This is a genomic window from Symmachiella macrocystis (genome assembly GCF_007860075.1).
GTDB lineage: Bacteria > Planctomycetota > Planctomycetia > Planctomycetales > Planctomycetaceae > Symmachiella > Symmachiella macrocystis.
On sequence record NZ_SJPP01000004.1, the window covers coordinates 57672 to 173014 of the forward strand.

77 protein-coding genes (1 of these 77 only partly in view) are annotated in these 115343 nt (G+C 53.4%); 37 read left to right on the forward strand and 40 right to left on the reverse strand.

The annotated features are described in order from the left end of the window. The 4 genes from CA54_RS27655 to CA54_RS27670 form a co-directional block, all read right to left on the reverse strand. Window positions 1-1022 carry the 5' portion of a transglutaminase-like domain-containing protein gene (locus tag CA54_RS27655; RefSeq protein ID WP_197532907.1) on the reverse strand. The gene continues 1417 nt to the left of window position 1, outside the view, so the window shows 1022 of its 2439 coding nt (coding positions 1-1022); it begins with the start codon at window positions 1020-1022; the stop codon falls past the left edge of the window. Then, window positions 1000-2346, reverse strand: a complete 1347-nt coding sequence (locus CA54_RS27660) for a DUF58 domain-containing protein (RefSeq protein ID WP_146374263.1) — start codon at window positions 2344-2346, stop codon at window positions 1000-1002. The genes CA54_RS27655 and CA54_RS27660 overlap by 23 nt, the downstream gene beginning before the upstream one ends. Window positions 2347-2448: 102 nt before the next feature. After that, complete coding sequence (locus CA54_RS27665; RefSeq protein WP_146374264.1) at window positions 2449-4065, reverse strand: permease; 1617 nt, start codon at window positions 4063-4065, stop codon at window positions 2449-2451. 2 nt (window positions 4066-4067) lie between these two features. After that, entirely contained in the window at window positions 4068-4682 is a 615-nt protein-coding gene (locus CA54_RS27670) for a hypothetical protein (RefSeq protein WP_146374265.1), read from the reverse strand. A gap of 1559 nt (window positions 4683-6241) precedes the next feature. Between CA54_RS27670 and CA54_RS27675 the strand changes: the two genes are divergently transcribed. Continuing rightward, a complete protein-coding gene (locus CA54_RS27675) occupies window positions 6242-9694 on the forward strand; it encodes a pyruvate carboxylase (RefSeq protein ID WP_146374266.1) in 3453 nt (1150 codons plus the stop codon). 39 nt (window positions 9695-9733) lie between these two features. Here the strand turns inward: CA54_RS27675 and CA54_RS27680 are convergent, their stop codons facing one another. Beyond that, a complete protein-coding gene (locus CA54_RS27680) occupies window positions 9734-10729 on the reverse strand; it encodes an alpha/beta hydrolase (RefSeq protein ID WP_146374267.1) in 996 nt (331 codons plus the stop codon). Window positions 10730-11044: 315 nt separating this feature from the next. On the opposite strand from CA54_RS27680, the gene CA54_RS27685 reads away from it, so the two are divergent. From CA54_RS27685 to CA54_RS27695, 3 genes are all read left to right on the forward strand, one after another. Continuing rightward, on the forward strand, window positions 11045-11650 hold the full coding sequence (locus CA54_RS27685; protein ID WP_146374268.1) for an isochorismatase family protein: 606 nt from the start codon (window positions 11045-11047) through the stop codon (window positions 11648-11650). Between the two features lie 272 nt (window positions 11651-11922). Then, window positions 11923-13014 (forward strand): hypothetical protein, encoded by a 1092-nt coding sequence (locus CA54_RS27690; protein WP_146374269.1) that lies wholly within the window; start codon window positions 11923-11925, stop codon window positions 13012-13014. Between the two features lie 444 nt (window positions 13015-13458). After that, entirely contained in the window at window positions 13459-14928 is a 1470-nt protein-coding gene (locus CA54_RS27695) for an FAD-dependent oxidoreductase (RefSeq protein ID WP_146374270.1), read from the forward strand. Window positions 14929-15076: 148 nt separating this feature from the next. On the opposite strand, the gene CA54_RS27700 is transcribed toward CA54_RS27695, so the two are convergent. From CA54_RS27700 to CA54_RS27715, 4 genes are all read right to left on the reverse strand, one after another. After that, complete coding sequence (locus tag CA54_RS27700; protein ID WP_146374271.1) at window positions 15077-16558, reverse strand: J domain-containing protein; 1482 nt, start codon at window positions 16556-16558, stop codon at window positions 15077-15079. Beyond that, complete coding sequence (locus CA54_RS27705) at window positions 16555-18486, reverse strand: hypothetical protein (protein WP_146374272.1); 1932 nt, start codon at window positions 18484-18486, stop codon at window positions 16555-16557. Before CA54_RS27705 ends, CA54_RS27700 begins: the two co-directional genes overlap by 4 nt. Next, window positions 18479-20215, reverse strand: coding sequence for an Hsp70 family protein (locus tag CA54_RS27710; RefSeq protein ID WP_146374273.1), 1737 nt, complete (start codon window positions 20213-20215; stop codon window positions 18479-18481). The genes CA54_RS27705 and CA54_RS27710 overlap by 8 nt, the downstream gene beginning before the upstream one ends. Window positions 20216-20587: 372 nt before the next feature. Next, window positions 20588-23332, reverse strand: coding sequence for a PAS domain S-box protein (locus CA54_RS27715; protein WP_146374274.1), 2745 nt, complete (start codon window positions 23330-23332; stop codon window positions 20588-20590). Window positions 23333-24024: 692 nt separating this feature from the next. Between CA54_RS27715 and CA54_RS27720 the strand changes: the two genes are divergently transcribed. The 8 genes from CA54_RS27720 (at window position 24025) to CA54_RS27760 (ending at window position 36084) form a co-directional block, all read left to right on the forward strand. Next, window positions 24025-24681 carry a hypothetical protein gene (locus tag CA54_RS27720; RefSeq protein WP_146374275.1) on the forward strand — a complete coding sequence of 219 codons (657 nt, stop codon included), beginning with the start codon at window positions 24025-24027 and terminating at the stop codon, window positions 24679-24681. Between the two features lie 214 nt (window positions 24682-24895). Then, a complete protein-coding gene (locus tag CA54_RS27725; RefSeq protein ID WP_197532908.1) occupies window positions 24896-25981 on the forward strand; it encodes a YybH family protein in 1086 nt (361 codons plus the stop codon). A gap of 75 nt (window positions 25982-26056) precedes the next feature. Then, entirely contained in the window at window positions 26057-28009 is a 1953-nt protein-coding gene (locus tag CA54_RS27735; RefSeq protein WP_197532909.1) for a tetratricopeptide repeat protein, read from the forward strand. A gap of 317 nt (window positions 28010-28326) precedes the next feature. After that, entirely contained in the window at window positions 28327-30780 is a 2454-nt protein-coding gene (locus tag CA54_RS27740; RefSeq protein WP_146374278.1) for a phosphoketolase family protein, read from the forward strand. 45 nt (window positions 30781-30825) lie between these two features. Continuing rightward, window positions 30826-32883: a glycogen debranching protein GlgX gene (gene glgX, locus CA54_RS27745; protein WP_146374279.1), complete on the forward strand. Its 2058-nt coding sequence runs from the start codon at window positions 30826-30828 to the stop codon at window positions 32881-32883. Window positions 32884-33299: 416 nt separating this feature from the next. Further along, the gene (locus CA54_RS27750; RefSeq protein WP_146374280.1) at window positions 33300-34568 is read left to right on the forward strand and encodes an acetate/propionate family kinase; all 1269 of its coding nucleotides are present in this window, start codon (window positions 33300-33302) and stop codon (window positions 34566-34568) included. Between the two features lie 43 nt (window positions 34569-34611). Then, window positions 34612-35127, forward strand: a complete 516-nt coding sequence (locus CA54_RS27755) for a hypothetical protein (RefSeq protein ID WP_146374281.1) — start codon at window positions 34612-34614, stop codon at window positions 35125-35127. A 423-nt stretch (window positions 35128-35550) separates the two neighbouring features. Next, entirely contained in the window at window positions 35551-36084 is a 534-nt protein-coding gene (locus tag CA54_RS27760; RefSeq protein WP_146374282.1) for a hypothetical protein, read from the forward strand. Between the two features lie 137 nt (window positions 36085-36221). Here the strand turns inward: CA54_RS27760 and CA54_RS27765 are convergent, their stop codons facing one another. From CA54_RS27765 to CA54_RS27790, 6 genes are all read right to left on the reverse strand, one after another. Continuing rightward, window positions 36222-37745, reverse strand: coding sequence for a TolC family protein (locus tag CA54_RS27765; protein WP_146374283.1), 1524 nt, complete (start codon window positions 37743-37745; stop codon window positions 36222-36224). A gap of 211 nt (window positions 37746-37956) precedes the next feature. Then, complete coding sequence (locus CA54_RS27770) at window positions 37957-41070, reverse strand: efflux RND transporter permease subunit (RefSeq protein WP_146374284.1); 3114 nt, start codon at window positions 41068-41070, stop codon at window positions 37957-37959. Window positions 41071-41136: 66 nt separating this feature from the next. After that, window positions 41137-42432: an efflux RND transporter periplasmic adaptor subunit gene (locus CA54_RS27775; protein WP_146374285.1), complete on the reverse strand. Its 1296-nt coding sequence runs from the start codon at window positions 42430-42432 to the stop codon at window positions 41137-41139. Window positions 42433-42499: 67 nt separating this feature from the next. After that, on the reverse strand, window positions 42500-43093 hold the full coding sequence (locus tag CA54_RS27780) for a sensor histidine kinase (RefSeq protein ID WP_146374286.1): 594 nt from the start codon (window positions 43091-43093) through the stop codon (window positions 42500-42502). 9 nt (window positions 43094-43102) lie between these two features. After that, window positions 43103-43927 (reverse strand): HAMP domain-containing protein, encoded by an 825-nt coding sequence (locus CA54_RS27785; protein WP_146374287.1) that lies wholly within the window; start codon window positions 43925-43927, stop codon window positions 43103-43105. Further along, the gene (locus tag CA54_RS27790) at window positions 43924-44604 is read right to left on the reverse strand and encodes a response regulator transcription factor (protein ID WP_146374288.1); all 681 of its coding nucleotides are present in this window, start codon (window positions 44602-44604) and stop codon (window positions 43924-43926) included. Before CA54_RS27790 ends, CA54_RS27785 begins: the two co-directional genes overlap by 4 nt. A gap of 458 nt (window positions 44605-45062) precedes the next feature. Here CA54_RS27790 and CA54_RS27795 point away from each other — a divergent pair, with 458 nt between their 5' ends. Further along, entirely contained in the window at window positions 45063-45245 is a 183-nt protein-coding gene (locus CA54_RS27795; protein ID WP_146374289.1) for a tetratricopeptide repeat protein, read from the forward strand. Between the two features lie 434 nt (window positions 45246-45679). Here the strand turns inward: CA54_RS27795 and CA54_RS27800 are convergent, their stop codons facing one another. After that, window positions 45680-46378 carry a hypothetical protein gene (locus CA54_RS27800; protein WP_146374290.1) on the reverse strand — a complete coding sequence of 233 codons (699 nt, stop codon included), beginning with the start codon at window positions 46376-46378 and terminating at the stop codon, window positions 45680-45682. A 587-nt stretch (window positions 46379-46965) separates the two neighbouring features. Between CA54_RS27800 and CA54_RS27805 the strand changes: the two genes are divergently transcribed. From CA54_RS27805 to CA54_RS27825, 5 genes are read left to right on the forward strand one after another with little or no spacing between them, the layout of a single operon-like run. Beyond that, complete coding sequence (locus tag CA54_RS27805; RefSeq protein WP_146374291.1) at window positions 46966-48267, forward strand: NAD(P)/FAD-dependent oxidoreductase; 1302 nt, start codon at window positions 46966-46968, stop codon at window positions 48265-48267. Window positions 48268-48269: 2 nt separating this feature from the next. Beyond that, entirely contained in the window at window positions 48270-49043 is a 774-nt protein-coding gene (locus tag CA54_RS27810; RefSeq protein WP_146374292.1) for a DUF1365 domain-containing protein, read from the forward strand. After that, on the forward strand, window positions 49040-50347 hold the full coding sequence (locus CA54_RS27815; RefSeq protein ID WP_146374293.1) for an SAM-dependent methyltransferase: 1308 nt from the start codon (window positions 49040-49042) through the stop codon (window positions 50345-50347). The genes CA54_RS27810 and CA54_RS27815 overlap by 4 nt, the downstream gene beginning before the upstream one ends. Before the next feature lie 21 nt (window positions 50348-50368). Further along, entirely contained in the window at window positions 50369-51427 is a 1059-nt protein-coding gene (locus CA54_RS27820; RefSeq protein ID WP_146374294.1) for an SAM-dependent methyltransferase, read from the forward strand. A gap of 57 nt (window positions 51428-51484) precedes the next feature. Continuing rightward, window positions 51485-52252 carry an SDR family NAD(P)-dependent oxidoreductase gene (locus CA54_RS27825; RefSeq protein WP_146374295.1) on the forward strand — a complete coding sequence of 256 codons (768 nt, stop codon included), beginning with the start codon at window positions 51485-51487 and terminating at the stop codon, window positions 52250-52252. Window positions 52253-52322: 70 nt separating this feature from the next. Here the strand turns inward: CA54_RS27825 and CA54_RS27830 are convergent, their stop codons facing one another. The 9 genes from CA54_RS27830 to CA54_RS27870 form a co-directional block, all read right to left on the reverse strand. Then, the gene (locus tag CA54_RS27830; RefSeq protein ID WP_197532910.1) at window positions 52323-53168 is read right to left on the reverse strand and encodes a PP2C family protein-serine/threonine phosphatase; all 846 of its coding nucleotides are present in this window, start codon (window positions 53166-53168) and stop codon (window positions 52323-52325) included. Beyond that, window positions 53149-54672 carry an SDR family oxidoreductase gene (locus CA54_RS27835; RefSeq protein WP_146374297.1) on the reverse strand — a complete coding sequence of 508 codons (1524 nt, stop codon included), beginning with the start codon at window positions 54670-54672 and terminating at the stop codon, window positions 53149-53151. Before CA54_RS27835 ends, CA54_RS27830 begins: the two co-directional genes overlap by 20 nt. A 111-nt stretch (window positions 54673-54783) precedes the next feature. Continuing rightward, complete coding sequence (locus tag CA54_RS27840; protein WP_197532911.1) at window positions 54784-55575, reverse strand: DUF1295 domain-containing protein; 792 nt, start codon at window positions 55573-55575, stop codon at window positions 54784-54786. Window positions 55576-56215: 640 nt separating this feature from the next. Beyond that, on the reverse strand, window positions 56216-57145 hold the full coding sequence (ispH, locus tag CA54_RS27845) for a 4-hydroxy-3-methylbut-2-enyl diphosphate reductase (RefSeq protein ID WP_146374298.1): 930 nt from the start codon (window positions 57143-57145) through the stop codon (window positions 56216-56218). A 114-nt stretch (window positions 57146-57259) separates the two neighbouring features. Beyond that, window positions 57260-58309, reverse strand: coding sequence for an HD domain-containing phosphohydrolase (locus tag CA54_RS27850; RefSeq protein ID WP_146374299.1), 1050 nt, complete (start codon window positions 58307-58309; stop codon window positions 57260-57262). A gap of 24 nt (window positions 58310-58333) precedes the next feature. Then, window positions 58334-61435, reverse strand: coding sequence for an ATP-binding protein (locus tag CA54_RS27855; RefSeq protein WP_146374300.1), 3102 nt, complete (start codon window positions 61433-61435; stop codon window positions 58334-58336). Between the two features lie 46 nt (window positions 61436-61481). Beyond that, on the reverse strand, window positions 61482-63053 hold the full coding sequence (locus tag CA54_RS29935; protein WP_231963229.1) for a hypothetical protein: 1572 nt from the start codon (window positions 63051-63053) through the stop codon (window positions 61482-61484). After that, the gene (ribB, locus tag CA54_RS27865; protein ID WP_197532912.1) at window positions 63017-63685 is read right to left on the reverse strand and encodes a 3,4-dihydroxy-2-butanone-4-phosphate synthase; all 669 of its coding nucleotides are present in this window, start codon (window positions 63683-63685) and stop codon (window positions 63017-63019) included. Before ribB ends, CA54_RS29935 begins: the two co-directional genes overlap by 37 nt. A gap of 637 nt (window positions 63686-64322) precedes the next feature. After that, entirely contained in the window at window positions 64323-65138 is an 816-nt protein-coding gene (locus CA54_RS27870; RefSeq protein ID WP_146374303.1) for a GGDEF domain-containing protein, read from the reverse strand. A gap of 873 nt (window positions 65139-66011) precedes the next feature. Here CA54_RS27870 and CA54_RS27875 point away from each other — a divergent pair. Next, window positions 66012-67289 carry an OmpP1/FadL family transporter gene (locus CA54_RS27875; RefSeq protein WP_146374304.1) on the forward strand — a complete coding sequence of 426 codons (1278 nt, stop codon included), beginning with the start codon at window positions 66012-66014 and terminating at the stop codon, window positions 67287-67289. 140 nt (window positions 67290-67429) lie between these two features. Here CA54_RS27875 and CA54_RS27880 read toward each other — a convergent pair whose 3' ends face one another. Together CA54_RS27880 and fae are read right to left on the reverse strand one after the other, a co-directional pair. After that, window positions 67430-68128: an SMI1/KNR4 family protein gene (locus CA54_RS27880; protein WP_146374305.1), complete on the reverse strand. Its 699-nt coding sequence runs from the start codon at window positions 68126-68128 to the stop codon at window positions 67430-67432. Window positions 68129-68323: 195 nt separating this feature from the next. Then, window positions 68324-68872 (reverse strand): formaldehyde-activating enzyme, encoded by a 549-nt coding sequence (fae, locus tag CA54_RS27885; protein ID WP_145426324.1) that lies wholly within the window; start codon window positions 68870-68872, stop codon window positions 68324-68326. Between the two features lie 587 nt (window positions 68873-69459). Between fae and CA54_RS30045 the strand changes: the two genes are divergently transcribed. The 5 genes from CA54_RS30045 to CA54_RS27905 all read left to right on the forward strand — a co-directional run bounded on the left by CA54_RS30045 (window position 69460) and on the right by CA54_RS27905 (window position 78657). Beyond that, a complete protein-coding gene (locus CA54_RS30045) occupies window positions 69460-69585 on the forward strand; it encodes a hypothetical protein (protein WP_261343772.1) in 126 nt (41 codons plus the stop codon). Between the two features lie 256 nt (window positions 69586-69841). Next, window positions 69842-71026 carry a sialidase family protein gene (locus CA54_RS27890; RefSeq protein ID WP_146374306.1) on the forward strand — a complete coding sequence of 395 codons (1185 nt, stop codon included), beginning with the start codon at window positions 69842-69844 and terminating at the stop codon, window positions 71024-71026. A gap of 137 nt (window positions 71027-71163) precedes the next feature. Beyond that, on the forward strand, window positions 71164-73770 hold the full coding sequence (locus CA54_RS27895; protein ID WP_146374307.1) for a hypothetical protein: 2607 nt from the start codon (window positions 71164-71166) through the stop codon (window positions 73768-73770). A 390-nt stretch (window positions 73771-74160) separates the two neighbouring features. After that, window positions 74161-76413: a hypothetical protein gene (locus tag CA54_RS27900; protein WP_146374308.1), complete on the forward strand. Its 2253-nt coding sequence runs from the start codon at window positions 74161-74163 to the stop codon at window positions 76411-76413. Window positions 76414-76659: 246 nt separating this feature from the next. Next, on the forward strand, window positions 76660-78657 hold the full coding sequence (locus CA54_RS27905) for a cytochrome c3 family protein (protein ID WP_146374309.1): 1998 nt from the start codon (window positions 76660-76662) through the stop codon (window positions 78655-78657). Window positions 78658-78742: 85 nt separating this feature from the next. On the opposite strand, the gene CA54_RS27910 is transcribed toward CA54_RS27905, so the two are convergent. Beyond that, the gene (locus tag CA54_RS27910) at window positions 78743-79516 is read right to left on the reverse strand and encodes a hypothetical protein (protein WP_146374310.1); all 774 of its coding nucleotides are present in this window, start codon (window positions 79514-79516) and stop codon (window positions 78743-78745) included. 976 nt (window positions 79517-80492) lie between these two features. Between CA54_RS27910 and CA54_RS27915 the strand changes: the two genes are divergently transcribed. From CA54_RS27915 to CA54_RS27925, 3 genes are all read left to right on the forward strand, one after another. After that, window positions 80493-81590 carry a DUF1559 domain-containing protein gene (locus tag CA54_RS27915; RefSeq protein ID WP_146374406.1) on the forward strand — a complete coding sequence of 366 codons (1098 nt, stop codon included), beginning with the start codon at window positions 80493-80495 and terminating at the stop codon, window positions 81588-81590. A gap of 317 nt (window positions 81591-81907) precedes the next feature. Beyond that, window positions 81908-82300 carry a hypothetical protein gene (locus tag CA54_RS27920; protein ID WP_146374311.1) on the forward strand — a complete coding sequence of 131 codons (393 nt, stop codon included), beginning with the start codon at window positions 81908-81910 and terminating at the stop codon, window positions 82298-82300. A 657-nt stretch (window positions 82301-82957) separates the two neighbouring features. Then, entirely contained in the window at window positions 82958-85339 is a 2382-nt protein-coding gene (locus CA54_RS27925) for a hypothetical protein (protein WP_146374312.1), read from the forward strand. Between the two features lie 118 nt (window positions 85340-85457). Here the strand turns inward: CA54_RS27925 and CA54_RS27930 are convergent, their stop codons facing one another. From CA54_RS27930 to hmpA, 5 genes are all read right to left on the reverse strand, one after another. Further along, window positions 85458-86450: a metallophosphoesterase gene (locus tag CA54_RS27930; RefSeq protein ID WP_146374313.1), complete on the reverse strand. Its 993-nt coding sequence runs from the start codon at window positions 86448-86450 to the stop codon at window positions 85458-85460. 139 nt (window positions 86451-86589) lie between these two features. Beyond that, the gene (locus CA54_RS27935; protein WP_146374314.1) at window positions 86590-88170 is read right to left on the reverse strand and encodes an alkaline phosphatase D family protein; all 1581 of its coding nucleotides are present in this window, start codon (window positions 88168-88170) and stop codon (window positions 86590-86592) included. A gap of 215 nt (window positions 88171-88385) precedes the next feature. After that, window positions 88386-90608 (reverse strand): nitric-oxide reductase large subunit, encoded by a 2223-nt coding sequence (locus tag CA54_RS27940; protein ID WP_146374407.1) that lies wholly within the window; start codon window positions 90606-90608, stop codon window positions 88386-88388. A 236-nt stretch (window positions 90609-90844) separates the two neighbouring features. Then, window positions 90845-91600, reverse strand: coding sequence for an iron-sulfur cluster repair di-iron protein (gene ric, locus CA54_RS27945; RefSeq protein WP_146374315.1), 756 nt, complete (start codon window positions 91598-91600; stop codon window positions 90845-90847). 56 nt (window positions 91601-91656) lie between these two features. After that, complete coding sequence (gene hmpA / locus CA54_RS27950; RefSeq protein ID WP_146374316.1) at window positions 91657-92898, reverse strand: NO-inducible flavohemoprotein; 1242 nt, start codon at window positions 92896-92898, stop codon at window positions 91657-91659. 134 nt (window positions 92899-93032) lie between these two features. Here hmpA and CA54_RS27955 point away from each other — a divergent pair, with 134 nt between their 5' ends. The 3 genes from CA54_RS27955 to CA54_RS27965 all read left to right on the forward strand — a co-directional run bounded on the left by CA54_RS27955 (window position 93033) and on the right by CA54_RS27965 (window position 95512). Then, window positions 93033-93458 carry an RrF2 family transcriptional regulator gene (locus CA54_RS27955; protein WP_146374317.1) on the forward strand — a complete coding sequence of 142 codons (426 nt, stop codon included), beginning with the start codon at window positions 93033-93035 and terminating at the stop codon, window positions 93456-93458. Beyond that, a complete protein-coding gene (locus CA54_RS27960; protein ID WP_146374318.1) occupies window positions 93455-93679 on the forward strand; it encodes a DUF3565 domain-containing protein in 225 nt (74 codons plus the stop codon). The genes CA54_RS27955 and CA54_RS27960 overlap by 4 nt, the downstream gene beginning before the upstream one ends. Window positions 93680-93904: 225 nt before the next feature. Further along, window positions 93905-95512 carry an N-acyl-D-amino-acid deacylase family protein gene (locus tag CA54_RS27965; protein WP_146374319.1) on the forward strand — a complete coding sequence of 536 codons (1608 nt, stop codon included), beginning with the start codon at window positions 93905-93907 and terminating at the stop codon, window positions 95510-95512. 34 nt (window positions 95513-95546) lie between these two features. On the opposite strand, the gene CA54_RS27970 is transcribed toward CA54_RS27965, so the two are convergent. Together CA54_RS27970 and CA54_RS27975 are read right to left on the reverse strand one after the other, a co-directional pair. Beyond that, entirely contained in the window at window positions 95547-95795 is a 249-nt protein-coding gene (locus CA54_RS27970; RefSeq protein ID WP_146374320.1) for a hypothetical protein, read from the reverse strand. 49 nt (window positions 95796-95844) lie between these two features. Beyond that, window positions 95845-97584, reverse strand: a complete 1740-nt coding sequence (locus CA54_RS27975; protein ID WP_146374321.1) for an SMP-30/gluconolactonase/LRE family protein — start codon at window positions 97582-97584, stop codon at window positions 95845-95847. A gap of 186 nt (window positions 97585-97770) precedes the next feature. Here CA54_RS27975 and CA54_RS27980 point away from each other — a divergent pair, with 186 nt between their 5' ends. After that, window positions 97771-98781 (forward strand): DUF1593 domain-containing protein, encoded by a 1011-nt coding sequence (locus CA54_RS27980; protein WP_146374322.1) that lies wholly within the window; start codon window positions 97771-97773, stop codon window positions 98779-98781. Continuing rightward, a complete protein-coding gene (locus CA54_RS27985; protein ID WP_197532914.1) occupies window positions 98778-100556 on the forward strand; it encodes a tetratricopeptide repeat protein in 1779 nt (592 codons plus the stop codon). The genes CA54_RS27980 and CA54_RS27985 overlap by 4 nt, the downstream gene beginning before the upstream one ends. Before the next feature lie 237 nt (window positions 100557-100793). Here CA54_RS27985 and CA54_RS27990 read toward each other — a convergent pair whose 3' ends face one another. After that, a complete protein-coding gene (locus tag CA54_RS27990) occupies window positions 100794-101723 on the reverse strand; it encodes a DUF1559 domain-containing protein (RefSeq protein ID WP_146374324.1) in 930 nt (309 codons plus the stop codon). A gap of 697 nt (window positions 101724-102420) precedes the next feature. On the opposite strand from CA54_RS27990, the gene CA54_RS27995 reads away from it, so the two are divergent. Both CA54_RS27995 and CA54_RS28000 read left to right on the forward strand, forming a co-directional pair. Then, complete coding sequence (locus CA54_RS27995; protein ID WP_146374325.1) at window positions 102421-103290, forward strand: RluA family pseudouridine synthase; 870 nt, start codon at window positions 102421-102423, stop codon at window positions 103288-103290. 367 nt (window positions 103291-103657) lie between these two features. Continuing rightward, on the forward strand, window positions 103658-106414 hold the full coding sequence (locus CA54_RS28000; RefSeq protein ID WP_231963230.1) for a redoxin domain-containing protein: 2757 nt from the start codon (window positions 103658-103660) through the stop codon (window positions 106412-106414). A gap of 97 nt (window positions 106415-106511) precedes the next feature. Here the strand turns inward: CA54_RS28000 and CA54_RS28005 are convergent, their stop codons facing one another. After that, window positions 106512-107711 (reverse strand): sialidase family protein, encoded by a 1200-nt coding sequence (locus CA54_RS28005; protein WP_146374326.1) that lies wholly within the window; start codon window positions 107709-107711, stop codon window positions 106512-106514. A gap of 513 nt (window positions 107712-108224) precedes the next feature. Here CA54_RS28005 and CA54_RS28010 point away from each other — a divergent pair. After that, a complete protein-coding gene (locus CA54_RS28010; protein WP_146374327.1) occupies window positions 108225-110675 on the forward strand; it encodes a PSD1 and planctomycete cytochrome C domain-containing protein in 2451 nt (816 codons plus the stop codon). 53 nt (window positions 110676-110728) lie between these two features. Next, complete coding sequence (locus CA54_RS28015) at window positions 110729-112141, forward strand: DUF1501 domain-containing protein (protein ID WP_146374328.1); 1413 nt, start codon at window positions 110729-110731, stop codon at window positions 112139-112141. Between the two features lie 10 nt (window positions 112142-112151). Here the strand turns inward: CA54_RS28015 and CA54_RS28020 are convergent, their stop codons facing one another. Continuing rightward, window positions 112152-112664 (reverse strand): DUF6790 family protein, encoded by a 513-nt coding sequence (locus tag CA54_RS28020; protein ID WP_146374329.1) that lies wholly within the window; start codon window positions 112662-112664, stop codon window positions 112152-112154. Window positions 112665-112848: 184 nt separating this feature from the next. On the opposite strand from CA54_RS28020, the gene CA54_RS28025 reads away from it, so the two are divergent. After that, window positions 112849-113481, forward strand: a complete 633-nt coding sequence (locus CA54_RS28025) for an SOS response-associated peptidase (RefSeq protein WP_146374330.1) — start codon at window positions 112849-112851, stop codon at window positions 113479-113481. Here the strand turns inward: CA54_RS28025 and CA54_RS28030 are convergent. Beyond that, complete coding sequence (locus tag CA54_RS28030; RefSeq protein ID WP_146374331.1) at window positions 113464-113931, reverse strand: hypothetical protein; 468 nt, start codon at window positions 113929-113931, stop codon at window positions 113464-113466. The two genes, CA54_RS28025 and CA54_RS28030, sit on opposite strands and share 18 nt — an antisense overlap. An 8-nt stretch (window positions 113932-113939) precedes the next feature. Continuing rightward, window positions 113940-115154 (reverse strand): DNA polymerase Y family protein, encoded by a 1215-nt coding sequence (locus tag CA54_RS28035; RefSeq protein WP_146374332.1) that lies wholly within the window; start codon window positions 115152-115154, stop codon window positions 113940-113942. Window positions 115155-115343: the final 189 nt, after the last annotated feature.

The window sequence follows — 115343 nt, forward strand, 5'->3', positions numbered from 1 at the left end:
GATTTGGTTCGCTCGACCATTCGCCGAACAGTGGAAAATTCTTTGCCACTACGTTCCGTTTTTGCAGTGCGTTGGTGCGTGATTTTCATGTTGCCCTGCGGGAGCCCCATGGCACGCTCTCGTTTTTTGGGAGGTTTCAGCGGCTCACCGTATGCTTCATTCATCATGTCGTATAAAGAGGGCATTTCGGATTCGAGAAATAGGTCGCTTTCAACCGGTCCGAAACTGTTAGCGTCTTCTTGGGCAGCGACCATCGCGTCACCGTCACCGACTCCAGAACGTGCCAAATCATTGCTGTCGCTGTTTCCGCCAGAAGTCGGCATAAAACCGCCCAAAACGTATGTGGCCCCACCGGTCGTGCCGAAGAGCGCCGCCAGTAGCAGCAGTCCCCCTGCAACGCTCGCCAATACAGACGAACGGACCGGTAGGCAGCGGTCGGAACGGTGTGAGGCGTAAGTATTGCTGACTCGCTCCCAATAACGGGCCATGAGCCACCACAGCATCATCACACCGAATAATCCCGCCAGAACAAAAACTACAGGCTGCGAACAAATGATTAGGACATAAAGCGTCAGAAAACTGCTGATCAAACAAGCGACTTGTTGGCAGCGACGCCAATGCGAGTAAGCCGCAGTGATCAATCCGGCATTTTGGAGAGTCGTCAGCATCAGTATTTCCGGCGCCTCTCCCAATCCAATGGCGCGAGAAAAAAGCTCCGTGAGCATTGACCACAACACCCAAGCGGTGATGATCACCGGGGCATATTGAATCAGCTTGTTCTTGGGGGATTGATCTTCACGGAGGAACCACCAAATGCCCCAGGGCAAACCGGCTGATAGCAAGGCCGAGACGATTAACAAACTAACGGATCGCGTGGATTCAAAGCGGGGTATGAATAGGGCGATGGCGGCCACAGTTGCTAGCAACAGGGTCCCGAATTCCGACGTGTGTTTGGATAACGGTTGCACGTGCGACCGCGGCACTGGAGAGGCGCTAGCTTTAATTGACTGACCAGTTGTCATGGCATTGCCTTTCCCATTGATGTCGAAGTTGTTGGGAGGTGTCCTCAGAGATGTCGATCCACATCCAAGGTTTGGTACTTCGGACAGCGGATTGTGGTGTTTCAGCGCGGTTGAAATCGTAAGGTGGAGTTTGCCCATGGTTTTGCGGAGTTGATCCTGGATCCAAAACGATCACGTGAAATGAAGCGATTTCGCCCAGCCATGATGACCTGCCGAGACGTTCCCAGCCGGCAACGGTTGTCACGAAGAGAGTCATTTGAGCTCGGTCACCGGTGCTGACGGTAATGCTTCCTTTTGGTGCAGCAGGCAAGGGTGTGTAACGAGCCAAGCGATCATTGATTTGTTGGATGGCGGCGGTGGCGGCGGGAACTGCTTGACGCTCGTCATTGAGTTCACAACTCAAATCACAAGCGTGGCCATGAAACTCTTGGCAGAGGCTGGCTACAGTCCTCAGACCCCAGTCGAGTAATATTCGATCTTGGGGGGTCTGATCAGCAAACGCCCAAGGATCAAGTGTCACGACAATCATCTGCCGCGAGGCTGTCTGACGCTCACAGACAATCAATCTGTCTCGACGAGCCGTTTGCGTCCAATGAATCCTCCTCAGCGAATCCCCTTCTCGATAATCGCGAGCGGAGAGAATATCACCGTCGTGGCCCGCTCTATCCACAAAGGCTCCGACCGCCGAGAGTCGCTCTCCTTGAAGTAGCGGCAACGATTTCAAATCGACGCAACGAGGCCAAACGATCAACTGTTCGTTCAAGGCAATCGGCTGATGGGCCTGCCACAAACCGAAAGGAAATCCCGTGCCCAATAACGGTGCCTGTAACGGATAGACTCCACGTCGAGGAGGTACATACTCAAACGTGAATTGGGTTTTAGACCAACCGCTGACACTGGCCAAAGCCGTTGTCGCGGTTTCGCTTTGGATTTCACCGGCGCTTTCGAAGAAACCTCGTTCAACCAACAGTCCCCAGACCGCCCAAGGCCAACGGTTGGTTACAACGAGTGTGACCTGTATCGAATCCTGTTCGCGACAGCGGCGTCGATCAAACTCGATTTCGGCCGTCAATCCCCGCATGGCCAACCAAGGCCATGCGACACCCAACGCAGTCACCAACGAAACGACTCCACAGACGAACCAGCCTTGTGGAACCGCAAAGAGACCAATGACCGCCGATGCGATCGCAGCTAGCACAAACCAGCCGATCGGTTGCTTCAGCCAGTAGACATATTTGTTTGCCCATGGACAATAATCGTAGTTCCCGACCGCCATAATACGGTCGGTGATCTTTGATAGAAATTCCGACAGATTTCGTTTCATTCGGATTCCTTCAGAATTTAGCAAGCAGCCTGAAACCGGCCGACCGGCTCATAAATTTTTTAAACAGCATCGGGTCGGAAGTGGAAAGATTTTGTTGTAAAACTAATTCAACCCAATCATGCGAAATTCCGAGCGACATTTTCTGTAAGTTTTTTCGACGTAGGTGATCATGGTTCGCGCTTCTTGAAAACGGCCTGCCACCACATAATCCTCCAAAGTGTCGAGACTGTAGAGAACCTCCTCCACACTCTCTTTCTGAGCCTCGGTCGGCTCTTGCCAGCGGATCAAGACGCTCGTTGTCAGTTTCTCTGCATGACTGCGTAATTGTTCCAAACGACGTCGAGACTCGCGTACGTCCTGATCTCGAACGGCGTCATACGCGCTGATGCGAATATTGCTCATGTCGTCGAACAAATCATCGGAGGGTGGGTAATATAAAAATAGACCGACGATTCCCAAGACGATCGAGCAAACCGCTCCTACGAAATAGAGCTGCAACGGTGTTAATCTGGGGTTCCAGGGAGAATAAGCAGTCGTAGCGATCTCTTCTTGGTCATTGCGCAGGAGATGCTCGATGCTCACTCGATCCCCCAGGAGTCTTAAGACGATTCCCAGCAGGGCCAACAATATAAACAGTCCCAAACCACAGATTTGATCGATCGTGATTTTTCGAGTGACTTCCGCCCAGACCCAACCGATATTCGATTGATAATCACTGACAAGCGCTAGCCGTGTGAAGGGGTCGAACGCGTGCGTATGATCAGCGACAGTGGCGTTTCCGCTGATGATCGTGCGGTCTGCCGTTAATCCGATCGCTAACGTCGCTCCGATCAACAGTGAGACAAACAACAGCAGCGACTTCATTCCGTAATCACGGCGGAGCCAATTCGCGACACCCACGTTGGCTCCCGCTCCGAGAATGATGAGGGCAAAGGCCGCGCCCAAAGAGTAACCGTCCCGCACGATGTGCCCGAAATGCATCATGACCTCAGTTGGGGTCACGTATACGGGAATCGCTACCAAACCCATGATGACCGGCGCGAAAACGTTGTCGCGCGTCAACCCCGTCTGCAAAACGCCGTGCGGCAAAAATGCTCCCAAGAATCCGACAGCCAGCAATGCTAAGCCGTAATCGATCGCAGCCGGTCCCACCAATGACCGAGCCGTCGTGCTGCCCATCACAGCCAGGCGATCAATACTGCGGCGGGGCGCTTGCTCAAGATCTTCCGGATCAATGTCCTGTTTTTCGGAAACGACGCGATTCCAGATCAAGCCAATCCCGACGGAAACCACGAATGTGCCCACCGCAAAATACAACAACATCACAGGAGCGATGTGACTCAGCCCGTAGACAATCGACACGGGGTTGAGCACAGGGGCCACCAGTACAAAACTCAACACTGTTCCGCTTGGTACCCCTGCGCGACGGAGTTCTCGAGCTACCGGCAACGCTCCTAATGAACAAATCGGCAAAAGGACACCCATGGCCCAAGCACGAAACGGGCCTGTCCAATGCCCGACGCCTAGCAAGCTCCGCACGCGTTGGGCTCCCACCAAACCACGTAATATTCCGGCTGCTAAAACACCCGCGACCAGAAACGGTGCTGCATCAACCATGGCCTCGGTGATTCTCAGCACCGCACTCCAAAAGGTTGTATTGAAGTCAGTCAGAAAGCCGCGATAGCCGGCTCCGTCTGCAAAAATTGGCAGGAAAAACATGGTTACTTCTCATCCTGTTGGTGATGCTCATGTTCGCTCTCTGAGTCTGTACCCTGACGTGTGATTGAGAAGCTGAAGTTCATCCGTTCTTGGCCCACCTTTAACTTGGGAATCACAATCATTAATTCTTCAGCATCGGGATAGACATCATTAAGATTTGCGGAAAACTTTAAGGGCTGACCATCGATGTCTTCAGCGGCAAAGCGAATCTCTTTGGACGTTGGCCGCTTCTCACTGACTGCGTCCACTAATGCAACAATCTCGCGGGTATCGGGTCGATAATCTTCAAGACCGCTGTGGTCAGATTCTCTCGCCAAGAAGAATTGAACCTCCCCGGCATGCAGCGGCATGACCTCCGCGAAATAATGTCTCGCCCCATCTTTATTGTGTGTATGACCAACTTCGACCAGCTCACCGCCGTGGAGCGGTTGGGCTTTGCTGTGATCATGGGCATGTGAGTGTAATCCGTGATGATCTTCGTTGTGGCTATGGTCTTCAGGGACAGGCTGAGAAGTGGATTCTCCGTTCTGGTTAGTCTCATCGGCCGCTGTCCCACATCCGCAAACGCTGCCGCACAATGCGATGATCATGCTCAGCTGAAACGTCAACGCGCGCATTATTCCTGCCTTTCTGGATCAAAATAACTCTGAACCTCTCACGCTCGCGCTACGAAGAGCGGGATTCATCGAATGACTCTATAGTGAATACAAGCACGGCCTTTGCGGCAGCATTCGCCGGACGTAAGTCGATGCAATTGCCGGGTCTTGTTGGTTAAACATGACAACACGATCTGCACAGCGACGCCGTCTTCCCAAGCTGAGCTTGGACGCAATCCGTATTCGGATTGACATCAACGAAATGAATCAGTTGCGCAATGAAGCACCGCAGAGTAAAGCTGCTGCAAAACCGGCGATGCTGAGCAACTGCGATTCAACTTAGTCGCGTGCTGCTAGAGAGCAACATGGCGGAGCACGGGACCGGCTGAAGGCCGGTTTGAAAAGCGGGCGTTTCGGCTGGGCAAGACCATCCGTGAAATGCACAAGGCCGAAAGCCGATGAGAGGGTGACTATTGTGCACAGGCTCTGCGACTGGCAAAGCAGCTTACAGATGGCACAGTCAGAAGGATCGTGCTTCTTCGGGGTGGGCGTAGGCGTATTTCTCGGATTTTCGCTCGCATGGTGTTCGTGCCCATGACTGTGTGTGTGAGCATGCGATTTGGTGTGAGCGTGGCTGTGGCAGCATGTCGAACTGGAATGCTCACAGCTTGCCTCACACTGACTGCATTCCCCCGACGAGCAGTGCAAATCATGCAACGCATTGCCGCACGTGACTTGCAAGAGAAACGCCAGCATCGCTGCGAGGGTCACAAATTGTCGAACAAAGTGTACCAAGATTTACCTTCGAACCAGGACACTCTAACAGCGAGATGGAAAACAGAGAGGTGAAAATGCCCAATAACTCCATTATCAATGGTACGCTGGCAACAGTCAATGCGTTTGAAGTGTATTTGCAGATATTGTGCAAAAGCAGCCGTTTCGAAGATACGGCCGGTTTATGCCGCCGAAACCTCTCGCCTCGTAGAACGAGCACTTACGGCGAGACCTGAGCCGTCATAGGGTATCGGCGGCCTTCAACCTCTGGGGGAAATCAGGCGATTCGTCGACCATTTGCGCAGCCTCGCCTTAAACGATCGACGCCCGATCCCGGTCCAGGCCGCCACAGCCCCCGCTTTGGGGCAATTTCTTGTTGGAAAGTCAGATTCGTCAACGTAAAGTCCCCTTAGTCACACTGACAATCGCCGTCACTCTGCGGGGGGCCGACTCCGCGACAGCCCTGCTTTAACGGTGCGGGCGCGATGTAAGGTGCCCCTGCGCATTTGCGGCTGCGATTTTGAACGGTCCGCCTTGTGCGTCCGACGGCAACGTGGAATCGCTCCCGATCAAGGCTATCGCGCGTCAACTGTAAGGCGGGAGGGATGAACCAGCCGAGGCCTTCGAAGCCGCAGGAGGGCCACGCTGGCCGGTATGCGATCAATCGAGATCTAGCGAATGACCACTGTCCAGCTCAAGAATCCGGCAATGTCCAAAAAAGCATCCGCGTTCTCCTCGAATGATAATGGATTGTTGCTATGATTAGGCTGATTCCTTTCCATTCTAACCGCGAGTATTCTTCGAAGATGACTGAAATAAAGCGACTGTTAGCTGCAAATCGTAGTGAGATTGCCATCCGGATCTTTCGGAGTGCCCACGAGTTGGGGATCCAGACGGTGGCGATCTACTCTCATGAAGACCGTTACGCCTTGCACCGCTTCAAAGCGGACGAAGCTTATCAAATCGGTAAACCGGGCGAGCCCATCCAAGCTTACCTAGATATCGATGCCATTATCACCTTGGCAAAAGAGCAGAATATTGACGCAATCCACCCTGGCTATGGATTTCTCTCAGAGAATCCGCAGTTCGCCCAGGCGTGCGAGGATGCAGGAATCGTTTTTGTGGGACCGCGCGTCCAGACGCTCAAGCAATTGGGCGACAAGATTTCTGCACGCTTGGTTGCCGAAAAGGCGAACGTCCCGGTGCTCGGTGGAGGTGGAGGAGCCATCACTGATGCTGAACAGGGATTGCAATTCACAGAGCAGGTCGGATTCCCAGTTATTCTCAAAGCAGCTCACGGGGGAGGCGGGCGCGGCATGCGTGTTGTGCGTGATGCCACAGAATTTGAACAGGCATTCGATCAGGCTCGGCGGGAATCACTCACCGCCTTCGGCAGTCCAGACATCTTCGTTGAGAGGTTTGTTGAGCGGGCGCGACACATTGAAGTGCAGTTGCTCGGCGACCAACATGGTCAGTTGGTCCATCTCTATGAGCGTGATTGTTCCGTACAAAGGCGGCACCAAAAGGTGGTTGAGATTGCGCCGGCTCCCAACCTGGAGACAAGTCTGCGGCAGGCGCTCTGTGATTCTGCAGTGGCCATCGGCCGAGCGGTGGACTACCAGAACGCGGGAACTGTCGAATTTCTCATCGACGCCGATACCAACGACTTCTACTTCATCGAAGTCAACCCACGGATTCAGGTCGAGCACACGGTTACCGAACAGGTCACCGGTGTTGATATTGTCAAATCACAGATCCTCATCGCTCAAGGGACACGACTTGAGGATCCAGTGATCGACTTGTCGTCGCAAGAGGCAATCTCCACCCACGGTTTTGCCATCCAATGCCGGGTGACGACAGAGGATACTGAAAATCTTTTCATGCCGGATTATGGCCGTATCACTCACTATCGTTCCGCCAGCGGCATGGGTATTCGTCTCGACGCAGGCACTGCATTCTCTGGAGCGGTGGTTTATCCGTTCTATGATTCTTTATTGGTCAAAGTGACCGCTTGGGCTCGTAAGTTTCCGGATGCTGCACATCGCATTGAACGCTGTTTGCAGGAGTTTCGCATTCGTGGCGTCAAAACCAATATTCCGTTCCTCATTAAGCTGGTCATGCATTCCACTTTTATCGAGGGGAACTGCACGACCACCTTTATCGATGAAACTCCGGAGCTATTTGACTTCCCGCCGAGAAAGGACCGGGCCACAAAATTGCTGGCCTATCTGGGGGAGACGATTGTAAACGGCAATTCACTTGTGAAAAACCGACCGGTGGCAACACGCCGCATTCCTGCCCCACTGCCCAAATTTCAATCGACCGCGCCGATTCCCGACAGCATGCGACAGAAGTTTCAGCGTCTCGGAGCCGAGAAGTTTTCGAAGTCATTGCTGGAGCATAAACCTCTGCTTTTGACTGACACGACGTTTCGCGATGCCCACCAATCCCTCTTAGCGACGCGGCTGCGAACTTATGACATGTTGCGAATTGCCGATGTCTATGCACGGCATTGTCCGGAACTGTTTTCACTGGAAATGTGGGGCGGTGCCACGTTCGACACGTCGATGCGCTTCCTCAAAGAGTATCCCTGGCAGCGGCTTTCCGAATTGAGAGACCGTGTGCCCAATATTCTGTTTCAGATGTTGCTGCGAGCATCCAATGCGGTCGGCTACACAAATTATCCCGACAACGTCGTTCGAGAGTTCGTCAAGGAAGCAGCGGGGGCTGGAATCGATGTCTTCCGTGTGTTTGACGCTTTGAACTGGGTTGAGAACATGCAAGTCGCGATGGATGCCGTCATCGAATCCGGTGCGATCTGTGAGGCGACCATTTGCTACACCGGTGATATTCTTGACCCCCGCCAATCCAAATACGACTTGAAATACTATGTGGAGATGGCAAAACGTCTGGAAGGCATGGGAGCTCACATTCTCGCCATTAAGGATATGGCGGGGCTTTGCAAACCGTATGCGGCGGAATTGCTGGTCAAGACATTGCGTCAGGAAGTTGGCCTGCCAATCCATTTCCATACCCATGATACAGGCGGGGTACAGGCGGCATCGCTTGTCAAAGCAGCAGAAGCTGGAGTCCACATCGTCGATGCGGCGCTGGCTCCGCTCTCCGGCGGAACGTCACAGCCGAACTTGAATACGCTCGTCGAGTCGATAAAACTCACCGATCGTGAAACCGGTCTGCAGTCAGCCCGGCTTGATGAAATTGCGGATTATTGGCGCGCGGTCCGTGAATTCTATACACCATTTGAGAGTCCCGTCCTGCCTGCCGGCAGCGATCTTTATCAGCATCAAATGCCGGGCGGTCAGTACACCAATCTTTACCAGCAAGCGCGCGCTCTGGGTTTGGCAGATCGCTGGAGCGAAGTCTGTCGCATGTATGCGGATGTCAACCAACTATTCGGCGACATTGTGAAAGTGACGCCCACATCGAAGGCGGTTGGCGACATGGCACTCTTTTTGATCTCGAATGAGATGACAACCGAGGATGTCGTCTCTTCAAATCGTGAGTTGGCCTTTCCTCAATCGGTCGTCGATTTAATCAGTGGGCGGATGGGCCAAACACCGGGTGGGTTTCCAGCCAATGTGCAAAAGCGAATCTTGCGTGGGGAATCACCCGTCGAAGGCCGTCCCGGTGCGAACCTTCCCCCGGCAGATTTTGAACAGTCCAACGACAAGCTTCAAGAAATTCTGGGCCACAAACCGACACACCGCGAAGCTTTATCACATCTCCTCTATCCAGAGGTGTTTGAAGATTTCGCACGACACGACCAGACCTACGGCGACACGAGTGTCCTACCGACACCAGCGTTCCTCTACGGACTGGAACCGGGAGAAGAGATCTCCGTCGAAATCGAACCGGGCAAGACGCTGATCATTCGCCTTCAAACCGTCGGTGAGGCACATGAAGATGGGCGCCGCACAGTTTTCTTCGAACTCAACGGCCAGCCCCGTGAAGTCACCATCACCGACCGGTCTCTTGAACCTGATGCCCCGCGTCATCTCAAAGCGGATCCAAACGACCCATCACATGTAGCGGCCAGCATGCCCGGAATGGTTGTGAACATTGCCGTCCAAACGGGAGATGCTGTTGCCAAGGGCCAGAAACTCCTCATGCTCGAAGCGATGAAGATGCAGACGATCGTCGCCGCAGAACATGACGGTATCGTCGCTGAAACTTTAGTTCACAGCGGGACTCAAGTCGAAAGCGGCGACCTACTGATGACCGTAGAACCGAAGGAGTGATCGCCGTCCCATCTGGAGGAGAACTCGATCGTCGCCAGCTTATTCAAATACCACCGGCGTGAATGGCAATTCGTTGGTGGTGCGTGGTTTATACCGGCCCCGCTGAATTGCTTTTCGCTTGTGTCGCTCGGCGCTCGGGTCTTTTTCTTTCATCGGTTTCAAAGCACGGGTAATAAAACGAAAGACCTCTGGATAACGCCATTCTTTCGAGCGACCGACATGCGCGGCACCTCGATGCAAATGGTAATCATGTTCAATCGCTGCGTCGAACAGTAGCCGGTGCAGCAATTCAACCGAACGGAAGTTCCCGTTTGCGTCTTCATCGCCAACCTCGATGAGCAGTTGCAGGCCTGACTCTCGCAATTTCTTCGGATTATCGATGACCATCGTCGGGGGATGCGTACTGCGCCAAAAAGCTCTATCAACGGGATTGCCAAAACGCGATCCGTGATCAGCCAAGACCTTAGCGTCGAAATAGCTGATGTCCCAATCCTCAAGCTTCAGCACAGCGGGAAAACCGGGGGCGATGGAAACCGCTGCGGCAAACATTCTCGGGTGACGAAATGCGATCCTTAGCGTGCCCTGCCCTCCAAACGAGCTGCCTCCGATCACGGTTCCCGTTCGGTCCTTTATGACGTGATATTGTTCACGCATGTCGTTTAACATCTGGCCCGTAATAAACGTGTCCCATTGGTTTGTGCCATCGTGCCAGTCAATGTAGAAGGAAGCCCCGGTGACCGGTGCCACTACGACACAAGGCACAAGATCACCGGTCGCCCAGGCCTTCTCAATAAAGGGCCGCATGTGATTTCCCAGGACGTCTTTCCCAGAGGTTCCGCCATGCAACCAGATAAACAATGGGAAAGGCTGGGAAGCCTGTTCATATCCAGGCGGCAGAAGTACGTCGACGGTAGCGGGGTTGGAGACGAGTGTGGTTTTGATCTTGAGTTGGTCCAGTTTGCCGGGCAATGCTGTTTGCCCGCTGCAGGTGGAGGCACTCACGCCCAGAATCACGAACAGTACAAGGTATCGCATGGACTCGCCTCATTGAGATTGAATTCCGATCCCGACGTAGTTTACTGGTATCATTATTCGAATTCTTCGTCATTACGCCCACTGCAAAATAGTCGAGCGCATCCGTCCGGTCAATTGCCGCAGCCTCCTGTTGTCGTGAACTGCAGTCTGGACTTCTCCAGGAATAGTGGACATCGGGATTAGCGTGTAAACTACTCCTGAGGAAGTCCATGATCCAAAGATGTAGCGGACATCAGATTACTGGTTATTCTGGAACGATACAGCTTCTACTCTGCATATCATCTGCCAACGTCATCGTCAGCGAGGAATGACTGCATGAATCCAGCTTCTGCCGATAGGTCGTCTCTGATTGTTGTCTTAGTCGATCTCCAACCTCAGTTCGTCGACACAGCATCCCGCAACGACCAGGCGGTAATCGGTCGCATCCAACAAATGTTGCTAATGTGCGAGACATTGAATATCCCGGTGCTGGCTACAGCAGAAGAGCCAATTGCACGAAAAGGACGTATGGTCGATGCTCTAGCAAAATGCTTTCCGAAATCTGGAATCATATTCTCCAAGTTGGCGTACGACCTGTCTGCGGAGACTGACATTCGAAATGCACTGCTGAAATTCAACAGAAAACAGGTAGCGGTTGTGGGCGCAGAAACTGATGTTTGTGTCCTGCAGTCAGTCTTAGGATTACTGCGGATGGGGCTCGACGTCTTCCTGATCGAGGATTGTGTTCTGAGTTCCGCAACCGATACCAGTGCTGCTCTGGCTCGTATGTATGCTTGTGGCGCGATTCCTACGACATGGAAATCCTTGTATTACGAACTCATCCGCACAGATGACGAAGACAACCGTCTACGGGAAGACGCGAATTTGGTGAGGAAAGGTCTTATTCCGCCGGAGAAATTGCCTTCGAGCCATTCTGGCTAAGGGTATGCAATCTTGCTGGCATCGCCATGCTCCCAACTATTGTAGATGGTCAAGAGTGAAAGCCACAGTCGCTATGTCAGCGCGACGCGCAGCTTCTCTCGGCACAAGCCATCGGTGAAACCGTCACACAGTATTCTGAGGAACTGCGAAATCACTTTGAGTCCCAAAATTTGCATCCGGATTCGAAATGGCGCATAGTGCACGTCGACCGTGAAGCGGTGGCTTGTTGCCGCTCTCGTTTTGAGGTGCCATCGAATTCGGGGGGAGATTCCATGGGCGACATTCTGAAATTGATCAGAATCGGACAAATGTTTATGGAGAAGGACTGGTCAGAAGCGGGGACGTTCAAACGTGGTTTGATTATGGGAGCGGTTGGAGTTGTATTAGGACTTTTCTTGAACCTGTTTACTGCCATGATGGGTGTGCGACCTGCCGGGGGCGATTTTGTCACACCGACGATTTTAATATCGTTGATTTTGGGAGTCGTGCTTTTCGCCTGCGGACTCCTGACGTCGCCCGCCGAACCGACAAACAAACCGACAAAGGATGCTCAATCAATGCATGCTGCCACCACATCGGACGGACAACACGATCCCACGGAGCGATCGACTAGCTTTATACTGTCCCACGCCGTGCTTCCCGAGTCCGCTTTTCACAACCCCAGTGGATTCTTGGCGACGATGTCGGAGGGAAATCCAGATCGCGTGGCAATCTTACAGCGAATGTGGGAGCACATTGCCAAGCAAAAAACAAAAGGTGATCCGCCATCTCCTCCCCTGTTCGAAGTCGAGCCATTTCTATTGTGCGGCCTATGTGGCCTCCAAATTAAGTTCCCTCCACCGCAACAACCGGGAGAGGCGTATATGGTGGCCTTTGTGGCAAAATTGCGAGAGGAGGATGAGCCGGAATCAACACCAATTCCGTGCTGGTACTTTACGCTGGAAAAACCCGAGGAGGGCGACCGTCCCTCTTCGGGCCACCGCTTCTTTAATGCCTTGCGTGACGACCCACAATTGATCAACATTCTGGCGCCCGATCCCGCATTTCGTATCACATTTTTTAGTGACATGGAAAAACTGTTACCGGTGATTCAGCACAACGATCATTTGACATCGCTGTTCGCACAGGCTTTCGCGAAGAAGAACTATGACGAATTGATCAATGACGCTGAGGCCTTTGAAGAGTTCCTGACTGCGTATGAATCGTGTCTAGAACCATCGGTGACCACACTGGGCGAGTGTCGACCGGGGAATTTGTTTGGAAACCACGGCGCTGGTCCTCGGATTGACCCCCACGCGTTCCGGCTCGACATCGCCGTTGAGTTGCTCCGGAGAATCCGACGTGATCAGTCCGTTGAGCTGTAGGTCGATGCGACCAAGTGAGATAGCCACTTGGCAATGCGACTCTCGAGGATGCGTTCACGATGAACCGAAAACCAATGTATGGCCGCCTTTCTTATTTCGAGTGTTGAAGCAACTCCGCACCCACGGAGCATCAAAGCGATATGAAATCCGTTGAGATCTGCTGAGAACGCGTGCTCACAAACGAAAAAGGTTACCTGGAGTGTTGATTCTAGGCTGCTATCCATCTGTTTTACTTAGACGGTGGCAGGCACGTTCGCCGTCTGCATAACCGCGAGATTTAAGTCCTAGTCGCAAAGGCCACAACGGATCGATCAGATCGCTCGTTTTAACGTCGAGGTTCTAAAATCTCCCTGATATAGCAACGGAATGTTGATTGGCGTATCCTGCCATTTTGTCAAAAGCGAGTCATTCTAGAGTCGGCACTTTGAGGAAGCACAACATCTGATGAAGAATTCTGAATCATCAACACACCGGCGGCGGTTTCTGAAATCAATTGTGGCAGGTGCTGCAATTGGATCGACTGGCGTGCAGGTTCGTTTGGCAGAGGGCGCTGATCCTCAGGAAGGCCAGACAACAACGGCATTTCCAGAGTTCACCAAAGGCGAAGTCCTTCGCACAGATGGTGAGCTTATTGCTGAGAATGCACTTCATGAATCAGCACGTACGATTCCGGTCGCCGGGCAGAGCGACGTGCTCGTCTGTGGGGGCGGGCCGGCCGGGATTGGTGCCGCGCTGGCGGCGGCTCGCGCCGGAGCGAGTGTGCAGCTCATTGAAGTCGGCGGTTGTTTGGGAGGGGTTTGGACGGCCGGACTGCTGACAAAAATTCTGAATGGCGAGAAAAAATCAGGGGTCATGCAGGAACTCCTCACCGACTTGGCCGAGCGCGGCAGTGCCGTCGCCCAGAAGACATCCGGAACGGTCTATGACCCGGAGTTGATGAAACTATTGCTTGAGGAAAAGTGCGTCGAAGCCGGTGTGAAAATCCAATTGCATACAAGGGTTGTGGGAACCGTCACCGATCAGAAGAATCGGATCGTGGCGACCATTACGGAGTCAAAATCGGGCCGGCAGGCTTGGGTGGCCCAGCGATTCATCGACTGCACAGGCGATGGCGACTTGGCTGCACAGGCAGGATGCCAGTTTGACGTTGGCATCGGCTCCCAGTGCGAATGTCAACCGATGTCACTGATCGCACTGCTCACAGGAATTGAACCGTCGGAGGTTTCGGAATTTATCCGAGAAAACGGATCAGCGGCAAAAGCCCGTTTGCTAAAACTCATGCGGCAGGCAGGAATCAAACCCTCCTATCGGGCCCCCACGCTTCGACATCTTCATAGCGGTGTCTTTTCACTGATGACGAATCATGAATATGGGGTTTCTGCAACAGATGCCGGTCAGATTACCGCAGCGACTATTCGCGCTCGCGCCGAAGTGCATGCAATCGTCAATGATCTCAGAAAGCTCGGCGGACCATGGAGCAATCTTGCAGTCGTGGCGACGGCGGAACAAATCGGTGTTCGTGAAGGCCGCCGCATTCGAGGCCGCTACACCATTACCGGCAATGATGTCATCACCGGCCTGCGCCACAAAGATGCGGTCTGTCGGGCAAATTTTGCCATCGACGTTCACAACGTATTCCCCGATGGTTCCAATCCTGCTGACGTTAAGCGTTATCGATCTGCGGGAGTCAAGGCTTATGACATTCCGCTTCCGGCACTGATCGCAGCCGACGTGGACGGTTTGATGATGGCAGGCCGCTGCATCAGCGGCGATTTCATCGCCCACTCAAGCTACCGCGTGACCGGAAACTCTGTGCCCATGGGCGAAGCCGCCGGTTTGACGTCGGTTGCATCCCTCAAGCAGGGAGTCATGCCACATGAACTATCCTGGGACACAGTCCAGAAGGCTACCTAACAGTGCCGGTTCGAGGACGGCATTGCGGTCTACGGACTTGGGAAGGGACTGCGACTCGGTCTTTAAATGAGGTGTCTGATGAGTATTGGGATCTGGTTGTGCTCTTGACGGAGATCTCTCTTCCTGCGAATCGAAGTGAAGACGAACGCTATCCATTCAGCGCTCGATGTGCCTTGCAAAGAAATCGCAGCGATAAATCATCACGGATCGAACTCGAAATCAACGTCTTGCTGCCGTCAAATTCTAAAGCCTCGTCCTGTTGGGCTTCGACGGTGGCGGCGAATTCTTCGGGAGATATAAATTCGTCAATGCAGAAGCGGAGGATGCTTGTTCGTAGCTTGGAATAATCAACGACCGGACAGACCGTCAAAAAATACACAATCCGTTCGGCGACCACCGTTTCTGCCGGCCGGTCCCGATCTTCGATCCATGCTAACCCAACTTGGTCAAGGAGGCCGTAAAGGTACTGCAAAACCACCGGCGAAACAGAAGCGACTTGGTCCAACTCTGAGAGGACAGTCTCGGGTTTGGAGAGTAGTCCTGAAATAATGGGGACAACAGCGGAACGGACATTGTTCGACGCGTTCCAGATATTTGGCATCTCCTGCAGAAGTAAACGAACGTGTATGTTTCCAACCGTGGGGAGACTTTTGATGCCAGTGGCGAGTTCTGTCAAGTGGTCAAACTGTATGAGTTCACTCTCCAGTTCAAGTTGGAAGTTGTCGAATAATGCGATTTCCTTGCGGCAGGTATCAAGAATTCTCACGGCATCTGAGTCTTGGCTCCAAGCGGCATGGTTGGCAGCAGCAATCGTCAGTCGCACCCATTCCGTCGGAGAATAGTCAACCAAGGGTGTGCGATGAACGACAAGGTCCTCGCGTATCACCTGCCAATTCTTCGCGGTTGCAGCGTGCTTCCATCGCTGACGCAGTAATTCCGATCGAAAACTGGCCGGAATTCTCTTGAGGAATTGCCCAGCTTTGTCACTGAGGGCGAATCTTGGTTTACAGATCAGTTCTTGCCGAAAAAGTTCAAGCAGACATGGAGATCCATTCGTTCGTGAAAGGCCATGCAACAACCAATCGGCCGGTTTTCTCTGCGTGTCGAGATCCGGATTGAGGATTAATTGCCAATAGAGCGCAGCCGCAGTCGTTTCAGAAGGATGCTGTTTGTCAGCTTGAACGAGACTACGGTAGGCATCAACAACACTCTTTTTGTCATGAATCGCGAACAACCCACCGACATCCGGTGCGCGTTTGCGAATCTCGTTACGGGAGGATGGAACATTCGGATCAATTGGCGAATCGTAAGGCGATTTGCCGTTGCCGTTGCTATTGCCATATGGCGAGTATCCATGGGGTGATCCGCCATGGGACCAGTTCTCATTGGATGCGTTCCCATGGGAGGGAAGCTCAGGTTGTACTTGACTGCCGAGAATGGCTTTGAGTCGTTGATAAGCCTCGTGGATCCGTTGGAATTCCACTGGATGCGTATCGGGACGAAAGCGGCGTATCAGTTGGGAATAGGCTCGGCGAAGTTCAACATGCTTGGCATTGGGTCTCAGCCCGAATATTTCCCAAGGATTGAGCGGCCACTGTGAGGAATCATCGGGCAGAGGAATGTCAGTCATGGTTGAACCTTCCCCGCGTTGTGCGCTTTGAGGGGCAGGTTCGTTTCCAAGTTTTCTACACCCTCTGCAGTTGAGTCTGTAACTTGTGTGCGAATCAACTTTTCATTGGTGGAATTTACCAATTCAAGTAATTCACCGAATCGATCATCCGCTTGCAGGTGCTTTAGTGAGACCGAACTGGTCATCAGCTTGGAGTCCGTGAACCCCGAAATCACGGCAAAGTTCAACGTTCGAAATATCTCGCGACGAAGGTCGTCCGCGTAGGAGGGGGCATCGATTGGGCCAGCTTGTTCGAGAAGTAATTCGTCGGCGACTGCGAGCCGTTCGGAGATCGTGAAGAGACGGCGGGCGTTGGTCCCGTAGGGCATCGTACTGGCCCCACAAAGAGCTCTGTGCTCAAGCAGCACGTTCACTGCGTCTTCGGCCAACCCATTTTTTAGAAGCGCGTGACTCAAGTTGTGTAAGTTGATGTCCAGGTATCGCAGCGCTGTATCGTTTTGTGGATCCATTCTGACAGCTTGTCGCTGAAATCGAACGGCTGATTCTAAATGCTCTTGAAATTCGTTTGCCGCTTCGTCGCGATCGAGTTTGAGCGTAAGATTGTTCAGCAATGCGCCGAGGATGCTGAGAGTCTCACTCGAGGCATGCCCCGCCTCAGCCAGTGGCAGCGCAGCATCGATACCGGTCTGAAAGGTTTGGCGGGCTTCGTCGACATCGTCGGTCGCGTTGCCGACGATTAGGCACGTGACTACGCATTGCCTGATGTATTTCTCGTTGTCAGGATAATCATGGGCCAAGTCCTTGAGAACAGAGAGTGCTTTTCGTTGTAACTCCTGTTTATCGTAATCCGGTGGATCCAAGAAGGTCCGCGGCGCCGCGGCGGCGTCAATGTCGACTTGAGGTTGCTGCGCGCAGAGTAAGTAAACTTGGGCAAGTTCGTAGCGGCTTTCTTCAGTCGCAGTTCCGTCGGTGATTTGTCTTTCCAGGTCCGGTATTCTACCCAGCAAAATTATGGTGGCGAATGAAGCAGTCAATTCCTCTTGATTCATCTTTGGCAAATGTGGCATTGGAAAGTCGTGCATCGTCACTGGAGGCACATAGGGACTCTGCCGATTGGGCCGTCTGGGGCGATCGCTTGCGCGATCTATGAAAATGAAAATTGAACCCACAAAAATGGCAAGAAACAATACAGGCTTTATCGGCAGAGTCTCACCTCTGTTCGCCTTAGAGAGCCGCAGTTTGTTCCTGCGTTTCTTTGCCGCAACAGCATAGGCATGCTGGGCTGAGTCGAGTTGCGCGATCTCGTCAATGAATCTTGTGCCGAGCTGACTTTGATCGCGGGCTTGGGCTGCATATTTCGAGAACTGAAGTTGCCGTGCACAACTCGCCCACCCGATGCGATCAAGACTTGCGATTTGGATCATTTGTTGCCAACGTTCGGCACGCTCTTTCGGTCCGAGGATCCTCAGTTTTAAATCCCATGCCGCAATTCCATAGGCCGTGGGTTTGGCTGGATCTTGGTGAAGATCCGTTAAATCCGCATCGAGCGCTGTTTGAATTTCATCCAGTCTGGCGCGCAAATGCGGGAAACGTTCTGTTCGCACATTGAGATCGGCCATCGCATCAGAGAGCGCGCTCTTTCTGTTCAACCGCTCCTTGAGCGAAAAGTCACAACAGCGTTTGGCGAATGCGCGCACGGCAGATACCTCGGTCCGTTCGTCAATCCATAGTGTCGGCCGAGGATCAACCGCTGCACCGGCGAGCACGCGAATGGCCATCGATGTGTGTTCGTTGGGCGCAAATCCTGCATTCACAATCCGCCGACGGATTCCGCTTTCGATACCCTCCTCTTTGAGTCCCAGCAATTTCATCGCCCACTTGTGTCGTGGCGATGGTGGTCTCGGATGAGTATCTTGTGGCTCAGTCATCGCAAGACCACTCCTCGGGCGTTTCGGGATCCTTCGTATCCAGAAAGCGTAATAGATAGTCACTTGCGAGCTCGATTCTCGACTTATCCTGAGATTCAAGTGCTGATTCGAATGCATCGAGCAGTTTATCAAGTTCGTCTCGAGCGGTCAGTTCGAGTTGCTGATACACCCGCTGTGCCCGTTTCAGCAGATATCGATTCTGCTCCTCGTCGCGGGGATGTGTTTTCAATGCCTGCATGCGCTGCAGTGTTTTTTCGATTTCTTCGGGGGACAACTCGCCAGCCAACTGGGTGATCACATGACTAAACATCTGTCCGGTTTCCAAAACAGTTGCCTCAGCTTCCAAGACGCCGTTCATGTCGTAGGTAAAGCGGATCGATACCGATTCTCTAGGGGGGCCGGATGGGATTCCCACGACTCGGAATTCACCAAGCTGCAAGTTGTCTTTGACCATGCGACATTCGCCCTGGTAGATCTCGACCTGGACTTCTGTCTGATTGGCGTGTATTGTGCCGACGTTGTGGACACGACTGACAGGAATTGTTGTATTGCGTTCGATGATTGGAGAAAAATAGCCCGCGCGATGCTCGGTTCCAAATCGTTTAGCGATACCGATTCCCAGCGTAAACGGGGCGACATCCGTTACAACGAGATCTTCGAGGGCCGCATCACGCGCGATCAGACCAGCTTGTACCGTTGCCCCCATTGCCACGACCTCATCCGGATTCAGACGACATTCAGGATCCTGCTTGAAATAGTTGCGCACGTATTCACGCACTGCTGGCATGCGGGTCGCACCGCCCACCAGCACGATGGCGTCGACGTCACGCCGATCAAGACGTGCGTCACCCAGAGCCCGGCGGATGGGGATATCCATTCGACGTACAATGTGCTTTGTCCAATCTTCATACACCTCACGGGTAACGCGCTCGGTCGTGGGAACCGGAGAGAGCGTTCCATCCGTTTCGGGGAATGGCACATCTACGACCACTTTTCTTGCTAAATCGCGTTTCGCTATCTCGCACAATTGCGTCATACGAGCGACCAATCGTGGCGCAGTCAATTCTGCTTGCTCAAACACATGGCCGTGTTTCTCAAGTAGCCGAGCGACAAATGTCGAGGTAAAGTCTTCGCCACCTAAGAAGCATTCACCCGATGAGGCGCGGACTTCCACGACACCTTCGAACTGGTCGATAATCGATATGTCGAAGGTACCGCCTCCAAGATCGAACACTACGGCGACGCGCTCCGACTGACTATCGTGCAGACCATAAGCAAGGGCGGCTGCGGTTGGCTCATTCACAATACGTGCGATGCTTAGACCGGCAAGTTCACCGGCACGAATCGTAGCGCGACGTTGGTGTTCGTTGAAATAAGCCGGAACCGTGATGACTGCCTGTTCGACCGATTCGCCGAATTGCAGCTCCGCATCCTTTTTCAAGGAGTTTAAGACTAACCCGGATAACTCGATCGGAGTGAAGCTATGGCCCGCAAGTTCATAGACGCGGTCTGTTCCCATGGCCCGTTTGAACGCCGATGCACACCGTTCAGGAGCCACCACCTGCAACTCCTTGGCCGTTGCCCCGACCACCACGTTGTCTTCCATGTCGATACCGACAACCGACGGGGTCAGTATTTGCCCCAGTGCATTAGGAATCAGTGTCGGTGCACCCTCAATGATCGTTCCTAAAGCTGAATTTGTCGTTCCGAGGTCGATTCCGACTATCATCTGTTGGTACCTGATTGTTCGTTGCTACGACAGATAGAACTCCTGAATTAACCGATCTGATTGTACCGGCCAGAATCGTAGTTGAAAATCGGACTATATGATTGGACCCTGCGAACGAAATTCTTAACATGGGGTTTTGGGCTAGATTGTCCCGTAAAACTTCGACACAAAACATTGCTTTCCACAAGCGATCAGTCCTCCTAAACAGGCCCGACATCAAGTTGGGACGCGGTCAATCAGCGGCAGCCGTTGTCTGGACCTCGCAGGCCTCTGGTTTGGCTGTGTCGCGAACACCGTTTTCACGGGCGAGATTGCGTAGGCACACAGCATAGGAAATGAGTATGCCTGAGCCTTATTAGCGAGATCGATGAACTACGACTGCGCTCGTCCGTCGCTACGTGATTTTCGGATCGCGGCAGAGATCAGCATGCCCTCTTCTGTATTAACGGGGCTTAAGCTAACTTCAACACGAATCTCGCGGCCGTCCTTGCATTGCCCCCGCAAATCTAGGCCCGACGCCATCGGTCTGGTTTGCGGGGAACTTAGAAACGTTGCAAATTTTTCGGGGTGGCCCGGACGAAAGCGATCGGGAATCAAAATTTCGATAGGCTGGCCAAGCAGTTCATCACGGTGATAACCAAACAGCTTTTCCAACTGGGAGTTCACAATTTGAATCGTCCGGTCGGGCGTGACGACCACCATGGCATCCGGGGCCGACTCCAAGAGTGCAGCAAATCGTTGTTCCGATCGTTTACGACCTGTCATATCCCGGATCGTACTGATAAAAAACGATTCGTCGTCCGTTGTGAACGAACTCAAGCTAATCTCGACGGGAAATTCACCCCCATCCTTACGTTGGCCAAACAACTCTGCATTTGTGCCCATAGGACGAAACTCCGGTTTGCCTGCGAAGGCAGCGAACTTTGACGGGTGACCAGCGCGAAACCGTTCGGGAACGAGAATCTCGATCACCTCTCCCAGCAACTCATCCGGCTCGTAGGCAAAAAGCCGCTCTACTTGTGTGTTGGCCATGATGATCTTTCGATGCTTATCCACGATCACCATGGCATCGGGTGTCGAATCCAATATCGCCTGTAGCTTTTGCTGTTCTTTTTTGCGTTTCTCGATGTTGCGGACGGCGCAGGAAATCAGCAGTCCTTGTTCGGTCTCAACCGGGCTCAGACTGATTTCAACGGGAAAGACCGAACCGTCGATTCGCTCCCCAATCAATTCGAGTCCTGCTCCCATCGGGCGTGCGTTGGGCTCGGCAACATAGGCCGCCACTTTCGCGGGGTGATCCGCTCGAAACTGCTGAGGCACCAGTGTTTCAATCGGCTGGCCTAACAACTGGTCGCGCTCGTAGCCAAACAGTTTTTCGAGTTGTGCATTGACCAACACGATGGTGCCACTGTGGTTCACGACGACCATAGCATCCGGTGCCGATTCAAGTAGGTTCTGGAATGTTTGCTCTGCTTGCTTGCGCTCCGTGATGTCCCGCCCGACAAGATAAATCGAAGATTGACCCGGGATCAATTTAGCATTCCACAGTATCCAGCGATATCCGCCGTCGCGGCAGAGACAGCGATACTCCATCTGTGTCAATGACTCGCCAGAGAGGATCCGCGCATGATTCTTGGTGGCACGTTCGTGATCGGCGGGATCGATCAATTCCCAGACGGGTTTGCCCTGCAATGCATCAGGGGGCCAACCCAAAACCGTTTCCCAGGCTGGATTCGTCTGCGTCAAATGTCCTGCTGTGTCCAGAATCGTTAACAGATCGAGCGACAGATTGAAAAATCGTTCGCGTTCCTGCTCTGTACGTTTTCTTTCCGCGCGGTCAGTGATCCACGATTGAATCTCTCCGGCTAACTCCTCAGCCGACTGCTGACGGTCATCGCGTTTCTTGGCTAACCCCTTTAAACAGATCTTCTCCAATTCCACAGGAATTCCTGCAACACAGTCTCCAGGCAGTTGGGGAGCATCGTGTATGACATGCTCCAAGACTTCGATGATGCTTTTGCCAAGAAATGGGGGATCGCCGACTAGTATCTCGTACAGAATTGCGGCCAAACCGTAAATGTCGGTCCGTTCGTCAATGATGTCGATTTCGCCGCGGGCTTGCTCCGGTGACATGTAAGCCGGTGTGCCCAATTTGTCGCCTTGCATCGTCTGCGACGAGTGGCGGGGATCCCGTTCCGAATCAATGATTGTGGCATCCGGGTTTACGGGTAACGTTTCATCGACCGGTTCGCTTTCATCAAGCCGTTTGGCGAGTCCCCAATCCAGGACAACCACCTCCCCAAAATCACCGACAAGTACATTCTCTGATTTCAAGTCGCGATGGATCACCCGCCGTGAATGAGCAAATGCGACCGTATGGCAAATTCCAACAAACTGAGTCAGCAATTGCACAAGTTGACTGCTGACGCCAGCGATCTCGTTTTGTCGCCGCCACTGGTGGAAATCGGCAATGACCTCGGCGAGCGTTCGCCCTTTCATAAACTTCATCGTATAGAAACTGCGATCGCCGTTATCGACAAAATCGTAGACCGGGACGGTTCCCGGATGCGTCAATTGAGCGGTGATTTGCGCTTCTCGAAAGAACCGCTCCCGATTGATCGCTGATTTTGACTGATCGTGTTTCAGTTCCTTCAGTGCGATGTCACGATCGAGCAATTTGTCGTGGGCCAGCCAGACGTGTCCGATCCCTCCCGTCGAATGCAGTCCGCGGCGCGTGATGCGATCATCGGACCGATCCGGCGGGGTGATGGCCAGAGACGTCGTGATTCGCCGATCGTCCTGTGTTGCTTGGAGCGAACTGCGGATGTCGCGGTCATCGATGCTCTGTAAGGCCGTTTTCACATCATCCGGAATGGCGGCGAGCGACTTGCGTACGTCTCCGCCGACTTTCTGCATGCGGCGCTGCAAAAGGTAGTCGACATGCTGCCGATCTTCTGGCAACAGCCATTTTTGGTCCACCAAGATTTCGGCAAGCGTACTGTCTTTTCGCGAGCCCCAGAGAGTGCAGGCATCGACAAATTGACGCATGTCGATAAGGTCGCTCTGCATGGCGATCAAGCCAAAAAGTAGGTTGCGATCAGTCGTATTGTCGGACATGTTTCTATGCCGCAGATATCGGAGGTGAAATTTCGATTCGCTAAGTGCAAAGGCGAACTCAAGAGACTAAGCGTCAGACTTTGCCGCCTTCGTCTCACCAATGCTTCATAACTCAGGCTTTCGAAGATATGTTTAGGAATGCGATGCCATTTCCAAGACCTCATTATAGCATTAGCCACTCGTCAATGGGTGCTGCAACTTGACAGCCCAATGCGATTTATCGAAATGCTTAGCCTCGCCGGAGTCGCTCCGCGTTGCTCTTCGCTGCCCCAGCGTTGGGAGGTACCAACCGTGACGATCGGGAGCACGCCCTGAGATAATACCTGAAATCAATGCAGTTGTTCCCAGCAAGAATACGACTGTCACATCTGGCAACTGTGACGGCCAGTCGCCCCCCGCACGGTGTCAGTGGACTGGTTCCAAGCCTGTGGTGCATCTTTTCGTTATAGTCTAAATGCACGATTGACAGTCGAAGATTCCCCATTTAGGATCTTTGCACTGTGAATCAAATGAGAGGCAATCGTTGAACATTGAACCGGCTTCAGGCACGATCAATCTGTGCCGATTCGTCTGGGGAGCAAGGATGCCCTTTGCGCTGGCTTCGGCGTAATGGGCAGTTTTTTTGTCGTCTCCGTAGGCATCGGTCTTTGGAGCATTCCATATTTCTCACTAGCATCTCACTGGAGTTTTCGATGGCAGGACTCAACGACCTGACGGCCCGCCTCGACGCAGAATTTGCCGAGTTCGAGCAGGGCATTGATGCGTTACAGGCTAGTGCCCAGAGTGATTACGAAGCCCGCAAGTCGAGATTTCATGCGCTGTTCGAGCCCGCTGCAAATCGAATTGTGGAATTGGCCCGACCGCGTTTGCAATTGCTGGTCGAGCGTTTCCGGGACCGGGTCAATGTGCAACCGGTGATGACCCAATATTTGCGCGAGGTCACATTTAGTTTTGATTCTCAGCCGGCACAAACCGTTCTGAAATTTAGTCTCAGCCACGATGCAAGCGTCAAAAACCTGACCCTTGACCGGGATTTGGATATTCTACCCATCCTTTTCAAATGCGATCCGCACGCCAGCCTGTGCATGCCGTTAGATCAAATTGATGAAGAGGAAATCACAAATTGGTTCGATGAGCAAATCGTCTCATTTGTTAAGACAGCCAAGGAGATGCATCGGAACAATAATTATCTCAAGGGGCATCTTGTTTTAGACCCCATCGCCGGAGTGCAATCACCCAAATTCGCAGCCAAATCCACACTCGAATCGGGGGGCACAACGCACTATTTCATCAGCAATGAAACATGCCAGGAATTCCAAAAACGACAAAATCCCGGTGCAACGGCGTAGGAATTGAGTCGCCCTGCAATTGCCAAATCGCGAGTTGCGAGTATGCTGATTTTGCATATTCAACACACAATGCTGACATGCAGACGATAGGGAGCACTCGCTCTGTCGTTCAACTGCCGTGTCTGGTAGACATCCCACGTGTATTTCGATGGTAGTTTGGCCCGCCATATGTCACACACTTCGTCCTGTTCACTTTAATGAGGGGGCACGTCCCATGAATCGTCGACGGTTTTCATTGTTATTTGCTCCGATCTGTTTGGCAGCTGGAATCTGTTTCGGGATTTCGCTCGTTGCAATCGGAGATAGTCCTGCAGAAGTTGGCAACACATCGCAATCCCAGGCGGACGTGTCGCGCGGCGATTTGTTATTGGCCTTTGCTGCGACCAAACCCGCCAAGCCACAAGATTCCGGGGAACGCATTTCCCAGAAAGTAGGCGGCGACAAACCGTTCGCGATTCCTGAGGTCGAAAAGCCGTTCTGGAAAAACGCGCAATCCTTTGTGGATGCGTATTCAAAGCATGACGCGAAAGCGATCGGCGAATTGTTTACCGAAGATGCCGAGTTCTACGACGAGTTTGGTGAATTGACCGAAGGTCGATCTGCGATCATAGAAATGTTCCAGGACGTGTTCGACAGAAACGCACAGGCAATGATCGAGGAAATCGTTATTGATCGCGTAAAGCCGATCAGTGATGATGTCGTGATCGAGTCGGGGAAGGTCGTTGCTTCCGACGATGTCAACGGTCCGATTTATCGAAATGGCTATGTTGCGATCCACAAAAAGGGCGATGACGGGACGTGGCGGATTAATACGCTGAAAGACCAGCTGCGCAAGGAAGGCAACCGTAGCGAACAGCTGGCCCAATTGTCGTGGCTGATCGGAGAATGGGTGAACGAGGATCGCCACTCCGTCGTAGACACGGATTGCGACTGGTCGGAGGACGGAAACTTTCTTTTGCGGCGCTTCACAGTGCAAACTTACGACGGTCGCACTTTGAACGGCGTGCAGCGAATCGGCTGGGACGGAGATCAGAAGAAGCTAAGATCCTGGACGTTCGATTCGGAAGGGGGCTACCTCACTGGCGAATGGGCGCGCGACGGAAACCGTTGGCTGCTAATTAATTCGGGAGTCAATTCTGACGGCAAAGCGGTATCGGGAACTGCTGTTTATACCGTGATCGATGCGGAAATGGTGACGTGGCAGCTGCAGAACGTGGTCGTGGGCAAGGAGATCACCGGTGCAGGACCATTAGTGACTATGGTACGTCGACCGCCCGAACCTGAGGCGGCGTCCAAATAATCCAACGGGCGTCACACAGAGCGTGATCAGCTTTCTGTATAAAACTCTCATTTGCATATAAAAAGGCACTTGGCCATGAAACGGTTTCTCATCTATCTAACTGTCGCGGTGACTTTGACGTCGATGTTAGCGCTCGAAATCCATGCACGGGGACGTGGAGGTGGTGGGCGTGGTGGCGGTGGTGGGTTCCGTGGCGGCGGAAGCCGTGGAGGAGGTGGCGGCGCGGGGCGCGGAAATTATGGCGGTGCTCGCCCGTCACGGCCAAGTCCATCGACACGCCCTTCCAATCCGAGCTTTAGCCGACCCAGCAGCGGGGGGAGTGCGCGCCCCGGCGGGGGTTCGCGGCCTTCGGTGGGGAATCGCCCTTCAGGCAGTCGCCCCGGTGGCAGTCGACCGCCGATAAACAGCCGCCCGAGCGGAGGGAATCGCCCCGGAGGGGGGGCCGGCAACATCCAACGACCAGGAGGTGGTCGCCCGTCGATCCAGCCTGGACAACGTCCTAGTCTTCCCAATTCCGGTAACCGCCCACAAGCTGGTGGCGGACGTCCCGGCGGCGCACAGCGACCATCGCAGTTGCCATCGACGCGCCCCGGTACCGGTGGGGGCGGCGGGATAGGCGCAGGAATTGCCGGCGGTGCTGCAGCCGCTACGTTACCAGGATTGGGGAATCGCCCCGGCGCTGGTGACCGTCCAGGACGGGGAGAACGTCCGGGACGAGGCGAACGGCCGGGAGTCGCCGATCGACAAAACCAATTACAAGACCGACTCGCTGGTCGCGACGATAGGACTTCGGATCGCCAAGGGAATCGCGAAGATCGCCAAGGGAATCGCGGGGACCGCCAAGATAATCGCCAAGGGAACCGTGGGGACCGCCAGGATAATCGCCAAGGAAACCGCGACGATCGATTGCAGGACCGCCAAGATCGTTGGAATGATCGGCATGACCAGTGGCACGACCATCATGGCGATTGGTATCACGGCGGCTGGCATGGTGCGTGGGGATCGGGCGCTCGTTGGGATTATTGGTGGGACAACTATCCCGCATTGACAGCCTTTGGAGTCACTACCTGGGCAGTCAATCGTGTTGGGTGGGCGTTCGGCTATTCGGATTACTCCAACCCCTACTATGCTGAGGGAGGCGATTATGGCGGCTATGACTATTCCGAGCCGATTGTGATGGCGCCGACGGAGGAAACATTGGCCGGTGACCCCAGCGATACGGCTCCGCCAGCCGAGGTGTCGCCCGAACAGCTTTCGAATTTCGACGAGGCACGGCAGCAGTTTTTTGCCGGTGACTACGAAGCCGCACTCTCATCGACTAATGCGGCACTCAAGGAACTTCCCAATGACGCTGTCATTCATGAGTTTCGCTCGCTGATTTTATTCGCTCTCGGCAAATATCAGGATTCGGCCGCGACGCTCTATCCCGTGCTGAGCGTCGGACCGGGGTTTGACTGGACGACTTTGATCGGTCTGTACCCCGACCTGAGCACATACACCGAGCAACTGCGAAAACTGGAAGCGTTTCGAGACGAAAATCCTCAAGACGCTGCCGCGAGGTTTTTGCTCGCGTATCAATATACCACAGCCGGTCACAATGAAGCCGCGATTGCACAATTAAAAAAACTGTTGGAAATTAGCCCCAGCGATCAACTTGCGAAACAGTTGCTGCTGGGTCTGGATCCGAATGCGGAAGTTCCCAATCCGGCCAAGCAGATCGACCCGCCCCAACCCGAAGCGGCGATCAAAGCCAGCGATGTGTACGGGACTTGGACAGCGAAACGCGGTAACGGCCAATTTGAAATGTCACTGCAGGAAGACGGCAAATTCTCTTGGAACTTCGATGAGCAGGGGAAAGCCAGCCAAGTGACCGGCGTGTGGAGCGTCGACGAAAACGGCGTTCTCGCACTGGAGATGAATGACGAGGGTGTTATGCTTGCCCAAGTGATTCTGAAAGACGGGCAACTCGATTTCTATATGCTGGGCGATGACAAAGGGTCAGAACCGCTACATTTTTCGAAGCCATAGTTTAAAAGTAGTTTCAAACCCCGTTGACGTGTTCTAGGGACTCTGAACTACACATTTTCGAGAACACTCGCAACTGGGTTTTGAAACGGGTTCTAACGGAGTGAATGATGTTTCTCCACGCGATGCGCTATGCAACCGCTGGGGTTGTTTGAGCAAACGCGTTATGACCACGGTGTCGATGGTCAACTTGGATTTCACGTTCTGTTAATGTTGCATCCGCACAATAGGCCGTTTGAGAAATCGCAGGAAACCGCTGCAGTGCGGTTTCCCCTGCAAAGGTCATTTGAGCGAGACGATTTGCCGGAAAGGATTGATCAATGTCTGCGGAATCTGTTGACGTGGTATGCAACACGAGTATTGCAGCGACGTCTGGGCCACTGAGTGCTGACGAACTGCAAAAAATGAACGCCTATTGGCGGGCGTTGAATTACCTGTCGGTGGGGCAGATCTATTTGCTCGACAATCCGCTGCTGCGCGAACCGCTCAAGCGAGAGCACATTAAGCCGCGGCTGCTGGGGCATTGGGGCACGTCGCCGGGGCTAAATATGCTCTGCGTGCACCTTAATCGAGTCATCAAACGCGATGATTTGAACATGATTTATGTCATCGGTCCCGGACATGGAGGTCCGTCCCTCGTAGCTCATGCCTATTTGGAAGGCACCTACAGCGAAGTCCACCCGAACATCAGTCAAGATGCCGAAGGGATGCAAAAGCTGTTTAAGCAGTTCAGCTTTCCCGGTGGGATTCCCAGCCACGTTGCTCCGGAGACGCCCGGCAGCATCCACGAAGGGGGCGAATTGGGATACGCCTTAAGCCATGCCTATGGAGCCGCGTTCGACAATCCTAATTTAATCGTCGCATGTGTAGTTGGCGATGGTGAAGCCGAAACCGGTCCTTTGGCGACAGGTTGGCATGGCAACAAATTTCTCAATCCCGCACGTGACGGCTGCGTGCTACCGATACTGCATTTGAATGGCTACAAAATCGCCAATCCCTGTTTTCTGGCCCGCATTCCTAAAGATGAATTGCAAAAACTGTTCGAAGGTATGGGCTACAAGCCGTACTTCGTTGAAGGAGATGAACCGCAGTCAGTGCATCAGCAGTTGGCCGATGTCATGGATCGTGTTTTAACGGACATCAACGACATTTGGACCGAATCCCGACAAGGGGGAGTCGTCGAACGCCCCTCCTGGCCGATGATTGTGTTTCGCACACCCAAAGGTTGGACCTGTCCTGCGGAGATTGATGGAAAGAAATGCGAGGACTATTGGCGAAGTCATCAGGTTCCGATGGGGGATATGGATAACCAGGATCACATTCGTATCCTCGAGCAATGGATGAAGGATTATCGGCCCGAAGAATTGTTCGACACCAATGGAGGACTGATTCCTGAACTTGCGGAACTAGCCCCTCAAGGTCAACGCCGGATGAGCGACAACCCGCACGCCAATGGCGGGCAACTGCTGCGAGATTTGAAACTGCCTGATTTCCGCGAGTATGCCGTCGAAGTCACGAGCCCTGGTTCAACGATTGCCGAGTCGGCGCGGGTGATGGGCGCTTATCTTCGCGACGTGATGAAACGCAACTTGGAAAGCAATAATTTCCGCCTCTTCAGCCCGGATGAAAACAACTCCAACCGCTGGCAAGACGTGTTGGAAGTCACCGACCGCTGTTATATGGCCGATATTTACCCCGAAGACGACCATCTTTCTCCTGACGGGAGAGTCATGGAAGTCCTCAGTGAGCACCAATGTCAAGGGTGGCTGGAGGGATATTTGCTCACCGGCCGGCATGGATTTTTCTCCTGCTACGAAGCGTTTATTCACATCATCGATTCGATGTTCAACCAGCATGCCAAGTGGCTCAAAGTCTGCAATCACATTCCGTGGCGACGACCGATTGCATCGCTGAATTATTTTCTTAGCTCACATGTGTGGCGGCAGGACCACAATGGCTTGAGCCATCAAGACCCGGGATTCATCGATCATGTTGTCAACAAGAAGGCGGAAGTGATCCGCGTCTATTTGCCACCGGATGCCAATTGCCTGCTTTCGGTGACTGAACATTGTTTGCGGAGCCGTAACTACGTCAATGTGGTCATCGCCGGAAAGCAACCTGCCCAGCAATGGTTAACGATGGACCAAGCCATCAAACATTGTTATGCAGGTGTCAGTATCTGGCCTTGGGCTTCCAATGACGAAGGGACAGAACCGGATGTCGTGATGGCCTGTTGCGGCGATGTCCCAACATTGGAAACGTTAGCAGCGGTCGACTTGATGCGACAACATCTTCCCGAAGTGAAGGTTCGTGTCATCAACGTGGTCAATCTCATGAAGCTGCAACCACAAAGTGAACATCCTCACGGCCTGTCAGACCACGATTTCGACGCCCTGTTCACAACTGACAAGCCGATTATCTTTGCCTTTCATGGTTATCCTTGGCTGATCCATCGATTGACATATCGCCGCACCAATCACAAGAACTTGCACGTCCGTGGCTACAAAGAGGAAGGAACGACAACCACGCCGTTCGATATGGTTGTGATGAACGATTTGGACCGTTTTCATCTCTGCGAGGATGTGATCGACCGACTCCCGCAACTAGGAGCCCGTGCCGCATATCTGAAACAGGCTATTCACGAAAAGTTAATCGATCACAAGCAATACATTGCCAAGTATGGTGATGATATGCCGGAGATTGCCAATTGGACATGGGGAAAACAAGGCCTGCCTGGAATGGTCGGCACATCTACGGAAGGCGACAATGTCTGAATTGAGTCCGAACGGTCAGGCGACACACAGAGGTGAGACTGCGGGATGATTGACCATAGCCTAAGCGGTGATAGCGCACCTTTGGGAGCAACAGTTGTCACCGGCGGCGTCAATTTCAGCCTGTTTTCGCGCACGGCAACCGGTGTCGAGTTGTTGTTGTTTGATCACGCGGATGACGTCGCCCCGTCGTGGGTGTACCGGATAGATCCAGCAACCAATCGATCTTATCACTACTGGCACCTCTTCCTACGAGATGTGAAACCTGGGCAATTGTACGGCTATCGCGTTTGTGGACCGTCCGATTTCGGACGCGGACTGCGATTTGATCCACAGAAAATCTTGCTGGATCCCTATGGCCGAGCAGTCGTCGCGCCGTCGAATTACGACCGTAACGCCGCTAGTCTTCCCGGCGACAACGCAGGTACGGCATTAAAAAGTGTGGTCGTGCAACCGGCTCACTATGACTGGGAAGGCGATCAACCACTACGGCGACCGTCAGCGCAGACCATCATCTATGAGATGCATGTCCGCGGTTTCACGCAGCATGAGAACTCTGGCCTCCCCGAGAGCAAACGCGGCACGTACGCCGGTTTGATTGAAAAAATCCCCTACCTGCAACAATTGGGAATTACGGCTGTCGAGCTGCTTCCCGTGTTCCAATTCGATCCATTTGACGCTCCTCCCGGCAAAACGAACTATTGGGGATACTCACCGATATCGTTCTTTGCGCCACACGCGGCCTATAGCTCTGACCGGACTCCACTCGGACCCGTTAAAGAGTTTCGCGATATGGTCAAAGCGATGCATCGCGCCGGAATAGAAGTGATTCTGGATGTTGTGTTTAACCACACGACTGAAGGTGACGAACGGGGGCCGACACTTTGCTTCCGGGGCATCGACAACCCGACGTACTACATCCTCGAGCAGGGCGAAAAGTATTCCAATTACTCCGGCTGCGGCAATACGCTCAATGCGAATCATCCCATCGTCCGTCGGATGATCCTCGACAGCCTGAAGTATTGGGTCCGCGAGATGCACGTCGACGGGTTTCGTTTCGACTTGGCCTCCATTCTGTCGCGGGATGCTAGCGGACATCCGCTTGCAAATCCACCAGTGCTGTGGGACATCGAATCCGATCCCTACTTGTCAGGCACCAAGTTGCTCGCCGAAGCCTGGGATGCGGCTGGACTGTATCAAGTCGGCAGCTTTGTCGGTGATGCATGGAAAGAGTGGAATGGCCGCTTTCGAGACGACGTGCGAGATTTCTTTCGAGGCGAACCGGGGTCGGTGCGGTGGATCGCGGATAGAATCGTCGGCAGCCCCGAGATTTATGGACACAAGGGTCGCGAAGTGGAGCAAAGCGTCAACTTTATTACCTGCCACGACGGTTTCACGCTCAACGATCTGGTCTCCTACAACGGCAAACACAACGAAGCCAACGGTGAAGGCAATCGCGACGGGTCCAACGATGATCGCAGTTGGAATTGCGGCATGGAAGGCCCCACTGACGACTTCACCATCGAGCAGCTCCGCAACCGCCAAGTAAAGAACTTTCTCGCGGTCACGATGTTGTCGCTAGGCCTCCCGATGATCACCATGGGAGACGAGGTCCGCCGCACTCAGTGCGGCAATAACAACGCATACTGCCAGGACAATGAGCTAAGCTGGTTCGATTGGACGTTGTTAGAAAAATATGACGATGTGCATCGATTCTTCCGTTTGCTCTGCAGCAGACGCGGACTTCGTAATATCGAACACGAACGAAATCGCGTGAGTGTAAACGCGATGTTACAGGCCGCGACGAAATCCTGGCATGGCACCACACTCAACCAACCGGACTGGGGCGATAATTCTCGAAGCATCGCTTTCTCTGGTGAGCTTCGTCATGAAGGCATGCAATTTTATCTGATCCTGAACGCCTATTGGGAGTCGCTAGAGTTCGAATTGCCGACACGCGACCGCGGCAAGTGGCGACGCTGGATAGACTCATCGCTTGAATCACCCAATGATATTGTTCCGTGGGAAGAAGCACCAGAATGGTCAGCAGATACTTATCGGTCGGCAAGTCAATCTGTGGTGATGCTGCTTTCAGTGAATGAATAATAATCTCAAAAGGAGCATATCTATTTCCGATGTCGCAAAGTGAGAAGATCTTAGTCAGTGACTTCGCCGGCACGCTCATCCAGCGAGAAGACTGACATGTTACGGCCGACGCATATTTCGATTCCAACCTTGGTCCGGGTAAAAGATGAGCCACTCTTGTCGGACGGTTCGACTCACGCATTTTTCAGTCACCCTGAATTTGACTTGGAAAGGCCCCGCTTGTTCGCAACGGCACTGATGCTCAATGCCGTTGCCGAGGACCCGTTCTCGCGATCTGAATGGCTCCAGGCAGTTCGGATCGCCCCCGCAATGAAACCAGGATACTATACTGTCCAATGATGATGTGTTCTCCAAGGTGAATGAGATTCTCGTTCACGACGTTCCTCTAAAGCGATGCTTTCGGGATTGAATTGCCGATGTTGATACTTCTGCTTAACGCTGGATCCAGCAGTTTGAAGGCGACTGTTATGGAAACCACGCAGCACCGTGTGGTGGCCACCGGGCATGCTGACTGGGCAGGAACTTCGACCCAGTATCAATACATCGGGCCGGATCAAAACAAACACGCAGAACGGGTTAGCTGGAAAGGGCACGCGGAAGCCGTCCGTCGCTTTATTACCGATCTATTGAAACAGAAACCACCGGCACTGACAGATCTTTCCCATCTGGCAGCTGTCGGGCATCGTGTCGTCCACGGCGGAGACTATACAACCGCAATCCAAATCACACCGGATGTTCGCTCTCGCATCGAACAACTGCGTACACTGGCGCCGCTGCACAATCCACCCAGTTTAGAAACACTGGCTGCCGCTGAAGCTGAGTTACCGAATCTTCCCCACATCGCCACGTTCGATACGGCGTTTCATTCCACGTTACCGCCCAAAGCCTATACCTATCCGATTCCGATGAAGTGGACACGCGACTGGGGGATCCGTCGGTTCGGATTTCATGGGCTTAGCCATGCTTATTGCAGCAATCAAGCCACAAATATGCTCGACCGTCCGCGCGACGAACTGCGCCTCGTAATCTGCCATCTGGGGCACGGATGTTCTGCAGCAGCAGTTCAGGGCGGTCGCTGTCTCGATACCACAATGGGCTTTACACCACTCGACGGTTTGATGATGGCCACCCGTAGCGGTTCGATTGACCCGGGAATCCTAGAGTATGTTCAAAATAATCACGGGTTGTCCGCCGAACAAGTCGGGCACTCGCTGAACCATGATTCCGGGCTATTGGGGGTGTCCGAAATCTCGGGCGATCTACGACAATTGGAAGAAGCAGCTAATGATGGGCACGAACTGGCTCAATTGGCAATTGGCATCTATGTGCATCGCATACGTCAAGCAATCGGAGCTTTGACAGTCACGCTAGGGGGAATTGATGCGCTGATCTTTACGGCAGGGGTTGGCGAAAACTCATCAGGAATTCGCAGATTGATTTGTTCCGACCTCGAATGTTTGGGGTTGGAGTTGGATACCGAGGCCAACACTGCGTGTCAGCCAGATGCCGACATCGCCACAAAAAGTTCGCGCGGCCGAATACTGGTCATAGCCACCCGCGAAGATTTGACCATGGTGCGCGAGATACAAGCGATCATTGATCTGTCATCACAAGGACCGGGTGGAGTTCCCCAGGTAACTGTTAGTAAGTCAAATGACAAGTTACCTGGTATAAGCAATAGTTGATCAATTCAAGTTATGTCGACACTATCTTCAATAAATATGAACTATGAATATTTTTGCATCAGACACTGTCATTGTGTTCAACGAAAGCATTTCGTCTAGAGTTTCCGTCGAGGGTTCATGGCCCGTCGCGAAGGCGACAATAACAACAGTATTCACTACCTTTGTTGCCGTGTCGGTGTTGGTTACTTTGCTGGGTTTTAGCCGTTGGAGTGATCTACGCGGAATAGCCCTTGTTAGCGAAATTTGCTCCCTTGGCCCACCATTTGGTGGAGTAATTGCATTCGCGTCGATATTGCAGATACTGTTTGGGCGTAGTCTATGGGTGAAAAAGGGTGAGTTTGTGTGTATCGCCCGTACTGGAATCATTAGGCCTCGATGGCGCTATCCCGAGGTAGTGCAAGTCAGTATTCATGAACGTCCAACTGGCTGGATTACAATGTCGCTCACAATTCATCGTGAACATGAAGTATCAGTATTTAAGTTCTATACTCGGGCAGACAAAGGATTGTCTGAGAAAATGAAAGATGCATTTGGAGATAAACTCGTTATGGAATACTGAAAATTTCTATATGAGAGTTGTTGCCGCACGGTCCATAAATAGTGACGGATGTAAGTTGAACGTCCAACTGAATGACATAAGAAATATCCGCGGGTGCCCTCAAAAGATTCATTCAAAACGGCGCAGCCGCAGGAGAGGTTTGCAAACTGCCAGCAACGTTACGGCAAGACCACCCACCGACATCGTCGGTCCTGAGAAAATCGACCTTCAGACAACGAGCCACTGGCCCCAGTTGTGACGTCCTGTGAGATGGAATGTGAATTTAGTCGGTCCAGAGGTTCATTTTTCTCACAGAATCGCACGTAAGACGTCCCCCCTAACCGCCCCCCAAACAACCAGCCCGCTCACGATCCTCCCCAACAGCCCACGACAACCCCCGCACCATCCTCGATGCGACAGCGGCGTTCGTGCAGCACTACTGGAATGCCACAAATTCACGAATACTATCAGAATCCTAATGAAACAATCCGCGCCTGCAAGGGTGACATAAAAGCAACTGCAGAGCACTATCATATTCCACCCGACTTACTGGCGGCTGTTCTCTTGGCGGAGCTGGATGACTATGACGTAATCGATCTGCTTGGGGATGATTGGACGCTCTGGGGGACGGAAGAGCATAGTATCGGCATTACTCCATTGCGAATTGACAACGTGAGGAATTGGGCTATCTGGTTGCCCGAGTTTGGGTGGGGAGAAGGCGATGATCCTGCAAAGAACATTCGCTCAGCACTCGAAGATGACAAAACAGCCATTCTACTACTGGCTCAGGCGATTCAATTTCGATTCCCGTCGAAGAAAATTTGCATGTGCCCTCTTGACCAGCCGTCGAGAAAAGACGAAACTGAATGGGGACACTATCAGGATCCAACGTTTCGCTTGGCGAAACATCGTCGCATAGCGAGGACGATTACCGGTGGAATTGATTGGCGTGTTCTCACACGACGGACGAAATACTAAGTTTTAGTATTTTGTCAAGTCAAACCTGCCTGGCCGAGCAGCAGAAAATAGCTGACGGGATGACCGATGTGACGCAGCGCGGTTTTAAGAAGCGATGCCTGATCGCGCTGCTGCTTATGCTAAGCTTCAGTCGCCCTCTACAGCGATTGGCCCAGCAGCAATTCCACTGGCATGCCGGTCGCACCGACAAGCAGCGCCGCTGACTGGGCAAGTTCATTCAGCTGATCGAGCAGGGCGCGTTGGTTCTGAAGCATACTGGTGCGGGCTTGGATCACACGCACGACGTCGACTTCGCCCTCGGCTAATTGTTGTTCCAGGCTTTGCAATTCGCGCGGTAACTCCGAGACGGCTTCGTTATTCCCACGGTGAAACTCAACATAGGCAAGTTTGTAACGCTCGTATGCGGCTTGCCCCTCTAATTCCGCCCGTAACAGCGCTTGCCGCCAGATTGTATTTTGTTGGCTCAGTTCGGCAGCACGCTGCGTTTCCAGCGGTTTGCCCGAATTGATGATGGGCAGATTCATTTCAGCGCGGAACCCGAGTCGTGTCATGCCATCTGGATCTCCCTGATAATAGGGACCGAGTTGCAGGTCCGGCACACGGTCAGCGGATGCCAATCGCAGATTGGCGCGGGCCATATCGATGTTCGCATGCGCTGCCAGGACATCGGGGCGGTTTGCAGCCCAACTCGCGACCCAGGCTGCGTCGCGGGCCGTCGAATCCCTGTCGATTCCCTGATCGGTCTCTGCAGGCACCAATGCTTCTCCGGCAGGAAGTTGCCAGTCAATCTGTTGCAAATCACCGTCGAAGTTGAGAGGGGCATACGGCGGAAACCCAAGTTGTCGCCGAAGATCTCTGAGGGCCGTCTGGTGATTTGCTCTTGCTAACTGCAGTTGCCGTCTGGAGGAATTGGTATCGATACGAATCGTTGCCACATCAGCAGCGGCAACGCTGCCCGCTTCGAACCGTTTCTGGAGTGTCTTCAGCAATCGTTCGTTATTCGTGTGGTTGGCCTCGGCTATTAGGAGCAAACCGTTTTGGTACAAAGCTGTGAAGTAGAGCTGAGCGGTAAGCGAAGACGTTTGCAATTCGGCTTGATGAATGTTCCAGCGAATACCGTTTAATGAGGAGAACGCCGCGTCTTCGCGATGTCCTTGCTGACCGGCCAACTGGAAACGCTGCATCATCAACATGTAATGATACGTGGACCTTGGATTAACATTGTCCAAGTGCTGATAGGGTGTCGCCTGAACCTGCACGAAGGGGTTAAAAGGGTATGTTTGAGCGACACCCAAGGTCGCGACTCCTACCCGTTCCGTAGCGCGCAAGGCCACCAAGTCAGGATTGTTCGCCAGGGCCAGCGAGATGGTACCGCTCAGGGAGAGCGAATCAGCCGGCTCCGGTTCTATGGGAATTGAATCGATCGCCTGCGGAACGCCAGAATCGTCAATCGCGATCGATTCTAACGATGTCTGTTGCACAACGGGGGACGACTGATCCAGTGACGAGGGAGTGCCTGTCTCCGCGACGGTCGTTGTCCCCGGGGGCGCTGCCTGACTCGCATCGGTGGTGCTAGCGGATTGATACGCACCATTAGTGCGGCATCCGCAGCAGACCAACGCCATCAGACAGAATGAGAGAAAAAATCGAAGATTGGCCATCCTGGCCTTTCACTGGCAACAAAACTGACTGCCGGAAAACACGCTCCGTCTTTCCCAATCCAATCGGGGGCCTAACGAATGTTTTCGTCACATCGCGCCCCAGTGAACCAGCGCCATCCATCTCAATAACAAAGAGTTAATCTTAACCTGTCCCGAAACTGCCAGTTTTGGTCTCAAAACTGTTGGGGCGGGTGTTTTAGGCAGAAACCCGTTACACCGCCGCCGGGTATTCCCTGCCATTGGGTTGATCATCGTCGCTATCTGTAACCGCATGCCGTCCCCACAACAGGTACAGCGGGGGGAGCAAGAAGAGGTTGAGAATTGTGGAGGTGACCAAACCGCCGACGATGACGACCGCCAGTGGGTATTCGATTTCGTGCCCGGGTTTGTTTCCGTAAATCACAAGCGGCAACAGCGCCAGTGCGGTCGTTAACACGGTCATCAGAATCGGGGCAAGTCGTTCTTCCGCCCCCCGCACAACGAGATCGCGACCAAATGGTAATCCTTCGACAACTTGTAGGTGCCGATAATGGCTGACGAGCATGATGCCGTTGCGGGCGGCGATTCCCAGCACGGTGACAAAGCCAACCAGCGAGCCGAGCGACAACACGCCACCCCCCAGCCACACGGCGACTACGCCGCCGATGAGTGCGAACGGAATCGTTAGGCAGACCATTAAGGTTAGGCGGACCGACTGAAAATCGATGTAGAGAATCAACAAGATCCCCAGCAGTGCCAACGCGCCTAGCGCCAGTAGTCGGCGTTGGGACTCTTGGAGGGCGGCGTATTCGCCCAAGAATTCTGGATGGTAACCGCGGGGAAAGGGCATCGCTCCGACGGCCGCTTCGATGTCCTGCGCCACCGAGGCCAAATCACGGCCTTTGGCATCGCAGGTGACATCGATGCGCCGCGAGCCGCCTTCGCGTTTCACTTCGTTGGGTGCTGGAACAATGCTGATTTCGGCGACGTCCTTCAACGGCACTTGTCCCCCTAGAGTGGTATCGATCCGTAATTCGTGCAGCGCCATCAGGTCGGTGCGGCTTGAACGATCACCCCAGACGACGACATCCATTTTGATTTGGTTCTCGTAGACTTCGCCAACCTTGGTCCCCCGCAAAAGTGTGGTCACCGCCCGGCGGACTTGGCCGGGAGTGAGTCCAAAGCGTTCGGCGGCCAGCGGTTTTAGACGCACGTCAACTTGCGGAACGAGTACTTGTGGCTCGACCTTAAGATTGTCCACGCCTTCGATTTTTTCGATCACAGCGCCAACGGCATGCGCCTGGTCGCGCAGCGACTGCAATTCCGGCCCGTAGATCCGTACGACGATGCTCGAACTGGCGCCGGTCAGGACCTCCTTAACGCGCTCGCGCAAGTAGGTGAGTACGTCACGGTACAACCCCGGATAACCATCGACCGCTGCCTGGATTTTGTCGAGCGTGGCATCGTAGTCGACCGTCTCGTCGATGCTGATCCATAGCTCGGTAAAGTTCGGCCCCACGACTTCGTCGGCGACTTCTGCACGGCCGATGTGACTGCCAAAATTACGGACCCCGGGAATCGCCCGCAGTTCACGACTGGCTTGCACGGTGATGCGGTCCATTGCCTCAATCGACGTCCCAGGCTTTTCGACAAAGTGCATCAGAAAGTCGGTCTCCTGGAAATTTGGCAAAAATTCCTGACCCAGGTTGCGGACCAGCATGAACGTGGCGGCAAAAGAAATTGCCAGAAAGGCAATGGCCGACTTGGGACGCACGGCAAACCAGGGGAGCACCGCTCGGTAAGGAATTTTCAACCAGCGCGTAAGCGGCGGCTCGTGATCGGAACTATGCCCCCGCGTTAAAATCAGCAGTGACATTGCCGGAGCGACGGTCATCGCCACCACCAGGGAAGCGAGAATCGCCAATACGTATCCAATTGCCAACGGTCGGAAAAACGCGCCGGGTAATCCTTCTAAAAAGAAGACTGGCAAAAAAACAAACACGATGATCGCCGTCGCATAGACAACGGCGCTACGGATTTCCAGCGACGCTTCCAGAACCACTCGAAACGACGAACGGGGATGTTCCGCCGTCCGGTTGAGGCGCAAACGACGGACGATGTTTTCCACATCGATGACCGCATCGTCGACGACTTCACCCAGCGCGATCACCAAACCCGCGATGATCATAGTGTTGATCGTCATGCCCCACCAATAGATCAGCAACACTGCCGTCATCAGCGACAGTGGAATCGCTGTCAGGCTGATGATCGCTGTCCGCCAGTCAAACAAGAAACTGACCAGCACGACCACGACCAACACGCATCCCAACAATAGCGCGTGTGTTAAGTTGTCGATCGAGCGTTCAATAAACGTGGCTGGGCGGAAGATGGTGGAGTCGATCTCTACGTCCTTCAGTCCCGGTCGGAGCAGGTCCAATGCCTGCTCCACTTCGTGAGTGACTGCCAGCATATTGGCGGCCGGTTGTTTTTCGACGATGAGCAATAGGCCCGGTTGATCGTTGATAATTGCATCGCCAATGGGTGGCGGCGAGCCGATTTGCACTTCGGCAACGTCCCCCAGTCGCATTGGCGCACCGCCGGTGAATGCAACGACCGTTTGAGCCAAAGCTTCGGGACTTTTGACGGGTGGGAGTTGCCGGACGGCCATCCGTTGGTTCGGAGTGTCGACAAATCCACCAGCGTCCAATACGACCGCGTCGCCGGCGGAACGCAGTACCGCATCCAGCGAAACCTGGTGCGCCCGCAGGCGATCCATATCGACCAACACTTGAAACTGTTTGTCCCGTTGGCCCCACACGGCCACGTTGGCCACTCCCGGAATGGCCATCAGCCGGGGGCGAATGGTCCAGACGGCTAACTCCGAGAGGTCTTGCTGAGAAAGCTTGTCGGACCACATGCCGATCTTCATCATCCGGCTCAGCGACGACAACGGTTGCAGGATCACCGGAGGCCGTGCAACCGTCGGCAGCCGCGGCGTTTCGACAGCTAGTCGTTCTTGGACCAATTGCCGTGTTCGATCGAGATCGGAATTTTCCCCCAGCAGCATGCGAATCGAAGACAACCCGAGGACCGATTTGGAACGTAGCGTTTCCAGCCCGGGCGTACCAACGAGTGCATTTTCCAGCGGAAACGTGATTAGGTTTTCGACTTCCTCGGCCGATAGGCCGGGCGCTTCGGTTTGGATTTCCACGTAGGGCGGCGCGAATTCAGGGAACACGTCGAGCGGCATCGCGGGAATCGTGCGTAGTCCTCCCACGATCAGCAACACGGCAGCGGCGACAACCGCTACGCGCAACCGCAGGGACATTTCAACAAGCCACCTCATCGTATTCTCCAACCGTTCCGAGCGGATTTTCGTATCGCATGACTTCGGGCAGTGTCGACCGCAAAATTATTTTGCAAAACCAAACTCTGTCCCCATAAGTTCTGCCGCTCCGGCAGTGACGACCTGTGCACCAACGGCCGGTCCCCGTAACAGTGCCGCCCTGCCCTCTTCCACCCAACCGACTTCGACGCGGCGGCGTACAAATTTGAGCGGCTCGACTTGTTCGTAAACCCACTGTCCGCCGTAAATATCGTGGATCACAGCCGACCAGGGGACGGTTTTCGTCTCCGCTTCGCCAATGATCGGAAGATGCGCCGCCACGCGTTGGCCTGGGCGAAAATGGTGGTTGTCGTTGGCAACTTCGTAGTACAAATCAACGGCCGCCGAAAGCGGGGTCGCCGTGGGGGGTGCGGCAATCGGTTGGGCAATTGTGTCTTGTTCCGAATGGACGCCGTCCAGTAGAGTGAGCCGCGCGGGTTGGGAGGTGCTCAACTCGTCCAATTCGCCGACATACAACGAAACCCGGATCCACATGACACGGTCGTTCATGATTTCAAACAACGCCGCTCCGGCGGCAATCATTTGCCCAGTTTGAACAAGAGTGGAGCGGACAATCCCCTGTAGGGGCGAGTCAATCGGAATGGGTTGAAGCGTGCCCGCCTCCGCGTCTAAATTGATGTCGTCGACGAGTGCTTTTCGTGCTTGGGCGGCAGTGAAAGCTTCGCTCGCGGATTCAAATTGCGCCTGGGCATCGTCGACCGCTTGTTTGGTTCCCACGCCGCTCTTGAATAATCGCTGAGCGCGTGCGAAGGCGATTTGTGTTGCCTCGGATTGGACCTTGGCTTGCTGCAACTGCCCAGTGGCATCGATTTGCGCTTGGGCGACAGCAAGTTTCGACTCGGCCACGCGAATCCGCTCAGAATGGGTTAACACAGAGAGTTCCGGCGTCAGCAACGGCAATAACTCCAGCAATGGTTCGCCATCCCGCACTGATTGGCCGACCTCCGGGAATTCTCTACCAGGTGATTCGCGCAATGTTCCAGCCAGAGGGGCGGAAACGATCACCGATGCATCCGTTGGTAAAACCACCTCGGCACCGTACGGTCGAGAACGGGGCATCGACCGCACCTCCAAGGTCGCAAACTCCAATGCCAGACGCTTAACTGCCTCGGGGCTGAGCTCGATGATGTTCAAATCCGACTCATGAACGGGATGCGTCGTTTTAGAATGCGCAATAGCCGGTGCCGATTTTGAAGGCGCCGCTTTGCTTGATTTCTGTTGCGTTTCAGTCCATAAGACGTACAGCAACGCGACAATCACGATGCTTGATGCGGCGATGAACAAGTTTTTGAGAATGGACATAGTTATTTATCGATCAGGCTGCGGCACAATGCACGCGTATTGGCCACGTCGGAGGAAGTTAGAATTGTCATACGTTCAGCAAATTTGTTTGCGAGGAACCGGTGTTTGGTGCGCTAGTGCTGAGTAGAATACGGATCATGACTGTAGTTCCTGATTCCAATTGGCTGTGCAGGTCGATTGTTCCGTCATGCGCCAACACGGCAGCCTTCGCGATAGAGAGGCCCAGCCCCGTTCCACCGCTATCAGTTTGGCGGGAGGGATCGACGCGATAAAACCGCTCGAAGATGTGCGGAACGTCTGATGCAGAGATCCCGATACCGTTGTCTTGGATTTCGACGACAGCTGCCTGTGCGGTGGTTTGCAGTCGAATCGTCACTTCGCCGCCAGGGAGGGTGTATTTGATGGCGTTTTCCAAACAATTGAAGAACACCTGACTGAGGCGAATATCATCCCCATTCACCTCGCAAGTTGCGCCGCTTTCGCAGGCCAGCATTACACCACGGTCATGTGCAAACGGTTGTAGTTGCTCAGCGACATCGCCCAGCAGCGCGTTGAGTTGCACCGATTCGTGAACGGATTGCGTGATTCCCGCGTCGTGCCGGCTGAGGTTGAGCAATTGATCCGCCAAGCGGCCCAGTCGCGTCGTTTCTTCGACAACCACTTCCAAAGTCTATGCATACTCTGCTGCCGTCCGCGGTGCACGAAGCGCGGATTCTGCTTCGGATCGCAGCGAAGCGATCGGTGTGCGGATTTCATGCGATGCATCGGCCGTAAAACGTCGAATCTCAGTGACAGCACGTTCCAAACGATTGATGAGAGAATTGAGGGCGGCCGCTAATTGTCCAATTTCGTCATGTGGATTTTCGACAGCGATCCGTCGATCTAGAGAAGTAATATTGATCGAATTCGCAACTTCCACCACGTGTTGCACGGACCGTAAAGCACGTCCGGCCAAGAAATAGCCGCTCGCCAATGCCAAGGCGACTCCCAACGGAAAGAGGCCAGCCATCGCAAACTTCAAGGTATTCAAATCCGCATAAATCGGCTTCAACGACCGCATGACGCGCACTTGCAATGCTCCAAACGCACTCTGCATGCTGGCTGCCGCAACCCGATGGGGCTCGCTGTCGTCGAATTCAATCGTCGCAATGTTGATCTCCGCCGGTGTTCCCGCCACCGACGGAGTCTCGCTCCCGGTCCCGGGTGATTGCGAACTAGCGAAAACTATTCCTCCGTCCCCATCCACGACAAGGAATTCGTAAAAGTCATGCTGCGAAAACCGCGCTTCGGCCTGGGACTTGAAGGCCTCGGCGGATGGGGCCAAGCCAATTTCCAAGCCGATTTCCTTAACCTCCTCGCGCAGGCCCGCGTCGGTGCGGACCAGGATTTGCTGTCGCATCAACAACAGCAGCGCCAGGCAGAAGCTGCACAAAATGACGCCCAGCGCGATGCTGTACCACAGGGTCATCCGCCAGCGAATCGATAGATGTTTCACGGGGCGTCTCCCAACAAATAGCCTTGGCCGCGGACGGTATGCAAAATGATCGGCTGACCGGGCCGTTCCAATTTTTTTTGCAGCTGATTGATTTGAACCTCAATCACATTGGTCCATGTCGCCGTCGATTCTTTCCAGACATCGCGGGCAATCATTTCACGTGTGACGACTTGATTCGCGTGCGACATGAAGTAAGCCAGCAATTCCAACTGCCGATTCTGCAATAAAATCGGCTTGTCGCCCCGCAGTGCGGTTCGTGACGTGAGATCCACATTCAAGTCACCCCACGTCAACACGGTTCTGCTTGACTGGGCCTCGCGGCGCAAAAGAGCGCGGATGCGGGCCAATAGTTCATCCAGCGCGAAGGGTTTGACCAGATAGTCATCAGCGCCGCCATCCAGGCCCGACACGCGGTCCTCGATCGTGTCGCGGGCAGTGAGGATCAGCACCGGGGTGTTGTCGCCCGACGCACGCAAACTGCCAAGCCAATCGAGTCCCGACCCATCGGGCAACATCAGGTCCAGCACGATCAGACCAACACGCGCGTTCATCAGCCGATTGGCCGCCGCAATGGTTCCGGCTCCATCGGTTTTGAAACCCGACTCGCGCAGCGTGCGCGTGATGCTCCTCAGCAGATTCTTTTGATCTTCGACAACGAGAATATGCGCAGTGGCCATGTTGCCCGAGTTAGATAGAGCATTTGTGATAAAACGCATCGATGCTGGGATTATGAAAGAATCGTTTGTTTCATAGAAGTCCAGGCGGGCAAGATAAACTGGAATTCATTTTGCGGGATGAAGCATCCGCCCACCGATCCACGCACAATCCCAATACAGTAACGAACACAAATCGGACCTCGAAACGATATTTTCCCTGTAAACTTCACTGTGGTACGGTCAACTGAAATGCTGGGACCCGTTGATCGACCGGACGATGGTTCACGGCAATGTGCTCTTCAATCCGCACCACACGATTATCCGGGTTTGACTTGGCCAATAGCCACACTTCGACGCATTGGTATGTCCAGGCACACCTGGAACGCCTGATTGCTGCCAAAGTACCCCTTGGCGAGGAAGCGGTGTTGGTTCTTGTACCACTAAAAGACTGATTCGAGAAACAGAGAGAATAGTCCTTGATGTCGGACCAGAGAAGCCGCATACTGTTTGAGCTTGATTTGACCTGCTGCCTAATGGGTTGTTGGTTGGGGTTATGGAGAGAGTCAGAGTATCTATCCAACTTGAGTGCTGCCTATGCGGAGTCCAACGACTTTCCCAAGGCGATCAAGTGGATCAAAAAGGCGATGTCTATGGACAACTAGGACAAGGAAACCCGATCAAATATGCTCACTCTATTCAAGGCCGGACAGCCTGATCGCGATGAACCGCGAGAAAATTGATGCCAAAGATTTTACGTGTTTACAACCAAAACGGTTGCAAGTTCAAACAAGAATGTCTTGAGGCATATCCTCCACCGCTGAGTGAGCGACACCCGCATTGCTCGGTCTCCTTCTGAGACCTGGAGGGTTATCGATAGAAACGCGGACTGCTTATTGATATCAATGGCAATCTCCCCCGGTTACCGGTCAGTGAGACGTTTTTGTTCGCTTTACTTTGCGAGCGAGACGCCCGGTTATGTTGCGAAGGCTTGTTGCCGCAGGCCCCCCTGCCCTAGCAGCTCACTGGTTTGGTCTGGCCCAGCATTGACCGGCATGCGTTTCTAGAAGTGCAAGCAGTCACCCTCGTGGCTGCAGTCTCACACGACAGTCACGTCGTACTCCTGCTTCGGGTTGGGGCCGAAGATTTCGCCTTCGACAATCAATTTCCAGGCGTAGCCGTAACTCACATACTCCGAAACTTGATCGCTCCCCGAGGCAACAACATTCTCCGGTACGCAAATCGTGAAGGGATGAATGACTTCATCCCCAGGCAGCACTCGTAGTTCCTCGAGAGAAAACAGGTTGATTCGCGCCAATTCTGTTTCGCCGCGCTCAAGTATCACGGTTTCGGTTTCGTAGGGGCCCTCGTCTTCGAAGGACCGTCGAGTCTCTTGCGTGACCTCTTCATATTCCGTTTGTTTACAGATCAGCACCACACGCAATTCATGGAACGCTGCCGGCCCTTTTTGTATCAAACGTGCAGCGACCGGGGATCCGCGCGTCAATTCCATACTTTCAAGTTCTAGAATCGGTGCCGTGACTCGTGTTGTCAGGCTGACATGGACAGTTCCGTACAATGCTGCAGCGGAAAGCAAAAAGAAAACCAGGCTGGCGGCCAACGCGAGATAGGCAGATAAACCCTCTAATTCCCGACTGGCCGAATAGGCGATGAATCCAAAGAGGGCAAAGAGAACAATTCCGACCATGCCAAAACCGATTTGTTGCGTCGTTGATTCGCGCGGCTGCAATCGTATGAATTTCGCAGAATTGTCGGCATCGGGCTGGAAGAAAATCATGCACCTCACGGCCTCACTATATAAGGGGCACAGCTTGGTCTCTCGGCCCCGGTTCCAGTCACATGCGGGTACGCTGAGGGGTCGCCAAACAATTGTGACCTTTACGTAGGCGCCATGTTACCGTTGTGAATCGCTCATGTCATTCGCACCGCACAAACGCAGGGCCGTTGCGGAGGAATCAAAGCACGGACCATCTGCCATTAGCGCTTGACTGTCGGGAATCCAGTCCCAATCCAAGGGAGTAAGAGTGGATCGTGTCCGCCACGAGACAGCAGCTGCCGCCGATGATATGCAGCACGATCACCGGCAAATTATCAATAAATCCGCCGTTTTTTGTGGTCCAGTCAGCGCGGCTGCCTACAATTATAAGTATTGTGGCGATGCCATTTGTCCGTTTGTGTGCGAATTCATTGTGACAGATCTCAACAGTATTTGCCAACACTTAGTGATTTCGCAGTAGGGCAGCATTGATATGTCACTGACCCACGCGCTGAAAATGGTGGATGGCGCCTGCGACTGTGACGTTCTAAAATCAAGTAGCTCGAGCCAGTCTCGTCAAGCGCATTAAATGGGGCAAGGTGAATCGCATGAAAATTGCTGTTATCGGATCGGGGATCTCTGGCTTGGTGGCCTCCTACCGACTTTCCACGCACCACGAGATTACCCTTTTCGAAGCGAATTCTTATGTCGGCGGGCACACGAACACCATTGAGGTCGACGTGGAGGGTGAACGTCATACGATCGATACGGGGTTCATAGTATTCAATGACCGCACGTACCCAAACTTTGTAAAGCTGCTCGACGAATTGGACGTTGCCTCCGATCCGACCTCCATGAGCTTTAGTGTCTCGTGCGATGAAACAGGCTTAGAATACAACGGAACGAATTTCAACGGATTGTTTGCTCAGCGGAGCAATCTGTTCCGGCCACGGTTCTATCGCATGCTCCGCGACATCATGCGGTTTAATCGAGAAGCACCGGAGTTGTTGGCAGCGAACCGTCTGGAAACGCTGACCGTTTCTGAATACCTGCAGCAGCACCGTTACTCACAACATTTTGTTGATCAGTATCTGTTGCCGATGGGCTCCGCGATTTGGTCTTGTCCCCCGGAGACGTTTGAGCAATTCCCCATGCGGTTCATCGTCGAGTTCTATCAAAATCACGGACTCTTGAGCCTCACCAACCGGCCCACCTGGCGGGTGATTCGTGGCGGGTCTTCTCAGTATGTCCAAGCGATGACGCGGAGGTTCAGCGAGAACATTCGATTGCAATGTCCTGTGCAGTCGGTTCGTCGTTTGGCCGATAGCGTGGAGTTGATTCATAGTGACGGACAAAGCGAGCGGTTTGACGAAGTGATTTTTGCCTGTCACGCTGATCAGGCATTGCAGATCCTCCAGGATAAGTCTCCGCTCGAGGCACAGTTGCTGGCAGCGTTTCCTTACAGTCATAGCATTGCCGTTCTGCACACCGATCGCTCAGTGCTGCCCAAACGCCGCCGGGCGTGGGCGAGTTGGAATTATCACCTGCATCGTGGCCGTTCGCAACAGGCGACCGTCACGTACAACATGAACATTTTGCAGCACATTCAATCACAATACGACTTTTGCGTGACATTGAATGACAACGACGGCATCAACCCAAACAGCATTATTCGACGGATTGCTTACAGCCATCCCATCTTCACGACTCAAAGAAAATTGGCTCAACAGCGACACGGTCGGGTGATACGCCAAAATCGGACCTCTTTCTGCGGTGCCTATTGGGGCAATGGATTTCACGAGGACGGTGTCAATAGTGCCCTGGCCGTATGCCGGCAGTTTGAACAATCGTCGATCGTCATTCCCCAAACGAATTCGTCAAGCACAGCCACCATTCAGGAGGCGGTTTGACTATGCAGAGTTGCATCTACGAAGGACGAATCCACCACCGCCGCACACAACCGGTGCATCATCAATTTGGCTATAGCCTGTACTTGCTCTATTTGGATTTGGACGAATTGGAGTCCGTGTTTCGCAATCGTTGGCTGTGGTCGACGCGTCGAACCGCACTGGCCCGTTTTCGACGCGACGATCATCTGGGGGATGCTGCTATTCCCTTAAAAACGGCCGTTCGCGATCTCGTAGAGGGGGAAACTGGCCAACGTCCGTCAGGGCCAATACGCCTGCTGACTAACCTGCGCTACTTTGGTTATGCGATGAATCCACTTTGCTTGTATTACTGCTTTGACAGCGCAGATGAACAGGTGGAAACCATCGTCGCGGAAGTAAACAACACGCCCTGGGGCGAGCAACATTGCTATGTATTGCAGCCAGACTTTACTGCGGAGGATTCTTCGTTTTCTGCGCGGCATGCCAAAGCCTTTCATGTCTCACCATTCATGGATATGGCCCAAGAGTACCAGTGGGCTCTGTCCCATCCGGGCGAGGGCCTCAACGTACACATCAGCAGTTTCGAGCAGGGCTCAAAACTATTCGACGCGACAATGTCGCTCGCTCGCCGTCCGATAACAACCGGGCAACTGGCGCGGGTTTTGATTCGCTACCCCTTCGTCACCGGTCAGGTTGTTACCGCTATTTACTGGCAAGCGCTGCGATTGTGGTGGAAAGAATGTCCCTATTATCCCCATCCCAGTACCTCTCATCATTCGAAAGTCTCTGCATCATGACACAATTGCCGGCCAAACCGTCGGAACTCGCAGCACTGGGCCGTGTCGGATCAAGCAGTCGCTCCCCGTCCAAGAATCCATCGGCAAGCTTGAAGACACGACTGGTCAAAGCGGCCTTGCTACGGACATTGTCCGGTTTGCAAGCCGGTCAGTTGACCATTGTTGACGGAACGGAAAAGCACGTGATGGGCGATGATCAGCATCCCGATCTTCGTGCAACGCTGACCGTCCACAATGCCGACTTTTATTCACACGTGTTAACCGGTGGAAGTCTCGGTGCTGCTGAGTCCTATCTCTCCGGCGATTGGTCGTGCGATGATCTCACTAAACTCATTCGTCTCTTTGCCCGCAATCTCGATAAGTCTCGGCAATTGGACCGTGGTCTTGGACGATTAGCAAAGTGGGGGGCACGGGCATTTCACAAACTTCGAATCAATACACGGGCTGGAGCGCGCCGTAATATCCACGAGCATTATGATCTGGGCAACGACTTCTTCGAACTCTTCCTGGACGAAACGATGTTGTATTCGTCCGCACTTTTCAAGAACGATCAGATGTCTCTCGCCGATGCCTCGACTGCCAAAATGGACCTCATTTGCCGAAAGCTGAATCTACAGCCATCGGATCATTTGCTGGAAATCGGAACTGGATGGGGTGGTTTTGCAGAGTATGCGGCAAAAACATTCGGTTGTCGCGTGACAACGACGACAATTTCCCAGGAACAGTTAGCATACGCCCGCCGGCGCATCGAACGTGCGGGGTTAAGTGATCGAGTCACGCTGATGCTGGAGGATTACCGGGACTTATCCGGGAGTTATGACAAACTGGTCTCGATTGAAATGATCGAGGCTGTGGGGCACGAGCATTATGATGTCTTTTTTAAAAAATGTGGTGATCTGCTGCGACCCGATGGTGCCATGCTGCTGCAAGGGATCACGATGTCCGAGCAGCGTTATCCGCAGTACTTGAAATCGGTTGATTTCATTCAGCGCTACATTTTCCCGGGTGGTTGCCTGCCGTCGATTTCTGCGATGAATCGCTCGGTCACGTCGCAAACCGGGATGCGAGTTCTTGACATAGCGGACTATGCGCCGCACTACGCCCAAACATTGCGCTGTTGGCGGCAGAACTTCTGGGATCGAATTGATGCGGTGCGCGAACTTGGATTCTCCGAACGTTTTGTCCGCATGTGGCACTACTATTTGTGCTATTGCGAAGCGGCTTTCAGAGAGCGTACCACCGGGGTTGTGCAAATGCTGCTCGCGCAACCCCAGTGTCGTATCGATGAAGTTCCGGTCACCTAACAGCAACAGGATTCAGTTCCCATGACGTTATTTGTCGTGAACAATGCCCTAGACGCGATCGAACGCGGCTACGTTCCTGATGCGGCCACTCGCTATGGCATTCGTCGTCTGTTAAAGCAACGACTTCAGGTAGAAGACCGCGGGACGTGTGAAGACCAGCAAGCTCGACAGGATTTGTTCATGAAGTCGGCCGCCCGCGGGCCCATTGCTCCGCTACCGGAAAAAGCCAATCAACAGCACTATGAAGTGCCGGCGGAGTTTTTCAATCACGTGCTGGGGAAACATCTTAAGTACAGTTGTTGTTATTGGCCCGCTGGTGTGACATCGCTGGATGAAGCGGAACAGTTGGCACTGGAGATGACCAGCGTGCGGGCGGATATACGGGACGGGATGCACGTTCTGGATCTCGGATGCGGTTGGGGTTCATTGTCGCTCTGGATCGCCGAAACCTTTCCGAATTGCGAAGTGACAGCGGTTTCAAATTCGGCCCTCCAGCGACGATTCATTGAGCAGCGTTTGCAGACCCGGGGCTTGACGAATGTTCGCGTATTGACAGCGGACATGAACAGTTTCGAGATTGAAGACCGCTTTGACCGTGTGGTATCTGTCGAAATGTTTGAACATATGCGGAACCATCGAGAGTTGCTGCGTCGGATTTCAACGTGGCTAAAACCGGATGGAAAATTGTTCGTGCATCTGTTTTGTCACCGACATCTCACTTATTCATTCCAAACCGAAGGCAGCCAGAATTGGATGGGGCGTCACTTTTTCACCGGCGGAATCATGCCGAGTGAAGACTTGCTGTTACGCTACCAAGACGACCTCTCCGTCGAGCAACAGTGGCGTTGGAATGGTCGACACTACGAAAAAACATGCCGTGCTTGGCTAACCAAATTGGATGCCTGCCGGGACGACGTTATGCCGTTGTTGAACAAAACGTACGGAACTGCCGAATCACATAAATGGTTCATGCGTTGGCGGCTTTTCTTCATGGCATGCGAAGAGCTGTTTGCATACCACAGTGGCAACCAGTGGTGGGTCGCACACTATCTGTTCGCAAAGCACGACCGTGCCCAGTAAGCGCTGCAGTGATGTCGAAAAGTGTCCTACCTATGTGGTTATAATGGAAGACTGGCTATGACAAACGAACAAGCCACGGAACATCCTGTGTTTGTCGTCCTCGGGGCGACCGGTTCTGTCGGATCCGAATTGAGTCGTCGGCTCGTCGCATCCGGAGCCCAAGTGGTGCTGGGTGGGAGAAACTCAGAAAAACTTGATGAACTCAGTGCGGAGTTGAATGCGACATCTCATATTGTCGACGCGAATCGACCGGAATCAATTCGTGAATGCCTGCAACTTGCCGTGGAGAGCCATGGGAGAATTGATGGCGTTGTGAATTGCATCGGTTCCGTGCTTCTCAAGGCTGCGCATATGACCTCCGACACTGAATGGAACGACACGATTGCTGTCAACCTGACGTCCGCTTTTTGCGTCGTTGGGGCCGCTGGCAAATTAATGCGTCGTACTGGAGGCTCGGTGGTCTTGATTTCATCGGCCGCTGCACAAATCGGGCTCGCGAATCACGAGGCGATCGCCGCCGCAAAGGCTGGAATCATCGGATTAACACGTTCCGCCGCGGCGACGTACGCCAGTCGTGGCATCCGAGTGAACGCGGTCGCGCCAGGACTCGTCAAATCACAGATGACCAAGTCAGTGTGGGGTACGCCGACCGCGGAGTCTGCGTCGATTGCTATGCATGCTCTTGGACGATTAGGGGAGCCCTCTGATATTGCGTCAGCGATCGAGTGGCTGCTTCAACCGGCTAACACTTGGATCACCGGCCAAGTGATCGGAGTCGACGGTGGCTTGTCCACCATTGCTCCAAAGAACAAATTGGTAAAATAAAGTCTTTCTTGCTGCGATGCCGTTATCTCGTTGGGCAACACTCAAGTCGTTTCAATCGAGGACCAGGGTTTCAATTAGTACCTTGGTGGAAAAAACTAGCTGCAACGCGGAAGGGAGAGAGGAGGTTGTCGCGGAGTGAGACGCGCTCAGTATTGGTCTGAAATAAAATAATCGACACGTCGTCACCGGTATTGATTGCGTCTTTCCGGGGGACGATTTTCTCGATTAAGGAAGTGATAAAACGGTTTGGATCGGAGAGTTCTAGACCAGAAACAAGCTGCAGCAGGCCGTCGGCACCGAGAAGTTGTCCGTCGGGTTGTTCGATTTCGATGAGACCATCGGTGAATGCAAGCACCAAATCGCCGGTGTTTAATTTCGTGCGAACGTCTGAATAACTTTCGTCTGCTTCGATCCCCAGGGGGAAATTGCGAGCTTGCGTCGGTTCAGGCTCTTCAGCTTTCAATTGTCGCCAATTCCGGGTTTTGTGTTGATAAATCAGCGGATGTGGATGCCCGGCATTGCTGAGCGTCAACATTCGTGTCGGAGCGAAAAAGGTTCCAATCAGCGCAGTGGCAAAGTGCCCTTGTGTCGAGGCGACGACAAACTCTTGATTGATCGAGTTCACTAATGAGGACTGATCAATCCTATTGATGTTGCGGCGCATCAGTTGTCGAAGAATATCTGCACGGTCCGCCACGGCATCACCATGACCGCTGACATCGGCCAACAGGATGCGTGTGATTCGCCCCGAAGCACAAGAGGAGACATAGCACACGTCCCCCCCACTCTGGGAATTTGCATGCGGGCTGCTATACACACAGACGTCCAAACCGGTCGTTGTCAAAGCGCGGTCCACTGCGCGGTTGCCTCCCCACACCTCCATGCACTGCATTCGTTCAGGAGTTTGTGTTCGCATGTGTGACATCCTCGCCTAAATTTGCTGTCGTTGGTTTATCCGGGAATGCGTTTTGAGGATTTGTACGCTCAGCCGCCCTCACGATTTCACGTAACATCCCGGCGAAGACCAAACGGTGTAGCGGATAAATTCCATACCAGTACATTAAACCCAACAAACCGACCGGATCGAAGACAGCGGTTTGGCGAATCGTCGTCGAACTCGCAGACTCGGTTACTTCAAACTCCAGCCAGGCACGTCCAGGAAGTTTCATTTCTGCATCGAGCCGCAACCTGCGATTCGGCTCATAGGCTTGTACACGCCAGAAATCGAGGGTTTCGCCAACTGTCAAAGTGTTCGGATTCCGACGACCGCGACGCATTCCGACTCCACCAACCAACAGGTCCATATAGCCGCGAATTTTCCACAACCAAGTTGCAAAGTACCAACCTGTATTCCCACCGATTCTTCGAATGGGTTCAAACGCTCGTGCTGCGGAAACGTGTGTTGTTGCTGTCCTGGAATCCACGAGCCGATTGCCAAAACGAACTCCCCCCCAACTCTTTGGGGAACCAGCCGAGGAAATGGCATCCGACCACCGTGTCTCCGCAAATTCCTGATCTTCCTTGGCCAGTGCACGGGCGATAGCCGCATGAGAATTACGCGGTCGGATGTCGGGAAAGGCTTGCAGCGCTTCGTCGTTGTGGACCACTGTCGGATTCCGCAAACTTTCCACCAATTTTCGACCGATGCGTGCAAAGACCGGCGTGACTAAGCCCAACCACAGACTCGAAAGACGGGGACTTAAAAACGGGACTGGAATAGTCCAACGTTTCAGACCGCGTTGGTTTGCATACGCCAACATGACGCCGCCATACGACACTTGATCCGGCCCGCCAATCTCAAAGACGCAACTTTCCTGGTCGCTATACTCAATAGCCGCCATCAAATAGGCCAAGACATCCTCGATGGCGATCGGCTGCGCCGGCGTCGAAACCCATTGCGGCCAGATCATAATGGGCAGCTTTTGAACCAGGCTGCGAATCAATTCAAAAGACAAACTCCCCGACCCGATAATAATTGAAGCTCGAAACTCAATGACCTGCGCTCCAGATTGCCGTAGGATATCGCCCACTTCCTGACGACTGCGCAAGTGCGGCGACAAACCATTCTGTGATTCGCCAAGCCCGCCAAGATAAATGATCCGTTGCACGTTGGCCTGCCGGGCTGCTTCAGCAAAGTTGAGCGCTGCCGTGCGATCTTCTTTTTCAAAGTCTTGTCCTGTCCCCAATGAATGGACCATATAAAAGGCCGTGTGGATACCGTCTAGCGCTCGACGCAGCGACTCTAGCTCAAAGAGGTCCCCTTGCACGATTTCTGTCGAGGATTGGACGCGCGACTCCAAATATTGCGGCTGTCGAGCGACGCAGCGCAGCGGATATCCATGTTTTTCCAGCAAAGGAATGAGGCGTCCCCCGACATAACCCGTGCCACCAGTGAGAAGAATGGATCGCTGATTTGGCATGTGAGGACCTGTCGTGATTTGACCAATAACCGATGTTCGATTGCGATCGGTGCCCTAAACACAAGTCGGGGTGATACCCGCGATTCCAGTCAGTGTTAAAGAGAAGGTCGATTAAAGTTTCTGATTGGATTCGCGCTTTGGTGGGAATGGGAAAAACGCATGTGTGCGTTGGATATAGGATTCGTATCCCTTTTTGCGAGTTTTCAGTGAGCTTTCGAGTAATGTGACGCCGGACACGCGTACGAGAAGAATGGACATTACAATGGGCCCGATCACCGACCACCATGCTGTACCGCGACCGAATGAGACACAGTATAGCCCCCACCAGACAAGAAAGTCTCCGAAATAATTTGGGTGTCGCGTGTATCGCCACAAGCCACGGTCCATCACCTGACCTGCATTCGCCGGATCTGCTTTAAACTGGGCCAGTTGCCAGTCGCCAACAGATTCGAATAGAAATCCAATACACCAAAGAATCATGCCCAAAATAGCCAGCAGGCCAATGCGATCTTGATTGTTCTCCATTTGCCCCGTTTGGAGCGGCAGGGAAACGATCCACATGATCACCCCTTGCAGGCCAAAAACGGTAAACAGACTACGTAGTGGAAAACCGCTGCCGTGCTTTTCGCGCATCATACGATACCGATAATCCTCTGGTTTTCCGAGGTTTCTCCAGGTGAGGTAGCCACTTAAGCGGAGTCCCCAAAGACTCGCCAGCCCCACAATCACCCATTTCTGAGGCGTGGGCATTCCTGTAATCAGAAAACTCACCCAAGCGATCACAACAAACCCTGCCCCCCAGGCCAAGTCGACGATGCTCACGTCGTTCAATCGCAGACTGACCAACCAAACGCAGAGCATCATGCCAGTCACGACTGCTAGATTTACGAGAAAGGGGGACATTTCAAACACGGATAGCCAATTTGAAGCGGGAATTAAAAACCATATGACACTTAGATTGTAGGCGCATCGAAACCATTGACAACCAGATTTGACCTGCCAAGAGAATCTGCAGTGCTCGGTGAGGTTCCTCGAAATATGGGGGGGACACCCCCAAAGTGGCGGGCAATATGGAACCACCGAAGAGATACCAGCGTATTCCGCTCTCAGCCACGCAACTGGGCCGATGACTTCGTTAATCCCAGCATTGTGCGAGCAAAGACAGCAGCGATTGGGGTTCTCGTGCCAGCTGAGTCGAACCCCTGCAAAATCAGTGGTCGTGAAGTGCGCAACTCTTTTTCATGCGATACGAGAGCCCCGCCCGTGGGCAGGTTCTACGCAGATAGCAACAAGAGTGTATAGCAGGGGCCATTGCCTCTCACGCCGTGTTTCAGCAAATGGTGGCTTGCGATTACGACCGATCAAAGCAGAAACGGAACTCATTATCTGTAAACATCTCGACGGACGGCGTATGCGCCACAAAGAGCATGCCTACAAAACGAGGTTGCAGGGAGAATTGCTTTTCAATAGCGACAGTCTGAGGTAACTCGGGAAGTATGCCGAGTTGCGTGAAATGCCATCATCAGCGGTCAGTGTGAATGACTTAGACCACAGAGCGAAGCTCAACCGGCAGATCAAATCGAGCGCGCTCTTGCCGGATGTCCCGTGATTCCACAGTGGCTTGAAATTGTGAGCATAGGTAATTTAAGCATTCATCGACAAGTTCTTCCGGAGCACTTGCTCCTGCCGTTAAAATGACAGTGTCGTCGGGGCGAAGCCATGTTGGATCGATTTCGCTGACATGATCGAAAAGATATGACGGCTTGCCGGCTTCCCGCGCGACTTCGGCCAAGCGATTGCTGTTGGAGCTGTTTTGGCTACCGATCACCAAAACAACATCAGCCTCCGAAAGCAATTCTTTCACAGCCGTTTGCCGGTTCTGTGTGGCGAAGCAAATGTCCTGCTTGGCAGGCCCGATGATCCTGGGATAACGCTGTTCGAGTCGGTCGACGATATTTTTGACATGGTCGAGACTCAAAGTTGTTTGCGTCAGATAAGCAACTTTGTCTGGGTCGGGGACCTTTACGGTGTCGACATCTTCAATCGTTTCGATCAGTTGGATTTGATCGGGTGCCTCCCCCACGGTTCCCACCGCTTCGTCATGTCCGGCATGTCCGATGAGCAGAACAGAGTAGCCAGCCGCGACGAACTTGACGGCTTCTGTATGCACTTTGGAAACAAGCGGGCAAGTGGCGTCGATGGTCTTCAGCCGTCTGGCTCTTGCCTGCTTCCGGATGTCGGGAGAGACTCCATGGGCGCTAAATAACACATGGCTTGACTCGGGGATTTCATCGAGACCATCCACGAAAATAACGCCGCGTTGGCAAAACCCTTCGACGACATGTTTGTTGTGGACGATTTCATGAAACACATAAATCGGTGCGCCGTATAACTCCAATGCTTTTTCGAGACTTTGAATCGCCATGACGACCCCAGCACAAAAACCGTGTGGGTTCGGCAAGAGGATCTTCATAATTGTCCTTCCAGAGGGGATAAAGCTATTGAAATAACCTGGTCTGCGGGATCACATCGTTTCGGTCCAAAAAGCAGCGACGGATATGTCAGCGAATGGAAGTCCGTTTTAGCGTTATACGGCGAGTTGTACTTGCAAGCTGGATGGATGGTCAGGGATGTCATTCGAAGATTCGAACTGACTTTTGATTTCGATGAACTGCTTCTCCACTGCTAAAAAGGCATCCACGATGTCAGGGTCAAAATGTGCCCCGCGTCCTTTGACGATCACAGAGCGTGCCACATCATGTGATGCAGCCTGTTTGTAAACTCTCTCGGTTGTGATCGCGTCATAGACGTCCGCCAACGCCAGGATTCGCCCACTTAACGGGATTTCATCGGCAACGAGACCATTGGGATATCCGCTCCCGTCGAATCGTTCATGATGTGACAGAGTCACTTCCAGCGCCATCTTCAAAAAGTCCAGGCCGGGGTGATTCGCTGCAACCGCCGCCAACGTCTCAGCTCCGATTTCCACATGTGTCTTCATGATGGCAAATTCGTCTTCGGTCAGCTTGCCTGGCTTTAGCAAGATGTTATCGGGAATGCCGACTTTTCCAATATCGTGTAAGGGACTGGTTTGATAGAGAGTTTGTATGTAGTCCCCATCCACGATGTCTCGATAAGCGGGCAGTGTAGAAAGTTGCTGCGCTAAAACGCGGCAGTAGTCTCGAATGCGATCCAAATGACTTCCGGTATCGGTGTCACGCGATTCCGCTAACTTAGCGAGCGCAAAAATCATGCCGTTGCGGCTTTCCAACGCACGAATCCGCTCACCAACACGAAGCCGCACACACAATTCCGCAGGCTCAAACGGCTTGGCGATGAAATCATCTGCACCGGCATCGAGTCCCTCCACGACATCCTTCGTCGAGGTTCGCCCGGTCACAAGAATGAAGTAGATATAGCTAGCAAAACAACGTTTGCGTACCTCGCGGCAAAACTGGACTCCGTCCATGATGTCCATTTCCCAATCTGAGACGACGGTCTGAAAGCGGCCGGACCGCAATTTTTCTAGAGCATCGTATCCGTTGTTTGCAGATTCGACCTCGTACCCTTCGTCTTCAAGAGTATTTTGAAGCAATTCCAGGGCAATATCGTCGTCATCAACAATCAAGATTGGCATTTGATTTCTTCCCGTTGGTTTGAGTCAATTCACTGACGTCATCGAAATTTCCACCAATTCAAGTTGGTGGTGTTTCGACAAGGTTGGTTCCATATTCAAGAAGAGTTCGCATTCCGTTTTCAGCTGTTCCAAGAACTGGTACAGATCTGCGACATCGTCGGTCCGGGCCACTTCTTCCAAATCTGTCGCGGCTTGCCGTATCCTTTCGGCGGAGAGATTGGAGGAGGAGCCTTTGAGTGCGTGAGCCAGCGTTGCGGTTCGTTTGAGATCGCAGCTTTCAACACTGTCTTCGATCTTCTGTAGATCACCGTCCAAGCGGTCATGGAATTTACCGAGCAATCGTTCGGCGAGTTCCAATTTTCCGTTACATCGCCGTAATAGCCCATCGACATCCAATACATCGGCGGAATCTTCGTTGTTTGATTTTGTCTCAAGGTCCGATTCATCACAGCTGTCATCGGATGGACAGCTCGCATCGTGTCCATCGTCAACCTGGGGCGAAGTCTGATCGCCTTGGGACAAATGGGCTTCAATCGTTTCGATCAAGCGCACTGGGTCTAGTGGCTTGCTGAGATAACCATTCATCCCCGCGGCTAAACACCGTTCGCGTTCACCGGTCAATGCACTCGCCGTCAATGCGACGATCGGCAGCGTTTTGGATTGTTGGTTTGAGATCCCGCTTTCAAATTCGCGAATGGCCCGAGTCGCCTCCAGCCCGTCCATCTCTGGCATTTGGCAATCCATCAAGACCAGGTCATATCGTTCATTGCGAACGGTTTCGAGCGCTAGGCGGCCGTTGGCGACGATGTGACACGTGTAGCCGGCATTGGAGAGAATCTCGGCGACTACCTCCTGGTTAATGTAATTATCCTCAGCCACCAGAATGCGTGCATTGCTGTGTCCCGTTTTCTTCAGTTTCCTTTGTTGTGAATTGCCTCGCAACTCGGTACGCATTCGTGCGGCTGACATCGCATCGTCGCTCTGAGAGGAGTCGACGCAGGTGGGGCCAATCACATTGATGAGTTCCGAAGGTAACACTGGTATCGCGAGAGAGCCGAAAAACCCCTGCTTGCGCAACGTGGGCTCGTCGATTTGATCGGTCAGTGCAACAAGTTGAATCAGACGTGGTTCGCGTATCGTGGTTTCGGTATGCGCAAGTGTGATCCAGGCGACCATTTCGGAGTCTACTAAAGCTTTCTCAATCAATACCGTGTGATACGGCTGCTCCTCTGCGGTGGCTTGGTACAACCGATCCATTGCCTCATTGGCGGCAGACTCAGCATCGACAAGACATCCCCAGGCTTTTAACTGGTTGTGTAGCATGCTCCTTGCCACGCTGTCTTGTTTGATAAGGAGCACTCGTTGCCCTTTGAGATCCGCTGCGACTTGTGAAAAACTGAGATTTTGCTCCGGTAGCATTTCGAAGGGGATGCTGAATGCAAAAGTCGATCCGGTGCCGACTTGACTTTCAAAGCCAATGTGTCCCTTCATCAACGCGCACAACTCTTTGCATATCGATAATCCCAGGCCGGTCCCGCCGTATTGGCGGGTCGTTGAGGCATCGACCTGTGAGAACGACTTGAACAATCGATCGAACCGGGTGGGCGGTATTCCGATTCCAGTGTCGGCGACGCTAAAGCGTAGCGTTGTGGTCGCACCGTCAACGCGATCCAGCTCGACACATAACACGATGCTCCCCTGTTCGGTGAATTTGATCGCGTTGTTCATTAGGTTGTTGAGAATCTGCCGCACACGTCCTGGATCGCCTTTCACCGTAAGTGGAATGGATGGATCCACGTAACAGGCTAGAGCAATGCCTTTTTCGCAACAGCGATGTGCGGCGATTTCCAAGACCGGTTCTACGACATCCAACAGCTTGAAGTCGATATGTTCAATTTCAAGTTTACCCGCTTCAATTTTTGAATAGTCCAGAACTTCATTCAGCAGTTCCAGCAGTGTAGTTCCCGAGATTCCGGCCACTTTCGCATATTTGCGCTGTTGGGTATTCAAAGTCGTGTTGAGCAACAACTCGGTCATTCCGATCACCCCATTGAGGGGCGTCCGCAATTCATGCGAAATATTGGCGATGAAGTCGCTTTTTGAGCGATTCGCCGATTCGGCATCGGCGCGGGCGATTTCCAACTCGCTGGTCCGGGTTTGTACCTTTTGCTCAAGATTCGTATTCAAGTCTCGGATCGTGAAATCATCTTGCTGAAGCTTTCCAACCATCAAATTGAACTGGCGTCCCAGGACGTCAATCTCATCATTGCCTGTCATCAAGACGCGTTTCGACAGAGTGCCATCTTGGACTTGCTTCATCGCGGTCATAAGCATGTCGATGCGAGACGCCACTGAATTCGCAAGCATCCGTGAGAGAAACAGCCCAACCGCGAACGCTGCCATAGTGATGAAAAACGTGTGCCTTCTCAGAATTGTGACTGCGGTAACTGCCTGGTCGGGATTTTCTGAAATCTCCCACGCTCTTTGATTCGCCAGTGCACCGATCATTAAAGCGGTCACCAAGATGGTCAGGCCGAACGAAATGTTCATCCGCCATTGAATTTTGCCGACCGGGATCGCCGGATAATCGATTGTCACGCCCTGCCGCATCAGCAAGTTGATCACCGGAACCATCCAGCGTTCGCTTGCAAAAAAGGTTCCCATCAGAACAGATGCAATGCCTACGAAACCGGCGAACGAAATCTGAATTGCCACCTTCAAGGGAGCCTGATTGAGAAACACCAGCAGGGCGCAAAACAACACCACGCAGATGAAGGTCACGTAGATCGCTTCAGTTCGATGATGGACCCTGGGGAATACGACCGCTTCTCGGCCAGCTTGCATTCCCTCCTCAGCGTTAATTTCTCCGCCGCGACCTAGCTGCGCCAATACTTTACGCAACGTGCGTGTCTCGTGCAGCGCCATGAATACTGTGAGCGCAGTTGCTGTCGGGATTAAGATTGATGAATAGGAGATGAGCAAATGGAAGATGCGCGCATCCAGATTCATCGTCAGGTTGATGTAATAGATCGTTAGCCCACCACCGATGAGGCAAATCGGGCGGGTTAAAATCATCATCGCCAGGATGTAGTGAGCGCCGGTCTTTTTAAGTAGCCACTCAGTCATTCTGATAATCTCTTGCCACCGGAACCATCCGGTCGACTTTCAATGCTCAGATCGCTCCCCGGCAGGCTAAGTGCATCCGAAAGAATCGCTCTTGAGCTTCGACAAATCCGTGTAAATCAACCGAATGAATCTCAGCGAGCTTAGTCTTGAGGCATTCTCTATGTTCATGCCAACGGTTCAGAAAATATTGTTCGTGACCTCCACCGAGGATGGCCGCTTCAATTGCGGGGGCATCGCTGGCATTCAGCTGGTCAACGTTCAGGTCTCCCTTGATCACTGCGCGAGCAAAAACACCACTTGTGAAGTCGGTTTGCTCAATCTCGCGTTCCCAGGTACTTAGCAAGTTTCCGACGCGTCCCATACATTGGGCATGCCAAATCGCTTCCCGGAACCGTCCGAGTTCGTGCACGTCAAATTCTGGCGTGCACATCAGGTCCAGCGTTGAGAAGCTCATCATGTGCATGGCGTGAGGCAAGTATAGTTCGTGTTCGGTGACGTTGAGCAGACTCAGGTTCTCATTGAGCAGGCAGGAGTACCTCATCGTGTTGAAATATTGCATCAAATCGAATTCCAGTAATCGTTTGTACACATCGTGTAGCGGATATTCTGATATTCGGCGTTCGTATATTTGGGATAAGTACTGAGTCACCTCAGCAGTTCTACGGTCCGTTGCTGAAAAACTTTGCATCGCTGGAGTGGGTTGCCCCTCGATGATTTTCATCAAGACTTCCAGCAGCGGCTGATTGCCTTGCTCATCAGCGACGTCGTCCATGAGCACGCAAAGCATGATTGACAAAACCTTTGTGTCACATACGTGACGTCGCCATTGCGGCGCGACATTGGAGATAGTCGTCAACTCCGCGCCGTGCACACACCATTGCCACAAAAATCGCGTCCGATCACCGACCTGAGAATAGGCGTCAAAAAACGCTTCGACCTCGTCGCTCAGTCTCGCCGCCTTGACCAAATCCAGTTCCCGTTGCAACAAGTCTTCCGATAATTCGAACTGTTCGCCTATTTCCGGCCGCTTCCAAAATTCTTTTGATATTGCATCACGACCAGATCCGGCTGAATCAAACCGATTGTGTGCGTCAGGCCTAACCCGTTGATGGGGGAGATCTTTTTGCTTGAAGCTACGCACTGTTTGGACAATTCTGTCGACACGGCTCTGATTCGAGCGATGCGTTGGGGAAGTGTCAGCAGGAGCAGGGTCCAGTCGCAGGCTACTTACTGTGCGGGTGGATTTTGATGTCTTGGATAGGTCCGGCAGCGAAGCCCCTGTTGCAGTTCCCTCGTAATCCGGGTCAAGGATCAGAAATGCGCTGACCCCGTCCGATGTCTCGCCAGACCGATGAGCCTCGGAATTCGCAACATACCTTCCGTGAACTACTTTTGCCGGGATTCCTTCTTGCTCCAGCCGGAGAGCGGCTTGTGCCGCAATCTCATCGTTCGCACCATTGGTGACAATGGTGATTACCTCTCCGTCAGGGAGCGCGCTATTTGCCGGAGTACGTCGGACTTTGTTTGTAATGCCCGGTGGTGTGATCTGTTGGATTCCCTTGTTCATGTCGGTATTCCAGTTCACGTGCATTCTTGAAGGGATTGTGATGTCTTCCAATTGCATTGGCATGACGATTTTCGCTCACGAAATTGTACCAAGTCATCTATTGTGATCATATGAAGGTCAAATTGATTTGCGATTTTAGTCAGTTCCGGACGACGCGCCATCCCAATGCCATCCCGGCTGCAGACTTCGCAGATCACTCCCGCACCGGACAGTCCCGCCAATCGACAAAGGTCGACAGCCGCTTCCGTGTGCCCGGTGCGTGACAAAACTCCGCCAGCTTCGGCCAACAGTGGAAAGACGTGCCCAGGACGAGTGAAGTCTTCCGGTCGGCTTTTGGTGTCGATCATCGCACGAATTGTCAACGACCGTTCGTGAGGACTGATCCCGCTACGACAGCTACGATGGTCAACGGGAATTGCAAAGCGAGGCTGGTCCTTGTCCCTGTTCGACGAGATCATCGGCTCCAACGCCAACTGGGTCGCGAGTTCGGGTAATAGCGGCATACAAAGCTGTCCCCGACCTTCGCTGATCATGAAATGAACCGCGTTTGGGGTGATTGCTTCAGCTGCAATGAAAAAATCACCTTCGTCTTCGCGCTCCTCTGAATCGACGATGATCAGCACTTTTCCGTTAGCTGTCGCTTCAATCGCAGTTTCGATTGTTGAAAAATGGTTTCTTTTCATTTTGTTTCTAGATCCAATGAAGAAAGGAAGAGAGATGACCAAAATGAGAACCGGAGCTTTAGAATTGGAGAGGCAATGTACGAGTGGGAGCATTTACAATCAACCAAAATTCAATGTCTCTGACAAATAATGAATTTGTTGTTCAAAGAATAAAGGGTTTGCCTATCTCCGGTTACATTGCCGTTTGTAATGCTGTGAGAACCTATTCGCATTGCGATGGAGAGATCGACATGGGGCGTTGCGACAGTCAGACCTGATCACCGGCCTGGATAAGAGCAGCCAGGTCTGTGACGCATCGGAAGGCGGTTGTGCTCTTAGCACAGGTTCGCACTGTGGACGATGAGGCCGATCTTGAGCCAAACGGCAGCGTGTTGCGAAAATGCTTTCTCGCAACACGCTTCGACTTCACTCCGTTAGAAAGGGAGTTAGGCAATCGCACCGCACGACGATCGAGCCAGCATCACCTGCGCAGGCTGGAAACTCGGTTTTGCGCATCATCCAGTTCCATGCTTGCCAAGCAGACCAGCGTTTGCTGTGCAGTTCGGCCTCATTCAGCTGGTGGCTGAAAGCATGTGGAGTCGATGTCTACCGAGAGCTCACAAGGTGTTTGTAGAAAACACATGCAAGACTTAGTGGCTCATAGGCTATCGACAGAAAAGACCGCAGGCAGAGCTGTGACTGGAAATCCGATTACGTGATCGAAATAACAACAGCGATTCTTCCCAGCAGATTTGGCAGCGATGAGACATTCGTCAGCTCGTTTGACGAGGTCTAAATTTTCAAGTTCCTCAGTCTGTTCGGCAATCCCAATGGTCAGTGTAATATGCCGAATTTGATTTTCGATGACGAACTTGTGTTTTGCGAACGACTCCAATACCTGTATGCCGCTCATTTGTGCAACGCAGATATCAGAGGCGGGGAGGACAATCGAAAACTCATCACCTCCGTACCGAGCCAGCTGATGTGGTGACTTTAATGAAGCCCCAAGCACCTCCGCCACCTGCCGAAGAACCCGATCACCTTCGACGTGCCCAAAGTCATCATTAATCATCTTGAAATCATCAATGTCGATTAACATGAGACAGTAGGCTTCATTATTCATCTGGTAGCGTTTGAGGCAGCGGTCCAACCAATCGTTCATTGCTCGTCGATTGAATAAGCCCGTGAGAACGTCTGTCCGCGCTTCGGCTTGGGACAATAACAATTGTTTTTTTTGCTCGGCGAGTATCGATCTCACACGCCCAAGTTCCGCATCCATCTCGGCATAGTCGTTTCGACATATTGCTTCTGTTCGAATTTCGTCCAGCCATAGAGATTCGTCGTCAGCATTACTCGAAAGAGCCGGACCAATGGAAATCGAAGTTGCGGCCCACTCACTGGCAGCGAGTGCGTCTTGGAGTTCGTGAAACGGTGCGGTGTGTTCAGGTTTTTCAATGGGCTGTCGAGTCGCCAAATTGTCAGGACTCGATGTGTTGTCACGAGTCGAATGTCTTCGCTTGCACCACTGATACCCCAAACAAGCCCCAATCAATGCACAAGCCAGACAGTTTAGATAATCAAAAATAGTCAAAATACTACCTTTGTCATTATGGCTCAGTGCGACAGTTTCTTGGCTCGACGACTAATGATCGGAACCGTAGACGTTTGGGTATCTAAGCTTACAATTCTGTCGCGGTTTCTGAATTCGGAGACCCGAAGTTCTCGACCATTCGAGAGGATTTTCGTGCCCTTGAGCACTACAATCCCTACTCTGCTCTCAAGAGGACCTCCCAGGAGCCTCTGGCGTTTTTCGGAGTCCTATTGAAGCCACTACAAAGATTTCGATTGGCGATTGGTTCACTGGTTTGTCCTCTGTAACTAGAGAGACCGACTGTGCCAGTGAAAACGTAGCTGCCAGATGTGCGCCCTTAAAAAACAAAGCTCGCAGAATCAGTATTTGTTTCGTGCAGGTGTTTCGACCTGTTGGACCAAGAAGTGCCAAGTCTGTTCAGTTTGTGCGAAAGTCAGAGCATTTCCTGATTCGAGAGAGCCCGCGTTTTAGACCTCATTTGTGCATTCACTGCCTATCAGAGAGTGGCTGATTGCGAAAAGTTGCGGATTACAAGAAATTTGACGATTAGGGTGAAATTTCTAGAGAATCTGGAATTTTGAGAAAATCAGATTGTGAGGACCGATCAATAGACAGATGGCCATTGGGGAATTACCTCGTGAGATCCACTGCATTCTCACTTCGCACGTATAACCTTTGCAAAATCTCCGAAATCCAGAGTCTTGGAGACAGTCGGCGATACTTTGACTTAGGGTTTGACGCAAATCGGGATGAATCATGAAGAAAATTGTGGCTTATCTGCTTCTCGCTGTGGCAGTTCAACTGCTGGTCCCTGGTCGCGCCCAATCTAATGGTGTGGTCCGAGACAGCATTGGTGCAACAAGTTCAGGGCGCGGTGGGACAAATCTCGCACATCATGACAACGGGGCCGTCATTCTGAACAATCCCGCGGCAATGGTGAACGTTAAGGGTTCGGGACTCTCCGAGTTTGGCGTTGATACCGTGATCACGGATCTTGATTATTCCGACCCGGAAAATAACTCAAACGCGGTCAATACAAATGTCCTTCCGGAATTATCGGTGATCCGTAAAAGCCTGGATGGCCGATGGGCCGTGGGATTTGGAGCCTTCGCGCCAGCCGGATATGGTGCGACATGGAAGCTGACGAATCCGGTTTTAGGAACAAATACTTACAAATCGTTTGGCGCGCTGGGTAAAATCATGCCCAGTCTGGCCTACCAGGTGAATGACGATCTCTCCATTGGTGCCTCTTTAGGGGTGGCGGTCAGCCATCTCGAATTCGAAAGCCCATTCTTCTTACAAACCGGCCCGCTGGCCGGAGCACCGACCCAATTCGATTTGCAGGCAACCGGTGCCAGCCTCGCGTGGAACGTCGGCCTGCAGTATAAACTCGATGAGTGGACGACTTTTGGAGCCGGCTTTATTGGCGAGACCCGCATGGATTACGATGGCAATGTTCGCGCTGCTGTGATCGGATTAGGACCGCAGCCGGTCGAAAGCCGCTTCGATGCCGAGGTCGAACTGGCATGGCCACGTTCCGCCGGCGTGGGAGTTGCTCACTGGCTCAATTGTCGGCAACGGATTTCCACAGATCTGATGTGGTACGACTGGTCGCACGCCTATGACCAACTCGACATCAAGTTGCGAAACTCAACGAATCCGATCTTTCCGGCCGTCTTAGGACCTGAAATCACTGAGTCTTTTCCGCTCCGTTGGCGCGACAGTATGTCTGTTCGACTCGGTTATGAATTGTTCAATCCCAACGATTCCGTCTTCCGAGCCGGATACGTTTACAATACACGCAATTTGCCCAGCGCAACGCTCACCCCGCTGATCCCGGCGACCTTGGAACACTCATTTACGATTGGTTACGGGAAGTCATGGAGTGATTGGCAATGGAACTTCGCCTATCAGTTTTCCTTCGGACCGGAAAGGTCGGTCGGCACCAGTGCCTTGGCAGGCGGAGATTTCAGCAACAGCGAGAGCAATTCACAAGCTCACTGGATTTCGCTCAGCCTCATCCGAAGGTTCTAGATTATCCAGCCAATAGTGCACGCCAGCGCATCTGTCCTAGATCGCTCGCGTGCGAGGCTTTGATGCACTCGATGAGCAGCAAGGTAAAGATGATTATGGCTGTTCGCTAAAGTGTCCCATCGAGACCTCGCAGGGTAGCACTACATCGAACGGACAAATTCGGCGATTTTCCACGGATCGGTTTTGGGTACCCCATCGGGCCGGTGGTACGGCGGAAGCCCCTTTTCCTTGAGTAGCCGCTCAACCTCTTCCCAAGCGGCATTCCTTCTCTGTTCTTCTGGAGCTCTGGGGCGCGGGAAGATCCCGTCATCGCCATGCAACAACGCGAGGAAGAACTCGCGGAACGAACCGGCGATGAGCGCTCTCCACGGGTTGAGCCGCTCCCGGTCCCCCCAACAGTCTTGAGGCACGATGTCGTGGTTGAAGACACAGATAGGGTAGTCTCCGTCGGATGTCGCCGATTTGAAATCCATGACGAGCGGGTCACCGCAACCGGAAGCCCATCCGATTTGCATGTAGCCTATTCCCCAGAATTCTGGATGCAGCAACAATTTCAGGCTTTCGTCGAGCCTCTCGTCATGTCTCAAACTGGGCAACGTGTATTCGCCGAAGTCCAGACACGAGGCATGATAACTGAGGAGGAATGCCTTATAGGACAGCGGCAGCAGCGCCGGCAATTGCTGTTCGAAGGTCGTGACATCGGATTCTTTGATTGTGGAGTCGATCAACCTCCAATCGTCGTCATTCCTCATTTCGGTAGACATGCCTGCGCACAATGAAGTGTGCCAGTCGCGCATCTCGCGGCGGGTTAAATCAATGTCTTCAGCCAGCGTTGGCACTGCTGTTACCTCCGTTCGAGCCGTCCGTCTTTTCGAAGAAATAGCTGTTGTTGTTACCTTTCGGCGCGCCGCTTAGATGCCATGTGCTCGTGGACTGGATTACGAATCCCACGCCGGCCCATCCGTCCTAGATGGCACACGCGACGCATTGCTGCACTCGCTGAGCAGTAACGTAAAGATGATTATGGTTGTTCGCTAAAGTGTCCCATCGAGGCCTCGCTGGTAGTACTTGTGCGTGACCTCGTCTTGGTGCTCAAGTAGCCAGTCGATGGAAGGTTCGTTGTGCATGGCTTTATGAATGGCCTGTGCCGTTGCCTTGCGATGAATTTCAAAAAGAGCCTTGTGGTCGAGGTTCTTTTCAGTGGCGGCCCCGGGGTTTAGCCAAACCGAGCAAACGATACCGAGGTCGTTGGCTTTTTCCTTGGGAATGTCTCCCGCTCGGACTGCGTCGAGTACTCCATTTGCGATCGCCGCTTGCACAGTCCCCATTAAAATATTTGTGTAGGCGGTGCTCTTCACCGTCACCTTGCTGACCATCAGAGTCACCGGCCGCACCTGGATATCGGTATCCAGGATTGCAAAGACCTTCGAGTGGCCAGCGGATTGGCCGCCCGTCAAAGTGGCAATCGCCGTGCCGACCGGCCCGTCCAATTCGCCAATGACAACTTCCGGCTCCGCCGCTGTAAACGGTGGTCCGCCAGCGACAAGAGACTCTCCGGTACGCATCACAATTCGATCACTCATGGGGGGCCTGTTCCGTTGTAGGTGAAGTTGATTCAGTTCAAATGGCCAACAGCGTACTCGCCACAACCGACGATGTCCACCACCGACGCGTTTCCGTGTCTTTCACGAAACAGAATAAGTAACCGCCTATCTTCACTTGAACGACCACAGACTTCATCGTCGTATGAGTTCCGCCGGTGCGTGCGAAGTCCACGACTACGTTCGAATCTCGGCACATCCCCAGAACCCCTGGGGCCGACCGTTGTTAGAGACCGGCCTCGGCCGTGTCAAAAACAGGGTGGTTTTCTGGCTGTGCAAATTGACGGGGAGGTCAAGAGTGAGCTTCCTGCCAAAGTTGTCGGTATCGCCGGGTCCTTCGTGGAACTCCGTTTCCACCAAAACCGGTCGTGTAAGTGGTTACGCATTGGAGAGCAACTTCAACGCCCCGGACCTTCTTCGATTACAATCTTTCCGAGTAGAGCCAGAACACCAATTGCCGCAAAAACGGTTCCAAGAAAAGCATCAGTAACGGCACAATGCACTCACCTCGCTCGCCACGCATGTCTAGACGTATGCTCTTGACAAGCCACACCAGCCCAAAACCTGCGATGAACAGACCGCTCAACGCAAACATGAAACCACCGTTGCAGGCGATCTTCTTTCAAGTATTGGGCATGCTTCGCCAACCGGTGATCAAAAGCATTGATGACCAAAAACAATCGCGGGTGAAATAGCCGAGACTGTAGTTCCCCAGGAATAATGGGATACTGAGAAATTCTGCGCAGTGTCCGCTTGAGGGAAATGCACAATGCCTGTTCCGGGTTGAATTCCTGTCGCGGGAGCCAAGGCATGGGAATCAATTACGACGTAAATTCAAGCTGCGCTGGTTTCGGCGGAACGCCTTGTTAAAATGGAGGCCATTCCGCGCTTGGATCGGTTCCAGGCTTATGCCATCTGGCAAATGTCGGCTGGATAGATCGAGGAAACGCCATGCTGCAAATTGCTTATGCTCTGCTGGTCGTCACCCTGCCTGGGGCTCCACTCTATGAAGCGGAACTTGTCTTTCCCGGGGAGCCCAAGCACAATCATTCGCCGGGAATTGTCGAAACGGCCGATGGGGATTTGTTGGTTTGTTGGTTTCATGGTGTGGGGGAGAAAACCGACGACTCGTTGGTGATTCGAGGGGCACGTAAAAAACACGGGGCGGATCAGTGGTCGGCTCCGTTTCTGATGGCGGACAACCAGAACCTTCCCGATCAGAATTGCGTGCTCTTTCTCGATCCGCGCGGCAAGCTGTGGCTGTTTTGGATTTCGTCGCTCGACAACACGTCGGACACTTATCTCTTGAAATATCGCACCTCGAGCGACTATGCCTGTGACGGCCCTCCGAAATGGGATTGGCAAGATGTGCTGCATTGTCGCCCGGTCAATCTGCAACAATACTATCCGGAAAGTGCCGAGCAGGCTCGTGAGGAATTCGCCGAAGAGATCAAAACAAACAAACGGCTGCGGACCCGCCTGGAGTATGGCGTGACGGCCTCCAAAGACAAGTTGGCAAGGCGATTAGGCTGGATGACGCGAACTCATCCCATCATGCTCTCAGACACCCGTATGATGGTGCCGCTGTATTCGGACATTTTCAACTGTTCATTGGCCGCATTTACTGAGGATTGGGGCAAGACCTGGGAATTTAGCGAGCCGATTCTGCCGCTGAACGTTCAGCCGAGTTTTGTCCGCAAGCAAAATGGCGACATTGTGGCCATGATGCGCGACAAAAGCCCCCGTCGCCGCATTCCGCGGTCGGTTTCTAAAGACGGCGGGCAAACCTGGACGCCGACGCAGGGGATGGAAATCCCCAATCCCGACAGCAGTGTGGAGTGCATCGCTCTGAAATCCGGAAACTGGTTGTTGGTCTGCAATGACACGACGGGCGGAGACCGCGGCGGTCGCACACAAATGACGGCCTACCTGTCCGACGACGAAGGGGAAACGTGGAAGTGGCATCGCCTCCTGGAGAAGCACGACGCCTCAACTGCCGCTGCGTATCCGTCCGTGATTGAATCGCGCGACGGCAGCATCCTCTGTGCTTACACCCACTCGCCCAGGCCAAATGAGACGATCAAAGTCGTGCGGTTTAATGAGGATTGGGTCCGCGCCGGTGACGCGGCTGAGTAAGTGCACTCTCCGGAGTGCGCGGCTACGACGCTGACCTTCTGGTTGCGTTTCCCTCCCATTTGGGGGTTTCGATCTCAAGCTAATCTATAGGCGGGGTAACGACGCTTTTTATACTTCCCTGCCCCGAGGAGAGTTCTATGCGTTCCGGTCTCTTTTATAGTGTCCTATGCAGCGTCATTTACATTGCGACCAATGCGCATGGTGCCGAGTATGAATCTGTTACGATCCGCGTCGGGGCGGCGGCCGATTCCGTGGAACTCAAAGTGGCCGAATTGCTCCAGAAGAGGATTGCCGAACCCAGCGGCCTCCCGACGCGCGTCGAACGGACTGACGAGGACGTGCCGACGAATTCTCTACTCATACTGCTAGGCATCCCCGCGCATCATCCAGAGCTGCACAAACAACTCGAAGCCGATCAGATTCCCGCCCTCACCCAGAGCGATCCCGGACCGGAGGGATTCCTGGTCAAAATGCTCGCTGTCGACAACGTGCTGCTGGCAGCTGGAGTGGATCAACGGGGCGTACTCTACGCCGCCGGTGAGATTCTGCGGCAGTTGGATATCAAAGAGAAATCTGTCGAGATTCCTGACACCCTCGACGTGCGTACGGCGCCTGCGTTTGCCATTCGCGGCACACAGTATGGCCAAAGCGGTGTCGCCAAAAAGCTGGCGAAGGTCCGTGATTGGACGCCGGCGGAGACGCAGCGGGTGATTCTGGATTATGCACTGGCTGGTGCGAATACATTCTCAACGGGTCCAGGGCCAATGTTCGATTTCATCAAGTCGTTCGGCTTAATGACCCAAGGCGGCTTCGGCGCCAATACCGGCCCCGGTCCGCCGGAATGGAATGCCAAAGAATCGATCGGCCGGATTGGATACCTCTGTTTGTCGGTCCCCGAAGCCCGTGCCGCTCAGCTCAAACGCTGCGAAGACCAGTTCCGCTCCAGCCCCACTTATGACTTTGTCAAATTCCACGGCGGCGATGGCGGTGGGTGTGAATGCGACCTCTGCGATCCTTACGGGCTGAAGTTTATCCAGGTCGTCGAGAAGATGGCGGCGATTATTCATAAGTACCACCCCACGACGAAAGTCTATTTCACCAACCAGAAATTCGACAACGCCGACGATAACGCCATTTTTAAGTACTTGCAGGAACAGCCACGCGATTGGTTGTGGGGCTGGGGTTACGGGCCGGGATCGGATGCAACGTCGTGGCAGCCGGGGCATCGCCAGACGCACCGCATGGATCTATTTCGCTATCCGGGATTCGGTCCGTACGGCCTTTACCCCCGCGAAATCCTCCGGCAACTTCCGCCGCGACATCAACTCGTGTACTACAACGAAATCACGCACTGGCGCTATGCTCAGCATGCGTACATTCAAATGTACCCCCGCGCCGATCGCGACGGGGAACTCCCGCCGCGGACATCGGGACACGAGATTTACGAGCGGCGGCCGGATCAGGGACTCACCATGGTCTATAACCGGCTAACATTTTACGCTTGGCCGCGGTTTTATCATCGGGTCTTCAACGATCTGATGCGTTACGGCGTTGGAGACATCACCCATTCCAGCGGACACCACGACCATTTCAACCAGTGGATGTGGCAACGCTTGCTCTGGGCTCCGCGGACCAGCGTCGAGGATGTCGTCGACGAATACTGCCGCACTTGGTTCGGCCGGGAAGCTGCGCCGTTGATGGCCGAGGCGATTTTTCAATTGGAGGAGAATCTTGAGGAAGACCCCACGACGCCGCTGATCGAAAAGAAAGGAATCGACCACAATTATCTGCTTGTGAGCCAAGCCGGCGCTGCGATGCCCGAGATTAATCTCCAGAACAACTGGTTGTGGCGGCAATTCATGCAAAAAGCCGCACTCGATAAGTACACGCAACTCGCGGTACGTCAGCAGGCGGAGTTACAGGCCGGCATTGAAAAAAGCATCGCCCAGGCGCTCGCTGGAGGAGATGTCGCCACCGCCATTGATCGTTCGCTCGCGAGTCTCGACGCATTGGACGAATCCGCTGAGATGGCCCAGTTGCGTGAGGAAGCCGGAAAACTGGGCGAAGAAAGCAATGCCCTGTTCGGTGTGCGGAATGAAGGCTATTTCAATTTGAAGCATGATTTCATCGGTCTGGGCTGGCTGAGACGACAACTCGAACAGGCGAAGCAAACAGACGGTGACCATCAAATTGAACTGCTTCAGATGATCGTCGACTACGAGAATCCGGGCCCCGGCGGCTATTACGACAATCTCGGGACTAACAACCGAGCGCCGCACGTCGTGAAGGGTTACCCCTACGATCACGGCCAACCGTATGTTTCGATGATGCTATCCGAAGGCAATCGCCCTAGTCAGCGTTCCATGCACTTTACGCAAGACGAATCCGAGGGGGTCACGCTCAAATATCACGATCTCGATCCCAAGGCTCGCTACCGGGTGCGCTTCACGTTCGTGCGTCCCTGGTATCAATCGCGCTACGCAGAGCGGATGAACCAGAAGTCACAGACGATCCTGGCTGACGATTTGGTGCTTGCCGAAGATCAGCCGTTACCGGAACGAATGAGCGAGTTTTTTACATTCGACATCCCACAAACGGCGACCCACGATGGCGAATTAACGATTCAACTCCGCAAAGCCAAAGATGTTGCCAACGGCCCGCGTGTGGAACGCGAGCAATGGCGCAACAGCGGCGGCTGGGGGACGCTCGTCTCGGAAGTCTGGTTGATGAAACGGGATGATTAAAGCCGCCAACACTCAGACATGGTTTCCGGATTGCTCGAGGCAATTCGTAATTCAATAATAATCGGTCACCTCGCTCGGGCTTTGTGCCATTTGGCAGTACCTGATCGACCGTCGCAGTTCATTGGTTTTCATGTTATGGTGATTAAGCTGTCATTCACGCCGTCGTACTCGACCGTAAGCGACCAACCTGGACCTCGACCTTTTTCTAAAATGGGGAACAACATGGCATCCTTCTTGGCACGATTCCTTGGCATTGCTGTGACGGCCCTCTTCTGCGGCCTCACAAATTCTTCTTTTGCCAGCGCGGCTGACGGGAAGACTCTCGACCTGTCAAAGGTGGAAATTGTCGGCACTCAGGAGGGTTCTTTGCCTGCGAAGGCCTCTGCACTATTGACTGATGAAATTGAGAAGCGAACCGGGATTCGCGTGCCGATAGTGGAGGGAGCTCAGAAACCAGAAACTCCCACCATCGTGATCCAAACGGTCGCTCAATTTCAGGACGGCAAACTCCCCGATGGTCTCGAGCCGCCGAGTCGCGACGATGCCTATGCGATTTGGGTTGATCAAACGCAGCCGAGTCCGACCGTCATGTTGCTGGGTTTCGACGAGCGCGCGACACTCTATGCCGCGGGACGATTATTGCGGTTATTATCCATGACCAAAGGCAAGCTGGAGCTACCCGCGGATGTCCGTATTTCCACGGCTCCCGATGTCGCCATCCGTGGCCACCAACTCGGTTTCCGCGAAACGGCCAACAGTTACGACGCCTGGGATTTGAAGCAATACGAACAGTACCTCCGCGATCTCATTGTATTCGGCGCCAATGCCATTGAATTGATTCCTCCCGTCAGCCCAGACGAGCCGCGCGGTCCACTGATGCCGCTTCACCCTTGGGAAATGAATCAGAAACTGAGCGCGTTGATCGGCTCTTATGGGATGGATGTTTGGATGTGGGTGCCGGTCGAAGCAGATGTGAACGATCCCAAACAGGCTGAAGAAGAACTCAATCGTATGCGGACGCTGTTTCAATCGTGTTCGCACATTAGCGATATTTTTGTGCCAGGAGGCGACCCCGGCCATACGCCGCCGGACATTCTGCTGCCATGGCTGTCACGCATGGCGGCGGCGCTTCACGAAACCCATCCTGATGCGGGCTTGTGGGTTTCCAACCAGGGATTCACTCCAGAACAAAACGAAGACCTGTTTAATTACTTGCGGACGGCCGAGCCGGATTGGTTGGAGGGAATTGTTTTCGGCCCCTGGGCGAAGATTTCTTTGGCCGAGGCTCGTGCGCGGACGCCGCGGAAATTTCGCATCCGTCGTTATCCGGACATCTGCCACACACTCCGCTGCCAGTATCCGGTCCCCGATTGGGATCCCGCTTTCTGTCAGGCCCTCGGCCGCGAACCATACAATCCTCGCCCCCGAGCGATGGCCCACATTCACAATTCCCTGGCAGATCTCGCCGATGGATTCGTTTGCTACTCCGACGGAATTACCGACGATGTCAACAAAACAATCTGGAGCGCGTCGGGTTGGGATAACAATCTGAATGTCGAGGAAATCCTGAGCGAATACGGTCGATATTTCATCGGACAAGAGCAAGACGAAGCCATTGTGCAAGGCTTACTTGGGCTGGAAGAAAATTGGCGGGGACCGCTGCTCGCGAATGAGAATATCGAGAAAACGCTCGCCCAATGGAAAGAAATCGAAAAGCAACTTCCCGAGGCATCTCAGACGAACTGGCGTCTACAACTGCCGATTTTGCGAGCAAATTATGATGCATACCTCAAACGAAGACTCGTTCGGCATACGCAAATCGAACAGGAAGCCAAAAACCAACTTCGCAGAGCCCCGAAAATCGGTGTGAAGCCAGCGATCGACCAGGCGCGCAAAACGCTCGCCCAGGTCGAGGACGACGACACGGCACATGATGTGCGCAGCAAGCTCGTCGAACAGGGCAAGTTGCTCCACGAAAGCGTCCGCATGCAATTGGACACGCCCAACTACGGCGCGAACCGGCCTGATCGTGGTGCTGTACTCGATTATCTCGACTTCTCGCTGAACGATAGTCCCTGGATGGAAGCTCAGTTTGCAGAGATTCTCAAGCTCGACGACAAACAAGAGCAACTGCGGCGGATTCAGCAAATCGTCGATTGGGAAGACCCCGGTCCAGGGGGATACTATGACGATCTGGGACGCGTTGGACGTCAGCCGCATCTTCTACCTGCGACTCGCGAGAACGCCTGGAAAGCCGACCCCGGTTTTGTCAGCTCGTCGCAATCAGAATTTGGCAACCGTGTGAACGGGAACCTCTTGAAACTGAATGATGGAAAGCTCTCTTGGCTGAACCAGGCAGAAACGCTCTTTGGTAAACCACTGCGAATGCGATACACGAACCTCGATCCGTCGGCGAAGTACCGCCTACGGGTAACCTACACCGGTCGCTTCCGCGCGACGATGCGATTGCTGGCCGACCAAAGCCACGAAATCCACGGCCCGCTCCCCCAACCGGCTGAACCGTGGCCGATCGAATTCGACATCCCACAAGCCGCCACCGCTGACGGGGTCCTAGATCTCCAATGGGAACTGCTTGCCCAGCGCGGTTGTCAGGTCGCGGAGGTCTGGCTGATCAAGCAATGACGTTATGACCGTATCCGTAACTACATCGAAATCCGAAACTGCCGACAACTTGCATTTGTCGGCAGCGCGGTAAATGCTTGTCCCATATCCTGTGAACCCCGCGACAACACAAACAATTTATTTGCCGGACCGGCCCCAGATTGTTATTTTGTCTTTGCCTGTTTAGCCATTGGTCGTTTTCGCTTGTGGCGAAACGGCCAATGAAATTAGCTCAGAATCCGTTCGCGGCACACGCTGGACAGACAAATGACCAAAGGGAAATACCAGAGGACGCAGGATAACCAATCCGAATTGCCGCCGCCTCCCATTCGGTGGCCGCTAGTGATTGGTCTGTCTCTCGTGCTCGGAATCGCTGTCTTTGTCGGGGTGATCGTTATCACGTCCGAGACAGGGCCGCCACAACGCCCGAACGGCGCAATAGCGAGAAGGCTGGAATTTTATAACACATCACAAGCTGGCAAAGCACCGCAGAAAACACCACATATTACTGTTTGGTGGGACGACATTCCCGCTCTATTGCGGAAGGCAACGGGCCAGCTGGAGAACGCGTCCAGCAACATTCATCCCGGGGACTACGTCGGTCCGGAAGCCTGTCGTGAGTGTCATAAGGAGAACTACGACAGTTGGTCACATCATCCGCATCGCTGGATGAACGCGTTGGCCGATACGTCCACCGTTGTCGGTGACTTTTCCGGCAAGAGCATTTCGTACCTCGGCGGCAAGGCGACGTTTTTCAAGGAGAACGGCGAATACCGCATGCGGCTCGAGCGAGAAGAAACGCAAACCTATGCGATTCATCAAACGATCGGATCGCGTTTCTTTCAGTACTACATTGGCAAACAGATCGATGGTCCAATATCTACAACTCAACGGACCGATCAGCAAGAACTCGACCACGTTCTGCCATTAGGCTATTGGATCGATCCGGGGGAATGGGTCCCGATTGTTCACGTCGGACAACATGAAGAATTACCGGATGGCCAAAGGATGGACCCTTTCGATGCGCGAAGTTACCAGAACAACTTTTCCCTGTACTCGGATGCCTGTGATGCCTGTCACACCACGAGCCCGTTGGGTGATCTGCTGTCGGGTAACGCCAACCAATTGGCCCGCGAAGTCCCTGGCAACATCGAATGGGCGGTCGCGAACTATTTAGCAGAAGAACGCCCGCACTGGTTGCCGCCCCAGCACAAATCCCTGCCTGACGCACAAGCAGTCGGCGTGCTCAATTCGCTCGATGCCATCCCAGCTTCGGAGCATGCCGTTACGTTGGGAATCAGTTGTGAGTCGTGTCATCTCGGTTGTCGCGAGCATGCTGAGCACCCGGAAATTCTCCCCAAGTTTTTCCCCTACAGTCCCCACTTACTCTCCGGGTCCGTGGACAAACCAACCGACTTGGGGCGTACACACGACAACGTCAACTGGGCCTGCGGCCGCTGCCACTCCGGCGAGCGCCCTCAGTTTGCCGGCGGCATGTCCACTTGGAATTCGACCGAATTCTCCGACGCCATGCGCGGCAGTTGTTACAGTGAGCTAAAGTGCATCGATTGCCATAACCCGCACCAAGCGATTGGTCAGAAATGGACGTCGACACCGGCAAAAGATGACGCGCGCTGCATCAAGTGCCATCAGGAATATGAATCGGAAGAAGCTCAAGCCGCGCACTCGCATCATCAACCGGGCAGCAAGGGGAGTCGGTGCATGAACTGCCATATGCCAAGAATCAATGAGGGCATGCAGGACGTCGTGCGCACTCACACGATTTTCTCGCCGACAAACACCGACATGATCCAGAACAACAATCCCAATGCGTGCAATCAATGCCACACAGACAAGTCGATCGATTGGACGATTGACTACTTAGGGAAATGGTATGGCTCAAATTTTGTCGCTAACAAAAGACAGGCTCACTCTACAAGCCCTGCGCACTCAGCGGCTTTGGACTGGTTGCAGAGCAAAAACGAAGCGGTTCGGCTGGTTGCCGCAGATTCCCTGTTCCGTACAAAATCCGTTTGGGGGCAGGACACGACGATCCAGGACGCGTTGATCAACGCCCTGGACGATCCGTATTTGCTGAACCGTCAATTCGCGCGTCGTGGATTCGAAGAGTTGCTGGGCGTAAAGCTACTAGACTATGGTTACCGTTTCTACATGATGCCCGAAGAACGGAAACAGCCAATGGCCAAACTGCGTCAGGTACTCCGGGCCGCTTTCGCAGAGTCGACGCCTAAAAAAGCGGAGTGAAAACCAGCCTGCGATGGCTGGCGTTGCCGACAGCGAGGCATTCCCGAGTCAGTCATGCTGCACAGGGCAGCCAGTCGGTCGCCACTTACTCCGGTTGTGAAGCGCCCTGATCTTTCGACGGGTCACTCTCCGGAACCTCTTTCTGGGATCCCTCAATCTCGGCGATAGCTGCCTCTAAAACAGGAGCCGTTTTCGGATCGGTGAAGAAGTATTCAAATCTCGGTTCCGCCTTGAGTCGCTCCGCATCGTTGAATCCCGAACTCATCAGCTTACCGATGGTTGTATTGAATTCCCCGGGTTCAAAATGGTAAAGACCTTCCATGCGAGCGCGGTTGAAATAGATCTCCTGGCAAAGTTGCACTTCTTCTTCGGACAAGTCCGCATGGTTTTTCTGCAAACGGTCCATCTCCAGACTCGCCGAACGAATGGCGACCCCCATGTGGTGTTGGTCGAGCATCTTTCCGTTTTCGTCGGTTGCTTCTTTGGCATAGAACGAGGCGAGTTGTGCCCGGCCGTAGGCGACCTTGGCCTCACGATGATCGGGGACCTGTGTCAGCAAACTCATTGACAAGTCGACAACCTCATCGATTTTTTTCGGATCCTGTTCTGCCTCCTCCAGGAGTTCGTAAACCTTTGGCAACGTTTCCTCAACCTTTGCGACTTTCTCCCGAATTTGTTCTGGAGTATCAGGCGGAGCCACAGGGAATTTTTTTAAGGCTTCGTCAATCTGGGCCTGGGCTTCCTCCTTGGAGTATTCTCGCGGACCAGACTGTCCCTGACCACAACCGACTTCAAAGAGAATCACAGCACAGATCAAACTTCGTACGACCACGGTCGCCCAACGTGCTGCTGTCTGCACAGTCGAGCTGCGGACGACAGACGGACAACGAGTATCATCGAGCCGAGACAGCCGCTTTCGGTACTGCGACAGGCCCTGATCATTGCCAAGTTGGATTGGATCTGAAACGGGATCGTTGAATGATCTAGCGGTTTCGTGCGACACGGTCGAATGGTCCCAAATGAGGTTCTAACGAGGGGGGAGGGGGTTAAGCAGACATCACCGAAAAAGCACACGAGCTTGATTATGATCGGATCTATGCAGGCCTGCAAGCTTCCTGTTTGTGATTTCATGGGGGGCGCGCACCAAACCGTGATGTGTGCGAGCGATGAAGTACCACACGTTTCAAGCACTCACAATGGAGGACCGCCGTCTTCACGATTAACCCGCAGTTTCTTGGCTTTGGAGAAGTGACTCCCCGGCGACTTCGGTCAATTCGCAGCGACAACACAACAGACTTCTACCGAATGGTCGGATGGTCCGAAAACGTTCCTTCTATATAAGTTGTATTGAATCTCTTCGACGCATTCTGCGAACACTTCTATGCAAATAGCTGAAACTAACAAGCCTGGGAATTGAAGCTAGTTATATGAAAAACGACTTGATTTAACCAAGCATTGGATCTTAGACAACCAATACCAACCATCATTAGAACGCCATACTTGGAGCGACTACCTCACAGAGTACAGACACTCTTCTTAAGTAACGCTCAATTATCCCGTCAGATATTTTCAGATTCTGATAATAATTTTGTTGAACGTCAAACTCAGCCACGCTATGCTGACCGAATGTTCAATCGAGGGAGTTTCAACAAACGATTTGAAGGTGCGGGGGACTGCCCCAAAGGTAAGGCCTCTTCCGGCGATCACAGGGCCATCCACTTCGGTCCTGATCTTGGCACCAGAAGGATTAGGTGTTACGAAACTCGCTCATGTACATCTCGTTATTTTACGCTGTCCCATTACCCTTGTTTGTATTTTATTGAGGAGAAGGTCGCATGGAGTCGAAAAGACGCGGTTTTACGTTGATTGAATTGTTGGTGGTAATAGCCATCATCGCAATTCTAATCGCATTGCTCCTTCCAGCGGTACAGCAAGCCCGCGAAGCAGCACGTCGTACGCAGTGCCGAAACAATATGAAGCAGATCGGCCTGGCGCTGCATAACTATCACGATATTCACTTGTCATTTCCTCCGGGTCGTATGAGCCCTGGGAAAGACGGTGGCAACGGGGAATGCTGGTATGGCTGGATCTCGCCACTGAAGCACATTCTGCCCATGATTGACCAAGGGAATATTTACAATCAGCTCGACCACCATGAGACGCGCGTTCGAAACGGCTCACCGCTGTGCAACAAAAATTCCTTTGTGGCAAACCTTGCTCTTCCCGCGTTCATGTGTCCGACTGATCCCGGCCATCAGTCCGGTGTGAACACGAACAGCTACCGCGCTAATTTCGGTGTGACCGTTGGCGGCGGGAGAAATTTCGGCGACCAAGACCAGGTCGATCCGGTTTACACTGCGCGTGTTGGGGGTGAGATGGACGGTGCACTCGGTGGTATGTTCACCGATAGTGCTGGCGTCCCCATTCGGAGGGTCACCGATGGTACCTCAAACACTGTCATCTACGCTGAGCGTCTGATCGGCCGCCCTGACACTTCCAGTATTTATATTGGGAATTACCTACATAGAAATCAGGGGACCAGTATTATCGACAAGAACGATCCGAATAACACTACGGCATTCGTCCTTGGCGAATGTGCTGCAGCCTTCGCTGCCGGACCACTCCCGAGTGACTTCAGGGGCGACTTTGGCTACACAAGTGGCGATGACCCTGCATGGTATTACTCAAGTTATCAGCATGGAGCGTACAACCACGTTCTCACTCCAAATTCAGCGCAATATGACTGTGGAGCCGGATCTATTCCGGACAGCCCTCACGAAGTTGCGATCATGTCCGCTCGCAGTGCGCATACTGGAGGCGTGCAGTGCACCCTCGCTGACGGAAGTGTCCGTTTCGTAAGCGACAGCGTCGACCTGGGACTCTGGCAGGCAGCCGGAACTCGAGCCGGCGGTGAAGTTCAAGGACAATGGTAGGACTGCTGAGGGTGCAGAGTTTGATTCTTCCCGGCTGCAAATGCGGTCGGGAAGGACTTGTTTTTTCAGTGCATCATTGCTTCCGACTGCAGTTGCAGTCGGAAGCTTTCATTTTAAGTTGGCCGCTCGCAGATTTGCATGTCTGTCCGGCTGTCTTCTAACACACTCCAAGCGGACCGCACCGAGGTACAGGGATCGATCGTGAGGATCGACCTAGATTATGGTGTGCCTCAGAGTCATAGGCCATGGTGCGCCCCAGAGATCTTGGCGGCGTGATTCGGATTTTGCGACATAAAATTTCACAGGGATAAAAAACGATGAACAACAAGCTTCGTTTGGCGAGCTACTTGTGTACTCTCTTTTTGCTGGTGGGTTGTGGGGAAAGTCGCACAAGCATCGACACGCGAGGGTACTACGGCGCGTTTAACATGATTGAGTTGGAAGTCAACGATATGGACCAGTATGTTAATTCCAAGAATTACAAGGTGCAGTACAACCCGGTTGAGGATCAACTGGGGAGCGCCATCTACGCCTTTATGAGAAACGAGGACGTGAAAGGTACTCCACTGGAAGCCGAGGCAAAGAAGCTAGCCGATCAGGAACAACAGATCTTGAAGATCTGGAAGACTCGTGACCGGTCAGTGGAGAAAATCAGAACTGCCGTGAAGGAGATGCAGGATCAGGTCGAGCACTTGAAGACGATGTTATAGTGAGTGTTTTTTTGACTACGGTCAAATAAAAACAGGATCTCTAGTCCTGAGCCCTGATCTGCAGTCTATTGGCAGCACTGGTGCAGGTACGCGGAACGGTAGCCTGCGCTGTGTCCACGGCGAATCATTGAATGCGGATACGGCATCAGGCTGAAAGCAAGAGAATTCATCATGCTTTGGCTGCTCTTTTCTACTCGTGAAGCTTCTGCCAAGTGGGCTGGTTTGAGCTGTCTGGTTGCAATTCAGACTTGGTACCAGCACCGAGACCGACACGTTTGACTTCGTGCGGCTAAACGACCCGGACTTGGTCAGTGCACCTCTCTTCTGCTGTCATATTTCTTGAGCCTCTGGATCTTACTGGCGTGAGTCCCACCGAAGCTGGACGTGACTTGAGGAGGCGGTCTTGAGATGCCCCGTTCTCCGGTGCTGGAGGGTGTGAGAATCGGTCGGCTACGAATGTCGAAACAAAGACTCTTTTGCCACATCACATTTGACGTTCTAGGAATCTGAACAACAGTCGAAACGCCTCCAGGCCTGTCTTAGAAAAGTTTTTTCGCTGGCTTATTTCTTGAGAGTCGAAAGTTCGTGAGCCCCGCCTGAAGCTACTGAGAAAAGTAGTCGTGAATAAACATTAATTGCCAATTGAGGGAAGATTTCATGTCTTTGCGACGCATTGTTACCGCAACCGCGATTGTTTTCTCGACTCTCATAGGAACGGCATGTTTTGCAGAGGAGAAGCTAGACCTTGGCCAGTCGATTTTAATCGCGCCCGTTGCGGGGCCAATTGGTAAAGCAGCGGATTTTCTCAGCGATGAAGTTTATACGCGAACGGGAATTCGCTGGTACATCCGAGATCACTTTGACGGTGCAGCCAAGGTGGTACTGTGCACAGTCGATGACGTACCTGAGGGCGTGACACTTCCTGAAGGGCTGAAGGTCCCGGAAGCTGCCGAGGGTTTTGCCATTGGCGTAAAAGGAGACACGGTCTTTCTAGTCGGTCGCGATCCGCGCGGCGTGCTGTATGCGGCGGGACGTCTGTTGCGGGCCATGGAATTGCGCCCCCGAAAGATCTCGTTACCACGCAGTACACAGGTCTCGACATCACCGAAATACCCGATGCGGGTCCATCAGTTAGGATACCGAAATTCTGCGACCAGTTACGACCTCTGGACGGAGGAGACCTACGAACAATACTTGCGGGAACTGGCGATTTTTGGATGTAGCGGAGCTGAATTGATTCAGGAATCCCCTCCCGGTGAAAAAGACAGCGTGTTGATGGCCGAGCCGCAGTGGGATATGAACCTGCGGCTTGCGAAAGTTCTCAACGACTATGACCTGGATGTGTTTATGTGGTATCCCGTTCCAATTCTGGGGGATGACCAAGAGAAATACGATAGAGAGATTGGGTATCGGGAACGGTTTTTTGAGGAAATGCCACGGATCGATCACCTCTTCGTTCCCGGCGGAGATCCCGGGAACAACCATCCGAAGGTTTTGATGCCCGCATTGGAACAGATGGCACAAACGCTGCACAAGCGATTCCCCGATGCCGGTGTATTTGTCTCGAATCAAAAGATGATCCCTGAATGGACCGAGTGGATGTTTAATTACATCCGCGAGGAGCAGCCGAATTGGCTGGGCGGATATGTGTACGGGCCAGGGACGAAACACTCGATCATGGATGCGCGCAAGTGGTTACCGGAACAGTATCAAATTCGCCGCTACCCGGACATCACGCACAACGTTCGCTGCCAATTTCCTGTACCGCATTGGGATGGGCGGATGGCTCAGACCGTGGGGCGCGAAGGAGTCAACCCGCGGCCGGGACACAACCACATGGCCCACAACACGTACGCCGAATACGCCAACGGCTTTGGTTCCTATTCCGACGGAATCAATGACGATCTGAATAAGATGATTTGGAGTACACTGGCCTGGGACCCGAATACGGACATTCACGAAATCGTCGTGGATTACGGTCGCTTATTCTTTGGCGAAGATGTCGGCCAGGATGTAGCCGACGGGCTATGGATGCTCCAGGAAAACATGACGGGCGATTTGCTTGAAAATGAAACCGTTCCCAAGACGTTGGCCAAATGGCGTGCGATTGGCGAGAAGGTCACTCCCCAAGTTCGCAAGAGTTGGCGCTATCAGATGTATCTGATGCGTGCGCTGTTCGATCAATATACCCGCGAGCGTTATATTGCCGACATGAAGCACGAAAAGGCAGCCTACGCCGCTTTAGCAAAAGCTCCTCAAGTGGGAGCAGCCAAGGCGATTGCCGCGGCGAAAAAAGAGTTGTCCCAAGCTGATAACTACCAGAAGGGTGACTCACTGCGACAGGAAATGGCTGAACTGGCCGACGACATGTTTCACAGCATCGGATATCAGTTCAGCGTCAAGCCCCCTTATTTCACGCGCAATCCAGAACGGGGCGCGCTGTTGGATGCGCTGGACGTTCCCTTAAACGACCGGCCGTGGCTTGAGGATCAATTCCAACAAATCCTGGCATTGGAAGAAGCGAAAGAGCAACTGCAGCGGATCGATAATCTTGTCAATTGGGAAGACCCGGGGCCGGGCGGATTTTACGACGATTTGGGCGATCCCGAAAGACAGCCGCATGTGGATCATTTGTCGACGTATGAAGAAAACCCCAGCCGTATTGACCGCATGACCGAAGCGCATTATCGCTGGGTAAATAATGACACCATCCAGGTGGATCCGAGATTTCGGTTTTCTATGTTGAGCAGCGCACAAACACTACATGGCGCGCCGCTGATCATGCGATACGAGGGACTGGATCAGGACGCGGAGTACAAACTTCGCGTGATCGAGTTCGGCCGATTTGGTGCATCGATTGATTTGGTCGCCGATGACAAATTTCCTATTCACGGCCCACTGCGTCCAACCCTGCCCCTGGCGCCGGTCGAATATGACATCCCGCAAAAAGCAACGGCGGACGGGAAATTGGAGTTAAAGTGGGGTCTTGTTGAAGGTCGTGGAACGCAGGTGGCAGAAGTCTGGTTGATTAAAAAATAGTGATGTCAGCCGTGGTTGGAACATGCGGGACAAACGACCCGCGTAATGATTTCGACCACAAACGCTACTGTTTAGGCCAGCCTACCCCTACTGATTCACGACATCGCGTCGAACTCTGTTACTTGCTCATCTCGTACTTCAGCACGAATTGATGATCGTCGGCATCAGGCGCGATCTTCGTTCCGCTGCACAGTTCTTGCTGTAGCGGGCTGTAGGTCATGACCGAAATTTGATTTTTTTTCGGCTCGAAACGATAGATGCGCAGGAATCCACCCCGGTAGTCGCTCAGGCATTCGTGTACCGAATTACCGTGGTCTCCTTTCACTGTGCGGTGCATCGCTTGTGTGCGACTCTGATCGCCACAGCAAATAAGAAATAGATTTCGATGCTTGCTGAAGCACTTCTCCCACATCTGCTGGGGAGTGTTGCCTCGTTTTCCTTGCGTCTTGTGCCAGCGCATGCGGCCTTTGGTTGCGTCGTAGTAGTCGCGGGATTCACGAGGCCGGTCGCGTGGTCCCAAGTACATGTGCGTCGTGACCATCGCGCGTCGATCGGAATGTTTTTCCAACACGCCATTGGCCCAGTGCAGCACGTCATCGGGCGCATTGCACTCTAGATGCAAAATTACAAAATCCATCCCTCCGGCTGTAATCAACTGGTAACTGTCCGCATTATTCTTGATCTGTCCCCCGTACCACTTCTCGTTCTCGAACAAGGACGCAGGGAAAGTTTCTTGAAACTTCTGCGAATCCCCTCCTGAGAGCATGTCATGGTTTCCGACCGAAAACGCAAACGGCAACTTGCCGGAAAGCCGTAGCATGTGCTTGCGGGCGATCTGCCATTCTTCATCGCTTTTATATTTATTGACAATATCGCCGACATGGCTGACAAATACGATTCTCTGCGTCTTGCGATTGTCCAGGATCCAATTCACCTCAGCTTCAAAATATGCTTCGTTTTTATCGCTCACATATCCTTGAGTATCGGGCAGGACGACGAAGCTAAACGTTCCCGCTGGCGCAACTGCCGGTTCATCCGCAATGCCACGTGCAACGCACATTGTGAAAAGTGCGCCTGCCAGGATCGTAATCTGAAGAACGATTTGTTTCATATTTTGCCGCCTCTTAGAATATGACACCTACTTAATTTCCCGCAGCTTAACGGAAACCTATTTGCCGCCTCAACTTCGCCTGAGACTTAGAATGGCGATGTGACTCGTGCCAACTGTGAGAGTCGGCTGCTGTTGATCATCAGGCCGGCTTGGCGCCGGGCTGGCCCTGTTGGATGACAAATGATCCCTTTGTGAGAATGGGCGCGCCGGGTTTGTCAACATAGGGAGTCACACGGAAGTGAGACGTCCAGGTCTTTGGCGTGAGTTCGCAGGAGACATAGCCTCGATTGGAATTGTACCAGCGAACAAAATCGTTCTGAGCCGCGGCCCGTTCGTATTCAGGGATATGGTTTCCACCGTTACCGCTGGAAGTCATCGATGTGCCGACCAGCTCGGTGCCAACGAGCGGAGACTTCGGATCTTCAAAATCGAGCTGCAAATCATTGACCCAATTGAGGTGAATATCGCCGGTCAGCACGACTGGGTTGGGAATGTTTCGTTCATGGAAGAAACGCAACAATCGACGGCGACTGATCTCGTAACCGGGCCATTGGTCCATACTGTAACGGCGATACTCCCCTTCACCACGGTTGAGAGGCGCCATCATGACCTGCTGGGCCAGCACGTTCCAGGTTGATGGTGACTTGAGGAGGCTCGACATCAGCCAATGCTCTTGCTTGGCTCCCAGCATGGTGGCCTGCGGGTCGAGGGCCTTGCCGATCATCGGTTTCTGGTGGTCGCCATTGGGCTGATCCGAGCGGTATTGCCGTGTATCGAGCACATGGAAATTCGCCAGTCGACCGTACTGGCAGCCTCGGTAAAGTTTCATGTGCGGCCCCTGCGGAAAGGACCGACGCCGCAGCGGCATAAATTCGTAATAGGCCTGATAGGCATTCATCCGCCGCGCTAGAAACGCTTCTGGAGAAATCCCATCTTCCTCGGAAACCAGGTTCGCATAATTGTTGTCAAACTCATGGTCGTCCCACGTGACGAGCCACGGAAACAGACGATGAGTCTCCTGCAGCGTCTCGTCGAGGCGATATTGCGTGTAACGGATGCGATAGTCGTCCAGGCTTTTGACTTCGCCGCCAATATGTTTGCGGGGCCGCTTATCGATTCCGGCATACTCGTAGATGTAATCGCCCAGATGGACGACCAAGTCGAGGTCTTCCTGTTGCATGTGAGGATAGCCGTTGAAGTAGCCGCTCTCATAATGTTGACAGGATGTGAACGCGAATTTCAGGCGATCGGGCATGGCATCATAAGCCGGTGCCGTGCGTGTGCGTCCGATGGGACTGGTTTCGTCGCCGGCGTGAAACCGATAGAAATACCAACGGTGCGGTTCCAGACCATCGACTTCGACATGCACCGAATGTCCCAATTGCGGCATTGCCCAGGCGACCCCACTTTGGACCACGTTGGCGAACGCCTCATCATCGGCAACTTCCCACCGAGTCGGCACAGCATTATTGGGCATGCCGCCACCCTGGAGCGGCTGCGGAGCGAGCCGTGTCCACAGCACGATGCCATTTGGCTCGGGATCCCCGGATGCCACCCCGAATGTGAACGGGTTCCCGTCAAAACGCGGGCGTTGCGCCACCTCTCCCTCAGCTCTCAAGGCAATCGTGGGAATCGCTGACACCGCTGCCAGGTAACTCAGAAAGTCACGTCGTGCGATACCGTATTTGCGGGGCTGTGATGATTTTCTGTGATGAGCCATCTGTCGAAACGATCTATAATCCAGGTGTAAAAACAAAGTCTGAGCCGAAGTTCGACCAGTCGGAGGGGAACTCTATCATATCTGAAGAGAGAACCAATCGGAAGCTTCGAAGCACCGCGGCAAAAACAGCCTATACACTTGGTTTTCAGACGTCTCCCACCTAGAAAGCTCGTATCAGTTAACGACACGCGTCTCTAAATTGCATTGCATAACGATCACTCCGCTCGGCGAAATGAATGTCCTGTTTTTAGTCCGACTACGAAAACAACAAGTGCCACCGCTCCGAGGAAGAACACAGTGTCGCCGGGGACACGCATCCATTTTAGGGTCTGCATCAGATCCGTCTGCATGAATTCTGCGCTTCGAGCGTACCAGTAACCCCGTTCAACGGATGCTTTCGTCTGCAGTAATCCGACCGGCAGTAGGCTGAGGAGGCACATCGCCATTAAGCCGCCATTTAATGCCCAAAACGAAAACCGCAGCAGACCATCCTTCCACGCGCGGCCCGGAACGAGAACGCGCAGGCACATGAGCATCAGCCCGATCCCCAGCATCCCATACACACCAAACAAAGCCGCGTGGCCGTGCAGGGGCGTCGTGTTCAGTCCCTGCATATAGTACAGCGCGATTGGTGGATTGATCATGAAACCAAACAAGCCGGCTCCGATCATGTTCCAGAACGCAACGGCGACGAAGAAGTAGATCGGCCACTTGTATCGTTGGACCCACTGCGACGAACGTGAACGACGTAGGTCTTCGGTGGCGTCGAAACCGACCAGAACCAGCGGAACGACTTCCAGAGCACTAAAGACAGAACCCCAGACCAACGCGACTGTCGGTGTTCCGGAAAAGTACAAGTGGTGACAGGTACCGATGATTCCACCGGAAAGAAATATGGTTGCCGACAGTAGGGCAGCCGCCGCGGCGATACGCGGACGAATCAGATTCAGCCGCATGAAGGTGAACGCGATCACGGTTGTGGCAAACACTTCAAAAAAGCCTTCGACCCACAAGTGCACGACCCACCATCGCCAGTATTCCACCATCGAGAGGTGGGTGTGCCGTCCCCAGGTGAGGCCGGCGCCGTAGAACAGTGCGATGGCTCCTGTGGCCACAGCCAACAGAATGACAAGTTGACGTTGCTGCCCGGTTTTTCTCATCGCGGGAAGCAGTACACGAATCATCAAGAACAACCACAGCAGCAGACCGACCATTAACGCGATTTGCCAGACTCGCCCCAGATCCACGTATTCGTAGCCTTGATGTCCGAAGTAAAATGATACGGTATCGGTCATCTTGTTCTGAATGCTCAGCCATTCGCCGGTTAACGATCCGACGACCACGAGCAACAAGGCGGCGAACAGCACGTTCACGCCGAGTCGCTGACCTTTGGGTTCCTGATCGCTGACAAGCGGGCCGATGAACAACCCGGCTGCCAGCCAAGCCGTGGCGATCCAAAACAGCCCCATCTGCACATGCCACGTGCGAGTCACGCTGTATGGCAACCATTCGGACAAGGGAATACCGTAAAACCCATCCCCTTCGACACCGTAATGCGCTGTGATGACACCCAATAGCATCTGGACAAGAATTAACGCAGCGACGACCCAAAAGTATTTGATAGTCGCTCGCTGAGAAGGCGTGGCTTCCCACAATGCCAGTGGATCCGATTCGGGAGGTAATGGTTCCTCTTCTTCGTTTCGTTTCGAAGCATACCACCACGCCATCCCCGCGATGCCGGCTAGTAAAACGATGATGCTTACACCGGTCCAGACAATATTGTCACCCGTCGGTCGATTGCCGACCAGCGGCTCGTGAGGCCAGTTGTTTGTGTAGCTAACCGGCTCGTCGGGGCGATTTGTCGAGGCTGCCCAAGACGTCCAAAAGAAAAAAGCTGATAGTTTTCGCAGCCGGTCTGAATCAGATACGGCACCGGCAGGAATCGCATAGTCGGCGTTTCCATTCGAAAAAACATCGCTGTAGTGTGCCAGATTTGACTCGAACGCATCCACGCGAATTGGATCGATCGTGACAATTCCGGTTTCTGTATCGAAGGTGTTCGTCCGCAGCAGATCAGTCAATCTCGCCTGAAGCTGAGCTTGCTGTTCGTGATCGAGTTCCTCAAACGTGCTGCCGTAATCGGCGTCTGCCCAACGATCCAAAATGAAAATGGCTTCGCGATGCAGCCAGTCGGCCGTCCAGTCGGGAGCGACGTAGCTACCGTGCCCCCAGATCGAACCAACTTCCATTCCCCCCAGCGACTGCCACACATTCTGACCGGCGGACACATCTCCGCTCTCGATCAACGTGTTGCCATCGGTTGTAACGACCCGATCAAACAGAGGCGGCATTTCCTGGTAAATTCGAGTCCCGATCCAGCCTAGGACCAAAAATGAAAAGAACATCACAGCCAAAAAAAGTAGCCAAAGCCGTCGCATCATGTTCTCGCTTTGTGTTATTTAAATCGATATGTTTTGAGTTCAGAGATTGAACGTCGCTTACCAGAAATCCCAATTGCTCACTTGGAACGCCAAAATACTCTATGCAATAATCAGCGGCATACCGAGAATCGCCTAGGCTCCGTGTTTCTGCGGGTACTTTTGTGTAAGTGGAACCTCAAAGGGAACAGCTTGGACATCACGAGATGAAACAGATCATCGTATTGCGAACACGCTCATCGCGCTGCCGCATCTTGTGCGGAAGCTTCTCCCAATTCGGCCGCCAGTTGTGATGCTCGCGGGAACAACACATTGTTCTCCTTGTGAATGTGGCGATGCAGGTCGGCTTCCAGTTCCCGCAATCCATCGAGCATTGCTCGAAATGTGTTGCAACCACCGTCAGGTAACGTGAAGTCAGACGAGGCCTCGCGAATATCACGCAAAGCTTGGCCGGCGACATCGTGTTCGTGTTCCATCATGCGTATTGGATTGTCGACCGATCCAAACGGGAATGTCGGCAGAGCTCCTGATTGTTCGATCGTGCGGATGGCCGGAAACAGAATCTGCTCCTCCTTGAGCATGTGCGGTACGAGTTCGTCTCGCAGTTGCTGGAAAGATGTCCCCATACGTTCCAGCCAGGCATGTTGTTTGCCATGAACGGACACAACTTTGTCGACAAGCTGCGTTAGTCGTGGTAGCTCACGTTTCAGATACTCGTGGTGCGTCGCCTCGATCGAATCGCACATATCGGCCAGGGACTTTGACGCAAAGTCGTTCTCAGATGCATCTTCCCCTGCGCCACACGCAATGACATCGTGCAGTTTCTCAAGAACGGACTGAGCATCAATTTGCCCCGTTCGGCACGCTGCTTCCAACGGTTGACCACCGCCGCAACAGTAGTCGATTTTGTGCTGTTCGAACACGCGAGAGGTCGCCGGATATTCGGTGACCCACTGGCCAACGGAGTCTGCTAGGTTCAACGGTTTTGTCATTTTTGATATCCTTTTGTGCAATGCCAATACGTTTGGACAAACAGCTGTGCGATCAATCAAGTGGCCAACGATGCCGCCTCTAATTCCTGCTTGGGGCCGAAGAATTCGTAGCGCATGCGGTGTTCGTCAACGTTTAGTTCCTGCAGGCTCGCGTGGATGTTCGCCATGAATGGTCGCGGACCACAGAAGTAAAAGTCCGCTTCGTCATAAGGGGTCCAGTCACGCAGAAACTCAGTCGTCACGAACCCGGCTTTGTCGCAATTGCCATTTTCGAGGTCGCCCGGCAACGGAGCATCGTACAGAACCTGTGTCTGCACGTTCGGGCCAGTCTGTGCAAGGTTGCGGATTTCATCCGCAAAAGCATGGGCCTTGCTATTGCGAGCTGCCTGGACAAAGTAGATCGAGGCCTCGGGGTTCGCATGAATGATCGACTTGGCCATCGACAACAGTGGTGTGACACCAATGCCTCCCGCGAGCAATACTATCGGCTTGCTCGTCGCCGCCTCAGGGTCGACGGTGAATTCGCCACAGGGCGGACCGATCTGAATGCGATGCCCCGGCTCGGTCACCTCATGCAGGTGGCAAGAAATCAGACCGTCCGGTGCATCAGGCGCGAGTCGCTCTTCGCGCTTAACGCTAATACGAAAGTGCTGCTCGCCGGTTCGATCAGACAAGCTATAATTGCGAGGCGACGTGGGGGTGCGAAGGTCATCGATGTGAACGGTGATGTACTGTCCTGGCTTGAAGAGGGGCAGTCCCCCCTCGTCCTCCGGTTTCAGGTAGAACGAAGTCACGACATCGCTTTCGGGCACTTTGCGATCGACCACGAAAGTGCGGTAACCATTCCAGCCGCCAGGCATGGATTGTTGCTCATCATAAATCGCTCCTTCGCGACCAATAAAGATGTCCGCTAAAAACCCGTAGGCTTCCGCCACAGCATCAATGATTTCGTCGGTTGCCGCCTCGCCCATCACATCTTTGATCGCGTCGAGCAGATGTTTGCCAACAATCGGGTAATGCTCGGCCTTAATACCCAACGAACAATGCTTTTGAGCGATTAATTCGACTGCGGGAATCAACACAGCCGGATTGTCGATATGGGTGAAATACGCACAGATCGCCCCCGCTAGAGCTCTCTGTTGACCACCGGTATGCTGATGCGCCTGATTGAAAAACGCTTTGACTTCCGGGTTGCCCTGAAACATTCGTTCGTAAAACCGCCGCGTAATGGTTTCCGCATTGGCAGCAACGGCCGGGGTGATTTCCTTAACAATCTGGACCGTTTTCTCGCTGAGCATGTCTGTTCCTGCTTATTTAGATGTTGCTGTCTTGATTCGGGACGGATAAACTCAATTCTTCACCCAAAGGTATAGAATACAATAGTGGACGTCAAGGTAAAGAATTGCAGCCGGGAGAATTTCCGGGAAATACCATGATCTCAAAAACAGCCGAGTACGCGTTACGGGCCGTAACTTGCCTGGCGAATGACACCCACAGCCCCGCGTCGGCCGACGTGTTGGCGAAAAAGACAAAGGTGCCCCGTCGCTACTTAACACGCGTCCTGCAAGATTTAGCGGCTGCGGGTTTGGTCGCGTCACGTTCCGGGCCGGGAGGCGGATATGTGCTCATTCACGAGACCGGCGAATTGACGATTCTGGATGTCATCAACGCCGTCGCTCCTCTGGAACGGATCACCACCTGCCCATTAGGACTCAAGTCGCACACGTCTCTGTGCCCATTGCACTCGGAACTCGACCGAGCCTTTGCCGCCACCGAAGCCGCGTTTGCAGCGGTGACGATCCGCCAGCTTCTGGAATCGACGAATCCCATCGTGCCGTTGTGCGAAGATCCCGAATGAAGCAGCCAATTACCGGATATCACAGGGATGATGACGGCCATTGGGTGGCCCAACTCGCCTGCGGCCACAATCAACATGTTCGTCATACCCCTCCGTGGATGAATCGCAAATGGGTCACCACTGTCGCGGGGCGCGAACAAATGCTAGGACACCTGCTCGACTGCACAAAATGTGACGAACATGCTCCACCGGATGATCGGCCGATCAAAGAGCCGGCTTGATGCTGTTTGGCCTCCCGAAGTCTTTTGCCATCCCCACAATAAGCTCGCCGGAAGAGGCGGATTCCTAAACGCCGGTATCAATTGATCTGATCAAAGGCGAACGCCATTCAGGATTGCAGTGCGAGATGTGAATGAGACGAGCAACAAATTGACCCACTTTCTGGATTGGAATACACTCCGTCATTCCGTAGCCCACCCTATCTTTCCTAGCAGGAACCGGTGCTCATGTTGCTGAACCGTTATTCACTGTTGCTGTTGCTTCTCCTGGGGTATCTGGCGATCGGCACTTTGCCAGCTGCAGAGCCAATTGATGGGGACATCTTGCTCAAAGGGGGGACTGTGTTCGACGGGAGTGGCAGCCCTGGATTGGTGGGTGATGTTGCACTTCGTGGCAATCGCATCGTGGCGGTGGGGACATTTGAAGTCGGCGAATTCCCACTGGTGATTGATTGCAACGGGCTGGTTGTTGCTCCGGGATTTATTGATTTACACAATCACAGCGATGAGCAAATCGTCGAGCCCGAAACCCGCGGCTGTGTCAATTATCTGATGCAGGGTTGTACAACGATCGTAACGGGGAACTGTGGGTTCGGGCCGGTGAACGTGGGCGAGTACTACTCCAAAATCAATTCCTCCGGCGCTGGGGTGAATGTCGCGCATCTTTTGCCCCAAGGTTCTCTGCGTGCCGACGTGATGGGGCTAGCCGACCGCGCCCCGACGGACGATGAGTTACAACGCATGCGAGCTTTAGCCGAACAGGCGATGCAAGATGGCGCGTGGGGAATGACGACCGGTCTGATCTATGTTCCCGGTGCATCAACCAAGACCGATGAACTCGTTGAGATTGCCAAAGTCATTGCCGCTCACCAGGGGTTTTATGCCAGCCACATGCGTGACGAGGGGACCGGTTTGCTCGGCGCCGTTCAAGAAACACTTGAAATTGGAAAACAGGCGCAACTGCCCGTGCATGTTTCGCACTTCAAATCGAACGGAATTGATGCCTGGGGTTTGATCCGCCGCGCGGCTGAAATGATCGAACAGGCGCAGGCCGAAGGACAAAAAATTACTGCTGATCAATACCCCTACATTGCCTCCAGCACTTCACTCAGCGCAATACTCTTCCCCCGTTGGGTTCGGGCGGGTGGCAAAGAGGTGATGGTGAAACGACTCGACGATCCTGAGAAAAGCGAGGAGATACGCGAATTAGTCATTGAAACGTTGAAAGAGCGAGGCGAGCGTGCCCCGGTACAAATCGGTCGCTACAAACCCAAACCCGATTGGGTGGGACGAAAAGTCCACGAGATAGCACAGGCAGAGAATCGCCCGGCTGTAGAGATTGTCTACGAGATTGTGCGTAACGGAGATGCAGACGCAATTAGTTTCGGTATGAATGAAGAGGACGTTCGATTTGGGATGCAACTCCCTTGGGTCGCAACCGCATCCGACGGACTTGCCTATCTTCCCGGTGCTGACAAACCCCATCCACGGAGTTATGGAACGTTTCCGCGCAAAATCGGACACTATGCGATCCAGGAAAAGGTGATTCCGCTTGCCCAAGCCATTCGCAGTTGCAGCAGTCTGCCGGCAGATATCTTGGGTTTGGCGGACCGGGGACGGCTGCAGCCGGGGCTAGTGGCCGACATCGTGGTCATCGACCCACAAACATTTCGTGACACAGCCGATTTTTCCGCGCCGCATCGCTATGCGACGGGAATCAAATACGTCTACGTTGCGGGAAAACCGGCGGTATTCGACGGTGCGCCGACAGGCGCCTTAGCCGGGCGCGCCCTCAATCGGCGTGAAGCAAAGCCCGATTCCACCAGCAACGAGTGATCCCCTCCGCACCTCGCTATGGCCGCGCGCGTTGCTAATTTGCGATTTTGGAATAGGGAGCGATGTGAACGGCTGAAAGTGTTTCCTTGAGTGTGACAGCCCCTTCAGGAGTCACTGCGGTGTCGGTCACATTCAGGATTTCGAGTGTCGGAATCTCCATGAGATACTGCATGCAGTCATTGGTCACTTGCGTTCGGCTGATGTCCAGTTCTCGAAGTTTAGCCATTCCCTGCAGCTGCTCAATTCCGCCATCTCCCACCTCCTTATCCAAGAGCCAAAGCACACCTAGCTGGCTCATCCTACGGAACAAACACTTTGATCCCAACCGTTGTTTAAAGCCTGGGCTTTGGTGGTTTGAGTACATTGCCGACCGAAAGGCCTTTCGCGTTCATTTTTCGTTTGTAAATGCTGCCACCACAGGTCACGTACAGCGTGTTCAGATCCTTGCCACCAAACACAACGTTCGACAGCCAACTGCCCTGCGGTTTCGAGAGAATCAGATGCACGCGTCCCGGTTGGTCGCAGACTTGCACACCCATCCGCGTGGCCACGTACAGTCGGCCTTGGTCGTCGACGGTCATGCCGTCCGCGCCGGTGTCGGATTGCGTCGGAGCAATGTGTAGGTGGTGGAAGGTTTGCTTGTAGCGTAACGTTCCGTCGTCTTGCACTTGGTAGGAGTTGACGTATTGGCGACGGGTGTCGGCGACATACAGCAGCGACTGATCGGGCGACAACACAACGCCGTTGGGGAATTCGAGTCCCTTCTCATCGACGACGCTGACTTTTTTGTCCCCATCGATGTGTAATACGCGTTTGTTTTCTGGGTCTGTGACATAGATGCCGTTGTCACCGACAACCAAGTCGTTGCAGCTAACATTTTCAGCAATCACCTCGGACTTGCCATCGGGCGTGTAGGCGACGATCTGTTTCTTTCCGCTCACGCATGCGTACAGTTTGCCATCTTTGCCAAACATCAGACCATTGGCATTTCCAGTCTCATCGGCGAACAACGAAACCATGCCGTCCAGCCCGATTTTGTAGATCTGGCTATTCGGGACATCGGTGAAAAACACTTCACCCTTCGCGTTAACGGCGGGGCCTTCGGTGAATTTATGCCCTTTGCTGACAAGCTGCCACTCTTCACCGGGAATGAGAATGTCGGTGCGGCGTTTGCCGCCGGCAGTGCCGACGCGAATCGGTTTCGGATAGTCACGCCACAACCAGCGCATGGCATCTGGTAGAATCGCTGCCCCCTGTTTGCCATTGTGCCCGCCTTGTCCCCATGCATGGTTCACGTCGTAGCCCGCCCAGGTAAGCGCCGACAGCATGTCTTGGTTGGCGACCCACCAACTCCCGCCGTACAGGTCCAGGTCGTTGCTACCATCCTGCAAAAAGACGCGGATCGGTTTCGGTTCGACTTTACGAACCAATACGGGAAACTCGTTGCCGCCACGCAGTCCCACGAAAGTCCCAATGGTGCTGAACACTCGGCGAAATTGATCAGGCCGTTCCCACGCGACGTTGAATGCGCAAATGGCCCCCGAACTGGCGCCGGAGATCGCCCGGTCGTTCGGGTCCTCGCTCAGGTTATAACTCTTGCTGACTTCAGGCAGGATTTCTTCGATCAGAAATTTCGCGTAGCGATCACCAAGTGAATCGTATTCAAAACTGCGGTTGAACCGCGCCTGCGTGCCTTCACGCGGCGCCGGCACAACGCCTGGGGTAATGAAGATTCCAATGGTGACCGGCATTTCGCCTTTGTGAATCAAGTTGTCGAAAACGGTCGGCATTTTCCAACCCTTGGCCCGCCCCAGCCCATCTTGCACAACCATCACGCAGACCGGTTTGTCCTTGTCGTACTGCGCCGGCACGTAGATCCAATATTCACGCTCGGTGCCGGGAAAGATCTTGCTCTTCCACGGAAACGGCCCCTTGATTTCCCCCTGGGGCACGCCCTTTTGCGGAAGCGAGTCCGGATCGACTTCGTATTTCTCTTCTGCCGCCGCTAATGCTCCGGTCAGAACCAGTCCGCCAATAGACAACGCCATAAAAAATGTCAAAATTCGTTTCATGTTATTCCTTGTGTGTGATTATCATGGAGTTGATCGCTGGTTATTAATTGCGAGACATTCGACGTTGCCAGAAAATCGAGTCGACAATTCTGCGGTGATAAGAACCGAGCCACAGTCCCGTTGTTCGGTGCCATTGACTATCATTGCAACCACATCTTGCAACGAACCCGCATCTGGAGCTTTTCCATGTTACACCGAACATTGGTCTGCGTCTGCCAACTGACGGCATATACGTGTCTGCTGCTTTGCAGCGCCGCAATTGCATCCGGCGCCGATCAGCCTGAACCGTCGGGCGGAGCGTTGGAGGGCGACAGGCCGCGGGTGATCATCTCTACGGATGTGGGCGGCTCGGACCCCGACGATTTTCAGTCAATGGTCCATCTACTCCTCTACGCCGATGTGCTGGATATTGAAGGGCTGATTTCGTCTCCACCACAGCAGGGCCGCGTAAAACACATCTACGAAGCGATCGAAGCTTACTCAAAGGACTATCCGAATCTCAAAAAACACTCAGTGGCTTTTCCAACTCCCGATTCATTGCGCGATGTCACCAAGCAAGGTGCGGTTGATCCGGCTCCACGCAGCGGATGGAGTAAACCCACTGAGGGATCTCAGTGGATCATCGGGCAGGCAAAGGTCGACGATCCACGGCCGTTGTGGGTGCTGGTGTGGGGCAGCATCACCGATGTTGCACAGGCTGTCCACGATGACCCTTCAATCAAAAGCAAAATCCGCCTGTACTCGATCGGCTCGTGGAATACCAGGCAGGACCGCGCCGCACGCGAATACCTTTTTAAGAATCATTCCGACTTATGGTGGATCGAAAGCGACACCACGTTTCGCGGGATGTACGTGGGGGGCCGGCAAAACGACAATTGGGGCAACCGCAGTTTTGTTGCCAACCACGTCCACAAGCATGGTGCGCTGGGCGATTTGCTCTTCCATAAAAAAAGCGACATCAAGATGGGGGACACGCCATCGCTGCTATACCTGTTGCGGGGCGAGGCGGATGATCCCACAACGGCACACTGGGGCGGTTCCTATAGGAAGACCGATCACGGACGGCATTACTGGACTGATCGACCGGATCGCAGTTTGTCCGAAGCCAGCTACGCGGGAGCAAAAACCGTCAACCGTTGGCGAGTCGACTTCCTGACCGACTGGCAGCAGAGGATGATATGGGCCAGCACACCATGAAGAACAAAACAAAACTCTCGTTGAAAAAGAAAGTGTTATTTTCTTTCGCGACGTGCGTTTTGTTTTTTCTCAGTTTGGAACTGTTGCTAAACGTATGCGGGGTGCAGCCGACGTACTACGACGACGATCCGTTTGTCGGGTACTCCTCAAACTCGCCGCTGTTCGTGACATCGAGCATTCGCGATGGGGCTGAGATGGTGACGGCTGCCAACAAACTCATCTATTTCAACGAACAGCGATTCCTTAAAGACAAACCGAAGCGAACCTATCGAATCTTCTGCCTGGGCGGTTCGACCACCTACGGCCGGCCTTACGATCATCAAACGTCCTTTTCCAAGTGGCTGGGGGAGTTCTTGCAGGCGGCCGATCCCACTCGCGACTGGGAAGTGATCAATGTCGGCGGCATCAGCTACGCCAGTTATCGGATTACTGCGTTGATGGAGGAATTGAACCGCTATACGCCGGATCTTTACGTGGTTTACACGGGCCATAATGAATTTCTGGAACTGCGAACTTACGGCCAGCAGTTGGATGCGCAGCAACCACTGGCGGGTCTGAGCAACTTGATCGGCCAAACCCGCACCTTTGCTTTGACCGAGCGGTTGTTGAAAAGTCGTGGCGAAAAGGAGTCGGGAGAATATGGGCAGAAGCAAATCCTCCCCGAAGAAGTCGCTGCGATTCTGGATAAGACCGTAGGCCCGGAGACGTACACCCGCGACGAACAATTGTGGCAGCGCACTTTAAAACATTTTGAGTTCAATCTTCTACGGATGGAGCACTTAGCTGATAAGGCAGGTGCGGACATAGTGTTTATCACAGCGGCCAGCAACATCCGAAACTTTTCGCCACTCAAGAGCGAACACCGGGATGACTTACTTGCTGATGAACAAGCCCAATGGGAAATACTCGTCCATTCAGCCAATGTCTCGAGCAGCAATGAACGGTATGCAGAGGCCTTGGATGCTTTGGACAAAGCATCGGATATCGACGACCGGCACGCCGAGTTGCATTATCAACGCGGTCGCTTGCTGGACCGGCTTGGGAAATTCGACTTAGCACGCGCGGCCTACCAACGGGCTATCGATGAGGATGTCTGCCCGTTGCGGGCTCCTTCAAGCTTTCAAGACGCGGTTCGTCAGGTGGCAGATGAAACGGATCACCGCGTCATCGATTTCGAACGTTTGGTCCAACGCTGGGCGAAGGATGGCATTCCCGGCGATGATCTCTTTCTGGATCACTTGCACCTAACGATTGACGGGCACCGCAGACTTGCCGCTGAACTGTTTCAATACTTAGAGGATTCCGGCACAGTCTCGCCCAATGCATCCTGGTCGGAATTGTCGAGGCAAAAGATTGCGCGGCGAATCGAAGGGGAGATCGATACTGCCCAACAGGGCAAAGCGCTGAGGAACTTGGCACAGGTGCTCTCCTGGGCTGGCAAACACCTGGAGGCGAAACAACTCGCGTTGCAAGCGATCCAGCTCGCCGGAGAAGACGCCCATACCAACTTTGTGGCTGGCCACATGCTCTACCAATCGGGCGAGTTGGACCAGGCAGCGGGCTTTTTACAAAAAGCCATCGAGCTCGAGCCAAACCACGTGCTCGCTCGCTTGGATCTGGCAGAGATTCACCTTCAGCAAGACGAATTCGTGCAAGCCAAATCGGTGATCGAGAAAGCGATTCAACTCGATCCGGAGAGACAGCAATCCTACGTAATCTTGGAAAAAGTGCTAGAGAATGAGCCATCCAGAAACAGTGCCCCGGCGGGACTGTGACGGGAGACCTCACCAGTCAGCACTCCCAACACAGTGACTTCGAATGCTCTAGCGTTTCCAGAGTGGTTGCTACTGTGCGATCGAATCCTCGAATGTTGTCAGCTTGCGCCCGGTTCTTTTTGCAAATTGCTCCAGAAGCGGATCGCAGCTGTCAGCAACAATATAAAAACACCGTCGAGCGCAGAAAGCTTGCACTCGATGGTGTTCGAATCAGTGTATCAGAAATACATCAGAACGTTAGTATTCCCCGATGATTTCGCCCTCGCCAGCTGAGACTGTGGCACGCAGGATACCAAAGTCCATGCTGTCGGAAAGGAAGCGGACACTCCCATCACAAAAGGACGCGTGACATCCGCCATCGTGAAAACTGAACAGTTCATCGTTGGGACCGCAGTTCATGTCGACCCAGGGACAAGAGGGTGGTCCGCCCCACGGGTTCTTATGGAAATTCGGTGTAAAAGAGACACCAAACGCATTATCCGGTTCTGCCCACCGCCAATGTGATCGCATGCTCCCGACCTCTACGGGATCCGCATACAACGAGTCCATCCCGTCGTTACGCCCGACACATTCCCCTAGCGCCATGGTGTTACTCAAACCATCGGTGATTTGTCTGAGGTCGGTTCCCTCCCAGCGCAAACCGCCATGGACCATCGTAGAGCTATCGGGAAGCCCGGTGACGGGACTGATATTCGTGTGAATCGTGGGACCGTAATCGATCCCCCCATATCCCTGGCTATCCGTGTTTCCTTCGCGTAGAGCAGCGCTGGGACAAAGATACATCGACAACGCGATTTTTGTGATGGCGATGTTCTCAGGTGTCTCATTGTAGGACGACCCGAAGTCGAACTGATGTGTGATGTTCGCTTGATCGATGAACGGCAGCACATGCGTGAAAAAGGAATGGCGGTCAAAGTTTTGCCCGTAAGGCCCGCTGCCCAGTCCCTGCCCCGAGGAAGGAAACCGTCCGAAGGTTGATTCATAATTATGCATCGCCAACCCCAGTTGCTTGAGGTTGTTTTTGCATTGGGTGCGACGAGCCGCTTCGCGTGCCTGCTGCACGGCCGGCAATAACAAGGCAATTAAAAGCGCGATGATGGCTATCACCACGAGGAGTTCGATAAGGGTAAAACCTCTCTGCACGGTCCGAGTTTCTGACACACTCATGGGAACGAAGATCCACCGAAAGAAAATGGACGGGAAAAAGAGGCGATAAAGGAGAAATCAATTAACGCTGGTCCCGCACTGTCCAAGAAAAAGATAGGCGGGAATCGAATAACAATAGGAGCTCCAACTCGAATATTCTCGAAATTTTCGCAATGCTGATTGTACTGCACTTCAGAAGCGATTTTAAATTGTATCTCATCAAATCAAACGCACAAAACGAGCAGGAACAGCTGCAGTCAGGATAGATGGGCTATGTCAACAGAATCCCTTGCATGACAGTCATAACCCGGAAACCACGGCGTTCCGAGACCCTGGCCGGTATCTTATCGCTAAACGCATTGTCTAACCGATCCCTCATAGACGCAAAAAACCGACCTGGCCTCCCCGACTCCGCCCCGCTTTCAAAGAGACATACGCGAGTTTTCTGCCTTCGGACGGTAGACCACCCCAAATAGAAATGACGAATGGGGGAATGACAGTGGAACCGAACGATTCCAGGTATGGGGCGAACTTCATCGCGTCTTCGAAATAATGACAGGGTCAACGCAATGGCAGCTCAAAAACGCTGAGAGGATCGCCAGGAAACTCCTCGTCGAGTAAACTGGCATTCAAAGCTCCATCCCCCTGCCCTCTCTACGCATCGCAATTTCAAGCTGGCCCATGTATTTGGCCGCCGAAATCACGACCACAAAGCATTATGACCGCATCGCACACTGTCGAACATCCCGTGGAACTTCTCACTTTTGTTTTTGCGTGCCATCAGGACGTGAAGAAGAATAAGGTGCGGCAGTGGCTGAAATACGGTTCGGTGAAAGTCAACGGACGGTCGGTCACACGCTACAATCACCGTCTGCAAGCTGGGGATGTGGTTTCGATTCGCGGCAAAGAAGAGGTTCTCTCAGAGAGTCTGTTGCCACGCGGCATGACGGTACTCTTCGAAGATGCGTCACTCGTTGTCATCGAAAAACCGGCCAATCTACTGAGCATGGCCAACGCGACGGAACGGAATAAGACGGCGTATTCGTATCTCACAGATTACGTCCGTCGCGGAAATCCTAAAAGTCCCAATCGAGTGTGGATCGTCCATCGGTTGGACCGCGATACATCTGGACTGATGATCTTTGCAAAGTCCGAAGACGCCAAGCAGGTCCTGCAGGCAAATTGGTTACGGGCCGAGAAATGTTATTTGGCCGTGGTGGAAGGGGACTTACCGGCCGATAGCGGTGAGTTGAGTTCCAATTCCAACCAGCGTGGACCAACCGCAGTCGACAGCGTTCCTCCCAGTGAGCGGACACGCCTTGCGGTGACCAATTACCGCGTGTTGAAGCGAAGCGCGACATGCGCGTTAGTCGAGCTTACACCGCAAACAGGTCGCCGGAATCAAATTCGCGAGCACCTGGCCGATGCAAAATGCCCGATCATAGGCGATCGAAAGCATAAAGCACGCACGAATCCCGCCCGTCGACTGGGATTGCACGCAAGTTCCCTGCAATTCCCGCACCCCTTATCCGGCGAAATTCTCAACTTTACCTCTCCTCTTCCACGGGTGTTGTCCAGACAGGTCTGAGAGGCCTGACAGACAATACTCGCGAGAGCGCCGCAACAACCCTGAACCTGATGTATGCAGCTGCTTAGCGAAATCCCCACAAGCCTCGGCTTCATCAACCGCGCGATCGAATTGCTGCGGAGCGGAGGATCTACCGAATTGAGTTGCTGTGGGTGATTGATTAAGATGGGATTCCCGCCAGTTTATCCACGTACGCTCCAGACAACATTCCCTTTCTAGGTTCAGGGGAAGCTCGTCACTGTTTTGGTCCACGCGTTTTTGGCTCAATCACGCCTTGAAAGATAAAACCATGCACTGCTTCCGCCCAGTCTCAAGGTCTTTCCTTTCGAAATCAGATTACCGTCGGGTTGACCTGTCGAAGCGTGATTTGACGACGCTTGGAATCGGACTATTTGTCGCCCTTGTGCTGTCTGCCTCAAACCTCGTGGCGGCAGAGCCCGTTGAAGCGCAAGCAAAACCTGAGGTTGAGCAGGCCGAAGCAACGGATGACCTCGCGGAGATTCTGGCGGGGCATTCCTATCATGGTGAAGTCTTCAACGAAGGGCCGCGGCAGAAGGCCTACCTGATGGGGGGGACTGGGCATGTCGATTTTCCGGTCACCACAAAAAATGAAGAGGCGCAAAAGTTTATCGACCAAGGGCTGGGGCAGTTGTACGGCTTCTGGAATTTCGAAGCAGAACGTTCGTTTCGTCAGGCGGCTGCTTTAGACCCTGATTGTGCGATGGCGTATTGGGGCGCCGCAATGGCCAACCTGGGGAATCAAGAACGCGCGCAGGGATTTATCACAGAGGCCGACAAGCGGAAAGAACAGGCTTCCCAGCGAGAAGTGATGTACATCAAGGCGATTAAAGCCTACGTCACGGCCGACGAGGACAAAAAAGAGAAGCGCAACAATGCCTATACCAAGGCGCTGGAGAACCTGATTCTCGAATTCCCCGATGATCGGGAAGCGAAGGCGTTATTGGCTTTGCATTTGTACAAGTCAAAAAACTCAAGCACCAGCTATTTTGCAGTTGATTCGCTGCTGCAAGATGTTTTCGACGCGGAGCCGATGCATTCGGCGCACCATTTTCGCATCCATCTTTGGGATCATCGCCATCCGGAAAAAGCGATCCCCTCAGCTGCATTGTGTGGTCAAACCTCTCCCAGCATAGCCCATATGTGGCATATGCCGGGGCATATTTTCTCGCGATTGAAACGCTACCACGATGCGGCATGGCAACAGGAAGCCTCAGCGCGGGTTGATCATGCGCATATGATGCGTGATCGCGTGATGCCGGATCAAATAGAAAATTTTGCCCATAACAACGAATGGTTTATCCGCAACCTGATTCATGTCGGCCGTGTTCACGATGCTGTCGACTTGGCCAAAAACATGACGGAGTTGCCGCGTCACCCGCGTTACAACTCATTCGAGAAAAAAGGGAGCAGCAAATACGGGCGTCAGAGACTATTCCAGGTCCTGCGGACGTATGAACTTTGGGACGATATCATTGCCTTGTCACAAACGCCTTATCTTGAACCGACCGATGTCGACGAAGAGCAAATTCAACGACTGCGCCATTTGGGAATGGCTTACTTTTTAACCGGAGATGTGAACCAAGGCCGTGAACAGATCGCAGCAGTCCAAAGTCGACTCGATGCCAAACTGCAGGAACAGAAAGATGCGGTGCACGCTGCCGAAGAGAAGGCCAAGGCGACTGACGTAGAAGAACAGGCAACAACATCTTCAGACGACAAGCAGGCGAAACAGGAAGGATCCGATAAAAAATCTAACAAGGACGATGCTGTCACCAAAGCGCGGAATCAGTTCAATTCGGAGATTAAGGAGCTGAAAAGTACCCTTAATGCTCTGAAAGGATACGAGGCCGTTTCCCAAGGCGAATATCAAAACGCATACAAGCTATTGAAGAAGGCCGACGACGTGGATCCGCTCTACCTGGCTAAGGTGCAGTGGCTAACTGGCGATAAAGACGAGCAGGACAAGGCTGAGAAATCAATCCGCAAGGAAGTGAAATCCAACGAAAACGAAGTTCATCCACTTGCGATCCTTGTCGAGACCTTGTGGCAGTCGGGAAAGAAGAAAGAGGCACGCGAGGTTTTTGAGGAACTACGAAAACTTTCCGCCGCGATTGATCTCGATGTTCCTGTGTTTGCGCGTCTGACGCCCATCGCCGAAGAACTCGAATACCCAGCGGATTGGCGCGTCGCCGCAACGCCGGCTTTGGACATTGGCAAACGCCCACCGCTCGACTCGCTCGGTCCGTTCCGCTGGCGGCCCTCCCCGTCGCAGGAGTGGGCGCTCAAAGATGCTGAGGGCAAGATTCGTTCCTCAGCTGAATTCAAAGGCCAACCACACATCGTGATCTTTTATCTCGGGTCTGGATGTTTGCACTGCGCCAAACAACTTCAAGCCTTTGCGCCGAAAGTGAGTGATTTCGAAGCCGCCGGCCTGTCGATGGTTGCTATCAGCACTGACGACCAAAAGGGCTTGAAAGTTTCGATTGATAACTACGACAAAAAAGGGATGCCCATTCCGTTGGTCAGTAACTCAGATCTCGACGTATTCAAGGCCTACCGGGTTTATGACGATTTTGAAAATCAACCATTGCATGGGACGTTCATTATCGATGGCGACGGCAAGGTGCTCTGGCAGGACATCAGCTACGAACCGTTCATGGATGCGGAGTTCGTCTTGAAAGAAGCCACACGCCTGCTGGGCAATACCTGGGATGATGAACAGGAAAAGCAGAAAACCGGTGCCGGCAAACAGGCGGCTACATTCCATCCCTCGGGGCACACCACCGATTCGCTCGAGACGGTCCATCAACGACTGGCCGACAAATCGGCCGTTCTGGTTGACGTGCGGGAACAGGGAGAATGGGACGCAGGGCATCTGGAGACCGCGGTGCTGGTGCCGCTTAGCGAACTCAAACGCGATGCAGCCAACCAGAAATTTGCCGAACAGCTGATGAAAACGCTCCCGCTAGGAAAAATCATCTACTGCCATTGCCAGTCCGGTGCAAGGGTTTTAGCCGCTTCGCTCCTCTTCAAGGAGCTGGGCTACGATGTGCGCCCACTCAAAGCTGGCTACGGTCAACTTCTCAAAGCTGGTATTCCCTAAGTCGTTACTAAGCCCAGTTTGCTATGGCTAAACCCGCGAAACTTAGTCCCGTCCCTCTGGCAATCGATTAACCCGTAACGCGTTTTGAAAGCCGGGATTACGGACTCCAGATGGAAACAGCAATATGCTGTTGCGGGTTTTCAGCAGTGGCCCAGTAATAAATGGCGACAAGCTTGCCATCCGATCTCTGCACCAAGCGGGGATAACCGATGTCCGTATTGAGGCCAGTGCTGGAGTCAGGATCGTCCGGCAAAGCCTGGAAATCATCGCGAATCACCAATTCCGGGCCCCAGGTCTTGCCGCGATCACTGCTATATCTCCCGCGAATCTCACCAACGTGGCGATCTCCATAAACACAGCAAAGCCTGCCATCGGTCAATTTCAATAAGGCAGGCGGATTGGAATGCGTCTGCATTTCCTTAATCGTGCTGAGGCGCTGCCAAGTCTTACACCCGTCCGCAGAGTGGTAAGTTTCGATTTCATCCTGTTTGCCGGGATTGCGATAGATTTTTCGATAGGCCAACACAAAGTCCTGGTCGGACAGCTGAACCGTTTGGCTCATGATCGCACTCGCCTCCTCAGACTCGGGCGTCACCCATGAGACAAATTCGAATGTCTGTCCACCGTCGGTCGTCTGAATGCAAGCGATTCTCTTGAGTTTCGGATCGTCGACATGCGTGGAGATGAAAACGATGCAATGACCAGGGCTTTGAACCAAATAATCGGTTCGTGGTGAAAGAAGTTTGTCTTTCATCTCCGGATGATCTTTTAATCCTGTCAGTGCATAGGGGCCGTTCCAATTTGCACCTCGGTTGTTGGAATAAAAAAAGCCGCCTTCCGGATCGTGGTTGCCATGGTAGCCGTCAGCAAAGATTCGCAGCGCAAATCCAGAATGCCGGAAATCGAGCGGCTGCGTTAACTTTGCTTTACCTTCACCGAGATATTGTGGGTTCTCGTCATCCAAAAAACCTGGCGGATCGAACATCTGCCACGTCATGCCACCATCTTGACTGCGGGCCAACAGGCTGTCTTGACGGCCAGCAATGTTGTGCCCCGACTTCAGTTCGAAGTCACCTTGCGTAAAGCCCACCAAAAACTCGTCCCCCCATTGCCACACACCGTTATTCGCAGGCCAGCCGTGAAAGCGATCTTCTTCAATTGCAGCGATCTTGTGCTCGATGGCAACAGATTCTTCAGCACATGCAACAAGACTGTGAAAAGTGAGAATCACGGCAAAGCCGGTCGACCAGAAGAAGCTATTCATTGTTGTGAGTTGTCTTGTGCGAACTGATTTCATTTGAATTCCCTGTCATTTCTTTAGCCCCTGAATCAATTATTCATTGTACCGAAAATACCTGACAGCTGCACATTTGGGGATTTTTACCGCTGATCGCTCCACCACTTCGCTCTCCGATTCCTTGTCCTTCCACACTGGTGACCATGTGCCTAGACGACGACCGTTTGCTGCGCTCAGATTTTGTCATCGCGTAGACCATGCTGTGACCAGCGACTCCAAGCGGGTACTGATCGTCGCCTCCTTCGCACTCCCATTCTCCCCCCGCATGATGCTATACTAGACCTTGTCCGCATATTATGGCCGACAACGCAGGCAGCCCACGATTGAGCGCTAAAATCATCCCGCGCAGCGAATGCGGGGTTAGAAGTTCTGGCGGTCCTGCAATCGTTCAAGTTGAATATTCTTATCAGCGACATCTGTGTCCTACCTGATTTTATGTCAAACAAACTCCCCATGCTCACTCCAAGACGACGAACTCGGTTGGTCCAGTTCTTCAGTAGACGTCTCTTGCCAATGGCGATGTCCCTGGCGATCCTGGTTTCTGTCGGCACTGCAGTGTTGTCGGCGGACGAGACCCCGCAAAAAGTCAATCGCCCCAATGCCGAGCAAATTCGATTCTTTGAGAAGACGATCCGGCCACTCTTGGCGAAATATTGTTACGAATGCCACGGAGCTGACGTGCAGGAATCCGAGTTGCGCCTCGATACGCTGGCGGGAATACTGACCGGCGGTAATGCGGGTGCCTCGATTAATCCAGGGAAACCTAAGCAAAGCCTGCTTATAACCGCGATAGGCTACCGCGACAATGAACTACAAATGCCACCTGATGAGAAGCTATCCGATCGTCAGATTGCGGATTTGACGCGCTGGGTCGAAATGGGGGCTCCGCATCCGGATAGTGGCACAGTTAAAGTCGCCTCACGTGCTACCTTGGACATTGCCAAGGGACGTACACACTGGGCGTTTCAAACCCCTTCGAAACCAAACGTTCCACGCGGCGGTCCTGCTGAATCCATTGAGAATCCGATTGATGCGTTTGTCAGCGAAGCTCTAGCGAAGAAAGGACTCAAACCGCTCGGTCCCGCCGACAAACGGACTTTGATCCGGCGTGCGACTTTCGACCTCATTGGCCTCCCGCCCACGCCCGCAGAGATCGACGCCTTTTTGGCCGACGAGTCGGACGAAGCGTTTCGCCGTGTGGTGGATCGGTTGCTTGATTCGCCACACTACGGCGAGCGGTGGGGGCGTCACTGGCTCGATATTGCCCGCTATGCCGATTCGAATGGGCTCGACGAAAATGTCGCCCACGGGAACGCATGGCGGTATCGCGATTATGTCGTCCAGTCATTGAATAACGACAAACCGTACGACGAGTTTGTGGTTGAACAACTTGCCGGCGATCAACTTGACTCCGGATCGGACGTTTCGCGCCGAAACGACCGACTGATCGCTACCGGTTTTCTCGCGCTCGGCCCGAAAGTGCTCGCGGAAGTCGACGAATCGAAAATGGAAATGGATATTGTCGACGAACAAATTGACACCATTGGCCGCAGCTTGATGGGGCTGACACTCGGCTGTGCGCGCTGCCATGACCACAAGTTCGATCCGATCGGGCAGGACGACTATTACGGGCTGGCGGGAATCTTTAAGAGCACCCGTACCATGGAGAGTTTCAAAAAAGTCGCCAAGTGGCAAGAGAATCTAATTGCGCTGCCAGAGGAATTGGCCCGTAAGGAGAAACACGAGCAACGAATTTCTGAGAAAAAATCGCAGATCGAAGATCGGATCGCGAAGGCGAAAGACAAGTTGGCTCCTCCCACGGGAGAGACAGTCCCGCAAGACTTGGAGAAACGTTTTCCACAGGAAACGCAAGACGAATTGAAGAAGCTGCGGGACGATCTCAAGAGCCTTGAGAAATCGGTGCCTGTCTTGCCCACCGCCATGGGAGTCGTTGATGGGGACATTGCAGATGCTGCGGTGCACCTGCGTGGGAGCCATCTCACTTTGGGCGATGTCGTTCCCCGTCACTTTCCCAGAGTTCTGTGCAGTGACACCCCACCGAGCTTGCCGAGCAACAGTAGCGGTCGCCTGGAATATGCCCATTGGTTGACGACCCCAGATCACCCGTTAACGGCTCGCGTGATGGTCAATCGCATCTGGCGGTGGCATTTTGGCAAGGGGCTGGTGTCGACTGTTGATAACTTTGGGCTGCAAGGGCAACCACCGACGCACCCGAAACTCTTGGATTGGCTCGCCGTTCGCTTCGTTGAAGAAGACTGGTCGATCAAAGCAATGCATCGTCTCATCATGCTGTCTGCTGCGTATCAGAGGAGCAGTGGCTTCGATTCGCATCGTGCCGCAGTCGATCCGGACAATCTTCTTTATTGGCGGTTTGATGTCCGTCGGCTCGAAGCCGAGACGATCCGCGACGCGCTGTTGGCCACCAGCGGGACACTCGATCGCACGCTCGGTGGAAACTTGCTTGCCGTCAAGAACCGCGATTACCTGTTCGATCACACCTCGCAAGACAAGTCGAACTATGACATACGGCGGCGCTCGATCTATGTGCCTGTGATTCGCAATCACTTGTACGACGTGTTTCAACTCTTTGACTATACGGACGCCAGCGTACTCAACGGCAATCGTAACACCAGTACGATCGCCCCACAGGCGCTGTTTCTGATGAATTCCCAACTAGCCATCGATCTCACGACCGCTATGGCCGACCGATTGTTGGATGCCGACGGAACCCGCAAGGAACGCGTCACACAACTATTTTTGGAAGCCTATGGGCGTCCGCCAACAGAGGATGAGTTAACTCGTGCTGATCTTTTCCTGACGCAATTTATGGAATTGACGGCACAAGAAAAGTCTTCGCAAGACAATGTCGGCGGGACACAACAGGCATGGCAGGCCTTGTGCCAGTCGGTCATTTCATCCAGTGAGTTTATCTACGTACGTTAATTGATGATCGCGATGTTCGGACAGCAATCATCAAAATTCAGCGGAACAGAAACATGACGATTTCACGACGACAACTTCTCCAACAATGCAGTGCCGGATTCGGATCACTCGCGTTGGCCTCTCTGTTGGCCGATGAAGCTCTGGCAGCGCCGCCCGTTTCACAGGATTCTGCCGGGACCCACCTGCCCCACTTTCCTGCGAAGGCGAAGCGTGTCATCTTTTTGTTCATGAAGGGCGGCCCGTCGCACATGGACACATTTGATTACAAACCACAACTCCAAAAAGACGACCATAAACAACTGCCATTCGACAAGCCGCGCGTCCAGTTCGCTCCCACCGGCGAATTGCTTGCTTCGCCTTGGAAATTCAAGCGCTACGGCGAAAGCGGCATCGCTGTGAGCGAGTTGTTTCCCCATGTCGCACAGTGCGTCGATGACCTGTGCATCATCAACTCCATGCACGGCACAAACCCGGCGCATGGGGGAGCCAGCCTGAAACTCCATACCGGCAGCGACTCCTTCGTCCGTCCCAGCATGGGCTCCTGGGTGACGTATGGTTTGGGAACAGAGAACCAGAACCTCCCTGGCTTCATCACCATTTGTCCGACATTGGCTCACGGTGGGACCAAGAACTGGAGTTCAGCATTTCTGCCTGCCAACTATTCCGGAACGCCGTTGGGAAATGCGAGTCAATCCTCGGAACAAGCGCGCGTCAAATATATCCGCAACGCGCAGCTCAGCCGCAATTCGCAACGACTTCAACTCGACCTGATCCAATCCTTCAACAACAAATTCCTCGACACAACGGGACCGGATCTTGCTCTAGAGGCCCGGATCAAATCGTTTGAATTGGCGTTTCGCATGCAGACCGAGATGCCCGAAGCGTTAGAACTGTCGCAGGAGAGCCGCGCGACACATGCATACTACGGCACCGATGATCCGGTCACGGCGGATTTCGCTCGACAATGTCTGATGGCGCGGCGGTTCGCCGAACGGGGGGTCCGGTTTGTGCAGGTGACTCACAGCAATTCCGAGGTCCAATGGGACCAACATGGTGATCTTCGCAAAGGCCACGTCCAGAATGCCGCCGAGGTCGACAAGCCGATCGCAGGTCTGCTCCGCGACCTAAAATCACGCGGTCTGCTGGACGACACACTGGTGCTTTGGGGCGGCGAGTTTGGTCGCACGCCAACCTGTCAGGGCAAAGGTCACGATGGCCGGGATCACAATCCAGAAGGATTTACGATGTGGCTGGCCGGCGGCGGAGTCCGCAGTGGAATCCAATACGGGGCGACCGACGATTATGGCTACTACGCGGCGGTCGACAAGGTGCACATCCACGACTTACACGCCACACTGCTGCACTTATTGGGTCTCGATCACCTGCGACTCACCCACCGTCACGCCGGCCGCGACTTCCGCCTGACCGATGTCGCCGGGGAGGTCGTCCAGGGAATCATCGCGTAGCGGGGAATGATCACCCTGCGCGCATCTCATACCGGTATTGGTTGAACAGCAGCAGGAAGCCGATGACCGGCAGGAAGACGTCGGACCAGAACATAATCCCTGCATTTCCCGGGGCGAAATTGTGCGCCGTGACCATTTGGTAAACGTGTCCGCCGGCAGCGCCCCACTGAAAACAGGTCGGTCCCAAGACTGCCGCAGTCCGGAAACCGAGTTTCTGTCGAAATGCCAGCAGTCCCACGATTCCGAATCCCAGACTGGCAAAGCCGACTTCATACTGAAACGGGCTGTTCTTCCAGCCAATAAACGCAGCCGCCATGTCCGCAAAGAAGACGTGCATCACAAAGTTGTAGGTAAAACTGACACCAATGCTGAACAGTAAAAAGTAGGAGAAAAACGCCTCGTTGACGATTGGGCTCTTGAGCGGCTTGGGCTTGATTGCCAGCAAAATCAGCGAACAAATCACACCTATAACCAGAAAGGTCAGCGTGAAATTACCAAGGATGAATCCGATCAACTGGTCCATGACGCGTGGCCTCAAAACAATGGTGGCTCGAAGCCAAAAAAGAGGTTCGCCTTTGAAAAGCGTGGCGGAACCTTGGAATGGAAACCATCGTAGTTAGCGGCAGTTGTGGTTTCAAATCAGAAAGGTTTCACACTGCGCGTGTTCGGAGGTGGATTTTCAGTGCCCACAAAGTCACAATGCAGTCATGTGCCATCGATTCCAAGCCAAACTGCGATTAAAAGCTCTTGTGGAGGAGTTTGCCCTCACACAACAGGAGACCCTGCCGTTCCCAACGGGAGATCGCTTTCCAGGAAGCGATGTTGTGGCGATCCATCTGGATCCTGACCAGGAACGCCAGTTAAAACTCCTCAACTGGGGACTGCTGCCGCGCTGGTGGAAGCCCTCTGCTAAGTTTCATTCTCCGCAATCATTTCAACGCATGACGTTCAATAGTCGCAGTGAAACGATTCACGAGAAGCCATCCTTCCGCGATGCGTTTAAGCAGCGGCGGGCCTTGATTCCCGTGACTGCTTTTTATGAAGGCGGACACTTCTTCGGCCTCAAAGATCATGAGCTGTTTGCTCTGGCGGGCCTGTGGGAATCTTGGCAACTCGGCGAAGACAAACTGGAGACCTGCACCGTGGTCACCACAGCAGCAAATCCGCTTGTTGAACAGTACCATCCTCGCAAACGGATGCCGGTGATACTCACGGGAGAGGAATCCTACTCTCGCTGGCTCGATCCCGATGTGAAGGAACGGGGCCAGTTGGAGGATTTGTTTGTCCCCTTCGATGAACAGCTCATGACGTGCGTCGCCGAGTCAGATACCGTCGCCTAAAAAGACCGGCATGCGGTCACTACGGGTCATCACTTTGTAGTAATGACTGGCGGGCTGCGTGAGCACGTAAACGTGCGGAATGCCCAGCGCGTCGTACACAAGGATTCCTCGAATGCCACCGACCGATTGGTACCAGACTCCTTTGTGCCAAACGTAGCTGGCCGGAATCTCGACCGGCTCCGGCTCTAACCAAGACCATCGGCCCGCTTCGAGGCTTTCGTTGTTGCAGCAGCAATTTGCGGGCAGCCGCGATTGTGCCCCCGGTCCCCAGGTCCAGACCCACAGCTGTCCGCCGGCCCAGACCGGTAGCACAGGCTGCCTGTCGCGCTGCAGAAACTGGACTTCACGATCGGCCTCTTCGCCGCGTTTCACGAGACGGCGTTGCAAACCATGCTTGCCAATCAGTTCGTCCGGAATCTCACGCCATGATAATGCCACGCCGTCACACATGTTGTTCCTCAAAAGCACGTCTTGTCGCGTATGTCGCAAACGTCGTAGTTAAAAGCCTCGTCGTTGTAGATATCTGTGAGCGGCAATGTAGCGGCGCTTCTCAGTGCGAAGCGGCCGAGCTTCTCGTTGGTTGCACGCTTCAGCTGCGCGATGCTGGCGTTGCCTTCGTCCGCCTCAAACAAACTGCGCTGTTCGGCACCCCGCTCACAAAGCCGTTCAGCAACCAGGTCAATGTGTGTGATCGCCTGTCCTTGGAGCTCTAAGCAAGCAACAAGATGCAGGTGGTGAGCCGCCTCAAGCAGCTTGTCAAAGTCGCCGGTCGGAGATGCAAACCGCACCGACCGCGACCAATCTCCCGCTGTCTTGTAGGAGAGCTTCATCACCAACTCGCCCACCAACACGCGGTGAAAGTCGAGTTCTTCAATCAGCCTTTCCGCATCGCGAACGGTCCAGGCCCACAACCGCTCCCTGTCGGTCGACGGCCGTCCAATGCTGCCTCCCCGCGCGATGGCCTTGTGCTTTTTTCGCTCCGTTAAGATCGGAATCACAGCTTCTCCTTGAAGTTCCCACCACAAGGCTTCGCCCTTGATCGTGAGCAACTTGCGAATGAAATGCCGGTTGGCTTGCGTGAATTGCCAGCAAGTCCGGATGCCGTGTTGGTGCAGCTTACGCGTGCTGCGATATCCGATGCCGCACAGTTCTTCGACCGGTTGCAGATGGATGAAATTCTCGATTTCTTCCTTGTCGGTGATCGTGCAGCATCCAAACGGCTTACGCACATCGCTCATCAGCTTGGCTAAGGTGCGCGACCGTGAGATGCCAATGCTCACCGGAATGCCGACCTCCTGGAGGATGCGTTGCTGCAAACTTTCCGCCGGCTCGCGAAGCGCCGACGCATCAAAAAACATTTCGTCGATCGAGTAATATTCGACCTGTGGACTCACGCTGCGGATGACACCCAGCAGTTTGCGCGAGAGCACCTCGTACCAACGAAAGTCACGTTTGACGAACACTGCGTCGGGACAGAGCGGCGCAGCATCCCAAATCGGCATGCCGGTCTTCACGCCACGGGCTTTCAGCTCGTAAGATTTGGCAATCACACAGGCGCCCTGGTTCCCCAGCACGCCCACCGGAATGTGCCGCAGGTGCTCATGGCGGACACGCTCTGCCGAGACATAAAAGCAATCCGAATCGACGTGGCCGATTAATTCATTGGTTTTCATGCTGTCAGGATAAGTGTTCGTATGTACACTTTCAAGCCGTAGTTTGGGGAATTCAAAACGCCAACGGCTTGCCGCAACATTCCGCCAAGCCCCGTTCGACAAATCAGGCTGCCCAAGCCCACCAAGCAGCCGTATCTCCCCGCCTTACTGAGGAGGTGGTCGACGTGAAATCGAGAACAAAGTCATGCA

What these genes read in the sequence shown, in the direction of transcription:
- CA54_RS27660 (WP_146374263.1), bottom strand. Translation starts at nt 2,346, where the DNA reads ATGAAACGAAATCTGTCGGAATTTCTATCAAAGATCACCGACCGTATT.
- CA54_RS27665 (WP_146374264.1), bottom strand. Translation starts at nt 4,065, where the DNA reads ATGTTTTTCCTGCCAATTTTTGCAGACGGAGCCGGCTATCGCGGCTTT.
- CA54_RS27670 (WP_146374265.1), bottom strand. Translation starts at nt 4,682, where the DNA reads ATGCGCGCGTTGACGTTTCAGCTGAGCATGATCATCGCATTGTGCGGC.
- CA54_RS27675 (WP_146374266.1), top strand. Translation starts at nt 6,242, where the DNA reads ATGACTGAAATAAAGCGACTGTTAGCTGCAAATCGTAGTGAGATTGCC.
- CA54_RS27680 (WP_146374267.1), bottom strand. Translation starts at nt 10,729, where the DNA reads ATGCGATACCTTGTACTGTTCGTGATTCTGGGCGTGAGTGCCTCCACC.
- CA54_RS27685 (WP_146374268.1), top strand. Translation starts at nt 11,045, where the DNA reads ATGAATCCAGCTTCTGCCGATAGGTCGTCTCTGATTGTTGTCTTAGTC.
- CA54_RS27690 (WP_146374269.1), top strand. Translation starts at nt 11,923, where the DNA reads ATGGGCGACATTCTGAAATTGATCAGAATCGGACAAATGTTTATGGAG.
- CA54_RS27695 (WP_146374270.1), top strand. Translation starts at nt 13,459, where the DNA reads ATGAAGAATTCTGAATCATCAACACACCGGCGGCGGTTTCTGAAATCA.
- CA54_RS27700 (WP_146374271.1), bottom strand. Translation starts at nt 16,558, where the DNA reads ATGACTGACATTCCTCTGCCCGATGATTCCTCACAGTGGCCGCTCAAT.
- CA54_RS27705 (WP_146374272.1), bottom strand. Translation starts at nt 18,486, where the DNA reads ATGACTGAGCCACAAGATACTCATCCGAGACCACCATCGCCACGACAC.
- CA54_RS27710 (WP_146374273.1), bottom strand. Translation starts at nt 20,215, where the DNA reads ATGATAGTCGGAATCGACCTCGGAACGACAAATTCAGCTTTAGGAACG.
- CA54_RS27715 (WP_146374274.1), bottom strand. Translation starts at nt 23,332, where the DNA reads ATGTCCGACAATACGACTGATCGCAACCTACTTTTTGGCTTGATCGCC.
- CA54_RS27720 (WP_146374275.1), top strand. Translation starts at nt 24,025, where the DNA reads ATGGCAGGACTCAACGACCTGACGGCCCGCCTCGACGCAGAATTTGCC.
- CA54_RS27725 (WP_197532908.1), top strand. Translation starts at nt 24,896, where the DNA reads ATGAATCGTCGACGGTTTTCATTGTTATTTGCTCCGATCTGTTTGGCA.
- CA54_RS27735 (WP_197532909.1), top strand. Translation starts at nt 26,057, where the DNA reads ATGAAACGGTTTCTCATCTATCTAACTGTCGCGGTGACTTTGACGTCG.
- CA54_RS27740 (WP_146374278.1), top strand. Translation starts at nt 28,327, where the DNA reads ATGTCTGCGGAATCTGTTGACGTGGTATGCAACACGAGTATTGCAGCG.
- glgX (WP_146374279.1), top strand. Translation starts at nt 30,826, where the DNA reads ATGATTGACCATAGCCTAAGCGGTGATAGCGCACCTTTGGGAGCAACA.
- CA54_RS27750 (WP_146374280.1), top strand. Translation starts at nt 33,300, where the DNA reads ATGTTGATACTTCTGCTTAACGCTGGATCCAGCAGTTTGAAGGCGACT.
- CA54_RS27755 (WP_146374281.1), top strand. Translation starts at nt 34,612, where the DNA reads ATGAATATTTTTGCATCAGACACTGTCATTGTGTTCAACGAAAGCATT.
- CA54_RS27760 (WP_146374282.1), top strand. Translation starts at nt 35,551, where the DNA reads ATGCCACAAATTCACGAATACTATCAGAATCCTAATGAAACAATCCGC.
- CA54_RS27765 (WP_146374283.1), bottom strand. Translation starts at nt 37,745, where the DNA reads ATGGCCAATCTTCGATTTTTTCTCTCATTCTGTCTGATGGCGTTGGTC.
- CA54_RS27770 (WP_146374284.1), bottom strand. Translation starts at nt 41,070, where the DNA reads ATGAGGTGGCTTGTTGAAATGTCCCTGCGGTTGCGCGTAGCGGTTGTC.
- CA54_RS27775 (WP_146374285.1), bottom strand. Translation starts at nt 42,432, where the DNA reads ATGTCCATTCTCAAAAACTTGTTCATCGCCGCATCAAGCATCGTGATT.
- CA54_RS27790 (WP_146374288.1), bottom strand. Translation starts at nt 44,604, where the DNA reads ATGGCCACTGCGCATATTCTCGTTGTCGAAGATCAAAAGAATCTGCTG.
- CA54_RS27795 (WP_146374289.1), top strand. Translation starts at nt 45,063, where the DNA reads ATGTCGGACCAGAGAAGCCGCATACTGTTTGAGCTTGATTTGACCTGC.
- CA54_RS27800 (WP_146374290.1), bottom strand. Translation starts at nt 46,378, where the DNA reads ATGATTTTCTTCCAGCCCGATGCCGACAATTCTGCGAAATTCATACGA.
- CA54_RS27805 (WP_146374291.1), top strand. Translation starts at nt 46,966, where the DNA reads ATGAAAATTGCTGTTATCGGATCGGGGATCTCTGGCTTGGTGGCCTCC.
- CA54_RS27810 (WP_146374292.1), top strand. Translation starts at nt 48,270, where the DNA reads ATGCAGAGTTGCATCTACGAAGGACGAATCCACCACCGCCGCACACAA.
- CA54_RS27815 (WP_146374293.1), top strand. Translation starts at nt 49,040, where the DNA reads ATGACACAATTGCCGGCCAAACCGTCGGAACTCGCAGCACTGGGCCGT.
- CA54_RS27820 (WP_146374294.1), top strand. Translation starts at nt 50,369, where the DNA reads ATGACGTTATTTGTCGTGAACAATGCCCTAGACGCGATCGAACGCGGC.
- CA54_RS27825 (WP_146374295.1), top strand. Translation starts at nt 51,485, where the DNA reads ATGACAAACGAACAAGCCACGGAACATCCTGTGTTTGTCGTCCTCGGG.
- CA54_RS27830 (WP_197532910.1), bottom strand. Translation starts at nt 53,168, where the DNA reads ATGCGAACACAAACTCCTGAACGAATGCAGTGCATGGAGGTGTGGGGA.
- CA54_RS27835 (WP_146374297.1), bottom strand. Translation starts at nt 54,672, where the DNA reads ATGCCAAATCAGCGATCCATTCTTCTCACTGGTGGCACGGGTTATGTC.
- CA54_RS27840 (WP_197532911.1), bottom strand. Translation starts at nt 55,575, where the DNA reads ATGTCCCCCTTTCTCGTAAATCTAGCAGTCGTGACTGGCATGATGCTC.
- ispH (WP_146374298.1), bottom strand. Translation starts at nt 57,145, where the DNA reads ATGAAGATCCTCTTGCCGAACCCACACGGTTTTTGTGCTGGGGTCGTC.
- CA54_RS27850 (WP_146374299.1), bottom strand. Translation starts at nt 58,309, where the DNA reads ATGCCAATCTTGATTGTTGATGACGACGATATTGCCCTGGAATTGCTT.
- CA54_RS27855 (WP_146374300.1), bottom strand. Translation starts at nt 61,435, where the DNA reads ATGACTGAGTGGCTACTTAAAAAGACCGGCGCTCACTACATCCTGGCG.
- ribB (WP_197532912.1), bottom strand. Translation starts at nt 63,685, where the DNA reads ATGAAAAGAAACCATTTTTCAACAATCGAAACTGCGATTGAAGCGACA.
- CA54_RS27875 (WP_146374304.1), top strand. Translation starts at nt 66,012, where the DNA reads ATGAAGAAAATTGTGGCTTATCTGCTTCTCGCTGTGGCAGTTCAACTG.
- fae (WP_145426324.1), bottom strand. Translation starts at nt 68,872, where the DNA reads ATGAGTGATCGAATTGTGATGCGTACCGGAGAGTCTCTTGTCGCTGGC.
- CA54_RS30045 (WP_261343772.1), top strand. Translation starts at nt 69,460, where the DNA reads ATGAACAGACCGCTCAACGCAAACATGAAACCACCGTTGCAGGCGATC.
- CA54_RS27890 (WP_146374306.1), top strand. Translation starts at nt 69,842, where the DNA reads ATGCTGCAAATTGCTTATGCTCTGCTGGTCGTCACCCTGCCTGGGGCT.
- CA54_RS27895 (WP_146374307.1), top strand. Translation starts at nt 71,164, where the DNA reads ATGCGTTCCGGTCTCTTTTATAGTGTCCTATGCAGCGTCATTTACATT.
- CA54_RS27905 (WP_146374309.1), top strand. Translation starts at nt 76,660, where the DNA reads ATGACCAAAGGGAAATACCAGAGGACGCAGGATAACCAATCCGAATTG.
- CA54_RS27915 (WP_146374406.1), top strand. Translation starts at nt 80,493, where the DNA reads ATGGAGTCGAAAAGACGCGGTTTTACGTTGATTGAATTGTTGGTGGTA.
- CA54_RS27920 (WP_146374311.1), top strand. Translation starts at nt 81,908, where the DNA reads ATGAACAACAAGCTTCGTTTGGCGAGCTACTTGTGTACTCTCTTTTTG.
- CA54_RS27925 (WP_146374312.1), top strand. Translation starts at nt 82,958, where the DNA reads ATGTCTTTGCGACGCATTGTTACCGCAACCGCGATTGTTTTCTCGACT.
- CA54_RS27930 (WP_146374313.1), bottom strand. Translation starts at nt 86,450, where the DNA reads ATGAAACAAATCGTTCTTCAGATTACGATCCTGGCAGGCGCACTTTTC.
- CA54_RS27935 (WP_146374314.1), bottom strand. Translation starts at nt 88,170, where the DNA reads ATGGCTCATCACAGAAAATCATCACAGCCCCGCAAATACGGTATCGCA.
- CA54_RS27940 (WP_146374407.1), bottom strand. Translation starts at nt 90,608, where the DNA reads ATGCGACGGCTTTGGCTACTTTTTTTGGCTGTGATGTTCTTTTCATTT.
- ric (WP_146374315.1), bottom strand. Translation starts at nt 91,600, where the DNA reads ATGACAAAACCGTTGAACCTAGCAGACTCCGTTGGCCAGTGGGTCACC.
- hmpA (WP_146374316.1), bottom strand. Translation starts at nt 92,898, where the DNA reads ATGCTCAGCGAGAAAACGGTCCAGATTGTTAAGGAAATCACCCCGGCC.
- CA54_RS27955 (WP_146374317.1), top strand. Translation starts at nt 93,033, where the DNA reads ATGATCTCAAAAACAGCCGAGTACGCGTTACGGGCCGTAACTTGCCTG.
- CA54_RS27960 (WP_146374318.1), top strand. Translation starts at nt 93,455, where the DNA reads ATGAAGCAGCCAATTACCGGATATCACAGGGATGATGACGGCCATTGG.
- CA54_RS27965 (WP_146374319.1), top strand. Translation starts at nt 93,905, where the DNA reads ATGTTGCTGAACCGTTATTCACTGTTGCTGTTGCTTCTCCTGGGGTAT.
- CA54_RS27975 (WP_146374321.1), bottom strand. Translation starts at nt 97,584, where the DNA reads ATGAAACGAATTTTGACATTTTTTATGGCGTTGTCTATTGGCGGACTG.
- CA54_RS27980 (WP_146374322.1), top strand. Translation starts at nt 97,771, where the DNA reads ATGTTACACCGAACATTGGTCTGCGTCTGCCAACTGACGGCATATACG.
- CA54_RS27985 (WP_197532914.1), top strand. Translation starts at nt 98,778, where the DNA reads ATGAAGAACAAAACAAAACTCTCGTTGAAAAAGAAAGTGTTATTTTCT.
- CA54_RS27990 (WP_146374324.1), bottom strand. Translation starts at nt 101,723, where the DNA reads ATGAGTGTGTCAGAAACTCGGACCGTGCAGAGAGGTTTTACCCTTATC.
- CA54_RS27995 (WP_146374325.1), top strand. Translation starts at nt 102,421, where the DNA reads ATGACCGCATCGCACACTGTCGAACATCCCGTGGAACTTCTCACTTTT.
- CA54_RS28005 (WP_146374326.1), bottom strand. Translation starts at nt 107,711, where the DNA reads ATGAAATCAGTTCGCACAAGACAACTCACAACAATGAATAGCTTCTTC.
- CA54_RS28010 (WP_146374327.1), top strand. Translation starts at nt 108,225, where the DNA reads ATGGCGATGTCCCTGGCGATCCTGGTTTCTGTCGGCACTGCAGTGTTG.
- CA54_RS28015 (WP_146374328.1), top strand. Translation starts at nt 110,729, where the DNA reads ATGACGATTTCACGACGACAACTTCTCCAACAATGCAGTGCCGGATTC.
- CA54_RS28020 (WP_146374329.1), bottom strand. Translation starts at nt 112,664, where the DNA reads ATGGACCAGTTGATCGGATTCATCCTTGGTAATTTCACGCTGACCTTT.
- CA54_RS28025 (WP_146374330.1), top strand. Translation starts at nt 112,849, where the DNA reads ATGTGCCATCGATTCCAAGCCAAACTGCGATTAAAAGCTCTTGTGGAG.
- CA54_RS28030 (WP_146374331.1), bottom strand. Translation starts at nt 113,931, where the DNA reads ATGTGTGACGGCGTGGCATTATCATGGCGTGAGATTCCGGACGAACTG.
- CA54_RS28035 (WP_146374332.1), bottom strand. Translation starts at nt 115,154, where the DNA reads ATGAAAACCAATGAATTAATCGGCCACGTCGATTCGGATTGCTTTTAT.